This window comes from Amycolatopsis sp. NPDC051102 (genome assembly GCF_040682815.1).
Taxonomy (GTDB): Bacteria; Actinomycetota; Actinomycetes; order Mycobacteriales; family Pseudonocardiaceae; genus Amycolatopsis.
On record NZ_JBFBBT010000031.1, the window covers coordinates 1 to 89,768 of the forward strand.

The following is an 89,768-nucleotide window of genomic DNA, read 5'->3' on the forward strand; positions in this document are numbered from 1 at the left end:
GCGTCGTCCGCGTCGTCGGCCTCGTCCGCGTCCGGCTCGTCGGCCTCGTCGGCGTCGTCCGCGTCGTCGGCCTCGTCCGCGTCCGGCTCGTCGGCGGCCTCCTGGTCGGCGAGCCGCTGCCGCGTCTTGCTCAACTGCTCGGACTCCCACGCGGTGGGCGTGTAGTTGTCGAGCCGGTACAGCAGATCGAAGTACTCGATATCCACGCGGTTCCACGTGCCGGACCAGTTCCGGGCGTGAAGCTCGTACGATGCGAGCATTCGTGCCCACGCTCCGCGCAGGTCGAGTTTGGGATCTTCGTTGGCTTCCATCTGCTCGCGGAACTGGTCTCCGAGGGTGGGTTCCAGGTTCCCTTCGAACCAGAGTTTTTGCGCGACTCGCCCGGCGTCTCCGCCTCCGGCGGTTTGCGCGATTCCGTTGTGGTAGCTGCGCGCGAACATCCACAGGATGTCCTTCTGGGCCGGGGTCTTGCCCACGATTTTGAGTAGCGATTCCATGCGGTTCTTGCGGGCCTCGGTCTTGTTGGCCTCTTCGGCCTTTCGGGCCAGCTCGTACTCCGAGGGCTCCGCCTTGGTCTTCGGCGCGGCCGCCGGGCTGGCGCTCTTGGCCTGCGGCGTGGTCGGCTCCGGCTTCTTCTTCTCGGCCGTGGTGTAGTAGACCAGCTCACCGGTGGTGGTGTCGACCTCGGCGGCCAGCGTTCCGGCCTTGCGGGCCTTCGTGATTCCGGCGGCATCGGTGAGGCGGCGTTCTGCGGCTTCGAAGCCGAATTCCTTGCCCGGCTTGATCAGCTTGATTTTCTGCTTTTCGGCGGTGGTCACCGATTCGATGACTTGGGCGACGTACAGGCAGACCCGTTCGGTGTTCCACCCCGTTTCCCTGCCGCGTGCGTTCATGGTTTTGAGAACCTGAATCTGTGCGCGGCGGCGTCCCTCGTCGAGGGTGGCACCCTTCTTGGCGGCCGGACCGGAAGGGTCCGCGAACGGGAATTTCTGGGCGATAACTGCGGCCTCCGCCGTGGGGAGCTTCTTGAGCTTCTTGATTTTCTTGTCTCCCTCCTCCACCTCCTCGTAATACAGGGGGCTTTGTCCGTTGATCGCCTCGATCAGTTCCGGGCACAGGTTCAGCAGTGCGAGGCGTCGCGAAATGGTCGGCTGGGTGTAGCCGGTAAGCAGCTTGGCGAGACTTCGTTGAGAGACACCCGCACGAATGTAATTCTCGAACATGAGAGCTTCTTCAAGTTCGGAAATGTCTTCGTGATTGTGATTGTCCTCCGTCATGCGAACAATGTCCCCATTGTTCTCCATAAGGGAGTCGTCCACTTCGGCCTTGAACGGAGTTTCCGTTGCCTCCGTGGTGGCGCGTCGGCGGTGGCCGCAGATGGCGACGTACTCGATTTTTTCGGAGAACTTGTCGGCGAGCGTCGGACGCGCCTGCAGGAATGCCGCGATCGTGACGACGGTACCGGCGGCGGTGTTTCCGCCGCGCTCGGCCACGGAAGCGCGCAGCTTGGCCCATCGGGGTTCGGACCAGTCCGGCTGAGAGCGAATCACGCTGTTGAACGGGTGCGGCGCGACGGTCGTGGGGTCGAGCAGGCGCGTGACGAGTGCCGACGTGTCGGCCGCCGGGTCGGAGTCCTGGGCCATCGGGGCGGGTTCCTCGGTTCGGCTGGCCGCCTTCTCTTCGGCGGCCGGGTCGGGCTCCGCGAAGGGAATAACAATGGCTTCCTGCAACTGCGATGCGGTCATGATTTTTCGTTTCCTCAATCTGATGGTGCGGAATTCCGGGCGTGGGAATCGGTGTGGTTCGCCACGCCCGGCTCGGTTCCGATGAACCGTGTTCCGCTTACCTCTGAACTTTACCAAATTAGCGAAATTCACCAAATGATTTTATGGGTGATCCACGTCACAAAATCGTGGGTCGTCGCCGGCGTCGGGTGGACGTTTTTTCGGGTGGCGCTAGTCCTGGTCCGGGGTGTCGGCGATCGCGCCATAACGCGCGGCCTGGTCAACGGCGCTGCCCAGCTCCTCGGTGAGCTCCGAGATCCGCCGTTTGAGGTGGTCGGCAGTGCGGGCGGCGGTAGCGCGGTGGCGGGGGGCTTCGTGGCGGGCGCGGGCCTGGTGGAGCTGGTCGAGGTCGTCGCGGGCGTAGAAGTCGGCCAGTAGCGCGCGGACGACGGCGGCGGTGCGGTCGGCGGTCTTCTCGGGTACCTCGTAGCTGCTGCGGCCGCCGTCGTCGCTCCGGCGGGGCCGGACTCGGTACCGGTCGAGCTGGGCGACCCGGTCCGGCGTGATCGCCCCGCAACTGCCGAGCAACTCGATGCCGTTCACCGTGGGCAGGCTCGGGGCCTGCCCGTAGTTGTAGAAGTCGGCCCCGGAGTAGTCGCCGTACCGGACGGTGGCGGACGTGATGGTGTCGTGGTTGGCCGCGTCCTCGCTGTGGACGGTCCACGTGCCGAACAGGCGTCGGCCGGTGACCTTGTAGACGACCGTGCCGCTGTCGGGGCGCGGAATCGCCCACGCGATGGCGGTCCCGTAGTCCCGGAGGTCCAGCCGGACCCGGCGGGTACCGACCGGCTTGTCGGTGATCCAGGCCGCATCGTCGGCGGAGGCGCGTTCGGCGGGGCGCTGGCGCGGGCGTTCCTTCGGCGGGCGGCTGAGGATCGATCCGAGGGCGCGGGCCATGCCGACCACGGCGTCGGCGGCGGGAACGGCGATCACCGGCGGCTCGGCGTCGTCGTTGACCTCGACGGTGTCGACGTCGTCGAACACGACGGTGTAGCCGAACCGGGCGAGCTGGTCGGCCAGCGAATCGCGTAGCACGGCTTCGGGCTCGTCGACGGCGGACGGCCGGAACCCGGGCATGGTGTCGTCCAGTCCCTCGGTCTGCGCGTAGTCGTAGTAGGTGCGCGTGCGGAACCGGCTCCGGGTCTCCTTGCCCTCGCCGCCGTCGGTGTCGTCGTGGTCCTGGCCGTCGTGGTCGGCGGCGTCGCCGTCGACGGTTTCGGTGCCCTTGGGGATGGTGAGGCGGTACGGGCGTTCGCGCTCGTCCTCCAGCACGCTTCGGCCGCGCTGGCTCCATCCCCGTGCGGTGTCCAGGTCGGTGAGGGTAGTTCCGCGTTCGCGGGCCTGGTTGATCAACATGGCTTGGTTGCGGAGGGAGTACCGCAGGATTCGGGGGCTGCGGATGGTGAGCATCTGGGTAACCAGCCGCTCGAGTTCGGCGGGGTCGGCGAGAACCCGGTGGGCGGCATCGGCGAGTGCGGCGTCGGCCTCGGCGAATGCGGCCCGGTCTTCGGCGGTGTAGTTCTTCCTGTAGGCCATGGTGGGGCCTCCTTCCTCCCCGGGGTGGCCGGAGCCACCCCGGGGACGTGAGAGCTGAGGGGTAGTTACCGCGCGTCGGCGGTCTGGCAGGGTGCGGCGGCGGCCGGGAGACTGCGGACGGCGTTGACGGCTCGGCGGTAGCGCCGCTCGGACTCGGCGAGGCCGTGCGTGACCTTGAGCCACGCGAACGCGGCGAGCGTCGCGCGGGCGATCGCGTAGACGCCGTCATCGGCGTTGCCCTGCGCGAGTCCGAGGTCTTCACGAAGCTGCGTGGTCGCGTGCTCGGCGGTCTGGATGATCAGCATGCCTGTGCTGACGCTGCTTCGGTCGTGGCCGCCGGGGTTGTCCTTCGCGTAGGCGAGTGCAAGATCGGCGTACGCCTCGGCGCGGACGTGGAACACGCGTTGCTGTTCGGCGCTGAGGAAATGGTTTCCCGAACGCGACACTTCGTGTTGGACGCGCACGGCTTCGCGGTCCTTGTGCTGAGTGAGCGTGGTGAAGAAGATCAGCAGTTCCAGGACCTGAGGGGCGGTGCGGAGGCGGTGCCTGCTCATCGGCGGCACCCCTTGCACGTCATCTCGGACGGGTCGGCCGCGAGGTCGACCAGGTCAACCAGGCTCGAACTGTCGATGCCGCATCCGCTGCAACGGACCGTCATGACGCGCGTGGCGTGGATGAGGTAGAGCACGTGGTCGTCCGGGAAGGTCCAGACCTGGTCCAGGTCTTCGACGGCGATCCCGACCACTTCGCGTTCGCGGCTCCATGCCGTGTTGGCGGCGATGTGCGCGCCGTGTCCGCAGGGCCAGACGCTGAACACGTCGCCGGGGTTGACGGCGTTTGCGGCGGTGGGCAAGGGCGTGCGGTGCATACTGGGTTCTCCTTCATTGCGAGGGAATCCCGGCCGGGGCGGTGATCTTTGGTAGGTGAGTCGCCCCGGCCGGGGCGTTTCGTCGGTTAGCGGTAGGTGCGCTGGCTGGTCGCGAGATCGACCACCAGCCCGCAGGGCGGGCATTCGAGGGTGGGCCGCTCGTGCTCGTCGACGCTGTATTCGGCCTGCTCGTGTGAGCAGTCGTAGGGGATGTGGACGTCGTCGGCGTCGGTGTCAGTGCTGCCGGACCTCGGCGATTCCGGCTGCATCACTCGGCCGGTTCGGTCTGGCTGCTCGGCGCGGTGTTGCCGTTGATCAGCCGTACGATCGCGGACGCGAAGTCGGACACCACGTGGTGGCTGGTGTCGCGGGTGAGGTCGGCCTTTCCGAGGTGGAGCGGCGCGTGCGTGGCGGGGTAGCTGATCCGGTAGCCCAGCGAGTGCGGCCGGACGGTGACGCCGGACTGCCGGTGTTCGAGGTAGGCCGCCCCGCTGAACGGGTAGCGCTTGAACGCGAACCCGTCGCCCTGCAACAGGGTTCCGAGTATTTCGGTGTCGGCTTCGATCATCTGGATGGTGTTCGCCGATGCTCCCCCGGCGCGGTTCCCGTCGGCCATTTCTGGCCCCCTTCCTGGGGTTTCCCCCTTCGTTCTTACCTCTCAAGTTTACCAAATTCGCCAAATTAACGAAATCCATCATTCTATGACGTGGGTCACATTGGTGAGCGGGCGTGCTTTGCTTGCCACAGAGGGGGTTTGGTGCTCTCTCCGATCGGCCTGCGGGCGGATCTACCCGGCGAGGGCGCGGGGTGCAACGCGCTTTTCGTTGCGGCCCGTGTCCTTGTCGGGTAGACCTCCTGTGGGTCGAGCGGAGAGAGCACCAAACCCCAGCCACCTCGAAAACGTGACTGCCAAGGGGTTTCCCCCTCTCTCCGGGAGTGCCTGCGGGGGTCCGGGGGCGGCGAAGCCCCCGGGTTTGTCGACGGAACGGGGGCTAATCCGCCGGCTTGCTCAATTTGGTAAATTTGGTAAACTTGACGGGTGCGTACAACAACAACGTGGGTCCACCAAAACTGGGGCGAGTTCAAGGAATTGGTGGAGGTCGACGACGAGATCGTGGTCGTCTGGCGACGCGGCCGCCGGCCGGGCGCCACGGCCGTCGACCCGGACAGCGGACGCAAGCCGGTGGCGGTGGCGATGCCGCCGGACACGTGGGCGGCGATGGCGCCGGCGCAGGGGATGAATCCTCAGCAGCTGGTGGAGCTGCCGTCGTCGGAGTTCCGGAAGCAGCTGTCGGCGGTGTGGCGGGACGCTCAGCGGGGAACCCCGTCAGCGGCGATGTACTGGGGCCGCCCTGTGCTGGTGGTGGCTCCGATTTCCGTGCTTCCCGACGATCACGCGGATCTGCAGCCGGAGGCCGAGCCTGAATGACGTCGTCGCGTGGATCCGATCGAACGTCCGGTGATGCAGGCTGCAACGGCAGTTCGCGCGAGCGGCGGCAGAAGCGCCGGGAGGACCAGGGGGACGTCGGGGCGTCGGAGGCACGGGTGGAGCCGGGTACCTTCCGAGCGTTGGTGCAGCAGCTTGGTGACGACGTCGATCGGTACGGTGATCTGCCGGTGGTGCTGGAGCCGCTGCCGGGAGGCCCGCGCTGGCGGTTCACTCGAGCCGGCCTTGCTGGTGTCGCGGGAGATTGGGACGCCGTCGTGGTCCGGGGCGCCGAGCTGGTCGCGCCGGTCGAGGACGCGGTGAGCGTTGACGCCTGCGTGGAGCAGATGAACCGCGCGCGGGCGGTCGGCGATTTTCGGGTGGCGGCGGAGTGGGCGCGGCGGCTGACGGTTTTGCTGGCGAAAGCCGCGGGTGTGGAATCGGATCGGTCACGGATCGGCGAGTCGCGGGCGAGCTCGGCGCGGGACCTGGATGATCTGACAGCTCGGCGGAAGCTCTTCGAGGGAACGGAGTGACCGTGGCCAGTTATCAGCGGCCGAAGTTCGAGCTCCTGCACGAGGGCGAGTTCGCCCGCCACGTACGCCCGTCCCGCGCGGACGACGAGCTGATCATCGACTTGGTCGCGGCGGTCTTCGCCCCGCGGCCGCCGCTGGCTCCCTGCGACCCGGGGTTGATCCGGCAGCTGGTCGACCGCGCTCCGCAGCCGGGCAACGTCGGTGTCGACGACCGGAACCGGTCGTTGCGGGCAGACGAGGTCGCCGAGATCTGGGGCGCCCCGATGGAGGGGCCGGAGACGCGCGCGCAGTGGCTGGCCCGCGCGGACGAAGTGGCGCGGGCATGGGGTCGGCCGCTGCTCGGTCCGGATGGGTTGCTGGCCGACCTCGCCCGGTCCGAGGACGACGATGCCGTCGACGCGCTGGTGATCCGCCTCGCGACGCTGGCGATCGAGGATCCCCGTGCGGCCGGGGAGCAGCTGACTGACTGGGTCGGGCGTGAACCGTCGCCGGTCGGTGAGGAGCGCCTTCGGCGGCTGGCTCACGTCGCGCCGCGGTTGCTGGCCGATGCGCTGGCCGATGTGGGGGATCTCGAGCGGGTCGATATGAACGGGCCGGGTGCCCACGTCCCGCCGGCGACGGCCGAGCTGGCTGCGATGCGTGCGGTCGCGTGGCACATGGCTGGCGATCGGGCAGCTGCCGACGCGCTGGTGGATGCCTTCGCGGCGCAGCATGGTGGTGTGGCGGGCTGGGGCGAGTTCGGGTTTTCTGCGCTTCGTCTGCTGACGTCGGAGCTGCGGGAGCGACGCGAGGCCCGATGACGCGGCGGCTCGTCGGCCGAGCTGGTCCGTCCACGACTTGATGCCTGGAGGGGATGACCGCGTGGGACTCCGCGAGATGTGCCGGGAACGGGCCGAGTACTACACGCTCTGGGCTGCCGAGTTGACCGATCCGGAGGACACCAGCCCGGAGGCGCAGGAGTGGCGCGAGAAGGCCGCGGCCGTTCTCGTTCGCCGGGCCGAGGCGGCGACCGCCGGCGAGCCAGATCGCTGAGCGTTCGCATGTCCTGAGTCGGCGTTCGTTCCGGTTGGATCCGGCCTGCGCTGTCCGCGGTCGAGGTGATGCAGGCGGGATCACCTCAACCGCGGAGCGCCCGGTCGAAAGTCAGCCGCCGAAGACCGCGGCGAACGCGTCGACGACTTTCTCGAACATCGCGGGGTTGCCGGTGCCGAGGGTCGAGCACGGCGAGCAGGAGCAGGCTGAGCGTCAAGAGCAGGCGCATCGCCGGTGTTTTGCGGATCACAGCCATGATGACCACGAGCGCTATCAGGCCGGCGAGGGTGAGCACGACGATGACCACGAGCAGTTCCACGGACCGGTAGACCTTCCAGGTTCTGACCGGTGGAGCTGAGAGCTGGTGGCCTGCGGTGGATCTTGGAAATGGGCGCAGCCTCGGCTCAACCGGTGCATCAACGGTTGACCGAGGTCCGCGCCTCCGACTGCGGCGGCGAACTCGGGGAGAACGAAACCCCTCGAAGGGGCCGAACGTGCGGGGGTGACTACATCAGGATCGAACCAATACGACTTTTGACGACACGGACGCCATCCGACAAGTACAGACCTGGAGTCGGCATCAGGTCCTCCTCCTTGTGCGTAGGCGTTCGCTGGGTCGACATGTGCATCGCGCTGATGCACGGGTCAGATGGTACCTGCTGCCGACTGAACAAGCGGCATTCGAGCCTCGTCTCCCGTGCAAGCCACGCGGCCATGCCCGTCGGTCACTTTGCGCTGTTGGGCTGTTCGGGTGACGATGGCGGCATGGCAGCCGGAGGTCCCGGGCGGCCGGCACCGGTGGAGCCGATGCTGGCCACGTCGGGCGCGCCGCCGTCCGGGCCGGGCTGGTGGACGGAGTTCAAGTGGGACGGCGTCCGCGCGGTCGCCGCTGTCGTCGGCGGGCAGCTGGAGGTGTTCTCGCGGCGGCAGACCCCCATCACGGCGACGTACCCGGAGCTGAGGGACCTGCCTGAGCTGCTGCATGGCCGCGATGCCGTGCTCGACGGTGAGATCGTGGCGCTCGAGGACGGCCGTCCACGGTTCGGTTCGCTACAGCGCCGGATGCACGTCCAGCGCCCATCCCGGGCGCTGCTGGCCGCGGTGCCGGTGTTCCTGTACGTCTTCGACGTCCTGGCCCTCGACGGCGAATCGACGATCGCGCTGCCGTACTACCGACGCCGGGATCTGCTCGAGGAGTTGAAGCTAGCGGAGGACCACGTGACGGCGCCGCCGGCGTTCCCGCACGTCGACCCCGCGACGATCCTTGAGGTCGCCGCCGAGCACGGCCTGGAGGGCATCGTCGCGAAGCGGGCGGATGCGCCGTACCGGCCCGGCGAGCGGAGCTCGGCGTGGATCAAGGTGCCGCTGCGGCCGACGACCGAGGTCATCATCGGCGGCTGGCTGCCTGGCACCGGCCGCCGGGCCCGGACGTTCGGCGCCTTGCTCGTCGGCGCGCACGATGAGGATGGCCGGTTGGTGTGGCTGGGCAACGTGGGGACCGGCTTCACCGACGACATGCTGCAGTTGCTGCTGTCGCGCTTCGGCGGCCTGGAGCGCACGACCTCGCCGTTCGCCGCCGGGGTTCCGCGGGAGTTTTCGCGGGTGGCTCGCTGGGTGGAGCCGGTCCTGGTGGCCGATGTGCAGTACGCCGAGGTCTCGACCGATGGGCGGCTCCGCAAGCCGGCGTTCAAAGGGCTGCGGGTCGACAAGCCTCCGGAGGGGATCGGTCTTCCGCGGGTGTGAGCGGTGGCGCCGCGCCGTCGCGGTAGCGGGCGCCGCCGCCGGGCGGCGGTGCTGAAACCCGGACCACAATCGGACGGCGGGGTCTGCGGACGTCGGTCGCTGCTGATACCGCGGCCTTGCTGCCTGCGATAGCCTGATCGCCTGGCTGCCGCACGTCGCTGCCTGCTTCCGAGCCGTCGCCCTCCCACGCAGGGCACGACGGCAACGAGGACAAGGGTCGATGCCCGCCCGTCGGGCGGGCTGGGGACTCACGTGCACCTGGAGTACCCATTGGACTGTGGTCGATCGTGGCCGGTCGGATGGCGTGGGTTCCGACCGTGAGAGGCGATCATGACCAACAACGCAGGCAGCAAACGACGTCGGCGCGCCAAGGCCCGCGAGGAAAACGAGCCCTACGTCCGCGCGCAGAGCGGCCGGACGGCTCCCCGGCGCGACGTGGACGACGCGCAGACCGCACTGGCTGAGCTGAACCTCCTTTTGGACGCGGCTGAGCAGGCGTACCGCCAGGACGATGACCCGCACCGCAAGCAGGCCGGATATTCCGCAGCGTCACGGCTGTACGAGCAGCTGGCCGGCCGCACCGATGACCCGACGTGGAAGCACGCGGCCAGGATGGCGGGCCTGATGTTCTCGGTGCTGGGCGCACGAACCAGGTGGGCACACGGGATCCCAACGATCACCCCCCGCGCCGAGCTGGAGTTGCTCGGCCTGGGGGTGTGCGAGAACTGCGGACGTCCGTGGCAAGTGGACGATGCTGCAGAGTCGTGCGAGCAGTGCCCGCGGCTCCGGTTCGGACCCACGCCGCAGTCAGCTGAGGAGGCCGCGCAGCTCGGTTCCGGCGAGCCGGTCGCGTTGAGGGAGCTTCTGGGGCGACGCGACGGCGAGGCGGATCGGTAGGGCTGCGGCTGCCTCGTGGATGGCGACGAGCGGAGTGGTGGCGTCGCAGAACTGCTGGTGATTCAGGCGGCATCGTCGAGGTCGGCCAGCCGGGCGGAGTCGAGTGCTGGCCGCCCCTTTGGACAGCACCCGACTCCGTAGAGGCTGACAAAGTCCTCCAGTTCCACGATAGCGGCGGCGGTTGCTTGTGACACGCGCGGCGTCGGGCGGAAACCCGGACCACAAGCGCTGTGGTAGGCAGCAAGCCACCGGACGCGGGCGAAGGCCCGGGGGAGCGAGGAGTCCTACACCCGCGTGCAGGCCGGCCGAAGGAGCCCGTGGCGGGAGGACAACGCCCAGCGAGCGCATCGGGCTTGGCGCGGGTTGAGCTGACTCGTTGCTCGATGAGGCGGACGCGCCCCCGAGAAGCACCCGGCAGGCGATCCACGCGGTACCAGGGTGTCAGCATCCGACCGACGCCCTGGGGGCCGCTCAGCCCGCAAGTATCCTCACCATGCGCTTGAGGTGCGTACGTGAGTCGCGTATCTCGGACGGCAGAAGTGTCGGTCCGACCCAGTGATTCAGGCGACATTGCCACACCGTGTGTACTGGAGCGCCAAGGCGGATCGGGGGGCGCGACGGATACATAACTGCTGGTAAGGACCAATGTGTTGACCGATGTGTCGTCCAACCAGTGGGTAATGAGTGCGCCAACTGGTGGCCGATCAAGTAGATGTCAGGAGCGCCGCTACGGCGCATAGTGTGCAACACGCTGAGTAGATCACTGCTTAGGTAAGTGACAAGCACGGCTCTGCCGGTAGTAGAGTGCTTCCAGACACGGTCCCGGGAGGCGACAGGTGACAAGGTCCATACCCAACATCTCAACCAGTCGAGCACAGGCACGGGCGCGTCTAGAGGCAGTCAGGCCTTACCTAAAGCGCGTAGTCCTCTTTATCAACGGTAAGGGTGGAGCGGGCAAGACCAGCCTCACCGCCAACTCCAGCGGGACTCTGGCACGGGCTCTATCGACTGCCAACTCGTCACGCAGGGTGTTGGCTATACAGCTTGACCATCAGGGAGACCTTGGCCTGGATGTCAACACTCGTTACGCCGAAGGGCTGGACGATGATGGAGCCAGCATTCGTGCGACCCTCATGGGCAACGGTTCGCTTAAAGTCATCCGCGATGTCCGGCCGAACTTTGATGTCGTACCAAGTGGGTCGATCCTTACCGAAGTTGCCGGGTACCTGAAGTCGCTTGACACCAAAAACCGTCTGGAGGCTCGGCTTCGCTTCGTTGAAGCGGTCGCTTCCCTGGCACACGAGTACGACTGGATATTTATCGACTGCCCCCCGGGTGACCAGGAGCTGCAGATCTTGGGCTTGCTCGTCGCCCGATGGTTCGTCATCCCAGTCGTGTTCGACAAAGCTAGCCTTTATGGGCTTGAAGGGGTCGCGGATGCGCTCGAAGAGGCCGAAGAATTCAACACTGCTGTCCAATGGCTCGGCGTTGTGATGTTCGCCTTCGAACGCAAGGACGTTCGCACCTACGTCGACGCCGCGAGCGGCGAGGTGAAAACCCAGGAGGGAGGGCAGCGCGCACGGATTCGAAAGAAGCTCAAAATGGAACTGGAGCGGCTGGAAGCCGATCCCGGCGTGAAGGTCTTCAAGTCAGTCATTTCCTACAACCGCTCTATTGCGGAAGACTGCCGGGACTACGGGCGGCTTGTGGTGGAAGCGGCGGACGCCGCCAGTCACCCTGACTGGCGTAAAGAGCGCCAGCGTCAGCAGCTTTCGGTTTTCACCAGCGACGCTGCCACCGGACTGGCAGCTGACTATGAGCAATTCACCGCGGAACTTGTGTCCACCATCCGAGCCCGCGAAGCTGACGCGGCCCGAGCGACGGAGAACAGCTGATGGAACAGGACACGCAATCCGTAAGCTCGGTCCCGGCTGCTGACCACACCAGCCCGGTTCCCAGTACCCCACGCACCCCTCCGCCGCGTAGCCGGAAGCTGGGCGGGCGCGATCGGCGCGAGCAGTCGTCCAGCGCGCTCGCAGCATCCCTATTGGAAGAGCCGGGGAGCGAAGCCACGCCGCCTCCGTTCGTTCCGTTCACTCCACCATCCGTGCAACGGGAGGTCGAGGACGAATCTCCCACGCAAGAGGCCGACAGCTCGGGCGTGAACGAGACCAAGGATGCAGAGTCGGAGACCGCGAACAGGAATCCTGCAGACGTCAGTGCCGAGGACCGCAGCGACGTCCCGGCATCGCTCCCCGTTGAAGAGGCCCCGGAGCACGTCACAAAGAAGGCCGATCAGCCGCCCCCCGGACAGCCCAAAAAGGCATCCAAGAAGGGCAAAAAGGCTGAGCCGTCCGAGGACATCTTCATCGATGAACCTACGTATCCGACCTCGGTCTACGTGTTGCCGGAGGCACGTGCGGAAGCGAAGAAGCTGTGCAGCAAAACGGGACAGGTGCACGCCTCGATCGCCATGGACGCGATCGACGAGGCCATCCGCGCAGACCTTCTTGGCCACCTCATCAAGGAACGTCAGACGGTTCCCCGCGAGGCCGATTCGCGATTCCCGAATCGGCGCGCCACCCGCAGGGCCAGGCCCCGCGCCGGCGGCCGGGAAGATCGAACCTCGTTAACCCGCGTCCTGTGGCAGTGCCATTTCACCGCCAGCGAGCTGGGCGTGATCGAGGAACTGATCAAGGAGACCTCTGCGACGTCGTTGTCGGAGCTCCTGGCAGCGGCGACGGAGTGGTACGTGCTGAAGTACTTGAACGCGGACGCAGAGGCACCCGCAGAGCCGGTTGACCTGGACCGGCGCCGGTAGGACTTGCACGCGGCAGGAGCCAGCTGAGGGGGCCGCAAAGGGCCTACTCAGCGCCCCCGCCAGCGGGTCCTATCCGCCGCCAGCCGAACCCGGGACACCCGCGAGCCGGGGGCCGTGCCCAAGCTTGGTGCGATACGGGCTGCATCGTTTGTGGTCCGGGTTTGCTGGTGGCGTGCTGGTCGTTCAGGGGAGAGCGCGCAGGTCGGGTTACTGGCCGTTCGCGGGGAGTGCGGTGCCCCAGGCCTGGGAGATCGGGTCGGCTGTCGTCGACGTGGGGCGGCGCTGGTCGGGGACCTCGGCGGCGGGGATCCACTGGATGATCGTCGGGCGCTTGCCGGTGGCCACGAATTCGCCCAGCGCGGCGTAGACGTACTCCGCCGGGAGTTCCTCGCCTTCGGTGTAGCCGACCGGTTGGCTGGCGAACCAGTATTCGATGACGTCGCCGCGGCGCTGGGTGCCGGCCGGGACGAATTCCTCGTTGGCTCCGTCGGCCCACCACGTGAGCGTGCCCTTGTCGCCGTGGATGCCGACGGTGAGGCACGGGCCATCGTCGATGGCGCGGGCCCACAGCGCCCAGCGCGTTGCGACCGGGGCGTGGGTGTCGCGGTCGTGGTGGGTGCCGGAGCGCAGGAGTTCGAGGTAGTCGGGAACCGCGCGCAGGACGGCGAGGGTCGCTGTGTTGTCGCGGCGGACCTGGTCGAGGTCGAGGGCGAGGGTCACGGCTGGGGCCTTCCGTAGCGCTTCCGGTAGGGACGATTGTCCTGGTAAGTGCCGTAGACGGTCAAACTGCGCTGGCCGGTGCTGGGAAAGATCCGGTCCAGCAGCTTGTCGCAGGTGGCGGCGAAGTCCTGCTGTACCTCGATGCCGCACGGGGTGTAGTTGATCGCCACCTCGACGTCGGTCATGTCGTCGCGGCGGAGCATCAGCTCGGCGATCTTGATTTCGGCGTGGTACTTGAGGTACCGGGCTTGCGCTTCGGTGCAGCCGTTTTCGCGGAGCAGTCTTTCGCTGGCGTCGGTCAGCTGGTCGGCGCCCGAGGTGACGGTCGGGAGCACAGTGCCGCTCCAGCGGGCCACGGCGTGCGTTCGTTCGTTGGCTCCCGGCGTGACGCGCGGCGGGAGCCGGGCAGCGAGGTCGGCGGCTTCCCGCGGGTAGTTGTCGCCGTGGCCGTTCGTGAACGGCGTGTTGGCCGGCGGACGCGGTTGTGGCTGGGCGGCCGACCCCGTCGGCGGCTGGCTGGGCCCGCTCGGCGCGCCCTCGAGGCGGGCGGCGTAGCCGTCGAGACGTGACGCCACCTGCTTCAGGCTGTCGCGCTGTCGCGCGATGCCCTCGGGGCCGTCGAGCGCCTGGCCGTAATGGTTCATCGCTTCGGTCGGCTCCGGGGCACCGGCGCCGACCGTGTGGTTCCTCAGGAGGTCGCGACCCTCCGCGGTGAGCTGCTGTGCCTGCTCCAGCGTGGCTCGCACTTGTCGGACTGCGGTCGCAGCGGCGCGGATAGCCGCGACAACCTCGTCAACGGGCACGCGCGGTCACATTGCGACGGGTGCCAGCCGGGCACCGGTGTCGGCGAGGCGATGCGCGCTGAATCGGCCGCTGTGGCGGACGGGTCGACCGAGGTGCGGTTCACGCGTTCGTGAGGTCGTCGGAGGGTGAGCCCACGTTCCCCGGGTGGGTGCCGTTGATCTGGGCGTCAACGTCTGGATGTTCGGCACTGGGGGAGTTTCCCAGACGACACGTCGTGGGGCGTTGCGGCACGTCGTCCTGGCGGCGTCGAGATCAGGTTGCGCCGGAGATCGGGCTCGCATCGATCGAGGCGCCAGCGATCTTGCTCGGCGCGACGCGGATCGGCGGGATCGGAACCGGCAGGTTCCGATCCCGCCCTGAATAGCTCGTTATACGGTAGCTGCGTGCCGGGTGGCCGAGTAGGTGTTCGCGCCGGTCGCGTGCATCCAGGTCAGCATCGCTTCCAGCTGTTCGGCTCGGTCGTAGACGCCCGGACGGACACGCGATCGTTGCCGTTGGAGGAACATCTCCTCGCCGAGCAGCTTCCGCAGTTCGACTGCGGTCTTGCCCTCGCACTCGCGGCGCAGGGACGGCGAGAACTGCGCGCCGGCATCGGAACGGGTGGTCACGGCGGCACCGGTGAGCGCCCGCCGCATCTGCCACAGCGCCCGGCCGAGCTGGTTGACCCGGCCGCCATCGTCGGCGGGCTTGGCCAGCAGCTCGGTGAGGGTGGCGGCCGCGGCGGCGAACCGCTCGCGGTCTACCCCTGTCAGCCGGCCGCGTTCCAGTCGAGCGGTCACCTCGCCGACGATCTGCTCGGCGACGTCAGGAAGCATCCCCGCGACTTCCTTGAGGCCGTCGAGCGCGGCCGCCAGGTCGGCCGGGGAGTCCCCGCGGCGGTTCATCCAGTCGCTCGCGTAGCGGTGTAGGCCTTCGTGGGCGGCCCAGATCGGGGCGGCCGGGGTGGCGGGGACGACGTCACGTGCCCGGTGGACGTTGCGGCCTTCGGCGTAGGCCGAGAGGGTCCAGGTCGGCACGGCACCGGGCAGGCTGTAGCGCGTCCGGTCCCACGGCGGATCGTCGACGGTCCCGCTGAGGGTGTCGCCGAGTTGCGGCATCTTCCCGCCGGCGGCGGCGCACCAGGTGATGCTGACGTCGTCGAGCGGGCCGGGGTAGAGCTGCTGCCAGGCCGCGCTCGTCGCCGGGTCGCTGTTGAGCCCCCTGTCGATCGGCTCGTCGATCGCGCCGGACGCGTGCGCGGTCCGGTCGGCCCACATCTGCAGGTGCAGCGTCGTGACGATCGAGTCGTCGACGGCGGCCTGCATCGCCGGGAACGGACCGGCCGGGGCGTCGCTGGCGGTCGAGGATGGGATGAGGTTTTGCCCGGTCGCGAGGCTGCGGACGGCGGAGAGGTGCAGCTGAGCGGCGCGCAGGTGCCGGGCCATCATCACCGCCGCCGACGCGTCCATGGTGGCCGGTGGTTCCTCGTCCAGGGCTTCGATGTGGCGCCGCGACGAGCGGGCGTCGGCCCTCCTCGCCGCGGTGTAGGAGCTGGTCGTGCGGCGGTCGCGCGTGCCTCCGGCGAGCTCGCGGGCGGCGCGCTTGGCCGCCTTGTCGGTGGTCATGGTCAACTCCTCGGTTCCGGCCGGGGATGCCCACGCCTTCCCCGGCCTGAACGAGCAGGACCGAAACGGGAAGGTTCAAGTGACGCGTGAGTCCGAGACCCTTGTCCTCGTCATCGCGGGTCAGCGTGGGTGACCGAGCGATTCGGAGTCCGGCAGCGACGCGTGGCGGCCTTGCCGACCAGGATAGCGGTGGTGCCCGGCGTTTTCCGGAAGGCGCGTCGGTGCTCGGCGAAGGAGGACGTGGCGTGCCCGGTTGGTCGCATGGTCGACGAGGAGACGCCCCTTCCGTCCGGGCCCGTAGCGGAGCATCGGCACCGGCGGGCGATGCGGGCTGGATCGGCGGCGTTGTGGTCCGGGTTTCGGCGGGCACCGCCGTCCGGCAGATTTGCGCAGTTCAGAGTGGTTGGCAATCTGATTGCCAACCTGGGAGTCTGGCTGCATGAGCCGGAGTTCTGCGATGCACAAGCTGGCGAGGACGTTGTCGCAGAAAACCGGCGTCGAGGTCACCGCCACCTACGACGACTTCGGCAGCGGGCTCGGCTGGCACCTCGAGTGGATCGACGGCCCTGCTGCGGACACGATGCGGAAGGTTGCGCGGTCCGCCGTTCGCGCGGGCTCTGTGGTGGACGTCGCCGGCCTGCGCTACCGCCGTGACCGGACCGACCTGGCGGTGGTGGCGGCGTTCCTCAGCAAGGTGGTCGCCGAGCCGGTCTTGTTGATCAACCCGCCGTTCGAGGTGTTGCACGCGTACGACCGGACCGACTTCCCAGGTTCGATCCCGCCGGAGGTGTGGGAGCTGGCGCGCTTCGCGATCGTGCACGCCGGCGTCGCGGACTACTCGGCGGATCCGGCGCGAGACGTCATCGACCACGTGATCCGGACAGGCCTCAACGGGCTTCGGCTGGATCTGGCCCTCGACACCCGGCAGCCCGGTGAGCAGTCAAAGCTGCCTGCCCTGGACGTCGCCGGTGTCCTCGAATCGTTGGAGAAGAGGGTCACCCACGCCTTGAGCCTGGCGGTTGACGAGCTCGTGAGCGGCAGTGCGCACCGCGATGATCCGATCGTCCGGCTGCACGGGATCGAGGCGGTCCGGAACGAGCTGACGAAAATGGCCGACCGGCTGCAGCGGACGGCCGCTGTGCCTGCCCTGGTAGACGGCTTCTCGCTGTCGTCGATGAGCAGGACGATCGGGTTGTCACCCCGGGCGCTGGGTATGCGGTTCGGTCCGGAGCTTGGCGGGGTCGTCGCGCCGCTGGCCTGGTTGCGGGATCACGTGACGGAGTGGGCGGCCGCGTGCGCGGCCGCGGCCGCGGCGGTGCGGGCGGGGACCTCGTTCGAGGTGCCGTGCCCACACGAGCTGTGGCTCCTCGATCAGGGCGGCGCGGGGGAGGGGTGGCGTTCGTTGGTCGGCACGCCAGAGGCTGCCCGCCGTCTGCTGGCCGAGACGCGGAAGTCTTCACCGCGCGGTAGCGAGGGCGCGCTCGCGGAGCTTGCTCGGCTTCTTGAGGATCATGATCGGGCCGAACCTCCCGGTCGGCGGGAGGGGCGCGCACGTCAGCCGATCACGAACGCTCCGACCAGGATGGAGTCGGCCGAGTAGCCGGGCCTCGGCTACAGGTCCCGATCCAGCCTGAATCGCTGGCGACCGGCGGGGAGGCGATCGCTGTTCGGGTGCCGCGGGGACGAGGTCGCGGTCACCGGGCGCCGGCGCACGGAGGCTCTGTCGAGCCGGACCGGACCAGTGCGTCGATGACGGCCGAGCCTGTGTTCCAGGTCTGCCGTGCCTGTTTCAGCAGTTCACCGTTGCTGGTCAGGCGGGCGCCGAGAAGCTGTTGCATCTCCGCGATGGCCGCGTCGGAGATCCGCGTGAACTCCTGGTACGCGTTGTCGGCGCGCTGCCGGGCCGCGGTGATCTTCTCGGCGCTGCCGTCCTTGCGTGCCTTGGTCAGCTGACCTTTAGCTGCCGTCCACCGGCGCCGGGCCGCGGCCTGCTGCGCCACCAACTCGTCCTGTCGGACGGTGGCCACGGTACCCTCAGCCGCGTTCACTACGAACGCGGCGTTGAGCTGGCTCCGCTCGGCGGCGTGCGCGGCAACCAGCGCGTCGACCCCCGGGATGCCGGTGGATTCGGTCACCAGGGCGCTCCTTCTGCTCCGCTGTGGCGCGGTGCGGCACCGTCACCCGCTCCAGGATCAGGTGTCAAAGCTAGCTCGTTCCCGCGCACAGCTGCGCTCGAATTCGATATCGTGCAGGAACGTTCCGTGTTCGGCACCGTCGTATCGGCCGGTTGCAGCGTACGCGTCGAGGAGGTCCTGCGCTTCGCGTTCGGTCATGCGGTCCGCGGTGTCGCGGCGGCCGGCTGCCTGCACAGCGGCGTCCGTCGGCCGGTCAGCCGGGTTCGCGTAGTGCATCCCCGTTTCGTGACCGCGGAGGTAGATCCCGTCCGCGTCGTAGTACCGGGTGATGGCGGCGACGTTCTGGTTGACGTCGCGGCAGATTCGGCGGGCCGCTGTGCTGATCGGACCGTCGGCGGTGTGGGATGGCATCTGGTTCCTCCGTGGGCGAGCTGCGGTGCCGGGCGTTGTCGTCCGGACGTCAGCCCCGCGGCCGCGGGGATCACTAGCTGTTCGATTCTATCGTGGTCGCCGCCGGGCCGGGAGACGGTGAGCGACGTGGCGCCCGGCCGAGCGGATGCGGGCTGAATCACGGCGCCGTGGACTGGCGGAGCCTGGCCGCTAATTCGTCACCGTGACAAAACGGGCCTGTGTGATCGGGCGTCGACCCAAGAGCGTCGATGCGGCCCGGTTGTACTGATAACGTCCATTGACGGTACGTCGAAGAGGGGCCTGGAACAGCCGCACCGAGCGGCAGGGGGTTGCGCCGGAATGTCGGTGGCGGGTGGTAGATGTTGCTCACTGATCAGTGAGCGATGCCGCCGGCGTCGCCGGGACCGAGGGCGGTCGGTTCGGATGGTGGAGGCAACGGGCTCGTTGGTGCGCGCCGACGCGGGGTCGACGTGGGATGACCTCGGCGATCAGCTGATCGACGAGACCAAGGAGTGGCTGGAGCGGCTGAGCGCGAAGTCGTGGGCGACCGCCCGCGGCTACGCACGAGACCTCGGGTACCGGGTTCCGGTCGCCCACCCGGAGAAAGGTCCGGCGCGCTCGCCGCTGCTGGGTGGCCTGAACTGGTGGGCGTGGCTTCGGGCTCGCGGCCTGGATCCGTTGGCAGTGACCGAAATCGAGGTGATCCGGTGGCTGGCCGCGCTGAAAGACGCGGGCTACGCCACCGCGACGCGGGCGCGCGCGCTGTGCTCAGTTCGGTCCTGGCACCAGTTCCTTGCGGACAAGGGGCTGATCGAGAAGTCGCCCGCTGCCAGGGTTTCCGCTGGTGCACAAGGCATTCGGCCGCCGGAGGACTCGCCGACGATTTCGCTGACGTCGGCGCAGGCCGTGGCGATGATCGAGGCGGCGGATCAGCTGCAGGGCCCGATGCGGCTGCGTCACGCGGCCACGGTGGCGTTGCTGCTGATCACCGGCGTGCGGATCGGGGAGCTGTGCGGGTTGGCCGTCCAGGATCTCGTCAACCGCCAGGGAAGTCGGAAGCTGCGCGTGCTGGGCAAGGGTGGCAAGTACCGGCCGCTGGGGCTCGCCGACATCGCGTGGGATCGGCTGTCGGCGTACCTCGACAGCCGCCCGGACCTCAAGGTCGTCGTCCGGCGCGGTCAGGCCGGCGGCCGCACGCGGATCCCGCTGTTGATGACCAGGACCGGCAAGCCGATCACGCCGCACGAGGTGTTCCGGCTGCTCCGCCGTGTGGCAGCGCTCGCGGGACTTCCGTCCGAAGTGGTCGAGCGGATGACGCCGCACGTCACCCGGCACACGACGGCCCAGCTGGCGCTGGAGTCCGGAGCCAACATCGAAGAGATCCGGCTGCTGCTCGGTCACGCGTCGATCCGGACGACTCAGCGGTACCTGCACGCCTCGGGGGAGCAGGTACCGCTCGGCGTCGGCGAGGTCCTTGCAGCGCGGCGTGCGGCGGATGCGACCGGCTCGGCCGCTTGATCCGGGCCGCATCATGCTGCCCGGTCGAACAACGGTGGCTGGCCTGGATCATGTGGTGCAGCAACGGGTCCGTCCAGCCATGTTCGCTCGCGCATTCCCAAGTGGACGGTCAGCGGGGCGGCCGTGAGCGCGACGACGTCGGCGGGATGGTCTTGTCCAGTTCGTGCGCGTGCTGCGGCCTGCGCCAGGTCGTCGCGACGGTTCAGCCAGTCGAACCATCGTTTCCTCTCGTCGGGCGCTAGGCGACCGAGAAAAGCCCTGCGCTGCTTGCGTTTCTGCTCTTGGACGTCCTCGGGTAGTGCCTCCCAGCGGGCGCGTTGAGCCCAGAGGCTTCGTGCTGCTTTGGCGGCTGGGTGCTGGCTGGTGGCCCAGCGTTCTCCTGTCTGGCGGTTGGCTTCTTCGAGGGTGCAGCGGAGTTGCCAGCGGGTGCGTTCCCGGACGTGGTGCAGGCGCATACGTTGGGGGTTGGCGTGGCCGTAGGAGCGTGGGGTGGGGGTGTACAACCTAGTGGTCTCGTTTTGCGGAAGTGCCTGTTCAGCGCGGGAACCCAGCACGTAGCGGTGGCAGTCGTCGGCTCCGCCGCCGTACTTCTCGGCAACCGCGATGATGCCGTGTTCGGTGAGGTCGGCTTTGACCTGGATTGTGACCCCTTTGGACACACAGGCCTGTTCGGCAAGGGTGCGTACGTCGATGCTGCCGTCCCGGCTGACCAGGGCGACGGCAAGGGCGTCGATGACGGCACGGATGCTCTTCTGCCGCTGAGGGCGGAAGCTGGCGATGAGGTCGGCCGCTGCGTCGTGCATCGCGGTGCGGGTGCGTTCGAGAACGGCGGCCTGCTCGGCGGGATCCGCTGTGGACGTCTGCGGCGGCTCGTCGGCGCGGTCGGTGAGTCGGCGGACGCGCGGTTGCGTCGGGTCGGCGGCGCGCTCGACGGCGGGAAGCCAGTAGCGATCGCGCCAGGCTTGGCGGCCAAGGGAACGCGCGCGGGCGGTGCTGGCCTCGCGGGCGAGGTCCCACGCGGCATCCTCGTCGAGTCCGCGTTCGGCGGCGACCTCGGTGACGGCCCGGAACCACATGAACCGGCGGAAGTCGGCCTGGCCGCGCTCGACGACCTTGCAGTCGCCGAGGATGGCCCAGGTCTGGGTGAAGTTGAGGCCGCGCCGGATCGCCGCGCAGGTGCGGCCGTATTCGCGTTCGGATGCGGTCTGCTGGCCCGGTTTGCTCGGCCCGGACGTGGGGCGGTGGGCGGGGCGCTTTGGGGTCCTGGCGGGGCCTGTGGACGCCGTTGGGGCGTCGGCGGGCGTTAGGGTGCCTTCGAGTACCGGGGCGGGGTGGCCGTGGCGGTGCGGCGCGGTGAGCAGGCGCAGGGTGCGCGGGACGCGCAGCGTGGCGGCAACGCCGTTGTGCTCGGCGACCTCGGCGACGTAGGAGGCGAAGGCGTCGAGCAGGGCGGCAGGCACGCGGGCGATGACGTGGTGGCCGCCGGGGCGGCCGGAGGCGCGGCGGAGGTAGGGCAGGCCGTAGCCGCTGAGCCAGTCGCGGAGGTTCTCGGAGGCGGCGGTGCCCGCTTCGGCGGGCGCGCCGGTGTCGGCCGGGTCGACGTCGACGACCTCGATGCCGGCTCGGGCGGTGCCGACGATGGAGACGGCGGCGGGGTGCTGCTGCAGCGCGGCGCGCGCGGCGTCGGCGGTGGCGGCCGTGACGACCTTGTTGTTGTCGCGGTCGATGACGATGTAGGGCGCATCGAATAGCGCCTGGTCAAGGGCGTGTAGTTGCTCGGCGGTTGGCGCACTCGCGCCGAGCGGGTCCCGGGTGTGTTGCGACACGCGGGCGTGTTTTTCGTCAGACGGCTGGTCTGATCGAGGGTGTGCGCTACCCTGGGGGCAGCGTTCCACCGCTGGTCCTCCTGTGACGGGTAGTCGGTGGGGCGCGCGGGAGACTGTTTGCTGCCAGGCTTGGGTCTCCCCAGACTTCCGAGGGCCCGCCCGCTACGGCGGGCCCTCGGGCTATCCGGTTCTCGGACGCCCCTTCTACGTATTCAGTTGTGGCACATCCTGTGCCGGTGTTCAGCTCGCTTTCTTCAGGTTCATGAGCGGCAAGGGCTGCTGCTTCGGCGCCTTCCGGCGCTGCGCAACCCAGAGCGCGAAAAGTTCGTTGGCCACGTCCGTCATCGAACGTCCGGCCTCGTTGCAGGAGTCCTGGAACTCCTGCTTCAACTCCGGCGTGACGGGCACGTCGACGTTGGCCGTGCGCCCAAGGCGTGGTCTACCCATGGCGTATTTGTATCGGACGTCGCCGCGTTGTGACGTCTCGACACGCTGACCTCGAGTGAGTTTCTTCCGGAAAAAACTCCGGTCGTGAGCGCGGCTGCCGGACGGCGTGCGCACCTGCTGGGCGTGGACTTTTCCCTGGTCGCTCCAGGTTGCGAGCGCATCAGGCCTGGCATCCACGGCCGTTCCTATGTAGACGGCGGGGTGGGGCACGGCGACCGGCGCAGCTTGATCACCGGCGATGTCGGCGACGCGATCGGTGGCACCGTCATGGAGCGCGAGCCCGGTGATCGCCGCCGTCGGCGCGGCGGCCGCGAACGCCGGAGTGAGTCCGGCGCTGGGGGCGAACGATAAGACTCTCCACAATGCACACTTTCCACCTTTTGTCAAGTGAAACTTGAAGTCGAAAACCCTTTCAGCAGCGGATATTTTCGCCGTCCCTGGGATGGTCACGCTGAACCGTGCGAGCGTGTGAATCGCGCTGGCGATCCAGCCTGAATCAGCTGGGGAAGCCGCGTAGCCGCACAACGAGGTCGCCTTCATGAGGTCTCCGCGGCGGCGTGGTGTTCCCGTGCTGGGTGTAGTTGTCCAGGTGTTGAGGGCGCAAGCCAGGGGGTTCGCCGAAGACGGCGAAGCGCGCGAGCGATCACAGGTCCGCTGACCAGGGCCAACACGACGGTGCCCGCACCCACTGCCCCGGTCCGGACGGCCTCGGCGGGACCGAGGATCGACGTGGCGCACGCGACGAACGCCACGTCGATACCGATTCGCGCGAGCGCGAGCCGCCGTCCGTTGTGGCCGGTTGCCTCCCGGTCTCCGCCCAGGGCCAGCATGAGCCCGTCACGAGGTAGCGGGCCGAGAGCGGCGGCCAGGTAGAGCGCGACGCCGAGGCAGAACAGGCCCCCGCCTGCGGCGAAGATGACCAGCCGCACGACCAGGTTGCCCAGCGACGGCAGGACGGCCAGAACGGCGTCGGCGGTGCCCGCGGGGACCACGAGGCCGACGACGGTGCCGATGCCTGGTCGCACCTTCAGCGGGAGGAACGTGGCGAGCAGGGCCGCCTGGCAGGCCAGGATGCCGAGACCGAGTGTCCATCCGAACGCGTGGGCGACGGCCAGGTGCACCGTGTCCATCGGCACCATGCCCAGCCGGCTGGAGACCAGCAAGGCGATGCCCACGCCCATCGTGAGGGCACCGGCGCCCAGCAGCGCGAGCCGCATCCAGGGCGGCCGTCGGGCCGGGCCCGTCATGATCGGGCCCCGGGCGGATACGTGCGGGCTGAGGCAACCGGGTTCGGGGCATCGGTTCGCTGGCCCGATGCGTTGTGTAGCGCGGGTCGGGCTGCCTCGATTGCCGGGTGCCGGGCGTACGTCGGCGGGTCAGGGAGGAGGTGCATGGCGCTCACCGGGACACGATGTGCACGGTTGGGCCGGTCAGCTGGTCGTCGAGCTGGCCGGCGGCGTAGCGGCGTTGCAGGTCGGCGACGCGCTCCGCGACGAGAGCGTCGAGGTCCGGGCGACGATGGACGTCGACGTTGAAGGCGGGGTCGGTGCGTGCTTCGAGCAGCTCGGCGGGGGTGACGGGATCGAGGTTGAGTCCGAGGTGGACCACACCGGGCCCGACCCACAGGATCGAGCCGGGTGCGTGGAACAGCGGCTCCAGCGCCTCGCCGACGAGTGAAGCGATCATTCCCGAATGCACGTAAACGAGGATCGGCGAAGCCTCGTGGATGTGCGGAGCCGCGTGGTGGGCACCTTCCATCCGCACCAGTCCGCAGGTAAGACCCTTGGGATCGACGACGCCGTCGTGGACCACCGGCGCTAGTTTCTGGTTCTGGGCGCCGAGAGCGAACGGGGGGATGAGCGGATTTTGGATGCGGAGTTCGTCCGACAGGCCGGTCGACATGGCTTCCTCTCGTGGCAGGGAAATAGGGCTGGTGAGGTGCTCTTCGCTGCACCGCAGGCGAGCGTGTGCGGGCGCCGGAGCGAGGTGGCGGTCATGGCGTGATCCGGGCGGGCCGGGGGATCCGGGCGGCGTAGTGCGGGATCGTGTCCGGAGCGCGGTGGGTGATCAGCTGCCGGTGAACGGCCTCTGTGGTGAGCGCGACGGGGCGGCCGGCGCCGCTGATGACGGCGTGGGAGACGAGCGCGGGGACGTCGTGCTCCTGGTGCTCGTCGTCGCCGGGCGGGCGGGTGAGCAGGTAGGCGGCACGGTGGAGCCCGTCGAGGACGTCGTCGACGGGCTGTCCGCCGTCGCGCAGGGCGCGGCGGGCGCCGAGGTCGGCTCCGAGCAGGGCTTCGTGGACGTACTCGGTGACGGTGGCGACGGTGAGGATCGGGCCGGTCATGGCGCCGAGCAGCCGGATTTCGCGTCGGAGCACGATCGTGCCGACCGGGAGGTCGAGCAGTGTCGCCGAGGCCTCGCTGAGCTCGTGCGTTGCGGGCGGTGCGACTTGTTCACCGCGGAGCGGGAATCCCGCCCACCAGCGGACGGCGTCGAGGAAGCGCGGGGCCGTGCGGACCATCCGGGCAAGCCGGTCACGGTCGGCGGCGAACTGCTGCTCGCCGAGCTGGTTGGTGCTGGCGGCAGGCCGCGCGGCGCGGCTCGCGCGTGCCGCGCCGTTTCCGGCTCCGCTCGCAGGTGCGGGGTGGGTCGTCACCAGCGTCGGCCCGGTCATGCCGGGTCCTGGCTGCGGCGGGGTGATCCCGCGTGCATCACCGACGCCGCGTCGGCGGCGCCGGTCGAGTGGGGAGCGGGTGGGTAGGACGTCATTCGGGCAGCCCTCCGAAGAGGTCGGGTTGGGCGGGGTCGGCGGGTGCGGCCTTCGCCGGGTCGGTGCCGGCGGCGCGGGCGCGTTCTCGTGGGTCGGTGGCGCGCCAGCGGGCGATGCGGCCGTAGTCGGCGGAGAGGTCGACGCTGATTCCGGTCCGCCCGTTGAGGGCCGCGGTGAGCGCGGTGGTGGCGGTGCCCCCGAAGGGGTCGAGAACCACTCCGCCGACGGGCGACCAGGCGCGCACGAGGCGGCTGGGCCATTGCGGCGGGAAGACGGCGTAGTGGTCGACGCCGAGCTCCGCGGGCACGGTCAAGGGCTGGGCGGAGATCAGCCACACCGAGCCGGGGATCCGGCCGCGCGGGTGCTGCTTGTGCCAGGCGGCTCGCTGAACGTGCTTGCCGGGCCCGAAGTGCTTGACGCGCCGGGAAAGGGCGCGGTCACCGTCGTAGAGCTCGCGGATTTCGTCGAGGTCGGCGTAGTAGTGAGGCTGCACGGTGAGGTGGACCCAGTCCTCGTGCGAGCGCCGCACGCGGTCGGTCACCGACTCGGGCAGTCCGTTGGGTTTCGCCCAGATGATCACGGCGCGAACGATGAGGCCGAGCTCGTCGACGGCGGCGATGCGGAAGCGCTCAGGCAGCAGCATGAGGCTTTTGTTTGGGATACCGGTCCGGCGGGGGTCAGTCTGGCGCCAGGTTGCTGCGCTGTCGGTGCGGTGCTGCCGGCCGTGGACGCCGGTCTGCGTCTGGCCCTGCGCGCCGGAGTACTTGTCGCCGAGGGCGAGGAAGATCGATCCGGTCGGCTTGAGGACGCGGACCATCTCGCGCGTGCAGTCCAGCAGCGCGGCGAGGAAGTCGCGGGGGCTTGGCTCGTCGCCGAGCTGCCCGGCGTAGTGGCGGCCGCCGTCCTGATACGAGCGCAGGGCGTAGTAGGGCGGGGAGGTGACCACGAGGTCGACGGAGGCGTCCTGCAGCGGGAGCGCGCGGGCGTCGCCGCGCAGGATCACCGGCATCAGCGGGGCGAGCACGGCGTCACCGGGTGCCGGCGTGCTGTCGGGCCGCGGGTGGTGGTCCATGGTGCTCCTGGTCGTGGTCGGTCCGGGTGGCCGGTGGCGGCCGGGCTCCGGGGTGGCCGTGGTGGGCGACATGCGGCCGCGGTTTCGGCGGCCGCGCTCCCGTTGGGGGGTTACGGGGCGGTCGCGCGCGCCATCGGTGTGGAGCCCGGCGGCCGCCGGTGGTGCTGGCCTCCTTCCTCGTTGTCGGCGTGCCCCGTGGTGCGGGGTCGTGGTCGCCGTGGGCGGCCCGGTCGAAGCGGGCGGCGCCGGACGGCGGGCTGGGGGCGCGGGCTGGTGCGGTTCACGTCGGCCGACCACCGCCGGGGCCGCGGGGCGCCGGGCGGGGGCGTCACGTGGCCTCCCAGAGCGTGCGGGGGATGGCTTCGGTGCCGAGGACGACGCGGGGGCGGCTGGGCCGTGTCCACCCGGGCCTGGCTGGGCGCTCGGCGATGACGCGCCAGCCGGAGGCGCGCAGCGATGCGCCGCTCTCGGGGCGCTGGGTGTAGGTGATCAGCCGGCTGTAGCCGAGGGCGAAGGTGGCGCGGGTGACGGCGCCGTAGAGCATCGAGTTCGCGTTGCGGGTGCCGTCGGTGGTCGTGCGGGCGACCTCGAGCGTGGCGCCGTTGTCGAGCATCCGGGAGACTGGCCGGCCGACGATGGCCACGCCGCGCAGGACTCCGTCGTGGTCGGCGACGCCGACGCAGAATTTGCAGCCGGGGGGCCGCTTGTGGGTGCGGTGCCAGGTGTCGACGAACCCGGCGGCGTAGGCGAAGGACACGGGGACGAGGTGCAGCGACGTCACGGGGCCTCCCGGACGGCCGGGGCGTCGACGCCGGTGCGCTGGTCGTCAGCGGGTCGGTGTGATGCAGCGCGGATCAGCCCGGCGGGCCCGCGACGCGGTTGACGGCGCAGCGCGTCGTCGACGCGCTCGCTGCAGGGGCGGCGGCCGCGGCGGGCGTCGTCTTCGGCCTGCCATTGCCGGAAGGTGCGGCCTTCCAGGCGGGTCAGGAACTGCGCGATCTTGTTGGCCGGGATGCCGACCGGAGCTGGTCCGAGGACGGCGAGCAGGTCGGAGTCCTCTTGGGAATTCCAGCCGGCGGCTTCGATGGCCGCGCGGGTAGGGAAGACGTCGGCGACGCGGTCGCGCCGGTCGTCGAGCAGCTGGTCGTCGCGGCCGCCGAAGCTGTAGACGAAGAGGAAGTTCTCGGGCGGCCTTGGCTCAACGAGACGCCGAAACCGGCGGATTTCCTTGGTGTAGCAGTAGAAGTTGGTGCGCGGGCTGGTTCGCATGATGCGTAGCCACGCGAGGGTGTAGGCGTCGGAGAGGAAGTCGCCGGCGTCGTGGATGCGGACCCAGGCGTCGGTGAAGCGCGCGGCGGTGAGTTCGGTGGTCATCGCGTGCTCCCATCCGGGTAGGTCCTCGGTGACGTAGGCGAGGTTGGCGAGGTGGCGGCGGCGGACGTTCGGGAATCGGTAGGTTCCGGCCAGCGCGTAGCAGACGTGCGCGCAGATGCCCGCTGACGGGCAGGTGCGGATGGTGACGCCGTTGAGGCGGGCCGAGAGCGCGGGGAGCGTCCAGGTGTAGACGCCGGCGTCGGCGAGTCGGCGGTTGCCGCGGCTGAGCAGCTTCGCTGGGCGTGGCGTGGGCGGTGGCGCTGGCACGGGAAACCTTTCTGCGGTGGGGTTTCCGGGTGTGGGGCGCCGCCCCGCCCACACTCGGTGCTTCCGGTTCCGGTGTCCGCGATACGGGCTGAATCACCGGTGTCGGAGGCAGTTGATCACCACCAGATGCGGGTGCCGTCCGGCTGGACGATGCAGTTGCGGTTGCCGGGCGTCGCCCAGATGCGGGTGCCGTCCGGCTGCACCCCGCCTTCGCGGGTGTCCGGGCTGACGGCGGCCGTGCCGATCGCGGCGTTCGGCGAGGCGGTGATGCCGTGGGAGTACGAGCCCGGCGTGGCGGCCGCGGCGACGCCGACGGTGCCGAGCGCGGCGGCGCCGGCGAGCCCGCCGATGACGATGGTCCGGGCGATGGTTTTGCTGATCACGGGTTCTCCTTTGAGGTGTGGGGCTCGGCGGCCCGCTCCCGGGGAAGATGGAGCGGCCCGCCGAGCCGTGGGGGTTCCGAGCGACGGGGGTTAGGTCGCTCAGCCGGTCACCGGGTGGTGACCGTCGCGCGGGACGGGCAGCGGCGCCGGCTTGTCCGGCGTCGAGCCCGGCCGGTGCGTGCTGGTCGGCGGCTGCTGGGTGGGCTTGCCGCTGGGCTGGTGGGTGGGCTTGCCGCCGGGCGGCTGCGTGGGCTGGCCGGTCGGGGGCTGCTGGGTGGGCTTGCCGGTCGGCGGCTGGCTGGTCGGCGGCGGGGTGCCGGTGCCGCACTTGACGACAGCGACGGTGATCGTCTCGACGGCCTTCCCGCCCGCGCCGTAGATCCTGACGACGGCCGCGGCGCCGCCGCCGCCCGGAATGACTTCGAGTTTGTCCGTCTTCATCGCGGGAGGGCTGTTGTAGCTGACGACGCCGTTCTTGCACGTCGCCGACGCGCGGCCGATGGACTTGCCTCCGACGGTCAGCGAGCTGACGGTGGCCTCGGCCATGCCCGCGCCAGCCTTGACCGTGATCCCGGAGGCGCTGAACGTGCCGGCCTTTCCCGACGCGGACCCCGACGCGGTCTTGACCGCGCCGCTGCTGGACACCGACGGTGTCGCGCCGACCGGGTCGACGCCGCTGGCCGAGACGCCGTAGGCGGTCGAGGTGGTTGCGGCCGCGTCGGCGGGCGCCCCGGCGGTGAGCACGAGCGCGGTAGCGCTGGCGACGAGGACACCGCCGGCGCCGATACCGGCGAGAACGGTTCTGGTTGAGTTGCGGACCACGTGGTCCCCCCTTGCCTGAAGTGGCCCGGCCGGGCCTGGATGGGTGTTCACCGGATCAGCACCGGGGTCCCGATCGGGACCTGCGTGCTGATCACCTGCAGCGCGTCCGGCGGAATCCGGATGCAGCCGTCTGAGCTGGGGCGGCCGTAGACGTCGGCGGTGGGCCAGGTGTGCAGGCCCACCGTGCCGGGGCCGCCGCCGTAGGTGGAGAAGGTGTCGCTGTGGGCGCCGGTCGGCAGGATGATCGGCGAAAACGTCGGGTGAACGTCCCTGATGGACGCGAGGATGAACGTGCGGGTCGCCGGGGTCGGCGAGCCGGGCTTGCCGACCCCGACCGTCCAGTGCCCGACCGGTTTTCCGTCGCGGTAGAGGTCGAGGGTGAACCGGGCGCGGTCGACCTCGAGCCGGTACGAGCTGTGGGCGGTGCTGAGGGTGTCGTCGAGGTAGAGCCATCCGGCGCGGTCATTCGGCCGGCTCGGCAGCAGGACCTCGGCCCAGCCGGGTTGCTCGGCGACGACGGGCAGCCACGTGTCGCTGACGAGTTCGGTGGGCGGCAGCGCGGCGATCGCCGGGCCGCCGGGGGCGACGTAAACCGGGATTACGGCGGTCGGGTGGACAAGCCGGCCGCCGGGAGCGTCGCGCGGTGCGGGGTCGGGCAGGGCGGCGGACACGGTGCCGAAGGTGTCGGCGCGGGGAAGTTGGTCCAGCTGCTGCGAGGTGACCGGCACGGGCTCGATGACGGCGACGTCGTCGACGTCGACCCCGATACGCGCGAGTGATCCACGCTGGATCACCGCGTCGGATCCGCCGGTGCCGCATCCGGCCCAGGTGAGCGCGCCGAGGACGGCGAGTGCGGCCAGGGTGCCGATGGCCCAGCGGGTGCCCCGCCGTCCGCGCGGTGACTCGGCGGTCGGCCGGCGGTGGCGGCCGCGGGCGGGCGCGGCCGGGCTGGTGACGTCAACGGCGGTGGGCTGGTCCTGGTGCTCAGTGTCGTCGGCCACGGCGCGGCCTCCTTCCTGATGGTCGAGGTGATGGGGTGGGGTGGCTGCCGCCCCCGGGTCGGCAGCCACCCGGGAGTGCTACTGGCCGAGGGCGGAGACGAAGCCGGCGGCGGGAGTGCCGACGCCGGTCACCCGGTCCCAGCCGGTGCTGGACTGCAGCGTCTGGGGCTTGCTGTCGAGGTCGAGCAGGTAGGAGCCGGTCGCCGGGGGGACGGTGACGAACCCGAACCCGGCCATGAACGGCGACCAGATCCCGGCCTTGACCGGCTTCACGTCGGTGATCTGCGCCTTTCCACTCAGCGCGTAGAGAGCGGCGTTGAGGAACCCGAGCCGCTCGCCGCCGTGGGCCTGCTGCGCGTCGGCGACCAGGCCGACCAGGATCGGCGCGGCCAGCGACGTGCCGCCGCTGGAGTAGGCGGCGTAGCCCTGCGACGTAGTGAAGCCGACCGCGAGACCGGTGTAGGAGTCGGCGAGGGCGGAGATGTCCGGGACGGCGCGGTGGCCACCGGCGATCGTGGCCGGGACGACGCCCTGCTGGTAGTCGGGCTGGTCGTAGAGCTTGCTGACGCCGCCACCGGCACCACCGGCGAACCGGCCGTCCGCATCGGACTGCGGGGTCCAGGTGTTGCCGGACTGGGTGTTGCCGCTGTTTTCCCAGCCCGTCTGGAACTTCACGCGGTTGCTGGCATCGAGCGCGACCGAGGTGCCGCCGACGGCGGTCACCCACGGGTGCGAGGCCGGATAGCTGGCTTCGGCGCGCCCGGCGGCGGCCGGGGCGGAGTTGTCACCGCTGTCGCCGGAGGCGAACAGGATGGCCTGGCCCTGGATGGCGGCCTGGACGGCGATGGCGCCCAGCTGGTCTCGCTCGGCCTGCGAGACGCTGCTCTCGCCGGGGTAAAGCCAGGAGTTGTTGATGACGCTGACCTTGTCGTCGGCGACGGCACGGTTGAGGGTGTTGAACAGGTCGAGGCAGCTCTTGCCCGCGTAGTAGGTGATCTTCGCGGCCGGGGCGACTTCGTGGATGGCCTGGACGTCGAGCGCCTGCTCGCTGGCCCAGGAGTCCGGCCCGCACCGGTCCTGATCGGTGAAGGTGCCCGGGAGGACGGTGCTGTACTGGCCGCTGGTCAGCGCCGGGGCGCCGAACTGCCCGGCGGCACGGTTGGTGTCGGCCACGATGGTGGACAGGTTGTATGCGCCGACGATGCCGACGGTCTGTCCGGCGCCGGTGGCCGAACTGGGCAGGCCGTAGATCGCGCGCAGCTGGGGGCTGGTGTAGCCGCAGAGCGCGTTGCTCTGCTGCCCGGCCGCGTACTTCTGCGGGACGTTCGCGTTGTTGGTCTCGGCCCAGAACCGGGCGCAACTGTTCGGGTCGCCGGCCGCCGGGGTGACGCCGGGCCGGGTGCCGTCCGGGCGGGTGGCAGTGGCCTGGGCCGGGGTGATGGTCTTGCTCGAGTCGTCCAGGCCGAGCACGGCGGTGACGGTGCCGCGGATGGCGGCCGGGACGGTGACGGCGGACTCCGGCGCGGCGAGGACGTGCGTGCGGCCGTCGCGGGTGGTGTGCCGGTAGGTCGCCAGGGAGGTGCGGAAGGCGGTCTGCAGCTGGGCGACGCCGCCGTCGGCCTCGACGAAGTGCCGGTTTCCGGCGACGCCGGTCACGCGCAGGCCTTGGCCGCGCAGCCAGGTCGTGACCTGGTCGACGGTTTCCTGGGTCGGGCCGAATCGGGCCAGGAACTCGGCGTTGCCGAGGTGCCGGCCGTATTCCGGCGAGCCGGGGGTAGACACGGCTTTCGCGAGGGCTTCGGCTCCGGCGGGGTCGCGCAGGGCGAGCGCCACCTGGACGTGGCGATGCTGGTCGAGGTCGGCGTGGCCGACGCGGGCGCCGGGCGTGGCCCAGCTGGGTACGGAGCCCGCGACCGCGGCGCGGTCGTCGGGCGCGGAGTGATCCTGCGCGGTCGCGGCCGGTGCGGCCGCGACTCCCACCAGTACCGCGCACCCGGCGATCAGCCCGGCTGCGCGGGAAGGTCGTACTGCCATGAATGGCTCCCGTTTGTTGTCTGTTTCCGACGCACCGAGCCCGCACCGCAGATTGTCGCGATCGGAGATTGCGGATGCTTTCGCATCCGAACGCCGAGAGTCGCTTGGCGCGGATTCCTGGGATTGACTTGCGGGTCCCCCTCGGTGTCGGCCAGCAAGATTGCCGACCTGACCAGCGGCTATGCTCGCCGGACGTCATCACCTTGCATCGATTCGACATGCGATGTCAACCGCTGCCGACATTTAATTTTCGGCGGATTTCTGGACTGTTTTCGCGCAGACTGAAGGCCTCGATCATGGACGCCGGATCGAGGTAAAAGGAGGTGCTATTGCCGCTTTTCGATTACCCGGTGGCGGGTTCGATGCGTTGCGCGACGAGGTTTCGATGCGCACCGCAGACCGAAGCGCCGATTCGGGCGACGTAGCCGGTGATCCGTAGTCGTTCGGAGTTCGGCGCGGTTCCCGCGCGGACAGCTCCGGCGCGGCTTTCCGCAGCCGGTCCGACCAGGGTGAAGACCTGCGAGCCGACGGCTAGCTGCACGCAACCCGGGTGCGGCATCGTCCAGGTGACCCGCCCGTCGATCGTCAGCTCCGGACCGTCGGCGCTCGGCGGCGGCAGCGGAACCGATGATGCAGGCGGTATCGGCGACGGCAGTGGAACCGATGATGCAGGCGGTATCGGCGGCGGGGGAGCGGGGCCAGGCGGAGGCGAGTTCGAGCATCCGGCGAGTACGGCGGCCGCGACGCCGGCGAGCGTGGCCAAGGCACGCCGGTGCCGTCGCACCGTGGGGACGGTGGTGCCGATGGGGCTGTTCATGTTGTTTCCTTGAGGAATGCTCGTCGCTGCACCGTCCAGGAAGGACGGTGCAGCGACGAGGGGTTGAGCACCGCGGTGGTCACGTCACCGCGCGCTCGGGCTTGCAGGCTCCGGGTCGCCCCGGGCGTTGGCCGCTGTGTCATCCGACTTCGGCGTGCGAGTGCGCGCCGCGCGACTGTCGGGCTGCGCGGATGGTGTCGGCGGCCAGGATCAAGGAGTTCGGGCAGCGCATCTTCGGCAGGATCGGCGCGAGGACGCCGGTGACCTGGTCGAGTGTGCTGAAACCGGTGCCGAGCAGCCAGAAGGTATGAGGGCCGTCAGCTCGCCGGACGGCGTAGACCTCGGCGGTGGTGGGCAGGTAGCCCAGCGTCCAGCTGCCTGTCAGGTAGTGAGGAGGTAGTTCGCTGGGATCGTCGTCGGGTTCGCGGCGCCAGTGAGCGCCGAATTCCTCGATGCCGGCCAGCGCGGTGCCGCCCCAGCCGTCGCCCTCCGGGCGGGCGCGGCGGCGGTCGAGCTGCGCGGCGAGGAACTCGTCGAGGATGACCTCGACGTGGGCGGGGGGTTCGGGGTTGCGTTTCCAGCCGGCGGCGGCGTCGCGTAGGAGGCCATCCGCGGCGAGGCTGATGACGAACTCGCGGAGCAGGTCGGTGGTGAGGGTGACGTCGTCGAGTTGCTCGACGACGCGAGTGTGCCCGGCTACGGCATCGGCGCGGGAGAGCGCGGTGCCGGTGCGTGCTCCCGCGCTGCGACCGCTGCGGCTGATCTCGCGGGCGGCGGCAGCGGCGTTGGCACGCAACCGTCGAGCCAATGCGACGAGAGTGCCGTCGAGGCGCAGAAGGTCGGCGCCGACGTCGGCGGTGAGGTCGTCGGGCCCATGGAGCAGGAGGCCTTCGATCGGCTCGGGAACTGGCTCGGTTCTGCGGCCGATCCGGAGAAAGAGCCGATCGTGGCGGTGGAGCCAGGTGTGCGGTGACATGAACGTTCCCCCCAAGGGCCGCTCGCGGTGATACGGGCTGTATCACCGGTTTCGGGCTGACCACCGGCCGGGGTGCTGCCATCTTGGTGTGGCTACCCGGCCGGTGGTCGCTGGGGCCGCAGGGCGGCGCGGCCCGGCTACGCCGTCGACGGCTCCCCCCTGCGGAGTCGGTGACGGCACGCTGTGGACCTTGCGACGACGGTGGTCGTGCCTGGTTCGGCGGGCCGTGAGGCTCGTCGACGCGCAGGAGTCAGTTCGACACTGGCGCGCAAGTTCGCGATGATCCCGGAGAACGCTTCCCCTCGGATGCGGACTCTGGTTACTATTTCCATCGAAGATAGACGAGTTTCGCTACTTGTCAACCAGACTCAGCATTGCGCAGGTCAGGGAGTTGTAAGCCCCGCCACAGGGGGGTCGACCGAGGAGGATGCGGTGACGGGCGGCACAAAGACGTCGGCGGTCGAAGTGAACGGACGGCCGATTCCCACCATGGGTGAGCGCATCCGCCACCTGATCGAGCACGTCCGCAAGCCGGACGGCAAGAAATACACCCAGGGGGACATCGCCGAAGGCGTCACCAAGTTGATCGGCAAGGCGGTGGACCCGGGGTATGTGTCGGCCATGATCCACAACAGGAAGGAGAATCCGACCCGGGCAGTGCTGCAGGGGCTGGCGTCGTTTTTCGCCGTGCCGGCCAGCTACTTCTTCGACGACGAGCAAAGCGTCAAGATCATCCGCGAGATCGACACCGCGGTCGCCCTCCGCGATCCGCGGACTCGGGAGCTCGCTCTGCAACTGCTGCGCAACACCGAGCCCGCCGACACGCATCTGGTCGCCGAGGTCGTCGCCGCGATGAGAGATCGCCCTGCCCTTCGTGCCGCGCTCACGCTGATGGCGTCTCTTGATGAGGCGGATCTGCAGGCCGCCGTGGCGGTGCTCGACGCCGCTTCGCGCTACCGCGGGCGCAGCGAGCCGACCTGATCCCGGCTGCATCACCGCGGCAGGTTGCCACCTGCAACTCGCGACTCGACGGCATCGCTGACCTGCGGTGATTGTCGGTGGCACAGGTTATGGTGGTGATCGGGAGGGCGGGTGTATGCCGCCGCGGTGATGCCGAGGCCGTAGGGACCTGGGGGAGTGCACGAGTGCTGGGCAGTTACGCATCGATGAAGAAGGACGGCGAAGGGCCACCGGGAGGCGGCGCCGAAGCCGAGGGCCGACCGGCGCCGTTGCTGCATGCGGACCTGTCGACTTTCGTCGGCCGCGATGACGAGTTGCGGAAAGCGCGACAGCTGCTGAAATCGACCCGGCTGCTCACGCTGAAGGGCCCCGGGGGGATCGGTAAGACCCGGCTCATGCGCCGGCTCGGCCACGTGATCCAGCAGGAGGGCGTGTACCGCGACGGCGTGGTGCTGGTCGAGTTGACGAACGTGCGCTCGAATGAACTCGAGTCGGCCGTGGCCGAGGCACTGGGCATTCCGGCGAACTCGGCCCGGCACGGAGCGGCCCGGCTCATCGCCCACCTGAGGACCAAACGTCAGCTGCTGATGCTCGACAACTGCGAGCACCTGGTCGATGACGAGGAAGACAGCGCTCTGGCGCAGCTGGTACGTACCCTGCTGGAGGCGGCGGAGGACCTGCAGATCGTCACCACCAGCCAGGCCGCGATCCGGGTGGAGGGCGAGTCGTGGCTGGATGTGCCGCCGCTGTCGGAGGACGAGGCGCTGCAGTTGCTGCGCGAGCGCGCGGCCAACATCAATGTCGTCATCCCGCCCGCCGACGACGAGGACGCGCGCACGGTCCTCAACCGGGTCGATCGGATGCCGCTGGCGATCGAGCTGATCGCCGGCCGGATGGACACCGTCTCGCTGGCCAGCTTGGTCAAGCGCACCAACCTGCTGAGCCTGGGCGGGGGAACCTCAGCCAAGCGTAGCCACCGGAAGCTGGAATGGACGGTCAGCTGGTCCTACGGCCTGCTCGGCGAGGCGGAGCAGCAGATGCTGACGCGGCTTTCCCTGTTGGAGGGCAGCTTCGAGCTCGACGACGCAGCCGCGCTCGGCGCGGACCTGGGGGATCAGGACGTCGTCGCCGACCTGCTGAACGGCTTGCACAAGCGGTCGTTCATGGTCGCGGAGCGCCACCACGAGGGGCCGCGATTCAGGCTGTGGGAGTCGATTCGGGCGTTCGCGTACGAGCAGCTGAGCGACGAGGCAGCCGACGAAATACGTGAGCGGCACGCAGACCATTACGAAGCGCTCGCCGGGCAGGGTGCCCGGAGCTGGTTCGGGCCGGACGAAACCGGCTGGCTCGGCCGCCTGAGCGGCGCGCTGCCGAACCTGCGCGTGGCGCAGGAAACCCGGCTGGCGAACCCTCGTACGGTGCTGCGGGGCATGGACCTGTTCAGCAGCGTCGCGCGGACGCGGTTGTTCTACTTCACCGGCCGGTTGAGCGAGAGCAACCTGATGCTCGAGGCGGCCCGTCGGTGGCACCCCGACGAGCCGAGTCACTCGCTGGTGAGCGCGCTGAGTTTCGCCGCCACCGTGGCGCTGTGCCAGGGTGATCAAGAGCGCGCCGACTCGCTGCTGCTAGCGGCTGAGGCGGCAGCACGGAAGCTCGGCTGCTTCCACGACTTCGGACCGCTGCTCTACGCGCGGGCGACTCGCCTGTGGCTCGTCGAGCGCGACTTGAGCGTGGCCCGGCAGTCGATCCCGCTGTTCGAACAGGCCGAACGCTGGTTCCGCGACAACGACGCTCCAGGCGACGCCTGGATGGCCCGCTTGTTCATGTCGATGGCGGCGGCGATGCTGGGCCTGCGCGACGTCGCCGTACGGGAGAGTGCCCGGCTGCTGGAGGACGCCGAGACCGCCGGCGCCGCCTGGTGCATCTCCTGGGCAAAGTGGACGTGCGCGCTGGTGGAACTGCTGTTCGGCTCGGACCTCGGCCGGGCGGTGCGGCTGGCGCAGGAAGCCTTGGCCGCACAGCGCGCGATGGGCGACAAGTGGGGCCTACTCTGGACAATCTGGTTGATCGCTCTGCTCGCGGCGCGGCTGGGACGGTCGGCCCGCGCGGCGAGGTCGCTGGCCGGCGTGGCGAAATTCCAGCAAGAAGCCGAAGTGATCGTTCCGGCTCTGCTGCCCTTCTGGGAGCTGCAGCGCCAGACGGAGACCATCTTGGGCCGCGAGCTGGAAGACACGCTGCCGACCGAGCGGGAGATCGGGCTCGGCCTCAGCCGCGGCAAAGTCATCGAGCTGGCCGCGGAACCCCTGTCCGCTCCACCGGCGCCGGTGGTCAAGAAGGAGCGACCCGGCAGGTTGACCGAACGCGAGTTCCAGGTGGCCCGGTTGCTCGCGGAGGGGCTGGCGAACAACGAGATTGCCAAGCGGCTGGGGGTGACGCAGCGGACCGCGGAGACGCACGTGCAGCACGTCGCGAACAAGCTGGGCGCACGCGGCGAAGGGCGCCGTGGCCGGGTGGTCAAGATCCGCGAGTGGTTCGAAGAGCACCAGCAGCACTGATCACGACTGGAGGCGATCCCGCCTGCATCACGTCCGTCGGTCAGTGGCCGACGTTGAGCAGTGCCGGCAGTCGCTCCCAGCCGTTCATGATCGGGCTTCGCCGACGGCGGAGTTCGGCTTGGTCGAGCAGCACGGCGCGGGGGAAGGCGCGCGCGAGCGTCTCGATCACGACTTCGGCTTCCATCCGGCCGAGAGTTGCTCCGAGGCATCGGTGCAGTCCGAACCCGAAGCCGAGGTGACGGAGGTCGTGGCGTTCGCGGTGCAGGTCGAGCTGGGCGGCGTGCTTGCCGAACTGGCGTGGGTCTCGGTTGGCGCTGTGCAGGGAAATGAGAACGATCTCGCCGGGGAGCAGGGTGATCCCGCCATAGTCGACGTGCTCGGCGACGACGCGGTGCGTGGCCATCCGGACGGGGCAGTCGTAGCGCAGGACTTCGTCGACGACGTTCGGGATGAGCTCGGGGTGTTCGCGCACCAGCCGCCAGCGGTACCGGCGATCCTGCAGCAGAGCTCGCAGGGTGTTACCGATGAGGTTGGCGGTGGTGTCGTGGCCGGCGTTGAGGAGCAGGAAGAGCGTGCCGAGCAGTTCGTCGTCGGCAAGCTTGTCCGGTTGGTCTTCGCCGACGTGGATCAAGGCAGAGACCAGGTCGTCGCCGGGGTTTCGGCGCTTGTCGTCGATGAGGTCGGTAAAGAACTCGACGAGCTGGTCGGAGGCGTCCGGGGCCGTGGCGGGGTCGTTGAGGTTGATGGCGTCCACGAGGGGGCGCAGCGGCTCGCGCGCGTCGGCAGGTACGCCCAGGAGTTCGCAGATCACGGCGAGCGGCAGGGGGACGGCGACCTGGCTGATCAGGTCGACCTCCTCGTGGACGGGTAGTTTGGCCACCAGGTCAGCGGTCATGTCCCGGAAGACCGGTTCGAGAGCTTTGACCCGCTTTGGGGTGAAGGCGTTCATCAGCAGCTTGCGCAGCCGGGTGTGGCGGGGCGGGTCGCTGAACAGGACGTGCGGGCCGAACATGCCTGAGGGATTTCGGTCGCCGTAGCCCGCTTCCTCAAGTTGGTGCTGGATTGCCGCGATCAGGGCGGCGCTGTCTTTGCTGAGTTTCGGGTCGTCGAGCGCTGCGCGTGCCTCGTCGTAGCGCGTGATCACCCAGACTGGCAGGCCGTCGGGGAGGGTGACGGGAAGGACGGCGGCGCGCTCGCGCTCTCGGTCGCCGACCGTCAGCGGATCGGTCCAGTAGTCGGCGCCGAAGAAGCCGGCGGTTTGGGTCATCTGGTTCTCCTGTGGTGCACGGTCGCCTCGCACGGCGGCGACGGATCTACGCGGCCAGGAGGTCTCTTCACGCAGCGCACCGCGAACTCGTGCCGCGGTGACCCCTGGGCTGCGCGGCTTGTTCCCCCTGCCCCGGCGCGCGGTGATGCCGGGCGCCGAATCCAGCATCGGCGATGGCCGTGCCTCATTTCATCGTCACTACTACGGAAATAGAGGCAGATCGACTACGTAGGATTTTTAAAGGCACTACGTAGGAAAATCCGGAAGCACTACGATGATGATTAAACAGCCGGTCCCGACCTGGGTTTCCAACCTTCGCGATTAATCGCGAAGACACTTTGCATTTCGATCGTCCGACCGGGCGTGACAGGTGTGTGCAAATTGCATATCTCATTGTGCACGAATGGTGCTGACCAGGTCAGCGACACGTATCGACTGCTTCGACACGTAGCGTGCACGTACGTACTGCCGCCGCAGGACTACTCCGCGCTAACCTCCGCAGGATTAGCGAACTACCGGACAAAAAGATGACACCGGATGTGCCGTATCGCGTTGACAGCGGCCGCTTTGCGCCTATTGTTGCTACGTCGAGGCGATCACGCGTTCGACTGCAGGGGCAGGCAAAAAGCAGAACTTTTCACGAAGGTGATGCGGTTTACCGACCTAGGGGTTCCGGTTAATCGCACCACCCGGGGACAGGTCGCTGGAGGACCGCGTCCGGCGCGAGGCAGCCGGTCGGGTGCGGTCGGCCGGACGTCGCCGCAGGGCCAGGATCGGGACGATCAAGGGGTAGATCGATGTCAGTGCATCTCGTCGGCCGTCAAGGTCACACCACGAGATCAAGGGGCGGTTTCCGGCTGACGCCGTTCGGCGGCGTCTCGATCGAGCCTGTGTGTCCTCCGCAGCCGCAGGCCGGCGAGCAGGTGATCAGCCAGGCGGAGTTCGATCAGCTGATGCTGCTGATGCCGGACCTCGACCCGGATGTGGTGAAGAAGATCATGGGCGTGGCGGTCTGCAGCGAGAGCACGAGCTGAGCCGAGGTGCGGCGGGCCGCCCTGCTCCGTGGCCGGGTGATCCAGTGTGGATCACCCGGCCACGGCGCGGGTTCGTCGGAGGCGACGTCGACCCAGATCAGCCGGGTCCCCATTTCCGGTTGTCGTGGCCACGTCGCGGCTGGGGCTGGCCCCCGGCTGGCGTGCCCGTCCACCCGGGGGCAGGAGTGGATGGACACCACCCGGGAGTCATTGCGGGTTGCCGCGTCGGCGCAGCGTCACGCCGGCGGCAATCAGCATGTTGCGGGTCCGGTTGTAGGAATGGCCGTACCGTGTGGCGAGCTGGCGGATCGTGGCTCCGTCGCGGTAGCTCTGGGCCATTCCTGGAGGGCACGGCGGAACCGGCGCCTTCGGCGGCCGCAGCGCCACGCCGCTGGAGACCAGGGCTTCCCTTACGCGTCGGTAGCTGTGGGGGGTCGACTCGATGATCGCCTCGATCGTCTCTCCGGCCTCGTACCGGCGGCACACATCGACCACCTCATCAGGTGTCATGGCGCATCCGTGTCCGGCCCTGCGTGCGGGCCGTGTACCCGCCTGATAGCCGCGACGCGTTCCGGGCCGCCGGTGACGGACATGTTGCTCAAAGCCACCTCGGGAGCGATCTGGACAGGTTCCTCGAGGCTGAGCTCCGGCGCCCGGTGAAGCAGGGCCTGCACGGTTTCGCCGACGAGGGCGGGTTTGACCGTGGCGAGGGGCGAGAGGTCGGCCAGCTGAGCGATGGTGGGTTGGCCGGTGAATCTGCCCAGGGTGCGGCTGACGTCGGCGGTGATCAGCGCGACGGGGTCGGGCACGTGCGTTGCTCCTATCCGGTGGATGGTGGCCGCGGGGTGATGCAGGCGGGATCGGATGTTCGGCAGCTGCTCAGCTCGGTGAACCGGCATGCAGGAGCAGGCTGTGGCTGGGCCGGCTGATGCACTGGCCCGGCGTCAGCGCCGTCGCCCCGCCGGGGTAAGCGGTGATCGTGGGGTGGGCCTCGGGATGGAGCACCCATTCCTGGATGCGGTCCACGAACACCGCGGAGAGCCGGGCGGCGAAGGGGCCGACGCCGGCGGCACCGAGCGTGTACCGGCGGGCGCCGTCGTCGGCGGCGGGGATTTCTTGGCGGGTCAGGTAGGCGATCGTCTCGTTGGCGATGATCGCCGGCGTGGCGTTCGGGAACGCGAGGTGCGGTATCACCGTGGTGGTCTGCGTCGTGGAGAGCCCGAACACCGCGCGTTCGGTGGCGGCGAGGTGCAGCCACAGCCGACCGAGCGGGTCGTCGTGGCGGACGACGACGTCGGACCAGGCGAGGTCGGAGTGGGTGAACCGCTCGGGCTCGCTGAGCTTGTGTCCGGTCATGAACTCGGCCAAGTCGTGATCCCAGGTGAGGACGAGCTGGCCGCGGGGGCCGATCGGGCTGGTGCGGGGGAGGTCGTGGTTTGCGCCCAGCATCCGCGCGAGCCGGCTCGGCTGGCTGTCTCGGGCGCGCAGGACGCCGTCGGTCAGGTGGAAGGCGATGCTGCGTTCGAGTCCGCGGAATCGGAGCGGGACGACCAGCCGGCCGTCGGGGGCGAGCTGGCGCACCCAGGTTTCGGGTAGGTCGTAGGAGCTGGCGGTGACGATGATCCGGTCGAAGGGGCCGTGCCCGGGGGCGCCGGCGTTGCCGTCTCCGGTGATGACCTCGACCTCGCCGTAGCCGTGGGTCTGGAGGGCGGCGCGGGCGCCGATGGTGATGTTGTGCGACCGGTCGATGGTCATGACGCGGTCGGGGCCCGCGATTTCGGCGAGCAGGGCGGCGGTGTAGCCGGTGCCGGTACCGATGTGCAAGACGTTGTCGCCGGCGCGGACGTCGAGCTGGTCGAGCATCGACGCGGCCACGAGGGGGTCGATGCTGCGGCCGGAGTCCGCGCCGGCGACGCTGCCCGGCGCGCGGTAGAGATCGGCCAGCGGCCGGTCTGGCTGAAAGGCCTCGATACGCACGAGCTCCAGTGCCCTCCTCACGTTGGGGTTCGTTGCGTGGCCGGTGGCGACGACCCGGCGAACCATCGCGGCACGCAGGTCGGCGGATTCGTCGAGCTGGTTCATCGAGGCCCCTGGGATTCCGTGGTCCGTGCGGCGCCGGCCGCGGGCGAGGTGTCGGTGTCCGAGCGTGCTGATGGGGGACCGGCGAGGAGCGCTTCGGCGTCGATGAGCATCTGCTCGACGTCGTCGGGGGTCGTGTGCAGACCGGCGGCGATCTCGGCGAGGTCCTGGCCGCCGCGGTGGGCCGTCAAGGCGGCCATCAGCCGTGCGGTGAAGTTGAAGGTGGTCCCGCTGATGACGGCAAGTTCGGTGAGGGCCAGGAAGGCGGCTGCCTTTGTGTCCTCGTCGTCGGCGAGGCCGAACGCGTCGACGTGGCTGGTGAGGAGATCGATGAAGCGCAGCAGCTCCAGCGTCTGCTGTCGGTGCGGTGGCCAGCTTCCTCGCTCCGCCCGGCTGAGCGAGGCCGCCTGCAACGTGTCGACGGGGATGTCGATCGGCTTGATTTCGCGGAGCTTGAGGCAGAAGCGGAGGATCGCGGTGCTGGCTTTGGTCAGTCCGAGCCCGAACTGCTTCGAGTCGAGCGGCACCCCGGTTTTGAGCAGGCCGATGGTGATGTCCATGAGGTACTCCGTGAGGCTCGTCGAGAGCGCCAGGAGGTTGACCGCCGCCAGGTCGGGACCGGTGAAGCGGGCGACCTGCGGGGAGACGTCGCCGGGAGTGTCGGGGTCGGTCATCGGTGGCCGTCGCGGTCGCGCGGAGACGGTGATGCAGGCTGGATCCGTGGCGCTGAGGGGGGTGTGGTGTCGGGAGTCCGAGTGGATCGACGAGGTGGTTCGGCTCGGTCGCGCGTGCCGGGATCCTCGCGGTGCGTCGGCTGCGCGGCCGCGGGAACTGCGCGGCTACCGCCGTGGCCCCGGAAGTTGGTGCCGGCGTGGGCGAGCCCGGTGTGCATGGTTGCGTAGCCGACGCCAACCTCGCGGGCGAGCGCGCGGATCGAGGTGCTGCCGGCTTCGTAGGTCTTGCGGTGGACGCGGTAGTTGCGTCCACCGCGGACACCGACCTGCCTGTCATCCAGGATCTTCTCGATCGCGGCGACGGTGAGGCCGAAGCGCTCGGCGACTTGGTGCTCGTTGTCGCCGCCGGTGTAGGCCTCGACGATCTGGGTGTCGCGCTGTTCGTGCTGGGCTCGGGTCTGGGTCACCGCGGGCTCCTCGAGGTGGGCGTGTCTTCCGGGGCTGGCGTGCCGCGTTCGCGGGCCGTGCGGGTGAGGTGGCAGCCGGTGGTCGCGCTCACGGTGGCGTTGACGTCCGCGCCGACCTGGACGGAGCCGCCGGTGTTGTCGACGAGGGTGAGCAGGTAGTTGCCGGGGACGTCGGATCCGACCGGGCCGACGCCGAACCCGAAGCGGTAGCCGACCTCGACGATCTTGCCGCGGACAGAGGGCCAGTCGTGCCAGTCCAGGTGAGACGCGGGGGTGTACCAGGCCGGCAGGGTGGCCTTGGTCGCGTCGTAGACGTCGGTGGCGGGGAACTCGCTGCAGCCGCTGCTGTGGATCGGCATGGAGGTTGTTCTGCGCTGCCATGGTCCCCAGTGCTGCATGGTGGTGAGGACGTCCCGGACGTCGGCGAGGAGCCGCTCGTCGGTGGCCACGACGGCGTCGATGTCGGGGCGGGTCTGCAGGATGGCGTACTCCCGGGCCCGGGGGCTGGGCCCGGGAGCCGGGCTGGAGACGACGGGGGCGACCGGTGCGGCGGACAGCACCAGCGTGGTGGCGGCGGCCGGCGCCGCCACTGCGACGGCGGCGAGGCCGAGTGGGCGCCAGCGAAGTGAAGCAGGTCGGGACATGAGCGATTTCTCTCGGCAGCAGGGGTTTCAAGTGCGAGTGATGCAGGCGGGATCGGTTGTGGACGGACGGCCTCACAGCCGGCGGCGTAGGTCGCGGGCGGCGTGCAAGTCGCGCACGGCCCCGCGACCTGCCAGTTCGAGCTGATCGATGAGGTTGTCGGTGAGGCTTCGGGCGCGCGCCGAGTCGCCGCGGGCGTACGTCGCGCGGGCCGCTGCGAGGTCGTGTCCGGCTCGGTAGCGGATCGCCACGCTCTCCTTGATGAGCGGGTGGGCGCGGCTCAGCTCGTGTATCGCTTCGGCGGCACGGCCGCCCGTGGTGAGCGCCTCGGCCAGGTAGGTGACGGCCCGGACGCGCGCCAGCGGAGTACGAGGCATCGCGGCGGTCGCATCGCGCAGGCAGGTGATGGCCTTGCCGATCTGCCCGTTGGCGAGGCGGGTCTGCCCGACTCGGCGTAGCAGGGCGGCTTTGCCGTAGTCGTCGACCAGGCGCCGGTGGTAGCTGAGCGCGGTGGTGAAGTCGAGCAGGGCGTGATCGGTGTCGCCGGCGGCGAGGTGAACGCGACCGCGGATCGACACCACGGCCTCGCGGATCCGCCGGTCGGTGTGCTCGTCGAGGCGGCCGACGGCGTCGTCGACCGCTGCGCGGGCGTCGGCGTGGTGGGCGAGGTCGGCGAGGACTGCGGCCTCGCGCGCCTGGAACACGGGGGTGAGCGCGGGATCCGAGCGTTCGGCGGCGGCGCGGCCGGCCTGCTGGGCGTGCAGGAGGTCGTGATGGTGGTAGGTCGGGCGGCCGAGGTGCCAGATCGCCTCGGCCAGCCCGATGACGACGTCGTCGTGTTTCCAGCTGGTCAAGGTCGTGACGACGTTGCGGAGCACGTCGTGTTCCCAGGCGAACCAGCCGAGCGGATCCCAGCCGCCCGCGCAGCGCGCGACGGCGGCGTATGTGACGCGCGGGCCGAACCGGTGAACGTCGAACGCGAGCGGCACGGCGACCTCGGCGGTCGCGGCGTACCAGTGCAACAGGCGGATCTGCTGCTGGGTGCGGATCGAGGGTGGTGTGCGACCGCGCAGGTGTGCGGCGTGTCGGCTGACGCCCTCGGCGAGGGTGTAGCGGCGATCGCGCTCGACGGGAGCATGACGGCCTTCGGGACGTCGCAGGACCTGGCCGCCGGCGCGCAGCTGTTCGAGCGCGGCGATGACGACGGGCTCGGGCAGTTCGAGCGCGGCCGCGAGCGGGGCGGCGGTCGTGTCGGGTCCCGGGTGGTCGACCAGCACCTCGAACACGCGCTGGACGGTGGCAGCCGGGTAACCGTGTTGGTCGCTCATCGGAGCCGCCCTTCACCCGAGTCCGCGACGCCGTCCGGCGAGGCGGGGACCGACGTGGGCAGGTCCAGGCTCCGCAACCTGTCGGTGATGTCCTCGACGGTCAGCCCGCATTGCCGCGCCGCTGCTACCACCGCCTCCGGGGGCAGCAACATGACGGAATTGCGGTGGTTGACGCTGGTCGGCGCCTGGCTGCGAGCCCAGCCGCACAACGGCTGCAGCAGGGGATCGTCGGTGTTGGCCAGCTGGTGCAGATCGATCAGCACGTGCCCGGACTTCTCTGTGTACAAGCGCCGCTCGACGCGCTGCAGCAGGTCGGCGACGGAGGTGTTCATCGCATTGCACACATGGATGAGGCGGACCACGCCGATCTCGCGTCTTCCCTGTTCCCAGCTCGCGATGGTCTTCTCGGTCCCGAAGTGAAATCCGTGCTCGCGCAGACGTCGGCACAGCTGCGTCCGGGTGGTCAGGCCGGCGCGGATGCGGGCCAGACGTAGTTCGGCGCCGAACGCCTTCTGAAGGCGCGCTTCCTCGTCGCTCCGGTCACGCGCGCTCATCAAGCACCAGACCGCGTGCCGATGGGCGACGGCAGTTCGAGCATGGCGTCTCGAGCCGTCACCGAGCCTTCACCGATCGGGCGCCGTCGGGCCGCAGCGCCGTAGAGCAGGACGGTCATGGGCTTCTTCCTATGCACAAACGGTTTCGAGGTGCTGATGCGAATCGACGGTCACGAGATCGGCGGGTTCGGTCGCCGGCGAGCGAGGCGCGAGGACCAGCAGGAGGTCGTTGTCGGCGCGCGTCTTGGCGACGAGGAGCTCGTGGCCGTGGGGAACGGCGTGGTCGATCAGCCACGCGAGGGCGGCTTGACCGGCCGCGGCGAGGCGGGCCAGGACCGCGTCGGATTGGCCGGAGGGCTTCACCGCGGCCTCGACCAGTTCGGGGTCGTCGGCCAGGGCCGGGCTGTGTCCGTGCCGGTGGGCGAGGCACACGAGCTCGCCGGCGAGCTGGTGCGCGTTGCTCACGCGGGCGAACACGCCCGGTTCGCGTTGTAGCATCGCGACGGCGACCACGAATCGTCTCCTTCGTCCTGGTGGTCGGCGGCCCGGCTTCCCGCTTGCGTCGGGGAGCCGGGCCGCCTGCCCGGGGGCTGCACCAGCGGAACCGCTTCTTGATTCCGCTGGGCGCCTGCGCCGGACCGGCCGGGAGACTCGCTCTCTCCCGGCGGACCTGGTGATGCAGGCGGTATCGCCCGGTCCCGGTCGCTACCTGCGGACGGGACCGGTGTCTTTCAGCGGGGTGCTCACCCGGCCAACGCGTAGGCGGTCTGCGCGTCGGGTGCGGGCTGGCCGTACTGGGCGGCCGAGCTGCTGATGGCATCCGGTGCGGCGGTCTCGACGCGGGTGTCCGGCGCGAGGGTGTGCATCGTCTTCACGATCCAGCCGAGGTAGGGCCAGATCTCGGTGTAGACGTTGACGGTTCCGCAGCGTTCCTCCGGACCGCGCGACGCCGTCGCCACCAGGACCCAGACCCGTCCGAGTCGCTGGACGCCTCCGCCGCTGGAATCACCGGCGCAGGTGCCGCCGCCGTCGGGCGCGATGCCGAGGCACACCTCGGCGGTGCCGATGCCGGCGCCCGCGCACTGCTGCTTGCTTGTGACGCGGACGTCGGTCTGCTTCAGCAGCGGACCGAGCGGGAGACGGCCGTTCGGGCCTATCCAGCTCGCGGGGTCGGGGTTGGTCATGCCCCACCCGAGTTCGCGCACGGGCAGCCACGGCAGGACCGGAGCGACGAGTGCTCCCTGGACGTGGATGGGGTGGGCCAGTTCGGCGACCATGACGTCCCAGATGTAGCCCTGGCTGTCGGGTTCGCCCCAGTTCCAGTCCTTCGGGGGGATGAAGCGCTTGATCCCGACGGACTGTCCCTCGAACCGGTTCACGTTGCCGTAGACGAAGCGGTAGCTGGCCGGGTCGACGGGGGTCGACTTGAGACCGTCGCCGGCGCGGCTGGCAGGGTCGGCGGGCGCGTCGGCCAGCCCCGCGTTCTCGGCCCATGCGCGGAACTTGGCGGCGTTGACCTTGCCTTGACGGGACATGGCCTGCACCTGCTCCTGGGGCGGCGGGACCGTGCCGCAGTGGGAGTTGAGGACGATGAACTTGGTGTCGCCGTGGCCGTCGTTGCCGAAGGCGTGCGCGGAGCAGAAGCCCCAGTCCTTGTACCCGTTGTGGTCGAACTGCAGGGACCCGATTCCGGCGTAGGTCTGCGGCGCGTAGGTGCCGCCGACGATCGCCGAGGCGGGTGCGGCCGCACCGGCGACGAGCCCGGCCATCATCAACGCCGCGGTGATCAGGCGCACGGCTGTTCTTCGGAGTTGCAAGTGGCATTCTCCTTGGGGTGTAGGGGTTTCTGCCGCAGCGGTCGCTGTGGCAGGTCGCGGGATGCCCAGCCCGGGCAGACGGGGGGATCCTGTGGGCTGGGCATCCCGCGCGGCCCCGGCGTGCCGCGGTCCGGGGCCGCTTCCCGCCGCGGCCGGCGGCGGGAAGGAGGGGGTCAGTCGCCGGGGATGGCGGCGACGACGCCTGCGACGAGCTGCTCGGGCAGCGAACTGGGCTTCAGGGGTGGTCCGGCCCACCACTGGCGGGCGGGCACCACGCTGGGCGGTGTACCGGCGCTGGGCGCAAGGATCGTGGCGCCCGACACCATCGCTTCGATTTCGTCGCGGGTGGCGAGGCTGCCGGCCCCGAGTGGGCCGCCTACCAGCGTGTTCTGGATCTCGACGGCGACGGCCGTGAGTTCGGGCTCTTCGGGGTCGAGCAGGTGGGTGAGCACGAAGAACGATCCGTGGGGGAGGTGGTTGAGGTGCTGGCGGGTGACGGCGGCGATGTCGGCGCGGGAGAAGGGGTGGTAGGGCAGGACGCCGCCGAGCACGAGGCAGATCGGCTCTCGATCGTCGACCGGCGTGTGCCCCTGATCCAGCTGTGTGAGCTCGTCCCACGTCGTGTCGGGATCGAGGGGGTCGGCCTTGACGACGTGCACGCGGCGGCCGCCGCGCATGTCGTCGAAGGTCCTGAACGTGGCCAAGGGGACCGGCTCGTAGTCGACGTACCAGACGCCGGCGTCGCTGTTGACCTCCCGGATGACGTCGTGGATCTGGTCTCGCCCCTCTGGTGCCGGCCCGGCGACGGCGATCACCCACTGCTCGATGGGGAACTGCGTGCCGATCCAGCGGACGGCGCGGTGCAGGAACTCGACCTCGGACCGGAAGAGGTCGGCGATCTCGGGCACCCGTTCACGCAGCTTGTGGCACACCATCCGGTCGACGCCGTAGTTGTGGCCGCCGCCGAGGAAGGCGTTGTAGATCCGGGCGATCGTCGGGCGGGTGAAGTCGATGCCGACCGGTGTGCGGCTGGTGTTCGCGGCGGGGTCGGCCGGTTGTGCCGCGTTCACGAGGCCATCTTGATCGACGCGGCGGATGGCCCCTGATAGGTGCAGGGTGTGGTGGCGGGGTGGTTGCCGGGGCAGCCACCGCGGCAGGCGGGTAGGGCCTGCAGCCGGGCGAGGATCCGGGCCAGGTCGGGCTTTACGCGGTGGGTCGTCTCGCCGTTCTCGTCGCCGTCGACGGGAACGAGGAGAGTTTCGACGCCGTCCGGACCGGCCGCGATCACCTTGAGGTGAGTGACGGTGCGTTCGGTGGAGTCGCTGTCGTGGTGGGTGGTTTCCGGCGCGGTGGCGTCTGCGGTGCCCGGACTGCGCTGATCGGAGTTCTGGTGGCTGGTGGGTTTCACGAGAGGCCTCAGTGGACGGTGGTGTTGATGTAGAGGTGGGTGAGGTAGATCGCTGCTGCGAAGCCGAGGGTGATGATCGCGGCGCAGCCGACGCTCAGGCCGATGAGCTTGAGGAGGTAGCTGCTGGTGCTCGGTGTGGTCGCCGCGGAGGTCGCGTGTCGGCCGATGGTCATCTCGGGGTTCCTTGGGTCACGTGCGGGTTCAGGCGGCGCGGTGGCTTTGGGCCGGGGTGATGCAGGCGGGATCGGCCGGGTGAACGGCCTTGACGGGCGCCCGCAGCCTTGGCGGCAGGTGACCGAGCGGGACGCTGCCGGGCAGTAGCCGGGGGGCGACGAGGATGGCGGCCGCCGGACGGTTCACGAGGGGAGAGGGCTCGGGCGGCCATCGGACTTCGCTGGCGACCGGTTCGAGCTGCAGCACGCCCATGCGGTTGTCCTCGACGACTGCGGGGTCTGGAGGTGTCCAGCAGTCCGTGCAGTGCTCGCGCAGGTCCGTGGCAAGGTCGGCGACGACCGGGCGGCAAGCGGCGCCGCAGCGGGCGAAGACGACGTAGGTGTTGAGCAGGCCGAGCGCTGCTGCGTTCGGGCCGGCGAGGTGCATCGGGGTGGCGCCGTAGGGGACACAGTGCAGCAGCTCGCTACGGAAGAGGCCGCCGACGTAGATCTTGCCGGTGGGACGCACTTCGGGCGGGCGCCAGCCGTAGGCGGGGGTCATGGCTGGACCTGCGTGCGCGAGCGTTTGGTCGTTGTGGTCCGGGTTTCCCGGGGATTTGGGGTCACCGACGCCAGACGGCGGCACGCTGACGACCTGGAACCCGGCAGCCGCAGGCGCGGGAGCCGCACAACCCACGGCCGCCGGGAGATCGGGGGCACCGTACTTGGCGGACAGACCGACGTTGGCGAGCCACGATGAGTTACTCGGCATGGTCGTCGTCCGGGTCGATTCGGTCGGCATCGATCATGAGCTCTCGCCCGACGTCGTGCAGGAGCATCCCCAGCTCACGCTCCTTCGACGCGAGCTGGTCAACAGGTAGCCGCGAGTGCGTGATGCCGATGATTAGACGATGCAGGTCAGCGGCGAGTCGACGAGCTCGCTCGATCGCTGCAGCGGTTCGATAGTCCACGATGCCCGGCCTTTCTCGCGTCATCGCGTCTGCAGGAGCGTCACGACGCAGACTTGCGACGACGGAGAGCCCGAGCTTGCGCCCAGTTGGTGCACAAGAGGAGAGATGGTGCACGCGCGCACCACTGCAAATTGCGGGGCGGGGCGCATCTACCAGCGAATTAGCTGATAGCGTCACGTTCGGTGCGACCATACGAGTCACCTTCTGGTGCTTAGTTAAGAAGTGGTGCGCACCACTGTGCACCACATGCACCACCCGTGCAATACAACGAACGGGTGCTACCGTGCGGCCATGGGCCTACGGCTAGGTTTGGTGCATGGCGCGCACCAACTCTGAAGGCGCTGCAGCGGCAACTGGGCGGCAGCGCACGCTTACCGGTCTCCTGCGGGCGGTCTATGAGGACAAGAAGCCGCGGCCTTCGCAACGACAGCTCGGAGAACAACTCGGCGTCGCCCACACCACCGTCGGCCGATGGCTGGACGGCTCGGTCACCCCGGATGCAGAACGCGTGTCCGGCTTTCTCGCTTGTCTTGGTGTCGTCGGCGAGATGCGAGAGAAGATCATGCGCCTCGCCCGCGGCGAGGGAAGCGCCGAAGTCTGGGTGACGCCAGGCCCGCCGGGCGTCGCCGACCAACTGACCGCAGCCGTCGAACTGGAAAGCCAGGCGACGAGCATGGTCGAATGGTCGCCACTGTTCGTGCCGGGCATGCTGCAGGTTCCCGAGTACGCTCGCGCGATCATCGGTAAGAACCCGAAGACCCCGCGAGCCGAGGTCGAGCAACTGGTCACGCTCCGACTCGGCCGCCAGCACGCGATCGCCCGCGAAGATCCGCTACCTCTGGTCGCGATTCTCGGTGTACCAGCGATCCGAGGCGCAATCGGCGGCGACAGGACCATGCTTTCCCAGCTCAAGCACCTAGTGACGGTCTCGCGCCGTAAGGCGATCACACTCCGGCTCGCGGAGGTCGACGGGGACTGGCACGGCGGTTTGCTGGGCTCGTTCATCGTGTACGACTTCACTCGGCCGATGCCGTCCATCGTTTCGCTCGAGCATCACCGCACGGCGTCCTTCGTCGATGGCGCTGCTGATGTCGACGACTACAAACAGCTCGCATCCGAGCTGCTTGCGTTGGCGTACGACGCAGACGAGAGCCGAAGCCTGATCCAGGCGGAGATTGAGAAACGGGAGAACGCATCGTGAATGACCGCTGCGACACTGGCTGGTTCACCTCGTCCTACAGCGGTGAGCAGGGCCAATGCGTCGAGGTGCGGATCGACCGGGACGTGCGCGTACGCGACACGCAAAATCGCCTCGGCGGCGAGCTGAACGCGCAACCGGCGACGTGGAGAGCCCTCCTCGATCAGCTCCGCAGGTAGTCCAGCCGATCGGACCACGCCGAGGGCTCGGGAGCCGGCGCTCTTGGGCCCTCGCTGACGTCTCGGCCCCGCCTGACCTCCAGTCGCGGTGATGCAGCGGGTATCACTCGGCCTTCGTGAAGTCGAGGTGGTGCCGGATGTGCGCCTTGTCTTCGACCGCCTGATCACTCATGCCGCAAGCGTAGAAGGCGAAGACGTCGAAGGCTTCGGCGAGCAGCAAGCTCGCCGAAGCCTTCGTTGATGGGCACCGCGCGACCGGTGCGTCATCGGGGTCCTGTGCTCCGGACTGGTCATCTGCTTGCCCAGGACCGGGGGCGTCCAGCGTGCCGGACGACTCCCACGAACTCACTGTAGGGCCGCATCGGAAAGACGGCCATGGGGTGGAGGGGCTTGGACTCCCTGAGGCCCCGTGTACGCGGTTTTTCAGCGTCCAAACACTGTCTGACCAGCAAAGATATTGTGCGACTCTCCGAGTTAACTCGGAGAGTCGCGTCCAAAGTAAGGGGAGTTTGGACACGTCGTTGGTCAGCGTGGACGGTGCGGTGGGCGCAGATCTCGGCCCGAACACGTGTTTCTCGCGCAGGTCGTTGGTAGGTGGTGCCACACTTTCGGTGTCCCCCGGCGCGGTGCCGTCGGGTGGAGCACCTGGACCCCGCGGGCCGCGAACCTGCCCAGGTGTGAGACCCCAAGTCTCCGGACTGGTCGTCTCGCTGCGGCCCGGTGGCACCGGCCGGGCCGCCCTGTCCTGCCCAGGAGGAACACCGTGTCGAAGAAGAAGGTGCCGCCGTGCGCGCTCGTCGCCGGCGAAGCACCCGACTCGCCCGGGTCGAGCGCGATCATCTTGATTGCGATGATTTTTGGGTTCGAGGCCTACCTGCTCTCCACCGGTGCCGATGTCGTCACCACAGTCGTGCTCGTCACGGCCGGGGTGACCGTCGCCAGCTTGACCACCGTCAAGCCGACCAGCGTCGCCGCGTCGCTCAAGTCGCTCGCCGACCTGGTGCGCATGCTGTCCGGGACGGTCACGCCGTGAGTCCCGCCGTCGTGAGCGGTTCTGCAGGTCCTATCAACGGTGCTGTGCTCCGGACCGAGCGTTGGCGTCCGGTTAGGCCCAACCCCACCAGGGAGATCATCGACGAGCGCAACGACTTCAGGTTGGTTACCGGCGCCGCTGGGACCGGCAAGTCACGATCTCTCCTGTTGAGTGAGGCGGGCCTAAGCGCCTTGTTGCCGAACCGACTGCTGAAGTACACCTCGTCGGAGAGGGTGGTGCTCGAAGTCGACGAGCTCAACGTCGAGACGGTGGCCGACTTCCGGGCGCTGCTGAAGCTGGTGCTGGACCGTGCCGGGCTGACCTGCGGGCAGATTGCGATGAAGACCTCGATCAATCGCTCGTCGCTCTACAACTTGGTCGACGTCCGCAGGAGCGGGCTGCCCACCAAGCCTGGTCAGGTCCTGAGTTTCCTGTATGCGGCCGGCCTGCAGTTGCAGCAGGTTGCCACGATCATGCGGTCGTGGGAGCTGCTCAACGCCGCCAGGCCGAAGCCGACCGGCAAGCCGGCCGGGGCGACGACTGCGCCGACGCCGGCCTCGACGCCGATCACCCGGCTCAGTCCGCGAGAGATCGTTCGCGAGGCGACGGCGCTGCGTGGGCCACGGATCCGGGACGTCGCGGTCGGTGACATCGGCCGCGAGCTCATGCGGATGCGGACGTTGCTGCCCACCCTGTCCGTTGTCGCGGTGCTTGTCGGCTGGCACCACCTGGCGCTGTACCTGCTCGGTAGCCACGCGGACGTCGGGGTCTGGACGATGCTGCACATGTCGGCGAACTGGTTCTTGCTGACGATGGTCGGCTTGATCCTCTCGCCGCAGGTACTTCGCTGGCGGCTCCGCCGGACGGTGTGCTCGCGCCCGACGGCCGAGGGGAAGATCGGCCTCGTACGCCTGCTGGCTCGGCGGCAGTAGCCGGCTCCATGGGCGCCCTCCTCGATTAGCTTTGCAGGTAGTCCAGCCGATCGGACCACGCCGAGGGCTCGGGAGCCGGCGCTCTTGGGCCCTCGCTGGCGTCTCGGCCCCCACCCGACCTCCAGTCGCGGTGATGCAGCGGGTATCGCTCAGGAGCTGAGGTTCACGTCTTAGCGAGGTCTTTGGGCAGGCCGAACCCGCCGGCGCGGACGCCCTTGACGAACGCGTCCCACTCGCCCGGCGTGAAGACGAGGATCACGCCGTCCGGCTTCGCCGACTGCCGCATCGCGGTGTAGGTGACGCCGTCGGTGTGCTCGATGAACGCGTACGGGGGGGGGACTTGGCGCCGGGCCGACGCGGCGCATGCCGCTGCACGGAAGACGTTGCTCTGGGCTGGCCTGCTACACGACTCGCGGTGATGCACGCTGTCGTCGTACCGACGGGGCCGCGGAACCGGAATCGCTCGCTTGGCCGCCTCGATGTGCCGGCGCGGCCGCGCACCAAGGGTGCGCGCATCTTCCGGAGTCGGGTTCGAGCGTAGAACCGTCCGAACCCGGCCACGGAAGTTGGTCGAGAGGTCCGTGGCACCGGCTCTCTCGGGAGACTTAGACCCTCGCCTGGACGATTGGACGGAGGTTCTGAGCCTGACACCAACGTAGTCGATTCGGCGGTCCCCCGATGTTGCGGGAAGAGCTAAGTAGCGAAAAACGACCGGCCTAGCTGGAGTTCTACCCGATGTGCCCGGTTCGTCGATCAGCCGATGGCTGAAAAACGCCGGTTCCCGCGGTCCGGGGTGACTCCCCCTCCCTACCAGCGTTTTTCGGAAAAAACTACCCTGCGTTGATGTTGATCACTGATTGCGATTTGATCGTCGTCAACTGGTCGGATGACGATCACGTTCCCGGGTGGCACCCCGGGGGCAAGGCTCGTTGGTCGTCATCTGATCTTCCCTCGCCTGGACGGCGCCGAAGGACGGAGAGATGGATGAGTACACCGAGTGAGAGACCTGATGCCCCATCGCCGAGGCCCGGCCGGCCGAAGTCCGGACTTCCCTCCGATGCGCCGCCCGAGGTGCTTTGCCTCAAGCAGTACCTGCGCGACATGGCCGGGGATACGAAGCTGGAGACGATCGCGGCTCGGAGCGGGTTCTCGGTCAGCACGGTGTGTGCCGTGATCGGCGGATCGACGCTGCCGCCGCTTCAGCAGGTGCTCAGCGTCGCTGGTGGGATCGGCGGGTCGCAGCGGCACGCTCACGGACTGTGGTACGCCGCAGCGCTGCAGGCATTCCGGGCGAGCCAGCCGAAGAACCCGGGCCCGCTTGCCGCGTTCGGCATCGAGCTGCGCCGGGCGATGCTCAAGGAGGACCTCGGTCCCGCCGACGTCCGGCGTCGCATGGTGGAGGCCGCAGCCAGGTTCGACGTGCGGTCGATGTCGGTCGGCACGCTGCGGAGGCTGTTGTCGGGCGCGGGTGCTATGCCGAAGATCGTCCAGATGGACTTGCTGCTCGAGGTTCTGCCGCTGCAGCCGGACGAGCTGCAGCGGCTCAAGGCCCGGCATCGAGTGCTCTCCGAGGCGCTGGAGATCGCCAGGGAACTGGGGGACGAGCTGGACGGGGCTGCCTGATGGCCGGCGGCCACGTGGTGGGGTTGATCGAGAAGATCATCACCAGCACGCCGAACTGTGTCCGCGTCGTCGTGTCGATCGCGCTGCTCGTCGGCGTCGCCGTCGCCGCGCTGTGGTGGCTGAACGCTGAGGTGCGGATCGGGTCGTTCGATCTCACCCGCCGCGACGAAACCAGCGCCAAGGTTGTTCAGCAGTGCAAGCCGAACAACAACTCTCCGGACGAGCTGAGGGCTTGTGGCGGTTGATGGGGCACAGGCGGAAGCCGTCGACCAGGCCGACTCCGGTCCGGTCGACGGCTTCACCATGCTGCCTAACCCGCGGTCGGACGGCGGCCTGGTCAAGGAGCGACTTGACCCGGTCGTGGCGGCGGCCCGTGACGGCGACCCGGATGCGGTCCAGGCGCTGCTGCGGCTGATCAAGCCGATGGTGGTGCGCTACTGTCGGGCCCGGATCGGGGGCCGTGACCTGTCCTACCTCTCGGCCGACGACGTCGCGCAGGAGGTGTGCCTGGCGGTGCTGAAGGTGCTGCCGAACTACCAGGACCGCGGCGGCTCCTTCATCTACCTGGTGCGCGCGATCGCGGCGAACAAGGTCGCGGACGCGTTCCGCGCGGTGGCGCGCGACCGGTCGAAGCCGGTGCAGGAGCTGCCGGACCGGCCCTTGGAGGGAAGCAACCCGGAGACCCACATGCTCGACCTGGACCTTGGCGCCCGCTTGGGCGGGTTGCTGGCGTTGCTGCCGCCGCTGCACCGAGAGATCCTGTCGCTGCGGATCGTCTCCGGCCTCTCGGCGCAAGAAACCGCCGAGGCACTGGGCATATCCGTGAGCCACGTCCGCATCACGCAGTTTCGCGCGCTGGCCAAGTTGCGCGGCTTGGTCCCGGACGGAGGACTTTGAACCCGTGCGGGCGCCGCGGCAGTGATCCGTTCTCCAACCGTCTACAGTCGAACGCCCCGCAGTCGACGGTCACCGCTTGAGGTCGAGCCGCCGCACGCACAGGGCGGCCCGGGTGAGAGGCTGCCACGCGAGGATTTCGCCGGCGACCTGGCGCTGGTTGGTCGTGCCGCCGACGCGGACGCCGATGTACCCGGCGCCCTGGTACTCGGGCTCCTCGTCGGCGACGGCCAAGTTCGTGGGGGCCTCGACCGCGACGATGAGCTGGCCGCCGAGGATGCTTACCGATTCAGGGCAGGCGAGATGTCCGGCACGCCTCGACGGGTGATGCAGGCGTTATCACCCCGTGTGGCGAGCCGGTGACCGCGCGGGCGGCTGCGAGGCGAGCGGGACCGGCGCTGCGGGGTGAGGCATTCTCCGCCTGGCGTCGGTGCATATCAGCAGGCTTCTATTTGGCATCCGCGGCCGCTTTCTTTAGTCGTCGCCCCAGATTTACGGCGCAGTCTTCATACCAAAATCGGGAGTACGTCAGTTACAGTTAAAGGGGCCCGCGCGGCGATCTTCAGTGACGGCCGCGCGGGGGAGTGCACCCTGGTCAGAGCCCTGATGCGGAGACGGGCGCAACTTGAGCGGATTGACGACAAAAACTTGACAAAACCACGTCAGCTAGACGTCAAGTTGTAGGTGACTTAAGGCTGCGCTGTCAGAATTCCTGCTAGCCCGGCTACGGCCGGGCTCCCCGAGAGACTTCCTGTCCAGGGAGCACTCGCGGAAGAGGGGTCGCCGTTGCACCGGCGGCCCCTCCTTAGCGTGTCCCCATAACTACGGAGAGTAGTTTATCCGCCTTCTTATGGCCTTCTCGTGACCAGTGAGCAACAATCGAGTTCTCCGCGCCCCGAGGTGCAACTCATAACGCGGAGGCTGAGCTTCACCGCGCTCCCTGGACAGCTTAGGAAGGCTCGCCATGTTTCCGTTCCGACGCCGCAACCCTCCGTGCAGTACTCCCGAACTGGACTCGGAGTTTCCTGTAAGGCGAGCCCGGGAAAAGATCGTTCTGGTGATCGTCATACAGGCCTTTACTGGCTTCTTGATCACCCGCGGCTACGCTGTGGAGGCCGCTCTGGCTGCCAGCGGTGCCACGGTGGCATTGGCTCACGAGAGCGCGCGGTTGACTGGCCGTATTCGGCTTGCCGGCGGGATTGCCTGACATCGGGAGCCGTGCACGGGGAGTGTGGCCTGGTCATCGCCTGTTACCGTTGCAGGTCCAGGCCTCATTTCGTGCACGGCCCCGAGTGCTCCGAGGTTCGTGATGGCTCAAGAGGTTGCCGAAGCAAAGATCAACGCTCTCTCAACGGAGCTGAAGCTGCTTCGCAAAGGCTTGGGCGTCCAAGCGAAGAACCTGCCAGGAGCCGTTGGCGAGACGTTGCGTGAGGTGTGCGGTGTCGCTGCAGACGACCCACCCGGAACGGTCCGCGGGAAAGTCGTCACGACGCTTCTGGCTCTGATCGAGAAGCTGCCCAGGCCACAGCAGGAAGCAGCACGGATCGTCCTCGGCTTCGGCATCGGCGCAAACGAGCGCTACACCGCGCGCCTCGCACTGCTGGGCACCGGAGCCGACCGCAACATCCGCACGATGCAACGCCGCGCCGACGACATCGTCTACCTGATCGCCGAGGTCGCGTACGGGACGCCAACGACGTTCAACCCAACGCTGTCGAGCAACGACGGCCCGTGGCACACCTCGGCGCTGGCGGTCCGGCTGACCCTCACCGATGTCGCCGCCGATATCTTCGAAACCCGGCGCATCGTCAGCCACGTCTCCGGACTCGCGGAGATCGAGCACAGCATTTCCCTCGCCCGACCGGCCAACGCGGCCGCGGCGTCGGAACTCTCCGGGCTCGGCATCGACGTCGTCGCCGGCGGCGAGGTGCATTCCGTGCGGATGGTGTCCTCGACCCGGGTGGCGTTCCGCCTGCGGCCGCCGCACCCGCTGGACGCGGGCGACCAGCACGAATTCTTCTTCCGCATCCGGCTGGACGAGCTGCCGGCGCCGTTCTACTGCTGCACGCCGGAATTTCCCTGCGAGAGCTTCGACCTCAACGTCCGGTTCGACCGCAACGATCCACCGCAGCGGATCTGGCGCATCGACGGTGACCTCTCCAAGGACGCGGCCGATCCGGTGCCGGCGCGCAAACCCCTCTTCCTCGACAACGCGGGCGAGGTACGCACCGGATTTCGTCGCCTCCAGCCTGCGCGGTCCTATGGTGTGGGGTGGCAGTCTGGCTCCGAAGTTGGAGTAAACGCAGGTCAAGTCCACACTCACTAGGCTCACGAGCTAGCAGCGGCAGCGCGGACGGGTACGACAAAAACACGACAGAAACGCGCCACCGCAGCACGCGGCCGCTGCAGCCACGCCGATCGACCGCAGTCGACGGTCACCACTTGAGGTCGAGCCGCCGCACGCACAGCTCGGCCCGGGTGAGGGGCTGCCACGCGAGGATTTCGCCGGCGACCTGGCGCTGGTTGGTCGTGCCGCCGACGCGGACGCCGATGTACCCGGCGCCCTGGTACTCGGGCTCGTCGTCGGCGACGGCCAAGTTCGTGGGGGCCTCGACCGCGACGATGAGCTGGCCGCCGAGGATGCTCGCCGATTCCGGGCAGGCGAGATGTCCGGCGGCCTTGGCGTCGTCGTGGTTGAGCGCGTCGACGAACGTCGCGATGAGGTTCTTCGCGGCGGCCAGCTGTTCGGGGCTGCCCATGTGGATGGTGGTCTTCGCCGCGACGCTGCTCGTTGGGGCGGCGGGACGCGCGCTCGTGCTGCCTGGCGCGGCGACGGCCGGGGCGGGGTCGTCGTGGTGCAGGAAGAAGCCGGGGACGGCGAATCCGGTGATGGCGAGGATGGCGGCGAGCAGGCCGGTGACGGCGATGGCGACCCGTCGGCCGACCGGTTTCGGCGGAGGCGGGACCGGGGCTGCGCCGGGGTAGGCGAGCGGCCGGTACGGCTGCTGGTCGGGCCAGGCGGGCGGATAGTTCGACTGGGTCATCGCATGGGCTCCCATCAGTCAAAAGCTGACTTTGGTTGACAAAAGACGGACTTAGCTTACTCTCGTGGTAGCGAGTGCAACCAGACTCAGCATTCGCGTTTCCGCAGTGGGCGTGACCTGGGGGAAGGCCGCTCACGCGGCCGACACCGGGGGAGTCCGCCGTGCGCTTTGTGCTGCCTGTTTTCTGCCTGCCCGCCGCGGTGATCGTGGCCGGATGTGCCGTCACCGCGCCCTCGCCCGCGCCGTCGTCAACCGCGCCGATCCCGCCTGCATCACCGGTACCGAGCGTGGGCACGAGCGTCCCGCCGGCCAGTCCCTCTGAGCATCCGGCGGTCTCCGCCGCGCGGGAGTGGGCGACCCGGTGGTGCGCCTGGTCCTGGAACGACCCGTTCGGCGCCCGCGAAGCGCGGGCCCGGGAGCTGATGACCTCCGAAGCCGGCCGGGCCCTGGTGCCCACGGCGGCCGACACGTGGCAGCGCGACGTCGTCGGCGCCCACGAGTCCGCGACCTGCTCGACGTTCTCGGTGTGGCTGACCGACGGCCCCCGCGGCGACGATCACGTCTATGTCGCGATCACCGCCAAAAGGGTCGTGATCAGCGATGACGGGCTGGTGTCGAGCCCGTTCCGCGATGACCGGCGCATGAGCCTGGTCGGTGGCCGGTGGCTGGTCGACGCCGCCGTGGCGGGCGGGTGAGCGATGGGACGCGTCCTTACCGCGATCGCCGCCGCTGTGACGCTCGTCGTCGCGGCCGCAGCGCTGATCACCGTCGTGTTCACCAGCTCCGCGGTCGGCTCAAGCTGCGACGGCGGCCGGGCGGTCAAGCACCTGCCCGGCTCCGTGCTCACCGACGAGCAGTTGGGGATCGTGCAGGTGATCCTCGGCGTGGTCGAGCAGCGGCAGCTGCCGGAGCGGGCCTCGATCATCGCCGTCGAGACGGCGCTGGTCGAGTCCGAGTTGAGGAATCTCGATCACGGCGACCGGGATTCGCTCGGGGTGTTCCAGCAGCGCCCGGGCCAGGGCTGGGGCACACCCGATCAGGTCATGGATCCGGTTTACGCGACCGGGAAGTTCCTCGACGCGCTCGTTGCGGTGGACGGCTGGGAGTCGATGCCGCCCGGCGCGGCCGCGCAGGCAGTGCAGCGCTCGGGTTTCCCCGACCGCTACGCGTTGCGCGAGCCGGAAGCCACGCAGATCGTCGCCGGCGTGCGGGGGCAGGTCGGCGACCTGCCGGATCCGTGCATCCCGCCGCACGACGTCGACGCGCCGGCCGCGGTGCAGCGGGCGCTGGCGCAGCTGGGGATGCCGTACTGCTGGGGCGGCGGCACCACCGACGGCCCGACCCGGGGCGACGGGTCCTCCCCGGCGCCGTGCGGGCCGAACTCCCCGGGGTTCGACTGCTCCGGGCTGATGCTCTACGCGTTCGCGCCGAGCGTGACGCTGCCGCGGACCAGCCGCGCCCAGTACAACGCCCCGGGCGGCACGCACGTGCCGCTGACCGACGTCGTGCCCGGCGACATGCTGTTCTGGGCCAACGACACCCGCGACCCAGGCTCGATCCATCACGTCGCACTGGTCGTGACGCCGGGGCAGCTGGTGGAGGCGCCCGAAGACGGCAAGACCGTGCGGCAGCGGGCCTACCGGCTCGACAGCCCCGGGCTCATGCCCTCGGCCGTGCGGATGAGCCGATGACCGCGCTGCGCTCGAGCGCGCCGATCCCGCCTGCATCACCGGCGGTGATGCAGGCGGGATCGGCGGATCCGCGGCGCCTGGTCGTGGTCGGCGCCTCCGGCAACGTCGGCACCAGCGCGGTCGCGTGGATGCTCGACGCGGTCGACGCGGGCAGCTGGCGCACCGACGTCCTCGGGCCGCTGCCTGTGCCGGACGTCCTGGTCGCCGGCGTGCCGCTGCAGGCCATGACCCGCGCCAAGAACGCGCTCCTTCTGCTGTCGCGGCTCGGCGTCCGGCCGGTGCTGGTGGTCGTCAACGACGGCCACGGGCGCCCGCCCGCCGACTCCAGTGCCCTGCTGATTCTCCTGCGGCCGCTGGCCCGGGAGGTCGCGCAGATTCCGTACGTCCCGGCCTGGCGGGCGTGCACCAGCCCCGGGGGACTGACCCCGCCGACCGGCCCGGCCTTGCAGGCGGTGAACCGGCTTCGCGCCGTGTTCGGCCTCGCGCCGGTGCCTTCACCGAAGAGGACACGCCGATGAGGCTGACCCAGTTCAACGACCCGCTCTCACCTGGTCCGACCCCGCCACCGTCGTTCACGGTGCCGGATCCGCCCCCGAAGGCCCCGCCGGGCCTGGATTGGTTCGGCGACTTCGTGGTCGCCGCCATGAAGTACTTCGGGATCATCTCGGTGGTCGTCGGCTTCGCGATCTGCGCGATCATGATGGCCCTCGGCCGCCGCAACCGCTCCGACTGGGCCGCGCAAGGCATGCTCGGCATCCCGTACGTCATCGGCGCCATCCTGATCCTCGTGGGTACCGGCGGGATCGTCGGCGGCCTGCTCACTGCGGCGCGGTGACCGCGATGCCGTGGAACGACAAGGCCCCGCGCCGCCGCTGGCCGCTGGTGCTCGGCGCCGCCGTGGTGCTGCTGGCCGGGCTGCTGATCGCTTCGCTCGTCTACGTCGGCAAGCACGACGCCGCGCCGTCCTCGAGTACGGCGGTATCGGACGCACCGGCGGTGCCGGACCGGCTGGACTGGGGCTCGATTAGCTGGATCGAACTCAACGGCACGCAGGTGCCCCGCTCGGCCGAGTACGGCCCACGCGAGAACTCCGGGCCGCTGGCGTCGGGGTTCACCCACGACCCGCAGGGCGCGGTGCTGGCTGCGGTGAACATCGCGGCCCGCAGCAGCGGCCTGGCCGGCGGCGAGGAGATGTGGCGGCCGACCATCGCCCGCCAGACCACCGGCGACGTCATGCAGTACCTGGCGGCCACCGAGGAGACCTTCCGCGAAGCCCTCGGGCGCGGCGGTGCGCCGGTGCCGGTGGTGATCGGGTTCCGGCTCGCCGGGGCGAACACCGCCGACGACGTCGCCTTCGACATCGTCGCTCGCCTGACCAACCGCAGCGACCCGCGGCTGAAGGCGCTGCTGGTCGGCACGCTGCACGTCCGCTGGGCCGCGGGGGACTGGCGGCTCGTCGTGCCCACCGGCGCAGGCAGGCAGGTCAAGGCGATCCCACCCGGATTCGCCGCCATGCCCGGCCAGCGCTTGACACTGGCCGGCTGACGGGGCAGGGGCGATCCGATGTGTCCTATCTGGGCCAACGTCCTTTCCCAAGGCGCGTGCCAGGTCGTCGAGTGGACCGGCGACCTGGTCGCCGACGGCGCGAAGAGCGTCGCGGGCTCGGCGCTGCAGGGCGCGGCGGACTCGGCGGGCCAGTCGGCCGGTCAGCTGATCACGCTCTCACTGGGCTGGTGGACATTTCAGTCCACAGTGGATTTCGGGTCGCCGGCGATCCGGCTGATCCAGCAGTACACGATGCCGCTGTCGGTGATCATGCTGATGGCAGGCGTGATCCTGGCGGCGGCGAAGACGGCGCTCACTCGCCGCGGTGAGCCGTTGACCAACCTCGCGACGAACGTCTTGACCTTCCTGGTGCTGGCCACCGCGGGGGTCGGACTGCTCGCCGCGCTGCAAACCGGGGGCGACGCGTTCAGCGCGTGGATCATCTCGGAGGCGGGCGCCGACTTCGGCGAGCGGTTCGCCCAGGCGGCCATGTCTTCCTACACCGGCGCGTTCGGCGTCATTTTGGTGAGCTTGCTGTGCATTCTGATCGCGTTCGTGCAGTGGATTTTGATGCTTTTCCGGGCGGCCGCGCTGGTTCTGCTCGCTGGGGCGTTGCCGTTCGCGGCCGCCGCGTCGACGGTGCAGGGCCGCACGGACTCGACGAAGCGGGTCGTGACCTGGTCGGTGGCGATCCTGGTCTACAAGCCCACCGGCGCGCTGATCTACGCGGCCGGTTTCACCACGCTGGCCGAGGGCGGCTCCCTGCTGGTGATGCTGCAGGGCGTGGTGATCCTGCTGATGGCGATCATCGCGCTGCCCTCCCTCGTGCGGTTGTTCTCCTGGATGTCCGCGCCGATGCCGTCCGGAGGTAGCGGCGGCATCGCGGCGGTCGCGGGGATCGCCGGACTGGCGATGGCTCGTCGCCGCGGCGGCGGCGGAGGAGGCGGAGGCGGTGGTGACGTCGAGCCGGAGCCCGACGGCGGCGAGCCAGACCCAGGGGAAACTGCCGCCTCGACGGGGCAGGAAGCCGTGGACCACGTACGGAGCATGGACACCGGCGGGCCGGGTACCGGCGGTGGCGATACCCCGATGGACACGCTGTCGTCCGAGAACGCGGGCGGGGCCACCGACGCGCCGTCCGGCACGGACTCCGGCCCGGCCGAGAGCGGGAACGCGTCGACCGAATCGCTTCCGCTACCCGGCGGCGGTGAGAGCGGGGAGGCTGCGGCGACCACGGCGGCCACCGGTGGCGCGGCGGCGGGGGCGGACACGCCGACCTCCAGCGGCGGGTCGATCCCCGGTGAGCTCGACGGCGGGTCGGCCGTGCACGACGTCGTCGACGACGGGACAGCCGCGGCGACCACGCCGGAAGAGCCGTCCGATTCGGACGGATCGTCATGACGGCCACGACGATGAGCGATCCCGCCTGCATCACCGGCGGTGCGACATGGTGAGGACCTACGGGGCCTGGCGACGCCGGCGCGGGTTCGAGGTGATGGGGCTGCCCGCCGGTCACCTGGCCTGGCTGCTGAGCGCGGTGTGCCTGCCTATGGTGATCGCGCTGTTCGACAGTGGCGCGGGGCTCTGGGCCGCCATCCCCGGCGCGCTGGTCGCGATCGCGGTGCTCGTGCGTTCGGACGGAACTCCGTGGGTGGTCCTGCTGGCCCGCCGCTGGATCTGGCACCGCGCCTACCGGCGAGGGATGACCTCGTACCGCTCCGAGCTGGTGACCCGCGTCGCCGGAGCACCGTATCTACCGGGCCCGCTGGCGCCGCTGGAACTGCTCGCGGTCCGGCAGATCACCGGCGCACCAGCAGGCTGGATGTGGGACCGGCGCGGTGGATACCTCACCACCCAGGTCCGTCTCGGCTCGACCGGCACCCTCCTGGCCGAGGAGTCCGCGGCAGAAGGCTGGGTTGCCGCGTTCGGCGCGTGGCAGGCGGCGCTGGGGTACGTCCCCGGCATCCGCTCGGTGGCGATCGTCGTGGACACCGCCCCCTCGTCGATCTCGCGGGTACGCGACTACGTCGCCGAGCACGCGGTCGACGACGCGCCGGATCTCGCGCGCCGGCTGATGGCCGACGTGCTCGCCGACCTGCCCGAGCAGACCGCGGAGATGCACGTCTGGGCCGCCGTCACGCTGGATCCGCGCAAGTTGCCGACCCGGCCGACCACGATGGTGGAGGCGACCGCCGAGGCGTCGGTGGCGCTGACCGGAATCGTCGAGGGGCTCGCCTCCGGCGGGGTCAGCGTGCTCGGCCGCGCCACCCCGGGCTGGACGGCCTCCCGGATGCGTGCCGCGTTCGACCCGGCCGCACGGGGGCAGGTCGACCGCGACCAAACCGGCGAGGCGGCGGTGAGCTGGCAGCAGGCCGGCCCGCAGGCCGCGACCGAGCAGTGGGATCACCTGCAGCACGATTCGGGCTGGTCGGTGACCTACGCGCTGCGCGAGCTGCCCGCCGCCCGGGTCCGCCACGACGTCCTGCGGCGGCTGATGGCGCCCGGGGCGTGGCCGCGCCGGGTCGCGCTGCTCTACCGCCCGTATCCCGCTGAGCTGGCCGCGTCGGTGGTCGACGCCGAGCTGCAAGCGGCCGCGGTCCGCCGGACCGCGGCCCGTAAGGCGAAGCGGGACTTCTCTGTGCGCGAGCAGGTCGACGCCGCGCTGGCGACCGCGACCGCGGTGGAGCAGGCACGCGGTGCTGGGCTGGGGGAGCCGAGCATCCTGGTCACGGTCACGACCTTGGCCGAGGCCGACTTGCCGGCCGCGTGCGCCGACCTCGAAAGCCGGGCCCGCGGTGCCCGCTTGAAGTTGCAGCGGATGTACGGCGCGCAGCTGCTCGGCTTCGCCTCGACACTCGGCGTCGGCGTGGATCCCTACGAACTGGCCGCCCGGACACCGGGACGGTCGAGGTGATCCGGCGACGCCGCGCCGACGCCGCGGCGATCCCGCCTGCATCACCTGCCGGTGCCGGCCCGACCGGCGAGAGCGAGGCGACGCTGCTGACGGCCGAGCAGTTCGACGGCCGTCGACGGGCTGGCGACGGGCTGCCCGCGGAGTGGATCGCCGCGCGCGACAAGCCGATCCCGCCGGCGCTGGGCTGGCGGATGCCGGGGGCGGGCCGCGCGCCCATCGCGCCGAAACTCACGCGCTGGGTCGGCTCGACCGCGCAGGTCAGCGGCCTGTACCCGTTCGTGCTCTCGGCGGGAGCGCCGGACTTCGGCGTCCCGGTCGGAGTTCACCAGATCACCCGCGAGCCGGTCTCGCTCGACGTCGGGGAGTACTTGCGCCGCGGCCTGGTGACCAACGTGGGGGTCTACCTCACCGGCGAGCCCGGCACGGGCAAGAGCACGATCGGGCGGCGGCTGATGTGGGGTCTCAGCCTGTTCGGTGTCGGCGTCATGGTCCCGGCCGACTTGAAGGGCGAGCACCGGCAGCTGGTGGAAGGCCTCGGCGGCACGTGCGTCACCCTGGGCCGCGGGCTGCACCGGATCAACCTGCTCGATCCCGGCCCGCTCGCCGGCGTCTTGGACCAGGCCCCGCTCACCGAGCGGGCCCGGCTGCGGCAGGAGATCCAGGCCCGCGCCCTGGCCCTCACCGAGGGCGCGCTGACGATCAGTTCGGGGCGTCCTCTCGATGACTCCGAGCGGCTCGCTCTTGCGCTGGCCTACGAGCTGTTCGGTCGCCGCCGCCCGTCCGACACACCGACGCTGTCGGATCTCCTGGTGATCTTGCAGGAGGCTCCGGAGGAGATCCGGGCGCCGCTGCACGCGGCGGATGCGGCCGAGTCGCAACGGCTGCTGCGGCCGCTGCTGGTGCGGCTGCAGCTGATCCTTCGGGGCCCGCTGGCCGGGCTTTTCGAAGGCCAGAGCACGTTCACGATCGACCCGCGCACCCCGGCGACCAGCCTGGACCTGTCCCGGCTGGTCGCCGGGGCCGACGACGACGCCGTGGCGATCGCCATGCTGGCCGCGTGGGGCTGGGCCTCCGCGCTCATCGACGCCGGCCAGGTCAGCGGGTTCCGCCGTACGTGGGTTCAGTTCTTCGACGAGTTCTGGCGGGTTTTGAGGGCGGGCTCGGGAATGGTCGAGATCGGTGACCAGGTCGGCCGGATCGGGCGCCAGAAAGGCGTGCAGGCGCTCATGGCCTCGCACGCTTTCGCCGACTTCCAGGCCTTGGCCACCGAGGAGGACCGGGCGAAGGCGGTCGGCATCATCGCGCGGTGCTCGACGGCGATCGTGGCCGCGCAACCGCAGTCGGAGCTCGACGCGCTGTCGTCGATCATGCAGTTCAGCAGAGCGGAAAGCGCCTTGATCCGGTCGTGGGCCGCGCCGCCGACCTGGTCCGGCGAGACCCACCACCCGGGCCGCGGCCGGTACATGCTCAAGCCGCGCGAGCGGATCGGGATTCCGGTCCGGATGCTGCTTGCGGCCTCGGAGCGGCCCTACCACGACACCGACCAGGCGTGGCGATGAGCACGACCGCGCCGCCTCGGGACGAGATGCTGCTCGGCTGGTTGTCGATCGGCGCGATCGCGGCCGCCGAGCTGGGCGCCGCGCTGCTGTGGGTCGCGCAGGGGGCAGTCGCGGTGGCCGCCGGGGACGGCTGGTCTCCACCGGCGTTCCGATGGGGGCTCGGTCCCGTCCTCGACGTCGTGTCCGCGCATCCGGTCACGGCGCGGATTCCGACGCTGATCGTGTTCGGCGTATTGCTGGTGGCGGCCGTGCTGGTGCTGATTCAGGCGGCATCGCGGGCGCGGCGGCTGCTGCGGACCCGGCGCCGGCTGGCGGAAGCGGCGGCGGTGAACCGGCGAGCCGAGATCGAGGGCATGACGGCGCCGGACCGCGCGGCTGAGACCGCGCGTCTTCATCCGACGCTGACTGGGCCGCCCTCGGGTGGCCGCCCGGATGTGCGGGACGTCCTGGGCGTCGCGCTGCCCTCCGGCCCGGAGATCCTTCCGGGATGGGAGGACGTGGAGATCGCCTGGATGGCGCCGCGGTCCGGGAAGACCACGGCTCGGGCGGTGCCGCGGGTACTGGCTGCCCCTGGCGCAGTCGTCGCGACGTCGAACCGACCGGACCTGTACCGCGCCACCGGCGGGTACCGGGCGAGGCTGGGCCGGGTGTGGCGGTTTGATCCGCAGCGGATCACCCGCGCACGGCGGACGTTCTGGTGGAACCCGCTGCGCCTGGTGCACGACGACGAGACCGCACGGCAGCTGGCTGAGCAGTTCGTGCAAGCGGTCCGGCCCAACGGCGGCGAGACGTTCTGGGCCGACAGCGCGGCGGACCTGTTGTCGGCGATGTTCCTGGCCGCGTCGGTGAGCGGTGCGTCGCTGCGCGAGGTGTGGCGCTGGCTCAACGCCTCGACCGACGATCGGCCGGCGCAGTTGCTTGATGATCACGGGTTCGGGCCGGTGGCCGAGAGCATGCGCAACACGGTCTTCCTGCACGCGGAAACCCGGGATTCGGTCTATCAGACGGCGAGGACGGCCGCGAGCTGCCTGCGCAGTACCCAGATCCTGAAGTGGGTGACCCCCCAGCCGGGTCTTCCGGAATTCTCCATGCTCGACTTCGCGCGGTCGACGGACACGGTGTACTTGCTGTCCAAGGACGCGGCCGGCGCGGCCGCGCCGCTGCTCGCCGGGTTCCTGGACCAGCTGTTCGATGCGTGCCAGGACGAGTCCGAGCGACACGGCGGGCGGCTGCCGGTTCCGGTGGCGATGGTCCTGGACGAGGTCGGCAACTGCCCGTGGGACCGGCTCCCGAAGGTCGTTTCGTACTCCGGCGGGCTCGGGGTCTCGATCAGCGCCATCCTGCAGTCCTGGGCCCAGGGGGTGCGGGTGTGGGGCGAGAACGGGATGGAGATGCTGTTCGGAGCCACCACGATCAAGGTCTTCGGCGCCGGGGTCGAGGACGAGCAGCTACTTCGCCGGATCTCCCTGGCGGTCGGCCGGCATGACGTCGTGCAGCGCTCAACCACCTATGGCTCGGGTGGCCGGTCGGACACCACGAGCATGGACCACCGGGAGATCTTGCCGCCGGACGCGGTGCGTGCGCTGGAGAAGGGCACCGCGCTGGTCCTGCTCACCGGTCGTCGGCCGGTGATCGTGCGCTTGGTGCCGTGGTACGCGACGTCCTACCGCGACGTCGTCGAGCAGTCGATCACGGAGGCGCAGCGCGAACTGGCGGAACTGGTCCGCCAAGGCGGGCCGTGATGCAGGCGGGATCGGGCGAGAAGAAGAAGCCGGAACCGCCCGTGTGGGATCCGGCCGAACTGGTTCGGTGGCTGGAGACCACGGTGTTTCCGGTGTACCTGCGGCCGATCGGCCGGCCGGGGATGCACTGGTGCAGTCGGTGGTGGGCCCACGCGGAGGCTTGGGCGCGCTTCACTGCCTGCCATCGGGCGTGGCAGGAACTGGTCGCCGAACCCGGAATCGGGCTGTCGGTCTGGCATCGCGACCACCTCGACCCGATGCTCAAGGAGCTGCTGGGGGAGAACGGACCGTTCGCCGCGTGCACGCCCCGCTCGCACACCGATCCCACGCGGGCCCGGCACGTGCAGCCACCTCCCTATGATGCGGAGGAGATTCCGCAGGAACAGCCGTCGCGCCGCGGTCGCTGACGTCCTGGGGCTCGACGTCCGGGCACCATCCCGTACACGACGTTATACGCCCGCATTCGCGATGGGGATGCAGGCCGGGTCGGCGCTGACGAGTTCCCACGCGACCGCCTGACGATCTTCGCCACCTCGCGGCCCGGGAACCCTCGTGAAATCGCTGAACCGGGTGGGCGTGTCGGAGCGAGTGTCACAGCGCGAACACAGGTCTACTTGTGGAGCCGACCTGTGTGCTGCCTCGCGCTGCAGTCGAGGGAGCACTCCGAGCCCCGGCTTCATCGAGCCTCCGCTCGATGGCGCTTCGGAGAGGAAAGGAAGGCGGTTGATCTTGACTTCACGTCGGGATCGACGGCGTGACAGCTGGAAGTGCCGGATCACCGTCACGATCACGGGTTCTGTGACCGTGACGGCGGCCCGGCTGGTGACCACCTTGGTGCTGGTACTCACAGGCCTCGCGAACCTGTACCCGCGCTAGTCGATCACCTGGTTGTCCGCGCTCGGCGGGGCCTGCTCATTGAGCGGGCTTCGCCGAGCCTTTTGCCCTTTTGACGCGTAAGCGTCAATTACCACTGTAGACGCCTTCATGATCAACCCCGGTAACTTCATCGGCTCGGCGAGGCGCGCCGGTGATGCAGGCGGGATCGCCTTCTGCGGCGAGGTGTAGCAAGAACGTGGTCTCCCGCGACTTTCATGTATGAGGTCGGTGCACCGTGACGTGTTCGCGCTGTTGGAGCAGTGGCGTGACGAGCTGGACGCTGTCGAGCTGACCGTGCCGATCAACCTGCCCGCGCTGCAGGCCCGGCAGCGGTATGAGGCGCTGCGGTTCCCCAGCGTCGCGCAGGCGGTCGAGCAGGTCCGCGCTACCGTGCTGCGGGGGACGGCGTTTCCGCCGGTGGATGAGGTCGTCGCCGTGGTCACCGTCGAGGTTTTGCCTGCCGTGTCACCAGGTCCGCCGTACCCGCCGGCGTGGACCCCCGACGAGCTCTACCCCTACCCGGCCGCTGGCTGAGCAGGCGCACCTGGCCATCGCGGTGTGCCTTGGATCCTGGCGTTCCGGATGGATCCGCACTCCGAGGCCGACGTTGAGCGGGCTGATCAGGCTGGTCCGGCGGCTGAGTCCCGGGCGGTCAGAGCCCGGCGTGGGTCGCCAGCGCCGGAAGGCCCGAGGGTGTCCGGCCCGGCGCGTCGAGCATGGTCGCGATCAGGCCGCGGACCGACGGCCGTTGGAGTTCCTGCGGTGCGCAGGTGAATGCCTTGGTCAGCGCGCTGCTGGCCTGGTCGAGGTTGCCGTGTTCTTTCCACGCTCGGGCGCCGTCGACGTAGGCGCGTGCGCGTCGTTCGGCAGTCGGCAGCCGGGCTGGGTCGACGGCGTCGAAGTAGCGCAGCGCCCGGGAGGAGTCGCCAAGGGCGGTGTGCACGCCAATGCGGTACACCGCAACGGTCGTCTCGCTGAACTGGGCGTTGCCGGTCCCGCCCGCGGTCCCGGGGAGCCGGCGCGCGGCGTGTTCGGCTTCCTCGATGAGCGCGATGGCCTGGGCGGTGTTGCCGTTCTGGGCGGCGGAGTAGCTCGCGGTGCACAGCAACGATCCGTAGGTGGCCAGCACCGGCATCTGCGGGTCGCCGTGGTCGGCACCGAGGTCGAGCGCCGTCTTGGTGAGCATGGTGATCGCGCCGTTCAGCCCGGCTTCCCGGTCGATCCGCTCGGGAGCGCCGAGGGCGTCGCGGCGCATCGAGATCGCCATCGCGCGGGAGCTGGCCGCGATGGTCAGCGGGTCGCCGCTGGCCTCTGCGGCCGTGTGGGACCGGTCGGCGGCGACGCGGGCGACGGTGTCGCGGTGCCGCTTGGTCGCCAACTCGGAGCCGAGCAGGTAGGCGCGGGCCAAGGCGGCGGACATCCGGTCCTGCAGCTGGCCAACGGCGGCGTCGCGGCTGGCGTGGGCGGCGGCGATCAGTCGGGGGAGCGTGCCGGTGAGCTCGCTGTACTCGCAGCGCTCGAAGGCGGCCTGGGCCTGGGCGAGCGCCTGGTGCAACGTCACCAGGGGCACCGGCGCGGCCGGCAGCTGCGACTTGGCCAGCAGCAGCGCTTCCAGCGACTCCTCGCCGGATGCCGCCCGCGCGGTGCCGGGCAGCGCGGCGGCGATCGTGAAGCCGGCCAGCCCCGCGAGCAGTTGTCGTCGCCGCATCGCCTCGTCACCGTCCTGTTCGCCGGGAGTCGTTGCGCCGACAGTAACCGGCCCGGCACTCTCGCGCGTCTCTGCCGCGCCGCTGTCCGCCGGGACCAGACCGAACAGGTGCGGCGGGATCGCGAGAACGTCGGCCAGGGTCCGCAGGTAGTGAACGTCGACCAGCTTGCGCTGCCCGGTTTCCATCCGCGAGAGGGTGCTCACCGACAGGTGACACAGGGTCGCGACCTGCGCCATCGTCAGATGCCGCGCTTCCCGCACGACCCGCACCACCGCACCGAAGCGGCCTTCGGCGGCGGCGCCCACGACCTCAGGTGACGACCAGAACGGGTGCAGAGCGTCCATCGGAACCTCCTCACCGATCGTCCCGCATTCACCACCCTCAGCAACAGCCCGAGGTGGCCTGGTGCCGTTTGACAATTCCGCAAATCCGTTGCCGATCGCGCACATCCCCTGCCGCACGGACGCGGTCCGCGCGTTCCATGAAGTCCCCGCTCCGACCGAGCACCGTCCGTAGGGAGATCGTCGTGACCCACCATCGACACCGCATCCCCGTCGCCCCAAGCCTGGCCACCGCGCTGGCAGAAATCGAACTGGGCATGGACGGCCACACCTGGGCCGCTGCGCACGTCGACGCCGCTCGGACGTGCCTGCGGACGGCGGGCGTCGCTCTGGTGCACAGCCTCGCCGACCGGCTTGCGGCAGACGGCTGGGCGATCGCGGCGCTTCCTGCCGAGCTGCCCGACGAAAGCCTCCGCCGCGCGGCCGCCGGGGTGCTCGCCGGGGTCGGGGCGCCGTTCTTCTCCATCGACGGCGGCCGCGGGCTCTGGCTGGACGGGCTATCCGGGCCCGAGCGGATCCCGACCAGCTTCGGCGGGTTCGCCGCGCAGGTCCTGCATATCGACGCACCGAACGTCACCGCACCGCCGGACTACACCAGCCTGCTGATGCTGCGCCCCGACCCGGCCGGCGGCGGACACTCGGTGCTGGCCGACCTGCGCGCGGCCGCGCTACTGCTCACCGACGCCGATCGCGACGTCCTGAGTCACCCGCTGTTCTTCGAGGGCCGCGCCGAGCAGCTGCACGGTGTCGGCGAGCCGCTGCTGCCGTTCCCCGTCCTCGAGGACGGCCCGCCCGGATGCACCTGGATCCGCTGGGCCGGGAAGCTGCTGACCGACCCGCGCAACGCCACCCACCTCCCGGTGCTCGACCGCTTCGCCGCGCTGCTGCATGGCACCGAGCGTCGGGTCCTGCTGCGCCGCGGGAACCTGCTGGTCGTCGACCAGCGCCGGGCCGCGCACGGCCGCACTGCCCTGGGCCCGCAGGACGGCGTCTCGGCATCGGCCCGGCGGTTGCTGTGCCAGGCCAAGGCCCGCTTCGACACCGACGCCCCGGCGCACCAGGTGATGCGGAGCGCGGCATGACCAGCCTGGACGCGGTCGACGTCGCCGTCGTCGGCACCGGTGTGGTCGGGTTGGCGGCCGCGCACGAACTGCTCGCGCGCGGCTTCACGGTCGCCGTGCTCGGCCCGCGCCCCGGTAGGGCATCCGGGCAGGCCAGCGCGGCGGCCGGCGCGATGCTGTCGCTGTTCTCCGAGGTCGACGCCACCCAGCCCACCGAGCGGGTCGAGCTGGAAGTTGGCCACCGGCTCAAGGCCTTCGCGCGGTACCCGGCGTGGCTGGACCGGCTCTCCGCTGCATCCGGCGGCCCACCGGTTCCGCTGATCGCGGGGACCTGGGTCGTCGCCGACGACGGTGCGCGCGACGACGTCGCCGCCATCGCGCGCGCGGCGCGGGCCGCGTCGCACCCGGCCGAGCTGCACGACGGCGCGGACGTCGACGGCCTGCAGCCGGAACTCGGCCCGGCGGTCGCGTTGTGGCTGCCGACCGAACCCAGCTTGGACGTCGCCCGCCTGCTGGATGTGCTCGGCGTGGCCGTGGCCGGGCACCGCAACGCCCACTGGTGCGAATCGCCGGCGATCGGAGTCACGCCCGTCCCGACTGCGATGCGCCTTGCCTGCGTGGACGGCACGGTCGTGACCTGCGAACGGGCCGTGCTCGCCGCGGGCGCCGGGATCCCGGCGCTGCTGGGCGAGCGCGGCCGCGACCTCGGCGTCCCGCCGGTGCTCGCCGGGCGGGGCGTGAGCATGCTGCTCGGCACCCCGGTCGCCGTTCCTCACACGGTCCGCACCCCGAACGCGGCGTTCGCGTGTGGCACCCACCTCGTGCCCCGTGCCGACGGGACGGTCTACCTCGGCGCGACCAACCGGCTCACCCTCACCCCAAAACTCGACGGCGCGGCGACGCTGGACGAGGTCGCCGTGCTGATCGGCGATTCCGCCTGCATCATCGATCACCGGCTCGCCGGTGCCGAGCTGCTGCGTACGCAGGTCGGGTACCGGCCCTACACCCTCGACCACCTGCCGCTGGTCGGGCCAACCGGCGACCCGCGGATCCTGCTGGCCACCGCGACCTACCGGTGCGGCGTGCTGCTTGCCCCGCTGCTGGCGGACCTCGTCGCCGACGAGATCACCGAACCTGGCTCCCTGGCTGTGCATCCCTACCGCGCCGACCGCCCGATGCCCGCGCCCCAGCTCAACGACCTGCTGACCCCGGCGACGCTGCGCGGGCTCGGCGACCACCTTGCCGGGCCCGGCGCACGTGCCGGAGGGCGGCAGCTCACGGCCCTGCTGGCCGCGGCGCTGCCCGCGCTGCTGGCCGCCCACGGGCCGCTCGGCGACGCGGCGGTCCGGCTGCTGGCCGCCGCTCCGGTCGCCGAGGTGCTGCCGTCCCTGCTCGCCCTCGCCGAACGCCTGGAGGTCCACTCATGCCCGACCACACCGTCGATCCCGCCGCCGCGGTCCTCGGCGCCGCCGCTGCCGTCCGGGGTCGCCGTGCCGGCGACCTGACCCGGGACCACCGGCTCGACGCGCTCGGCTTCGACTCCCTCGACCGGTTCTACCTCGCCGTCGCCTTGGAGCAGACCACTGGGCGGGCTGTGCCGGACCTGGTGCTGGCCAGCGCCGCGACGCTCGGCGACTTCATCGACCACCTGACCACCGCCACGAAAGGAACGCCATGACCGCCACCGGCAACCACCAGCTCGTCGAGCCGAGCGCCCACGTCGCGCCCGGGGCGCGGATCGGCGCCGGAACCCGGGTGTGGCACTACGCGCAGGTCGCCGACGACGTCGAGATCGGCGACGGCTGCACGCTCGGCATGAGCTGCTACGTCGGCTCCGGCTCGCGGATCGGGAACCGCGTCAAGATCGGCAACCACGCCGACGTGTTCGGCGCGCAGATCGAAGACGGCGTCCTGATCAGTCCGCAGGCCGTACTCACCGAAGACCGCACACCCCGGGCGACCCGCCCGGACGGCCAGCGCCAAGGCCCCGCCGACTGGACCCCGACGCCGGTCATCGTGCGCTGCGGCGCGACTATCGGCGTCAACGCGAGCGTCGCAGGCGGAGTCGAGATCGGGCGCTACGCCCTGGTCTGCATCGGCGCCGTGGTCCTGCGCGACGTGCCCGCCCACATGAAAGTTGCGGGCAACCCGGCTCTCGCCGTCGGCTGGGCCTGCCGATGCGCCGAGACCCTCGACGGCGATCTCCGCTGCCCGCGGTGCGCCAGGGCCTACGAAGTGACCGCTGACCAGCTGATCGAGAAACCGCGCAGCGTCTAAAGCGACGCCGGTCACAGGCAAGCCCGGCGGGATGGGTAGCGTCGCCGGGCATGACTCAGGAATGGCTGCCGCCCGCCGAGTACTACGCCACGCTGCCCAAGCAACTTGGCAGCGGCGGCGTCCTCTTCCGCGATGCCCAGGGCCGTGTCCTGCTCGTCGAGCCCAACTACGGCTCCGAGACGTGGGAGATTCCCGGCGGCGGCCTTGAGGAGGGCGAGTCCCCGCGGAGCGCCGCGCGTCGCGAGATCAAGGAAGAACTCGGGTTCGACATGCTGCCCGGCCGGCTGCTGGTCGTGGACTGGGTGCCGCCGCAACCGGACGGCCGCAACGCGTTGGAAAACCACGTGTTCGACGGCGGCGTGCTCGACGAGGACCAGATCGCCTCGCTGCGTTTGGACGACCGCGAGCTGAAGCGCTCAAAATTCGCCACCCGCGACGAGGCCGCGATGATGCTCAGCGATCACCTGGCGCGCCGGGTCGCGGCGTGCCTCGACGTCGTGGACTCTGGTCGGTTCGTGTACCTGGAGAACGGATTCGACCCGATCGCGCTCGAAACGTCGTGACGATACCGCCTGCATCACCGGCTTTCGTTCGGGCCGACCAGGCCGGACCCTCGCGCACCTGGCTCGGCTGAGGTCCAGAAGCGCATCGGCGGGCGGGCTGGCAGATTGTGCGCATGAACAGCGTGCCCGAACCGAGCTTGCTCCAGGACGGCGCCTGGATCGCCACGATACTCAGCGGCTTGTCCATCGTGGCCGGCGTGCTCGTGTGGATCTTCAAGCAGCTCCGCGGATGGCGAGAGCAACGGCGTACCATCCGGCATCGCAACTGGCACGGCTACATCATCACGGGATCGGTGTCGAGCTGGTATGTCCGGGTCGCCGATGATCCCAAGAGCCCGACCGGTCGGATCGTGCTGGACGTGCTCGACGGCCCTGACGGCACGCCGGATGCCAACCGGGCCTACTCGATGCGCCTGCAGATCGCGGCGGACGGCATCATCGCCCGAGCACCAACACCGGGGGAAGACGCCTTCCTCAAGTCCCTGGGCCGCAAACGCGGCGGAGGCAATGACCCGGAGGGGTTCCCGGTGCACTGACCGCCGCGGCCGCCCGCGCGGCGTGCTCGGCGTCGAACCTCGACACCAGCCAACGCATCGCCCGACGTCGGCGCGTCTCGTCGAGCCGGGTCAGCGCCACGTACGCCGTGCGCATCGCGGCGATCTCCGGGTTCTCGGGTGCGTCCATGCCTTCGAGCGTCGCACGGATCTGGCCGGGCGATGTCGCACTTATGTCGCACGCCCGCCGTCCGGCGAGCGGGGTATGGACTGACCCCGTCAGCAAGGGTGCAGCAACACCGCTCGACGGTGATGCAGGCCGCATGACGCCATCTACCGGCCGGTCGGCCTAACCCTTACCTGCTTCTTTTGAGCGAGCACGACCCGGTGGGGGCAGCATGGGCACGCCTACAGTCACCGTGCGTTGCCTGCCTCCACTTGGTTACGTACCGGCAGATCGATGTTGCTGTGCGCAGTGGGTGTTCACCCGATTGCACGTTGCAGCCTGCTACGCCCTCTCAACGGCATGAGCGAAGAGCAACCCTTGAGTGGAGGGAACGGCGGCGACCCGCCCCCGCTTCCGACCGGTGCCGCTCCGCACGATCACGCTGGGTGGCGTCTCGCCTTCCGGCTCGTCGATCTCGGGGCCGGCAGTAACGACAGTGCGAGCTGGAGCCAGTTCGCCAGGATCACCATCTGGATCATCGTCGCGTTGGCGACGATCGGGGTGATCATTTGGGTGGCGGGCCCGTGGGTCGGCCTCGGCGGTGGCGGCGCCTATGGGCTGACCAAGGCGGGTAAGGCGGTGCACCGCAAGGTCACCGGTAAGGGGAAGGAGATCACCTCCGGCCCGCGGGCCTGAAGCCGGCAACACCACCGAGGTGCAGCCGGCCCGGACACGCCCGGCCGATCGCCGGATCCAACCGTGCCCGGTCCGAGACCCTGCCAACGGGCTATTCGATCCGTGGCATCTCGGATTTCAGGATCTTCTTGCGCAGGTGCGCAAGCGCGCGTTGCTGAGCAAGCCGTACTGCCCCCGGAGTCATGTCCAGCGCGGTCGCGGTTTCCTTCGCCGATAGCCCCACGACGATGAGCAAGACCAGAACTTCCCGCTGCTGTACCGGCAGGGTGCCCAGCATCGTCGCAAGTTGAGCAGCGACAGGTTCTGCGTCCTCGGCCGTCGGATTCAGCTCCGGCTGGGGTAGCCGTTGATGCGTGCGGCTGGCCTCGCCGACCTCCACCTTGAGCACGAGATAGACGAACCGCAGAAACGGTTGCCCATCGCGATATCGGTAGGTGGGTAGCTTCGAGACCAGGCCCTCCAATGCTCGCTGAGCCAGCTCGTCGGTGATTTCCAGCGACACACCGAGCACGCTGAGCCGGGCGCGGGTGTAGCGGTAGGCCAACGGGCGGACCAGGGAAATGATCCGCACCAATGCCCCGCGCTGACCCCGGGACAACGCCGTGAACAGCTCGCAGTCGTTGAACCCGTAGTCCTGCCAATCGGGCTCCGGCACGGCCGACTGCACGCGGCGCAGCTTGCACACCGTCTCGACCGTGGTCTTGTGGTGCCACGCGGCCAGGACTTCCGAGTAGGTCTGCAGGCTGGCCTTCTCGGCCAGCTGCGCGAAGTCGGCATCGACGTGTTCCCAGCGGCCGCTGGGCCATTCCGGGCCCGAGTCCGGCAGCGCGCCGGTCGTGGCGGCTACGGCGACCCGTTCGTCGATCTCGCGGCGTGCTTCCCGCGCGGACCGATGCTTGATGGCCCGAAGAACCGCGGCGCTGTCCACGCGCTGACGCACGGCAGCATCGAATTCCTCGCGCTGGCCGGTGAGCCAGGCGTCGAAGGCCTCCTCGTTGCGGTCCATCTCAGGCACCTCCTTCAGTGTGCTGGTTCAGCTGGTCCCACCGCTTTTTGATCTTGGCACGCGCATAGCGCAGAGAGGACCTCGCCGACTCCGGTTCGATCCCCAGTGCGTTCGCGATCTCGGTAGGTTCGAATCCGTCGAAGGTCCACGCCATGATTTCGCGTTGGCGGTCCCCCGGCAGCGACTGCAACAGCTGATCGCGCAGCAATTGGGCGTCGACCGATCCGGTCGAGTCGTCGCCGGTCTCGTGCAGGAGCCATGAGCTCTCGGCCGACCGCCGGCGGTCCTCGGTCTCCCGGATCGACTGGTTCATCGCCTCCCGGGACGCGACCTTGCGTACCCATGCCTTCGGATGTTCGATCACGGCCCACTTCTTGTGCGCCTTGAACATCGTCTCCGCCGCAGATTCCTCGGCTATAGCAAGTGGGTAGCCGAGCCTGATCAGAAACCCCACTAGTCGGGGGTGGTCGTCAGCGAAGAACGCTTCGAAGTCGAGATTCGACATCGCGACGTCCCCCCTCCCGGGGATCTCGTGGGTGGTGGTGGATTCTCATCCGCCTGTACAACCTCATAGAGAGTCGCCGGGGCGCCGAGCGTGCAAAGAAGTTTCAAGATCTTTTGACGGCTCGCTGACCTGCGGGTATCCACACTCGACGAGAAGCGGCCCGCGCACGGCACCTTCCGGGACGTGGCGAGCGAGGACCAGCGTGCCGGACGGCGCGTTAGCAGGGACGTGCCGCCAAGAGCTGAGGGCACGAGCTGTTGGCGGCGATGTAGGCCTCCAACGACGGGTCGAGCAGGCCGGCCAGCGCGAGCACGCGGCTGCACCGGTCTTTCAAGTCCACACTGGTCAGCGGCTCGTGGTGCGCGACCCGGTTGCGCAGTCGGTGCAGCTTGTCCGCGTGGTCGTCAACCACGGGGCGGCTCGTTCCGCTCACGAACGCGTGGTGCAGGAAGGGCACCCACAGCGGTTGGTGCTGGACCGGGGACTGCACTGGTGAGGCGCCATAGGCGCCGGAAAGCAGAAACCGCAGGTGAAGCGGGGTAGCGAGGGATGTGCGCAAGGTAAGGCGTCTCACATACCGAGAAAAATGGCCTGAAGCGTCTCACCTGAAGAGAAAGATGGCGTCGGTTCGTACCCTTATGTAATGGCGCTCACCGCGAGGCGAGTACGCCCAGGAGCCAGCCGGCTTCGAGGGTCGCTTCCCCCCTGGGAGCTCTGCCGAAAGGAGCCCAGATGAGTAAGGGCAGCCGCGGTAACGAGGACGGACCGACCCGCTGGGCCGGTCTCGCCCTCAAGCTGCTGATCGTGCTGGGCAAGATTTTCGAGAACTGGACCCGGCACTAACGCAGCACCGCAGAACGAGTTCGCCCCCTGGTTGCCGCCGGGGGGCGGCTCTGCGTCAAGGCTCGATCATACGCCGTAAACAGGCCAGTCCTCCCAGGATGTGGGCGCTCGGAGGGGTGAGCCCGACGCGGGCTCGATACGGCGCCGCGCCGGGCGAAGATCAGCGGGGCGCATCACCCCCGTCCGCGCTGTCCTCGTCGCCGGCCGTCGGAGGCCGGGGGAGCAGCTGGCGGAGGGAGGCAGCCCAGCGCCTGTCTTCGCGAAGCAGGCCGGGCAGGGCCTTCAGGATCGGAAGGGCGAGCCGTAGAACACGTTCGTTCTCCGCGCCGGTCTTGATCAACCAGCGGAGGAACCACAGCGCTTGGGCCATCGTGGCGAGTCGCACTATGGCGGCGAGGGTGCCCAACCCCAGCGCGGCCGCGACGTAAGCGTTAACCGGATTTCATCGTCTGAACCATTCTGTAGGGGCGTGCGCGATGGTAGCCGAAGGCGAGGACCGGGGCGCCCCAACTTCCGCATTCAGTACATAATCTGCTTTATGGACTAAATGCTCAGCATGGGCGCAACGCCGCCCGACGCCGATGCAGGCGGTATCGATGCTCGAGCACGTCAGCCCTCGGTGGCCTGCCTGGCGGCACTCGTTTCGCCGGAGCGTCAACTCGCTGAGGTTCGCCGCGACGGCAACTCACCGACCACCGCGCGGTAGATCTCCTCGGGCTTGAGGGTGGGGTTGTACAGCTCAGTGCCGACGACGTGGGCCAAGCGCCGACGCCGGAACGCCGGCTTGTCGACCAACTCCACGCTCGTCACGCCGCCGGTCCGGACGGTGTACACCGCCTTGACGACGGTGAGGACCTCGTTGCGCGGGATGCCCTCGGCCTCGGCCGCGTCCATGATTCGCTGCGCGGCCGCGACGACTGGGTCGTCGGCGGATTCGGTGGTGCTCGACATCGTGACGACCTCCCTGGTGCCGTTCCGGCAGTGACCCGTTTGGCCGCACCTGCACGGCTCGATTTGACTGTAGCTGCTGGTCCGCCGCATGATGACGACACCTCTGGAACAAGTGTTCGAGCAGGTTGTGATGGTGTGGCTACCGCCTTCCCCGCGGTGCTCGTGGCGTGTGGGAGTCGTGTGGTGTCCAGGTTCAACGGCGGCGCGGGACGCAGTTGGCGCGAGATCGAGCGCATCGCGTCCGGCCGCCCCCCAGTGCCGGGCGACGGTGGCGACTCCCCGGCCTGGAGCCGCAAGCGCGACGGCTACCGCGCACCAGCGGACGTGCCGGTACGGCGCAGCAGCGACGACGGCGCGGGCGGGCTCCGGCGCCCCTACGCCGAGCTGCACACGCACTCGTACTTCAGCTTCCTCGACGGTGTGTCCTCGCCCGAAGCTCTGGTCGAGGAGGCCGCCCGGCTCGGGCTGGATGCAGTCATGCTGACCGACCACGACGGCATGTACGGCGCCGTCCGCTTCAGCGTCGCCGCGCGCGAGCTCGGGATCCGCGCCGGGTACGGCGCGGAGCTGAGCCTCGGGTTGTCCGCGCCGCAGGCCGGCATCCCGGACCCGGAGGGCACGCACCTGCTGGTCTTGGCGCGCGACATCGAGGGTTACCGGCGGTTGTGCCGGGTGATTTCCCACGCCCAGCTCGCCGGCAAGGAGAAGGGCCGCCCGGTCTACGACGTCGCCGAGGTCGTCGACGAGCTGGCCGGGCACGTGCAGGTGCTGACCGGCTGCCGCAAGGGCGCCGTCCGCCAGGCCCTCATCCAGCGCGGCCCGGCCGCGGCCGCCGCGGAACTTGCGCTGCTGGTCGACCGGTTCGGGCACCGCAACGTCGCGGTGGAGCTGATCGACCACCGTCAGCCGCTCGACAGCACCCACAACGACCACCTGGCCGCCATGGCCCGCGAGTTGACGCTGCCGACGGTGGTCTCGAACAACGTGCACTACGCGAGGCCGGACGACGCGTGGCACGCCGATGCCGTCGCCGCGATCCGCGCGCGCCGGTCGGTCGAGGAGCTGGAGGGCTGGCTGCCTGCGGCCGGGACCGCGTACCTGCGCTCCGGGCAAGAACAGCTGCGCGCGTTCGAGCGCCGCTACCCCGGCGCGGTCGGCCGCGCCGCCGCGCTCGGGGTCGAGTGCTCGTTCGACCTGGCCCTCGTCGCGCCGCAGCTGCCGCCGTTCCCTGTACCGTCCGGCCACGCCGACGAGGCCGCCTACTTGCGTCACCTCGTCATGGAGGGCGCGGCCGCCCGCTACGGGACCCGGGCCGACGCGCCGGAGGCCTACGCCCAGCTTGAGCACGAGCTGAAGGTCATCGCCGAGCTCGACTTCCCCGGCTACTTCCTGGTGGTGTGGGACATCGTCCGCTTCTGCCACTCCCGCGGGATCCTCGCTCAGGGTCGCGGTTCGGCGGCCAACAGCGCGGTCTGCTTCGCGTTGAAGATCTGCAACGCCGACCCGGTCAGGTGGGGCCTGCTCTTCGAGCGGTTCCTGGCGCCGGAACGGGACGGGCCGCCGGACATCGACGTCGACATCGAATCCGACCGCCGGGAGGAGGCGATCCAGTACGTCTACGAACGACACGGCCGGCTGCACGCCGCCCAGGTCGCCAACGTCATCACCTACCGCGCGAAGTACGCGGTCCGGGACGCGGCGAAGGCGCTCGGGCACAGCCCCGGCCAGCAGGACGCCTTCGCCAAGGCCATCGACCGGTGGCACCGCGTCGCCGACGCCGACAAACCGGACGAGCGCGGGCACGGCATCCCCGACGACGTCCGCGAGCTGGCCGCGCGGCTGGAGGACTCCCCGCGCCACCTCGGGGTGCACTCCGGCGGGATGGTCATCGCCCACACCCCGGTCTCGGAGATCGTCCCTGTCGAATGGGCAACCAAGAAGGATCGCACCGTCCTGCAGTGGGACAAGGATGACTGCAGCGAAATCGGCTTGGTCAAGTTTGACCTGCTCGGGCTCGGGATGCTCTCGGCGCTGCGCTACAGCATCGACCTCGTCGCCCAGCACCACGGCCGCGAGGTCGACCTCGGCGAGCTGGACCTGGCCGACAAGGCGGTCTACGACATGCTGTGCGAGGCCGACGCGATCGGGGTGTTCCAGGTCGAGTCCCGCGCCCAGCTCGGCACGCTGCCCCGGCTGCGGCCACGGAAGTTCTACGACCTGGTCGTCCAGGTCGCGCTGATCCGCCCCGGACCGATCCAGGGTGGATCAGTGCACCCCTACATCCGCCGCCGACGCGCTGAGGAGACCTGGAGCCACGCCCACCCGCTGCTGGCCGACAGCTTGGACCGCACGCTCGGCGTGCCCTTGTTCCAAGAGCAGGTCATGCAGATGGCCCGCGACGTCGCCTCGTTCACCGCGGCCGAGGCCGACCAGCTGCGCCGGGCGATGGGCGCGAAGCGCTCGGACGCGAAGATGATGGCGCTGATGGCGCGCTTCTTCGACGGGTGCGCGGCCAACGGCATCGACCGGACGCTCGCCGAGCGGATCTTCGAGCAGATCCACGCCTTTTCCGGGTATGGGTTCCCGGAGGCGCACTCGATGTCCTTCGCACTGCTGGTCTACGCGTCGGCGTGGTTCAAGCGGTACTACCCGGCGGCGTTCTGCGCCGGGCTGCTGCGCGCGCAGCCGATGGGGTTCTACTCCGCGCAGTCGCTGGTCGCCGACGCCCGCCGGCACGGCGTGCTCGTCCGCGAGCCGGACATCAACGCCTCGCTGGTCCACGCCACGCTCGAGTTAGACCCGGCGTCGACGGGCGGGGTGGCGCTGCGGCTCGGGCTGGCCGGGATCCGCCAGGTCGGCACCGACGTCGCCGAGGCAATCGTCGCCGAACGCGACACGAACGGCCCGTACGCCAGCATCGGCGAGCTGACCGAGCGGGTGCAGCTCGGGCAGCCTCTCGCCGAGGCCTTGGCCACCTCCGGCGCATTCACCGCGCTGGGTCCGGATCGCCGGCAGGCGCTCTGGGCGGCCGGGGCGGCGGCCCGCACGCGGGCCGGGCACCTACCCGGCATCGCCACCGGCGTCGACGCGCCCGCGCTGCCGGGCATGACCGCCCTCGAGGTCGCTGCCGCCGACGTGTGGGCCACCGGCATCACTCCGGACCGCCACCCCGTGGAGTTCGTCCGCGAGCACCTCGACGGGCTCGGCGTTGTCCCGGCCGCCCGCGTGCTCGACGTCGCCGACCGCAGCCGGATCAAGGTCGGCGGCGCGGTCACCCACAAGCAACGCCCGGCCACCGCCGGTGGGATCACCTTCCTCAATCTCGAAGACGAGACCGGCATGATCAACGTCATCGTCCACCCCAGCACCTGGACCCGGTTCAAGCAGGTCCTGGCCACGAGCTCGGCGCTGGTGATCCGCGGCCAGGCCCAGGTCACCCAGGGCACCGCCTCGGTGGTCGCCGACCAGATCACGCCGCTGGATCTGCGCGCTCTCGCCGGACGCAGCCGTGATTTCCGCTGATCCGGCCGGTCGTCGTGACGGTGCCGGGGCGGGCGCCGCGCGGGCTGGGCGGTTCCTCGACGTCCCGCTCTGGCCGTGGGCCCGGCCGCTGGACGGCCCGCAGGACCTGCCCCGCCGGTGCCCGGCTGGGCACCGGTTGCAGTCCGGGATGGTGCAGGAAACCCCGAATCAGGACTACGGCGTCCGCGAACTTGTGTGCCGGCATTGCGAGAACCAGCCGGGCCACGGCCGGTGGGCGCTGGTCGACCCGTCAGCCTCCGCGCAGGTCACCGAAGACCGCGTCCAGCCGCGGCGGCTGCAGCTCGTGGCGGTCCCGCCCGACGTCCGGGCCGGTGTCGGGCTGATCCAGTTGCGTTGGGGTGCCACCATCTACGGTCACGTCGAGCTGTCGTTGTGTTCGGTCGACCGATGCGGTCTGCTGCTCGGCCTGCACGTCGAGGTTCGGCACCGCCGCCGCGGCGTTGGCCGCGTCCTGACCCACGCGGCGGCCGCCCGGGGGAGCGGGTTTGCCTGGAGCGCGAACCCGCCTGAGGAGCCGGGCGCTGCCGCGTTTTGGGCGAAGATCGCAACGCCGAGGGCGCCGGCCAGTCCGTGTTCGCATCAGGAAGCGGCGGGGCTGCGCATAGAACCCCGGTGGCCGAGATGGTGGGAGAAGGCGTGATCCAGGCTGAATCGACGGGAAGACATGATCCACGCTGAATCACGTGTTGCTCGCTGTCTTCAGTGCAGCCAGGTCTGCTTCAACCCTCCGCAGACGTTTCGTGATGAGCTCGACGGTGTTCTCCAGCTGAGCAAGTCGCGCGACGTCCACTGAGGACGCGTCGGCGTCGGCGTCGGCGTCGGCGTCGGCGGGAGTGAAAACCCGAGCGGCGACGGCGGAGGCGTCGAGGTCAGGCTCGGGGATGTCGGCGGAGGTCATCGCGTCTTCCTGGGCGTCTGCTCCTGGACGGCCGCCGGGGGAGCAGCGGCTGTGGTCGAACTAGTGCCCTTCGCGGCTGCGTGGCCTTCTGCAGGGGTCACTACGTGCCGGGCGGCTTCCAGGGCTTCGGCACCTTCGGTGTCCGCGATGACGAGAGAGTCACCCGGAGTTGGCTCCGGGGTCTGCTCGGTCGGTGGCTGCTCGGTCGGTGACTGCTCGGCTGCGGGGTCGTTCGTCGCCGCCTGTTCCTGCTCGGCCTGTGTTTTACCCGCCGCCGGTTCCTGCTCGGTCGTCTGCTGCCCGGCGGCTGCGGGGTCGTTCGTTGCCGCCTGTTCCTGCTCGGTCGTCTGCTGCCCGGCCTCGGTGTGGCTGTTGTAGTCGCGCTGAGCCTCGGTCAGGGCATCGAGTTCGCGGCGGTACGCGGCCTCGGCCCGCTTGACGCGCCCCTCGGCCTTCCGGACGTGTGCGCCACCGCGCCGGACTTCCTCGTCCGCTCGCCGGGCGTTGTCGTCGGCCCTCTGGAGCTGCCACTTCGGGGCTTTGTTGTCGAGCGCCTCGGCGAACTCGTCGTGCTTGAGCACGGCCTCCTTCTTCAACCACTCCAGTCGCCGCTCGGCCTCGCGGAGCTCGCCGATCGCCTCGCCAACGTCGAGCTTGGCGCGCTCGGCACGGCCTTCGAGCTGGCCGATGCGGTTGCGGCGTCGCTCTTGCTCTCGGGCGGCCATCTCGGCCTCGCGCTGCCGATTGCGCTCATCTATCTTGGCGTCGCGTACGGCCGCCTCCTGGCGCCGCTCCTGCTTGTCGGCCGCCCGCCGCTCCTCGATCTTCCGATCACGATCGGCCTGGTCCTGGCGGCGTTCAGCCTTATCGGCTTCCCGCCGTTGCTGCAGGACCTGGTCGCGGTCGGCTTGGTCCTGGCGGCGTTCAGCCTTGTCGGCCTGCCGCTCTACCTGGCGTTGCTGGTCGCGTTCTTCCTGCCGCTGCAGCGCTTCCCGTCGTTCCTGCTGACGCTGCAGATCACGCATCTCCTCGAGGTGCTGGCGTTCGATCGCGTCCCGGCGGAGGCCGTAGAGCTGCGCAAGGGTCGTCGTGGCGGTGGCGACCTGGGTGACGTGGCCGCCGGGGATGAGGTCGGGCAGTTCTTCCGTTCTGGTCATGGTGGTGCCCCCTGGTGCGGTTCAGCGGCGGCGGGGGACCTCCGGCGGCGCGGTCGGTGGCCGGGAGATCGTCGCCCTGGCGGCGCTGTGGTCGGCTCCGGCCCTCGCGGGCTGGCGCCTGACCGGCTGCGGTTCAGCCGGTCGGTGGCTGGTGAGCGCTCGGCGGGCTTCCAGGACACGCTCGCGAGCGGTGACGGCGGCGTGCGCGGCTGCGCGCCGGTCGGCGAGTTCGTGCCAGGCCTCCACCTGCACTAGAACCGACGCTACCGCGATCACGACGCGAGCGGCGGTATCGTCGTCGCGCTCGTCGCCGCGGTGCGACCTCAGCAGCGCACCCGTGGCCACCCGGAGATCGCGAGCCATCTCGGTGGCCGGGCCGCGCCCGAGCGCCGGCATGACGGGCATCTCCGCGGCGAGGCGGCTGGCGCGCTCGGCCGCTTCGGCGGCCGCGCGGAGTTCGCCGAGCTCGGTATAGGCCGCGGCAGCGTGGAGGACTTCGCGAACAGCCTTGCCGATGAGCGCGAGTTCGGCGTCGGTCGGATCGTCCGGCCCGGTCGCTGCAGCTCGTTCGAGCGCCGACACCGCGGCCGAGATCGACTCGGGGGAGTGGTCCGCTGGGTTCGCCCATGCGGCGCGCAGTTCGGGCAGGCGCAGCTCCGGAGCGAGCTTGCCGAGGTTGTAGAGGATCGGCTGCCCAGCGCTGTCCGCGCGGACACCGACGCGGTAGTCGACGATCTCGCCCGCCTGGTCGCGCTGCTCGGCGACGGTGATGCCAGCCGCGCGGAGCCGATCGGCGAAGACGTCTTCGCTGCCTGCTTCCAGTGCCACGACGGTGCACCAGTGCCGCAGCTGCGCGGTGTCGGGAAGGGCGTGCGGGTCTCCGCCGGCCTTGTGCTGTTCGACCTTCGCCCGGCTCGCTTCGGCCTGGTGGTAAGGCCTGCGGCTGGTGCCGTCAGCGTGCCCGGTCGGGGTCAGCGTGAAGCGGGCTTCGTACTCGTGCCGCATACTTTCCCAGGCCCGGGTGTAGTTGATGTAGCCGACATCGCTTCCGTCTTCGCGGATGCGCGAGAACGTGATGTGGATGCTGTTGTCGTCGTGTCGGACGGCGATCCAGCGGACGCCGGCCTCGTCGTCCGGGCCTTTCCAGAGTCCGGCCCGGCGCATCGTGGTCTCAGCGATTTCGCTCCATTGCCCATCGGTGAGCACCGGGTCGTCGTGGCTGTTGGCGACGATGAGGTGCCCGGTCCGGCCGGTCTTCGACCGTCCGGCGAGCCGGGCGGGGACGTCAAGCGTGCGCGCTATCGCGCGGATGGACTGGCCGCCGTCGGCGCGCTGCTGAGGCACGTGTAGTTCGGGTAGGCCGTCCCAGCTGGCGATGGTGCGCGGGTTGACGTGCACGGTGCCGCCGCGCTCCGGTCCCTTGCCTGGCCCGTAGAGGTAGGCCAGCAGGCCGGCGGTGTGCGAGCCGCGCGGGGCTTCCTTCACGATCACCGCGCGCTCCCTACTCCGGGTCGACCAGGTCGAGCAGCCGGGCGGTAACCCGGTCGTGTTCGGCGAGCTGGGTCAGCAAGTACTGGCGGGCGGCGTCGTTCGCCGCGGCGGTCGGCGGGTTGCCGGAGTTCGCGCCGGCTGCGAGCTGGTTGAGTGACCCGGCGGCGTTGGCCAGCAGGCGCCGCAACTGCATCTGCTGTTCGACGACTTGGCGGAGCAACGCGACCTGCTCGCCGTTCAAGCCGTGCCCGTCGGCACCCGAGGTGACGCGGTAGCGGCCGGTGGCGACGGCCAATGCGGACTTCGCGATGAATGTGACAAGGGACTGGCCTCGCGCGTCCGCGGCCTCTTGGATCATGACCAGTTCGGACGGGGCCCAGTCGATTGGTCCGGTGCGTTCGGTGCGGCGTTCGCCGTCCAGGCGCTCTCTGCGTCGCGTTGTCGTCATGCCGGACCTCCCCAGGGACGTGGTGTCTATTTTGCCACAACCGCCGCCGCCCATGTCCGGTTTTCCTATGGAAAACCCTATCTTGCTCCTGAGCGGAGCGCTGACGGCGCGAGGGCGCCCCTGCGAGGGCGGTTGGGCGGCGCTCGATGCGCCGGGCAACCGCAGGCCACCCGGGACCGTCGTCAACAAGACGGCGCCCGGCGCACTGCCTTCGCACCGCGCCGGCCGCGTTCGGCCGTGGCAGCCAAGGTGCGCCGCCCTGCGAGGGTGATTGCCTGGCGCTCGATGCGCCGGGCAATCACAGGCACACACCGGAACGGAATTCCGCCGAGTTGACTTGCCGGTGGCGCACTGGTCGCCCCCGTAGCTGACTCTCGGGTCCCGGGCCTGTTGCCGCGGATGCACGTACGGTGGAGCGGCATGGGGACTGACACCACGCTTGACGCAGCCGCTGCGCTGCAAAAGGAGAAGGCGGCTGCGCGGATGCAGCTGATCACGCGGCTTTACAAGGCGACAGAATCCGCGGTGCAGCTCGACGAGCTGCTGACGGACGCGAAGCGGGTGCGGAAGGCCGCGCCACCCGACTTAACCGGGCCGCTGGACGAAGTGGTCGAGGCCGCCACGCGTGCGGCCGCGGCGGCTGGGCAAGCACGAGCGGCCGCCTGGAAAGACGCGACGGCGGGCGGCTGGGCTGCCCGGGAACTTCGTCAGCTCGGCATGTCCCCCGTTCGTCCCCGCCGCGACAACACGGCCGACCGCGGCACGCCTGGATCGTCAGCGTCGGATGGCCAGAGAACGGCGGTGCCGTCCGCGGACTCCGGCCAGCGGTGATTCAGGCGGCATCGCGCGCACCGGCGGCGTGATTCATCGTGGGCAGGTTTGGCTCACGGCCTCTTCGGACGACTGCCGGGGGATGGCGCGGATGAGCCGGGTTCTGGCTCGGCGGCTGCGCGCCTCGCTTCGAGCTGCTGCCGAAGTCCCTCAATGACCTCGTCGCGAGCGCTGAGCGCGCTCCGCAGGTCTGCAAGTTGGACCGCGTGGTCGGCGCGTAGTTGTTCGCGGTCGGCGCGACCGTCTCGCCGGATCTCGGTCACCTCGGTGCGGTGTTGTTCGCGGACGTCGTGGAGTTCGGAGCGGAGGTTCTCGACGGTCGTCCGGTCTTCGGCGGCCGCTCGTTTGACGCTTTCCAGCTCGGTTTCGGCACGAGTCTGGGCGGTGCGCGCTTCCGATGCGTCCTGGTTCGCGGCCCGGACCTGGGCCTCCGCCTCCGCACGAACGCGGGTCATCTCCGCGTCCGCATCCCGCTTCGCGGCGGCCACTGCCTGCGCGGCGTCCGTGCGGACGCTTTCAACGCTGGCCTCGGCCTCTCGGCGAATCCGTTCTACTTCGGCAGCCGATTCGACCCGGATGCGCTCGGCCTCGCTCTTCGCGGCGGTCTCGCTGGCGGCGGCAGCCTCGGCGGCGCGGTTGGCGTTCTCAACCTTGGCTGCAGCGTCCGCACGCGCACTTTCGACTTCGGCGGCTGCGGCCGCCTTCGCGGCTTCGACTTCGGAGGTTGCCGCCGCTTTCGCGGCCTCGATTTCCGCGGCCGCATCGACTTGGATGCGCTCGGCTTCGGCAACGGCATCGGCAGCCGCGGCATCGGCCTCAGCCCGCGCGGTGGCCTCCTGTTCGGCGCGTGCCTCGGCCTGCCGCCGGCGGCGTTGCTCGCCGGTCAGCTCCCGTTGCGCCTCGGCCACCTTCGCGTTGGCGTCCTGGCGGACCTCTTCGACTTCTGCCGACGCGGCCTCGACGTCACCGGCTGTCGCGGCATCGGCGACCAGATCCCGCAGGTAGTCCATAAACTCCTGCATCCGCCGCGGAAGATCCGACAGCTTCATGTCGACTCCGATGTGAGCCCGCGTCTGCGGCGCGGTGGAGTCGTGCGGATCGACGGTGTCGAGTGCAGCCTGCTCCCGGCCGGTGGCCGTTGTGCCGACGAGGACTCCCGCCTTCTGCCGCCGGTTGCGTTCCTTCCACGCGTTGCCCTTGGAGTGAAGCGGGCCCGAGCCGTCTTTCGCGTAGCAGTACTTCGTGGGGCGTCCGGTGTCCGGGTCCGGCGCGGTCGGGCGGCTGCACTCGCTCGGGTAGTCCCCGCCGGGGTACTGGCAGGTACTCGAAGCGTCTTCGCCGCGCTCTCCATCGCTCATGCGGAGAGACGATACGCCTTAAGTATCTTATGTGTCCAGTCAACGGTGTCTTTAGTTCCGTATCCGCTACTAAACTAAAGACACGTTAGTCACTTAACCGCCTGATTCAGATCTCCCTCCGGCCGATACGAGCTGCATCACGACGTGCTCCTCGACGAGTGGGTCGCGGGGTCGTGTGACCTTCCGATCGGAACGGTGGAGATGGGGGGGCCTTGACCCGGTGGCGGGCGGCCGGCCGCGGGGTGAGGCGAGCTCCGCTCGACATTCCCCGGGGCCGCGGAACCACGACGGGGTGGTGACGCGCCCCGGCGGCGGCCGCAGGCCGGCGCTCGATGCGCCGGGCTGCGGACATCCGCTCACGCGCGAAAACCCGGGGGCCGGGTCGTCTCCCGGCCCCCGGGAAGTCGGGGTAATTCGGCTGGCTACTGCTCGTCGGCGTCCGGCTCGTCCGCGTCCGGCTCGTCGGCGTCGTCGGCCTCGTCGGCGTCGGCCTCGTCCGCGTCCGGCTCGTCGGCCTCGTCGGCGTCGTCCGCGTCGTCGGCCTCGTCCGCGTCCGGCTCGTCGGCCTCGTCGGCGTCGTCCGCGTCGTCGGCCTCGTCCGCGTCCGGCTCGTCGGCCTCGTCGGCGTCGTCCGCGTCGTCGGCCTCGTCCGCGTCCGGCTCGTCGGC

At 69.8% G+C, this 89,768-nt stretch carries 97 protein-coding genes and 1 pseudogene; 43 read left to right on the forward strand and 55 right to left on the reverse strand.

The genetic code is table 11. The features are described 5' to 3' along the window. From AB0M93_RS44385 to AB0M93_RS44410, 6 genes are all read right to left on the reverse strand, one after another. A partial coding sequence (locus tag AB0M93_RS44385) for a hypothetical protein (RefSeq protein WP_364286109.1) occupies nucleotides 1–1,745 on the reverse strand: 1,745 nt, incomplete at its 3' end. 210 nt (nucleotides 1,746–1,955) lie between these two features. Beyond that, nucleotides 1,956–3,320 (reverse strand): hypothetical protein, encoded by a 1,365-nt coding sequence (locus AB0M93_RS44390; RefSeq protein WP_364286111.1) that lies wholly within the window; start codon nucleotides 3,318–3,320, stop codon nucleotides 1,956–1,958. Between the two features lie 65 nt (nucleotides 3,321–3,385). Beyond that, nucleotides 3,386–3,874 carry a hypothetical protein gene (locus tag AB0M93_RS44395; RefSeq protein WP_364286113.1) on the reverse strand — a complete coding sequence of 163 codons (489 nt, stop codon included), beginning with the start codon at nucleotides 3,872–3,874 and terminating at the stop codon, nucleotides 3,386–3,388. After that, a complete protein-coding gene (locus tag AB0M93_RS44400; RefSeq protein ID WP_364286115.1) occupies nucleotides 3,871–4,188 on the reverse strand; it encodes a hypothetical protein in 318 nt (105 codons plus the stop codon). Before AB0M93_RS44400 ends, AB0M93_RS44395 begins: the two co-directional genes overlap by 4 nt. Before the next feature lie 86 nt (nucleotides 4,189–4,274). Next, a complete protein-coding gene (locus tag AB0M93_RS44405; protein WP_364286117.1) occupies nucleotides 4,275–4,457 on the reverse strand; it encodes a hypothetical protein in 183 nt (60 codons plus the stop codon). Then, nucleotides 4,457–4,804: a hypothetical protein gene (locus AB0M93_RS44410; protein ID WP_364286119.1), complete on the reverse strand. Its 348-nt coding sequence runs from the start codon at nucleotides 4,802–4,804 to the stop codon at nucleotides 4,457–4,459. Before AB0M93_RS44410 ends, AB0M93_RS44405 begins: the two co-directional genes overlap by 1 nt. A 423-nt stretch (nucleotides 4,805–5,227) precedes the next feature. Between AB0M93_RS44410 and AB0M93_RS44415 the strand changes: the two genes are divergently transcribed. From AB0M93_RS44415 to AB0M93_RS44430, 4 genes are all read left to right on the forward strand, one after another. Then, nucleotides 5,228–5,617 (forward strand): hypothetical protein, encoded by a 390-nt coding sequence (locus tag AB0M93_RS44415; RefSeq protein ID WP_364286121.1) that lies wholly within the window; start codon nucleotides 5,228–5,230, stop codon nucleotides 5,615–5,617. Then, on the forward strand, nucleotides 5,614–6,150 hold the full coding sequence (locus tag AB0M93_RS44420) for a hypothetical protein (RefSeq protein ID WP_364286123.1): 537 nt from the start codon (nucleotides 5,614–5,616) through the stop codon (nucleotides 6,148–6,150). The genes AB0M93_RS44415 and AB0M93_RS44420 overlap by 4 nt, the downstream gene beginning before the upstream one ends. A gap of 2 nt (nucleotides 6,151–6,152) precedes the next feature. Beyond that, a complete protein-coding gene (locus tag AB0M93_RS44425) occupies nucleotides 6,153–6,950 on the forward strand; it encodes a hypothetical protein (RefSeq protein ID WP_364286125.1) in 798 nt (265 codons plus the stop codon). Between the two features lie 61 nt (nucleotides 6,951–7,011). Continuing rightward, on the forward strand, nucleotides 7,012–7,182 hold the full coding sequence (locus AB0M93_RS44430; protein WP_364286127.1) for a hypothetical protein: 171 nt from the start codon (nucleotides 7,012–7,014) through the stop codon (nucleotides 7,180–7,182). An 85-nt stretch (nucleotides 7,183–7,267) separates the two neighbouring features. Here the strand turns inward: AB0M93_RS44430 and AB0M93_RS44435 are convergent, their stop codons facing one another. Continuing rightward, on the reverse strand, nucleotides 7,268–7,501 hold the full coding sequence (locus tag AB0M93_RS44435) for a hypothetical protein (protein ID WP_364286129.1): 234 nt from the start codon (nucleotides 7,499–7,501) through the stop codon (nucleotides 7,268–7,270). A 302-nt stretch (nucleotides 7,502–7,803) separates the two neighbouring features. Here AB0M93_RS44435 and ligD point away from each other — a divergent pair, with 302 nt between their 5' ends. The 4 genes from ligD (at nucleotide 7,804) to AB0M93_RS44455 (ending at nucleotide 12,643) form a co-directional block, all read left to right on the forward strand. Then, entirely contained in the window at nucleotides 7,804–8,925 is a 1,122-nt protein-coding gene (gene ligD, locus AB0M93_RS44440) for a non-homologous end-joining DNA ligase (RefSeq protein ID WP_364286131.1), read from the forward strand. 330 nt (nucleotides 8,926–9,255) lie between these two features. Beyond that, nucleotides 9,256–9,822, forward strand: a complete 567-nt coding sequence (locus tag AB0M93_RS44445; protein WP_364286133.1) for a hypothetical protein — start codon at nucleotides 9,256–9,258, stop codon at nucleotides 9,820–9,822. Between the two features lie 836 nt (nucleotides 9,823–10,658). Then, nucleotides 10,659–11,717, forward strand: a complete 1,059-nt coding sequence (locus tag AB0M93_RS44450) for a ParA family protein (RefSeq protein ID WP_364286135.1) — start codon at nucleotides 10,659–10,661, stop codon at nucleotides 11,715–11,717. Beyond that, nucleotides 11,717–12,643 carry a hypothetical protein gene (locus AB0M93_RS44455; RefSeq protein WP_364286137.1) on the forward strand — a complete coding sequence of 309 codons (927 nt, stop codon included), beginning with the start codon at nucleotides 11,717–11,719 and terminating at the stop codon, nucleotides 12,641–12,643. The genes AB0M93_RS44450 and AB0M93_RS44455 overlap by 1 nt, the downstream gene beginning before the upstream one ends. Before the next feature lie 207 nt (nucleotides 12,644–12,850). Here AB0M93_RS44455 and AB0M93_RS44460 read toward each other — a convergent pair whose 3' ends face one another. From AB0M93_RS44460 to AB0M93_RS44470, 3 genes are all read right to left on the reverse strand, one after another. Beyond that, the gene (locus AB0M93_RS44460; RefSeq protein ID WP_364286139.1) at nucleotides 12,851–13,363 is read right to left on the reverse strand and encodes an Imm1 family immunity protein; all 513 of its coding nucleotides are present in this window, start codon (nucleotides 13,361–13,363) and stop codon (nucleotides 12,851–12,853) included. Beyond that, entirely contained in the window at nucleotides 13,360–14,166 is an 807-nt protein-coding gene (locus AB0M93_RS44465; RefSeq protein WP_364286141.1) for a DddA-like double-stranded DNA deaminase toxin, read from the reverse strand. The genes AB0M93_RS44460 and AB0M93_RS44465 overlap by 4 nt, the downstream gene beginning before the upstream one ends. 369 nt (nucleotides 14,167–14,535) lie before the next feature. Continuing rightward, on the reverse strand, nucleotides 14,536–15,771 hold the full coding sequence (locus tag AB0M93_RS44470) for a hypothetical protein (protein ID WP_364286143.1): 1,236 nt from the start codon (nucleotides 15,769–15,771) through the stop codon (nucleotides 14,536–14,538). A 457-nt stretch (nucleotides 15,772–16,228) separates the two neighbouring features. Between AB0M93_RS44470 and AB0M93_RS44475 the strand changes: the two genes are divergently transcribed. After that, nucleotides 16,229–17,371, forward strand: a complete 1,143-nt coding sequence (locus AB0M93_RS44475) for a hypothetical protein (protein WP_364286145.1) — start codon at nucleotides 16,229–16,231, stop codon at nucleotides 17,369–17,371. A gap of 94 nt (nucleotides 17,372–17,465) precedes the next feature. Here AB0M93_RS44475 and AB0M93_RS44480 read toward each other — a convergent pair whose 3' ends face one another. Together AB0M93_RS44480 and AB0M93_RS44485 are read right to left on the reverse strand one after the other, a co-directional pair. Beyond that, complete coding sequence (locus AB0M93_RS44480) at nucleotides 17,466–17,906, reverse strand: hypothetical protein (protein ID WP_364286147.1); 441 nt, start codon at nucleotides 17,904–17,906, stop codon at nucleotides 17,466–17,468. Between the two features lie 57 nt (nucleotides 17,907–17,963). Then, on the reverse strand, nucleotides 17,964–18,317 hold the full coding sequence (locus tag AB0M93_RS44485) for a hypothetical protein (RefSeq protein WP_364286149.1): 354 nt from the start codon (nucleotides 18,315–18,317) through the stop codon (nucleotides 17,964–17,966). 423 nt (nucleotides 18,318–18,740) lie between these two features. On the opposite strand from AB0M93_RS44485, the gene AB0M93_RS44490 reads away from it, so the two are divergent. Continuing rightward, a complete protein-coding gene (locus tag AB0M93_RS44490; RefSeq protein ID WP_364286151.1) occupies nucleotides 18,741–19,835 on the forward strand; it encodes a tyrosine-type recombinase/integrase in 1,095 nt (364 codons plus the stop codon). Between the two features lie 11 nt (nucleotides 19,836–19,846). Here AB0M93_RS44490 and AB0M93_RS44495 read toward each other — a convergent pair whose 3' ends face one another. From AB0M93_RS44495 to AB0M93_RS44555, 13 genes are all read right to left on the reverse strand, one after another. Beyond that, nucleotides 19,847–21,661 (reverse strand): hypothetical protein, encoded by a 1,815-nt coding sequence (locus AB0M93_RS44495; RefSeq protein ID WP_364286153.1) that lies wholly within the window; start codon nucleotides 21,659–21,661, stop codon nucleotides 19,847–19,849. 240 nt (nucleotides 21,662–21,901) lie between these two features. Next, nucleotides 21,902–22,648 (reverse strand): hypothetical protein, encoded by a 747-nt coding sequence (locus tag AB0M93_RS44500; protein ID WP_364286155.1) that lies wholly within the window; start codon nucleotides 22,646–22,648, stop codon nucleotides 21,902–21,904. After that, on the reverse strand, nucleotides 22,645–23,355 hold the full coding sequence (locus AB0M93_RS44505) for a hypothetical protein (RefSeq protein ID WP_364286157.1): 711 nt from the start codon (nucleotides 23,353–23,355) through the stop codon (nucleotides 22,645–22,647). The genes AB0M93_RS44500 and AB0M93_RS44505 overlap by 4 nt, the downstream gene beginning before the upstream one ends. A gap of 151 nt (nucleotides 23,356–23,506) precedes the next feature. Continuing rightward, nucleotides 23,507–24,010, reverse strand: coding sequence for a hypothetical protein (locus tag AB0M93_RS44510; protein ID WP_364286159.1), 504 nt, complete (start codon nucleotides 24,008–24,010; stop codon nucleotides 23,507–23,509). A gap of 91 nt (nucleotides 24,011–24,101) precedes the next feature. Next, on the reverse strand, nucleotides 24,102–24,782 hold the full coding sequence (locus AB0M93_RS44515) for a hypothetical protein (RefSeq protein ID WP_364286161.1): 681 nt from the start codon (nucleotides 24,780–24,782) through the stop codon (nucleotides 24,102–24,104). 91 nt (nucleotides 24,783–24,873) lie between these two features. Next, complete coding sequence (locus tag AB0M93_RS44520; protein ID WP_364286163.1) at nucleotides 24,874–25,950, reverse strand: site-specific DNA-methyltransferase; 1,077 nt, start codon at nucleotides 25,948–25,950, stop codon at nucleotides 24,874–24,876. A gap of 328 nt (nucleotides 25,951–26,278) precedes the next feature. After that, on the reverse strand, nucleotides 26,279–26,731 hold the full coding sequence (locus tag AB0M93_RS44525) for an XF1762 family protein (RefSeq protein ID WP_364286165.1): 453 nt from the start codon (nucleotides 26,729–26,731) through the stop codon (nucleotides 26,279–26,281). After that, entirely contained in the window at nucleotides 26,728–27,591 is an 864-nt protein-coding gene (locus AB0M93_RS44530) for a hypothetical protein (protein ID WP_364286166.1), read from the reverse strand. The genes AB0M93_RS44525 and AB0M93_RS44530 overlap by 4 nt, the downstream gene beginning before the upstream one ends. Nucleotides 27,592–27,707: 116 nt before the next feature. After that, nucleotides 27,708–27,974 carry a hypothetical protein gene (locus tag AB0M93_RS44535; RefSeq protein ID WP_364286167.1) on the reverse strand — a complete coding sequence of 89 codons (267 nt, stop codon included), beginning with the start codon at nucleotides 27,972–27,974 and terminating at the stop codon, nucleotides 27,708–27,710. Between the two features lie 99 nt (nucleotides 27,975–28,073). Then, nucleotides 28,074–28,796: a hypothetical protein gene (locus AB0M93_RS44540; protein ID WP_364286169.1), complete on the reverse strand. Its 723-nt coding sequence runs from the start codon at nucleotides 28,794–28,796 to the stop codon at nucleotides 28,074–28,076. A 47-nt stretch (nucleotides 28,797–28,843) separates the two neighbouring features. Next, entirely contained in the window at nucleotides 28,844–29,797 is a 954-nt protein-coding gene (locus tag AB0M93_RS44545) for a L,D-transpeptidase (RefSeq protein WP_364286171.1), read from the reverse strand. A 78-nt stretch (nucleotides 29,798–29,875) separates the two neighbouring features. Continuing rightward, nucleotides 29,876–31,831 carry a S53 family serine peptidase gene (locus AB0M93_RS44550; RefSeq protein WP_364286173.1) on the reverse strand — a complete coding sequence of 652 codons (1,956 nt, stop codon included), beginning with the start codon at nucleotides 31,829–31,831 and terminating at the stop codon, nucleotides 29,876–29,878. A gap of 956 nt (nucleotides 31,832–32,787) precedes the next feature. Continuing rightward, nucleotides 32,788–33,624, reverse strand: coding sequence for a hypothetical protein (locus AB0M93_RS44555; protein ID WP_364286175.1), 837 nt, complete (start codon nucleotides 33,622–33,624; stop codon nucleotides 32,788–32,790). A gap of 432 nt (nucleotides 33,625–34,056) precedes the next feature. Between AB0M93_RS44555 and AB0M93_RS44560 the strand changes: the two genes are divergently transcribed. Both AB0M93_RS44560 and AB0M93_RS44565 read left to right on the forward strand, forming a co-directional pair. Then, nucleotides 34,057–34,605 (forward strand): hypothetical protein, encoded by a 549-nt coding sequence (locus tag AB0M93_RS44560; RefSeq protein WP_364286177.1) that lies wholly within the window; start codon nucleotides 34,057–34,059, stop codon nucleotides 34,603–34,605. A 164-nt stretch (nucleotides 34,606–34,769) separates the two neighbouring features. Then, nucleotides 34,770–37,139 carry a LuxR C-terminal-related transcriptional regulator gene (locus AB0M93_RS44565; protein WP_364286179.1) on the forward strand — a complete coding sequence of 790 codons (2,370 nt, stop codon included), beginning with the start codon at nucleotides 34,770–34,772 and terminating at the stop codon, nucleotides 37,137–37,139. A 40-nt stretch (nucleotides 37,140–37,179) separates the two neighbouring features. Here the strand turns inward: AB0M93_RS44565 and AB0M93_RS44570 are convergent, their stop codons facing one another. Then, on the reverse strand, nucleotides 37,180–38,406 hold the full coding sequence (locus tag AB0M93_RS44570; protein WP_364286181.1) for a cytochrome P450: 1,227 nt from the start codon (nucleotides 38,404–38,406) through the stop codon (nucleotides 37,180–37,182). 797 nt (nucleotides 38,407–39,203) lie between these two features. On the opposite strand from AB0M93_RS44570, the gene AB0M93_RS44575 reads away from it, so the two are divergent. Continuing rightward, on the forward strand, nucleotides 39,204–39,440 hold the full coding sequence (locus AB0M93_RS44575) for a hypothetical protein (RefSeq protein ID WP_364286183.1): 237 nt from the start codon (nucleotides 39,204–39,206) through the stop codon (nucleotides 39,438–39,440). Between the two features lie 207 nt (nucleotides 39,441–39,647). Here the strand turns inward: AB0M93_RS44575 and AB0M93_RS44580 are convergent, their stop codons facing one another. From AB0M93_RS44580 to AB0M93_RS44650, 15 genes are all read right to left on the reverse strand, one after another. Further along, nucleotides 39,648–39,950: a helix-turn-helix domain-containing protein gene (locus tag AB0M93_RS44580; protein WP_364286185.1), complete on the reverse strand. Its 303-nt coding sequence runs from the start codon at nucleotides 39,948–39,950 to the stop codon at nucleotides 39,648–39,650. Continuing rightward, nucleotides 39,947–40,249 carry a hypothetical protein gene (locus AB0M93_RS44585; RefSeq protein ID WP_364286187.1) on the reverse strand — a complete coding sequence of 101 codons (303 nt, stop codon included), beginning with the start codon at nucleotides 40,247–40,249 and terminating at the stop codon, nucleotides 39,947–39,949. Before AB0M93_RS44585 ends, AB0M93_RS44580 begins: the two co-directional genes overlap by 4 nt. 70 nt (nucleotides 40,250–40,319) lie before the next feature. Further along, a complete protein-coding gene (locus tag AB0M93_RS44590; protein WP_364286189.1) occupies nucleotides 40,320–41,522 on the reverse strand; it encodes a methyltransferase domain-containing protein in 1,203 nt (400 codons plus the stop codon). Further along, nucleotides 41,519–42,193: a hypothetical protein gene (locus AB0M93_RS44595; protein WP_364286191.1), complete on the reverse strand. Its 675-nt coding sequence runs from the start codon at nucleotides 42,191–42,193 to the stop codon at nucleotides 41,519–41,521. Before AB0M93_RS44595 ends, AB0M93_RS44590 begins: the two co-directional genes overlap by 4 nt. Then, complete coding sequence (locus AB0M93_RS44600; protein ID WP_364286193.1) at nucleotides 42,190–42,660, reverse strand: helix-turn-helix domain-containing protein; 471 nt, start codon at nucleotides 42,658–42,660, stop codon at nucleotides 42,190–42,192. The genes AB0M93_RS44595 and AB0M93_RS44600 overlap by 4 nt, the downstream gene beginning before the upstream one ends. Beyond that, the gene (locus tag AB0M93_RS44605) at nucleotides 42,657–43,304 is read right to left on the reverse strand and encodes an LppA family lipoprotein (RefSeq protein WP_364286195.1); all 648 of its coding nucleotides are present in this window, start codon (nucleotides 43,302–43,304) and stop codon (nucleotides 42,657–42,659) included. The genes AB0M93_RS44600 and AB0M93_RS44605 overlap by 4 nt, the downstream gene beginning before the upstream one ends. Before the next feature lie 72 nt (nucleotides 43,305–43,376). Further along, nucleotides 43,377–44,630, reverse strand: a complete 1,254-nt coding sequence (locus AB0M93_RS44610) for a hypothetical protein (protein WP_364286197.1) — start codon at nucleotides 44,628–44,630, stop codon at nucleotides 43,377–43,379. Further along, a complete protein-coding gene (locus tag AB0M93_RS44615; RefSeq protein WP_364286199.1) occupies nucleotides 44,627–45,184 on the reverse strand; it encodes a helix-turn-helix transcriptional regulator in 558 nt (185 codons plus the stop codon). The genes AB0M93_RS44610 and AB0M93_RS44615 overlap by 4 nt, the downstream gene beginning before the upstream one ends. A 129-nt stretch (nucleotides 45,185–45,313) precedes the next feature. Continuing rightward, complete coding sequence (locus AB0M93_RS44620; RefSeq protein ID WP_364286201.1) at nucleotides 45,314–45,697, reverse strand: hypothetical protein; 384 nt, start codon at nucleotides 45,695–45,697, stop codon at nucleotides 45,314–45,316. A 230-nt stretch (nucleotides 45,698–45,927) separates the two neighbouring features. Next, nucleotides 45,928–46,980, reverse strand: coding sequence for a hypothetical protein (locus AB0M93_RS44625; RefSeq protein ID WP_364286203.1), 1,053 nt, complete (start codon nucleotides 46,978–46,980; stop codon nucleotides 45,928–45,930). Between the two features lie 194 nt (nucleotides 46,981–47,174). Continuing rightward, on the reverse strand, nucleotides 47,175–48,071 hold the full coding sequence (locus tag AB0M93_RS44630; protein ID WP_364286205.1) for an SAM-dependent methyltransferase: 897 nt from the start codon (nucleotides 48,069–48,071) through the stop codon (nucleotides 47,175–47,177). Continuing rightward, nucleotides 48,068–48,409, reverse strand: coding sequence for a hypothetical protein (locus tag AB0M93_RS44635; RefSeq protein ID WP_364286207.1), 342 nt, complete (start codon nucleotides 48,407–48,409; stop codon nucleotides 48,068–48,070). The genes AB0M93_RS44630 and AB0M93_RS44635 overlap by 4 nt, the downstream gene beginning before the upstream one ends. A gap of 8 nt (nucleotides 48,410–48,417) precedes the next feature. Then, nucleotides 48,418–48,582: a hypothetical protein gene (locus AB0M93_RS44640; protein ID WP_364286209.1), complete on the reverse strand. Its 165-nt coding sequence runs from the start codon at nucleotides 48,580–48,582 to the stop codon at nucleotides 48,418–48,420. Between the two features lie 28 nt (nucleotides 48,583–48,610). Continuing rightward, nucleotides 48,611–49,123 (reverse strand): hypothetical protein, encoded by a 513-nt coding sequence (locus AB0M93_RS44645; RefSeq protein ID WP_364286211.1) that lies wholly within the window; start codon nucleotides 49,121–49,123, stop codon nucleotides 48,611–48,613. 199 nt (nucleotides 49,124–49,322) lie between these two features. Further along, on the reverse strand, nucleotides 49,323–49,724 hold the full coding sequence (locus tag AB0M93_RS44650; RefSeq protein WP_364286213.1) for a hypothetical protein: 402 nt from the start codon (nucleotides 49,722–49,724) through the stop codon (nucleotides 49,323–49,325). 124 nt (nucleotides 49,725–49,848) lie between these two features. Here AB0M93_RS44650 and AB0M93_RS44655 point away from each other — a divergent pair, with 124 nt between their 5' ends. The 4 genes from AB0M93_RS44655 (at nucleotide 49,849) to AB0M93_RS44670 (ending at nucleotide 52,874) form a co-directional block, all read left to right on the forward strand. After that, nucleotides 49,849–50,733 (forward strand): helix-turn-helix transcriptional regulator, encoded by an 885-nt coding sequence (locus AB0M93_RS44655; RefSeq protein ID WP_364286215.1) that lies wholly within the window; start codon nucleotides 49,849–49,851, stop codon nucleotides 50,731–50,733. Next, complete coding sequence (locus tag AB0M93_RS44660; RefSeq protein ID WP_364286217.1) at nucleotides 50,730–50,909, forward strand: DUF397 domain-containing protein; 180 nt, start codon at nucleotides 50,730–50,732, stop codon at nucleotides 50,907–50,909. Before AB0M93_RS44655 ends, AB0M93_RS44660 begins: the two co-directional genes overlap by 4 nt. 763 nt (nucleotides 50,910–51,672) lie before the next feature. Continuing rightward, on the forward strand, nucleotides 51,673–51,942 hold the full coding sequence (locus AB0M93_RS44665; protein WP_364286219.1) for a hypothetical protein: 270 nt from the start codon (nucleotides 51,673–51,675) through the stop codon (nucleotides 51,940–51,942). Between the two features lie 44 nt (nucleotides 51,943–51,986). Further along, entirely contained in the window at nucleotides 51,987–52,874 is an 888-nt protein-coding gene (locus AB0M93_RS44670; RefSeq protein ID WP_364286220.1) for a hypothetical protein, read from the forward strand. A 163-nt stretch (nucleotides 52,875–53,037) separates the two neighbouring features. Here the strand turns inward: AB0M93_RS44670 and AB0M93_RS44675 are convergent. Next, nucleotides 53,038–53,202 (reverse strand): annotated as a pseudogene (locus AB0M93_RS44675) (DUF397 domain-containing protein); the annotation flags it as partial. Between the two features lie 773 nt (nucleotides 53,203–53,975). Between AB0M93_RS44675 and AB0M93_RS44680 the strand changes: the two are divergent. Genes AB0M93_RS44680 through shbA form a run of 3 tightly spaced genes read left to right on the forward strand, consistent with a single transcriptional unit; the run spans nucleotide 53,976 to nucleotide 55,394 of the window. Beyond that, complete coding sequence (locus AB0M93_RS44680) at nucleotides 53,976–54,497, forward strand: hypothetical protein (protein WP_364286222.1); 522 nt, start codon at nucleotides 53,976–53,978, stop codon at nucleotides 54,495–54,497. Then, nucleotides 54,497–54,742: a hypothetical protein gene (locus tag AB0M93_RS44685; protein ID WP_364286224.1), complete on the forward strand. Its 246-nt coding sequence runs from the start codon at nucleotides 54,497–54,499 to the stop codon at nucleotides 54,740–54,742. The genes AB0M93_RS44680 and AB0M93_RS44685 overlap by 1 nt, the downstream gene beginning before the upstream one ends. Nucleotides 54,743–54,800: 58 nt before the next feature. Continuing rightward, the gene (shbA, locus tag AB0M93_RS44690; protein WP_364286297.1) at nucleotides 54,801–55,394 is read left to right on the forward strand and encodes an RNA polymerase sigma factor ShbA; all 594 of its coding nucleotides are present in this window, start codon (nucleotides 54,801–54,803) and stop codon (nucleotides 55,392–55,394) included. Between the two features lie 69 nt (nucleotides 55,395–55,463). On the opposite strand, the gene AB0M93_RS44695 is transcribed toward shbA, so the two are convergent. Beyond that, a complete protein-coding gene (locus AB0M93_RS44695) occupies nucleotides 55,464–55,625 on the reverse strand; it encodes a hypothetical protein (protein ID WP_364286226.1) in 162 nt (53 codons plus the stop codon). 823 nt (nucleotides 55,626–56,448) lie between these two features. Between AB0M93_RS44695 and AB0M93_RS44700 the strand changes: the two genes are divergently transcribed. Both AB0M93_RS44700 and AB0M93_RS44705 read left to right on the forward strand, forming a co-directional pair. Further along, the gene (locus AB0M93_RS44700) at nucleotides 56,449–56,598 is read left to right on the forward strand and encodes a hypothetical protein (protein ID WP_364286228.1); all 150 of its coding nucleotides are present in this window, start codon (nucleotides 56,449–56,451) and stop codon (nucleotides 56,596–56,598) included. A 102-nt stretch (nucleotides 56,599–56,700) separates the two neighbouring features. Continuing rightward, on the forward strand, nucleotides 56,701–57,717 hold the full coding sequence (locus tag AB0M93_RS44705; RefSeq protein WP_364286230.1) for a hypothetical protein: 1,017 nt from the start codon (nucleotides 56,701–56,703) through the stop codon (nucleotides 57,715–57,717). Nucleotides 57,718–57,826: 109 nt separating this feature from the next. On the opposite strand, the gene AB0M93_RS44710 is transcribed toward AB0M93_RS44705, so the two are convergent. Continuing rightward, nucleotides 57,827–58,435 carry a hypothetical protein gene (locus tag AB0M93_RS44710; protein WP_364286232.1) on the reverse strand — a complete coding sequence of 203 codons (609 nt, stop codon included), beginning with the start codon at nucleotides 58,433–58,435 and terminating at the stop codon, nucleotides 57,827–57,829. 287 nt (nucleotides 58,436–58,722) lie between these two features. Here AB0M93_RS44710 and AB0M93_RS44715 point away from each other — a divergent pair, with 287 nt between their 5' ends. The 11 genes from AB0M93_RS44715 to AB0M93_RS44765 all read left to right on the forward strand — a co-directional run bounded on the left by AB0M93_RS44715 (nucleotide 58,723) and on the right by AB0M93_RS44765 (nucleotide 69,296). Continuing rightward, on the forward strand, nucleotides 58,723–59,130 hold the full coding sequence (locus tag AB0M93_RS44715; protein ID WP_364286234.1) for a hypothetical protein: 408 nt from the start codon (nucleotides 58,723–58,725) through the stop codon (nucleotides 59,128–59,130). A gap of 3 nt (nucleotides 59,131–59,133) precedes the next feature. After that, on the forward strand, nucleotides 59,134–60,126 hold the full coding sequence (locus AB0M93_RS44720) for an NlpC/P60 family protein (RefSeq protein WP_364286236.1): 993 nt from the start codon (nucleotides 59,134–59,136) through the stop codon (nucleotides 60,124–60,126). Further along, complete coding sequence (locus AB0M93_RS44725; RefSeq protein ID WP_364286238.1) at nucleotides 60,123–60,644, forward strand: hypothetical protein; 522 nt, start codon at nucleotides 60,123–60,125, stop codon at nucleotides 60,642–60,644. Before AB0M93_RS44720 ends, AB0M93_RS44725 begins: the two co-directional genes overlap by 4 nt. After that, on the forward strand, nucleotides 60,641–60,961 hold the full coding sequence (locus AB0M93_RS44730) for a hypothetical protein (RefSeq protein WP_364286240.1): 321 nt from the start codon (nucleotides 60,641–60,643) through the stop codon (nucleotides 60,959–60,961). Before AB0M93_RS44725 ends, AB0M93_RS44730 begins: the two co-directional genes overlap by 4 nt. A gap of 5 nt (nucleotides 60,962–60,966) precedes the next feature. Continuing rightward, a complete protein-coding gene (locus tag AB0M93_RS44735; RefSeq protein WP_364286242.1) occupies nucleotides 60,967–61,671 on the forward strand; it encodes a hypothetical protein in 705 nt (234 codons plus the stop codon). Nucleotides 61,672–61,689: 18 nt separating this feature from the next. After that, nucleotides 61,690–63,072, forward strand: coding sequence for a hypothetical protein (locus tag AB0M93_RS44740; protein WP_364286244.1), 1,383 nt, complete (start codon nucleotides 61,690–61,692; stop codon nucleotides 63,070–63,072). A 46-nt stretch (nucleotides 63,073–63,118) separates the two neighbouring features. After that, nucleotides 63,119–64,585, forward strand: coding sequence for an SCO6880 family protein (locus tag AB0M93_RS44745; RefSeq protein WP_364286246.1), 1,467 nt, complete (start codon nucleotides 63,119–63,121; stop codon nucleotides 64,583–64,585). Next, nucleotides 64,582–66,144, forward strand: a complete 1,563-nt coding sequence (locus tag AB0M93_RS44750) for a hypothetical protein (protein WP_364286248.1) — start codon at nucleotides 64,582–64,584, stop codon at nucleotides 66,142–66,144. The genes AB0M93_RS44745 and AB0M93_RS44750 overlap by 4 nt, the downstream gene beginning before the upstream one ends. Then, complete coding sequence (locus AB0M93_RS44755; RefSeq protein WP_364286250.1) at nucleotides 66,141–67,886, forward strand: type IV secretory system conjugative DNA transfer family protein; 1,746 nt, start codon at nucleotides 66,141–66,143, stop codon at nucleotides 67,884–67,886. The genes AB0M93_RS44750 and AB0M93_RS44755 overlap by 4 nt, the downstream gene beginning before the upstream one ends. After that, nucleotides 67,886–68,293, forward strand: coding sequence for a DUF4913 domain-containing protein (locus tag AB0M93_RS44760; RefSeq protein ID WP_364286252.1), 408 nt, complete (start codon nucleotides 67,886–67,888; stop codon nucleotides 68,291–68,293). The genes AB0M93_RS44755 and AB0M93_RS44760 overlap by 1 nt, the downstream gene beginning before the upstream one ends. Before the next feature lie 688 nt (nucleotides 68,294–68,981). Next, nucleotides 68,982–69,296 carry a hypothetical protein gene (locus AB0M93_RS44765; protein WP_364286254.1) on the forward strand — a complete coding sequence of 105 codons (315 nt, stop codon included), beginning with the start codon at nucleotides 68,982–68,984 and terminating at the stop codon, nucleotides 69,294–69,296. 118 nt (nucleotides 69,297–69,414) lie between these two features. On the opposite strand, the gene AB0M93_RS44770 is transcribed toward AB0M93_RS44765, so the two are convergent. After that, the gene (locus AB0M93_RS44770; protein ID WP_364286256.1) at nucleotides 69,415–70,815 is read right to left on the reverse strand and encodes a helix-turn-helix transcriptional regulator; all 1,401 of its coding nucleotides are present in this window, start codon (nucleotides 70,813–70,815) and stop codon (nucleotides 69,415–69,417) included. A gap of 182 nt (nucleotides 70,816–70,997) precedes the next feature. Here AB0M93_RS44770 and AB0M93_RS44775 point away from each other — a divergent pair, with 182 nt between their 5' ends. From AB0M93_RS44775 to AB0M93_RS44805, 7 genes are all read left to right on the forward strand, one after another. Beyond that, the gene (locus AB0M93_RS44775; RefSeq protein WP_364286258.1) at nucleotides 70,998–71,894 is read left to right on the forward strand and encodes a TauD/TfdA family dioxygenase; all 897 of its coding nucleotides are present in this window, start codon (nucleotides 70,998–71,000) and stop codon (nucleotides 71,892–71,894) included. Continuing rightward, complete coding sequence (locus AB0M93_RS44780) at nucleotides 71,891–73,378, forward strand: FAD-dependent oxidoreductase (RefSeq protein WP_364286260.1); 1,488 nt, start codon at nucleotides 71,891–71,893, stop codon at nucleotides 73,376–73,378. The genes AB0M93_RS44775 and AB0M93_RS44780 overlap by 4 nt, the downstream gene beginning before the upstream one ends. After that, nucleotides 73,297–73,551, forward strand: coding sequence for an acyl carrier protein (locus tag AB0M93_RS44785; RefSeq protein ID WP_364286262.1), 255 nt, complete (start codon nucleotides 73,297–73,299; stop codon nucleotides 73,549–73,551). The genes AB0M93_RS44780 and AB0M93_RS44785 overlap by 82 nt, the downstream gene beginning before the upstream one ends. Next, on the forward strand, nucleotides 73,548–74,150 hold the full coding sequence (locus tag AB0M93_RS44790; protein ID WP_364286264.1) for an acyltransferase: 603 nt from the start codon (nucleotides 73,548–73,550) through the stop codon (nucleotides 74,148–74,150). The genes AB0M93_RS44785 and AB0M93_RS44790 overlap by 4 nt, the downstream gene beginning before the upstream one ends. 50 nt (nucleotides 74,151–74,200) lie before the next feature. Then, nucleotides 74,201–74,713, forward strand: a complete 513-nt coding sequence (locus AB0M93_RS44795) for an NUDIX hydrolase (RefSeq protein WP_364286266.1) — start codon at nucleotides 74,201–74,203, stop codon at nucleotides 74,711–74,713. A 113-nt stretch (nucleotides 74,714–74,826) separates the two neighbouring features. Then, nucleotides 74,827–75,249, forward strand: a complete 423-nt coding sequence (locus AB0M93_RS44800; RefSeq protein WP_364286268.1) for a hypothetical protein — start codon at nucleotides 74,827–74,829, stop codon at nucleotides 75,247–75,249. A gap of 484 nt (nucleotides 75,250–75,733) precedes the next feature. Continuing rightward, nucleotides 75,734–76,069: a hypothetical protein gene (locus AB0M93_RS44805; protein WP_364286270.1), complete on the forward strand. Its 336-nt coding sequence runs from the start codon at nucleotides 75,734–75,736 to the stop codon at nucleotides 76,067–76,069. A gap of 91 nt (nucleotides 76,070–76,160) precedes the next feature. Here the strand turns inward: AB0M93_RS44805 and AB0M93_RS44810 are convergent, their stop codons facing one another. The 4 genes from AB0M93_RS44810 to AB0M93_RS44825 form a co-directional block, all read right to left on the reverse strand. Then, entirely contained in the window at nucleotides 76,161–77,075 is a 915-nt protein-coding gene (locus AB0M93_RS44810; protein WP_364286272.1) for a sigma-70 family RNA polymerase sigma factor, read from the reverse strand. Nucleotide 77,076: 1 nt separating this feature from the next. Then, the gene (locus AB0M93_RS44815) at nucleotides 77,077–77,580 is read right to left on the reverse strand and encodes an RNA polymerase sigma factor (RefSeq protein ID WP_364286274.1); all 504 of its coding nucleotides are present in this window, start codon (nucleotides 77,578–77,580) and stop codon (nucleotides 77,077–77,079) included. Nucleotides 77,581–77,797: 217 nt separating this feature from the next. Then, the gene (locus AB0M93_RS44820; protein ID WP_364286276.1) at nucleotides 77,798–77,992 is read right to left on the reverse strand and encodes a hypothetical protein; all 195 of its coding nucleotides are present in this window, start codon (nucleotides 77,990–77,992) and stop codon (nucleotides 77,798–77,800) included. A 1,085-nt stretch (nucleotides 77,993–79,077) separates the two neighbouring features. Next, nucleotides 79,078–79,374 (reverse strand): hypothetical protein, encoded by a 297-nt coding sequence (locus tag AB0M93_RS44825; protein ID WP_364286278.1) that lies wholly within the window; start codon nucleotides 79,372–79,374, stop codon nucleotides 79,078–79,080. Nucleotides 79,375–79,557: 183 nt separating this feature from the next. On the opposite strand from AB0M93_RS44825, the gene AB0M93_RS44830 reads away from it, so the two are divergent. Both AB0M93_RS44830 and AB0M93_RS44835 read left to right on the forward strand, forming a co-directional pair. Continuing rightward, the gene (locus tag AB0M93_RS44830) at nucleotides 79,558–82,896 is read left to right on the forward strand and encodes an error-prone DNA polymerase (protein WP_364286280.1); all 3,339 of its coding nucleotides are present in this window, start codon (nucleotides 79,558–79,560) and stop codon (nucleotides 82,894–82,896) included. 148 nt (nucleotides 82,897–83,044) lie between these two features. Continuing rightward, nucleotides 83,045–83,557 (forward strand): hypothetical protein, encoded by a 513-nt coding sequence (locus AB0M93_RS44835; protein ID WP_364286282.1) that lies wholly within the window; start codon nucleotides 83,045–83,047, stop codon nucleotides 83,555–83,557. A 39-nt stretch (nucleotides 83,558–83,596) separates the two neighbouring features. Here AB0M93_RS44835 and AB0M93_RS44840 read toward each other — a convergent pair whose 3' ends face one another. Genes AB0M93_RS44840 through AB0M93_RS44855 form a run of 4 tightly spaced genes read right to left on the reverse strand, consistent with a single transcriptional unit; the run spans nucleotide 83,597 to nucleotide 86,911 of the window. Beyond that, a complete protein-coding gene (locus tag AB0M93_RS44840) occupies nucleotides 83,597–83,815 on the reverse strand; it encodes a hypothetical protein (RefSeq protein WP_364286284.1) in 219 nt (72 codons plus the stop codon). Continuing rightward, the gene (locus tag AB0M93_RS44845) at nucleotides 83,812–84,972 is read right to left on the reverse strand and encodes a hypothetical protein (RefSeq protein WP_364286286.1); all 1,161 of its coding nucleotides are present in this window, start codon (nucleotides 84,970–84,972) and stop codon (nucleotides 83,812–83,814) included. The genes AB0M93_RS44840 and AB0M93_RS44845 overlap by 4 nt, the downstream gene beginning before the upstream one ends. Nucleotides 84,973–84,993: 21 nt before the next feature. Then, nucleotides 84,994–86,463 (reverse strand): hypothetical protein, encoded by a 1,470-nt coding sequence (locus AB0M93_RS44850; RefSeq protein ID WP_364286287.1) that lies wholly within the window; start codon nucleotides 86,461–86,463, stop codon nucleotides 84,994–84,996. Nucleotides 86,464–86,473: 10 nt separating this feature from the next. Next, entirely contained in the window at nucleotides 86,474–86,911 is a 438-nt protein-coding gene (locus AB0M93_RS44855) for a hypothetical protein (RefSeq protein ID WP_364286289.1), read from the reverse strand. Nucleotides 86,912–87,331: 420 nt separating this feature from the next. Here AB0M93_RS44855 and AB0M93_RS44860 point away from each other — a divergent pair, with 420 nt between their 5' ends. Continuing rightward, nucleotides 87,332–87,742: a hypothetical protein gene (locus AB0M93_RS44860; RefSeq protein WP_364286291.1), complete on the forward strand. Its 411-nt coding sequence runs from the start codon at nucleotides 87,332–87,334 to the stop codon at nucleotides 87,740–87,742. Nucleotides 87,743–87,795: 53 nt separating this feature from the next. On the opposite strand, the gene AB0M93_RS44865 is transcribed toward AB0M93_RS44860, so the two are convergent. Further along, entirely contained in the window at nucleotides 87,796–89,100 is a 1,305-nt protein-coding gene (locus AB0M93_RS44865; protein ID WP_364286293.1) for a hypothetical protein, read from the reverse strand. Nucleotides 89,101–89,522: 422 nt separating this feature from the next. Beyond that, the coding region (locus AB0M93_RS44870) for a hypothetical protein (protein ID WP_364286295.1) at nucleotides 89,523–89,768 on the reverse strand (246 nt) is incomplete at its 5' end.

Coding starts and splice junctions, on each gene's coding strand:
- AB0M93_RS44390 (WP_364286111.1), bottom strand. CDS start 3,320: ATGGCCTACAGGAAGAACTACACCGCCGAAGACCGGGCCGCATTCGCC.
- AB0M93_RS44395 (WP_364286113.1), bottom strand. CDS start 3,874: ATGAGCAGGCACCGCCTCCGCACCGCCCCTCAGGTCCTGGAACTGCTG.
- AB0M93_RS44400 (WP_364286115.1), bottom strand. CDS start 4,188: ATGCACCGCACGCCCTTGCCCACCGCCGCAAACGCCGTCAACCCCGGC.
- AB0M93_RS44405 (WP_364286117.1), bottom strand. CDS start 4,457: ATGCAGCCGGAATCGCCGAGGTCCGGCAGCACTGACACCGACGCCGAC.
- AB0M93_RS44410 (WP_364286119.1), bottom strand. CDS start 4,804: ATGGCCGACGGGAACCGCGCCGGGGGAGCATCGGCGAACACCATCCAG.
- AB0M93_RS44420 (WP_364286123.1), top strand. CDS start 5,614: ATGACGTCGTCGCGTGGATCCGATCGAACGTCCGGTGATGCAGGCTGC.
- ligD (WP_364286131.1), top strand. CDS start 7,804: ATGTGCATCGCGCTGATGCACGGGTCAGATGGTACCTGCTGCCGACTG.
- AB0M93_RS44445 (WP_364286133.1), top strand. CDS start 9,256: ATGACCAACAACGCAGGCAGCAAACGACGTCGGCGCGCCAAGGCCCGC.
- AB0M93_RS44455 (WP_364286137.1), top strand. CDS start 11,717: ATGGAACAGGACACGCAATCCGTAAGCTCGGTCCCGGCTGCTGACCAC.
- AB0M93_RS44470 (WP_364286143.1), bottom strand. CDS start 15,771: ATGACCACCGACAAGGCGGCCAAGCGCGCCGCCCGCGAGCTCGCCGGA.
- AB0M93_RS44475 (WP_364286145.1), top strand. CDS start 16,229: ATGCACAAGCTGGCGAGGACGTTGTCGCAGAAAACCGGCGTCGAGGTC.
- AB0M93_RS44485 (WP_364286149.1), bottom strand. CDS start 18,317: ATGCCATCCCACACCGCCGACGGTCCGATCAGCACAGCGGCCCGCCGA.
- AB0M93_RS44490 (WP_364286151.1), top strand. CDS start 18,741: ATGGTGGAGGCAACGGGCTCGTTGGTGCGCGCCGACGCGGGGTCGACG.
- AB0M93_RS44500 (WP_364286155.1), bottom strand. CDS start 22,648: ATGAAGGCGACCTCGTTGTGCGGCTACGCGGCTTCCCCAGCTGATTCA.
- AB0M93_RS44505 (WP_364286157.1), bottom strand. CDS start 23,355: ATGACGGGCCCGGCCCGACGGCCGCCCTGGATGCGGCTCGCGCTGCTG.
- AB0M93_RS44510 (WP_364286159.1), bottom strand. CDS start 24,010: ATGTCGACCGGCCTGTCGGACGAACTCCGCATCCAAAATCCGCTCATC.
- AB0M93_RS44515 (WP_364286161.1), bottom strand. CDS start 24,782: ATGACCGGGCCGACGCTGGTGACGACCCACCCCGCACCTGCGAGCGGA.
- AB0M93_RS44520 (WP_364286163.1), bottom strand. CDS start 25,950: ATGGACCACCACCCGCGGCCCGACAGCACGCCGGCACCCGGTGACGCC.
- AB0M93_RS44550 (WP_364286173.1), bottom strand. CDS start 31,831: ATGGCAGTACGACCTTCCCGCGCAGCCGGGCTGATCGCCGGGTGCGCG.
- AB0M93_RS44555 (WP_364286175.1), bottom strand. CDS start 33,624: ATGTCACCGCACACCTGGCTCCACCGCCACGATCGGCTCTTTCTCCGG.
- AB0M93_RS44570 (WP_364286181.1), bottom strand. CDS start 38,406: ATGACCCAAACCGCCGGCTTCTTCGGCGCCGACTACTGGACCGATCCG.
- AB0M93_RS44575 (WP_364286183.1), top strand. CDS start 39,204: ATGTCAGTGCATCTCGTCGGCCGTCAAGGTCACACCACGAGATCAAGG.
- AB0M93_RS44580 (WP_364286185.1), bottom strand. CDS start 39,950: ATGACACCTGATGAGGTGGTCGATGTGTGCCGCCGGTACGAGGCCGGA.
- AB0M93_RS44590 (WP_364286189.1), bottom strand. CDS start 41,522: ATGAACCAGCTCGACGAATCCGCCGACCTGCGTGCCGCGATGGTTCGC.
- AB0M93_RS44595 (WP_364286191.1), bottom strand. CDS start 42,193: ATGACCGACCCCGACACTCCCGGCGACGTCTCCCCGCAGGTCGCCCGC.
- AB0M93_RS44605 (WP_364286195.1), bottom strand. CDS start 43,304: ATGTCCCGACCTGCTTCACTTCGCTGGCGCCCACTCGGCCTCGCCGCC.
- AB0M93_RS44610 (WP_364286197.1), bottom strand. CDS start 44,630: ATGAGCGACCAACACGGTTACCCGGCTGCCACCGTCCAGCGCGTGTTC.
- AB0M93_RS44615 (WP_364286199.1), bottom strand. CDS start 45,184: ATGAGCGCGCGTGACCGGAGCGACGAGGAAGCGCGCCTTCAGAAGGCG.
- AB0M93_RS44640 (WP_364286209.1), bottom strand. CDS start 48,582: ATGACCATCGGCCGACACGCGACCTCCGCGGCGACCACACCGAGCACC.
- AB0M93_RS44645 (WP_364286211.1), bottom strand. CDS start 49,123: ATGACCCCCGCCTACGGCTGGCGCCCGCCCGAAGTGCGTCCCACCGGC.
- AB0M93_RS44650 (WP_364286213.1), bottom strand. CDS start 49,724: ATGGTCGCACCGAACGTGACGCTATCAGCTAATTCGCTGGTAGATGCG.
- AB0M93_RS44655 (WP_364286215.1), top strand. CDS start 49,849: ATGGCGCGCACCAACTCTGAAGGCGCTGCAGCGGCAACTGGGCGGCAG.
- AB0M93_RS44680 (WP_364286222.1), top strand. CDS start 53,976: ATGGCCGGGGATACGAAGCTGGAGACGATCGCGGCTCGGAGCGGGTTC.
- AB0M93_RS44685 (WP_364286224.1), top strand. CDS start 54,497: ATGGCCGGCGGCCACGTGGTGGGGTTGATCGAGAAGATCATCACCAGC.
- shbA (WP_364286297.1), top strand. CDS start 54,801: ATGCTGCCTAACCCGCGGTCGGACGGCGGCCTGGTCAAGGAGCGACTT.
- AB0M93_RS44705 (WP_364286230.1), top strand. CDS start 56,701: ATGGCTCAAGAGGTTGCCGAAGCAAAGATCAACGCTCTCTCAACGGAG.
- AB0M93_RS44710 (WP_364286232.1), bottom strand. CDS start 58,435: ATGACCCAGTCGAACTATCCGCCCGCCTGGCCCGACCAGCAGCCGTAC.
- AB0M93_RS44720 (WP_364286236.1), top strand. CDS start 59,134: ATGGGACGCGTCCTTACCGCGATCGCCGCCGCTGTGACGCTCGTCGTC.
- AB0M93_RS44725 (WP_364286238.1), top strand. CDS start 60,123: ATGACCGCGCTGCGCTCGAGCGCGCCGATCCCGCCTGCATCACCGGCG.
- AB0M93_RS44730 (WP_364286240.1), top strand. CDS start 60,641: ATGAGGCTGACCCAGTTCAACGACCCGCTCTCACCTGGTCCGACCCCG.
- AB0M93_RS44735 (WP_364286242.1), top strand. CDS start 60,967: ATGCCGTGGAACGACAAGGCCCCGCGCCGCCGCTGGCCGCTGGTGCTC.
- AB0M93_RS44740 (WP_364286244.1), top strand. CDS start 61,690: ATGTGTCCTATCTGGGCCAACGTCCTTTCCCAAGGCGCGTGCCAGGTC.
- AB0M93_RS44745 (WP_364286246.1), top strand. CDS start 63,119: ATGGTGAGGACCTACGGGGCCTGGCGACGCCGGCGCGGGTTCGAGGTG.
- AB0M93_RS44755 (WP_364286250.1), top strand. CDS start 66,141: ATGAGCACGACCGCGCCGCCTCGGGACGAGATGCTGCTCGGCTGGTTG.
- AB0M93_RS44760 (WP_364286252.1), top strand. CDS start 67,886: ATGCAGGCGGGATCGGGCGAGAAGAAGAAGCCGGAACCGCCCGTGTGG.
- AB0M93_RS44765 (WP_364286254.1), top strand. CDS start 68,982: ATGAGGTCGGTGCACCGTGACGTGTTCGCGCTGTTGGAGCAGTGGCGT.
- AB0M93_RS44770 (WP_364286256.1), bottom strand. CDS start 70,815: ATGGACGCTCTGCACCCGTTCTGGTCGTCACCTGAGGTCGTGGGCGCC.
- AB0M93_RS44780 (WP_364286260.1), top strand. CDS start 71,891: ATGACCAGCCTGGACGCGGTCGACGTCGCCGTCGTCGGCACCGGTGTG.
- AB0M93_RS44785 (WP_364286262.1), top strand. CDS start 73,297: ATGCCCGACCACACCGTCGATCCCGCCGCCGCGGTCCTCGGCGCCGCC.
- AB0M93_RS44790 (WP_364286264.1), top strand. CDS start 73,548: ATGACCGCCACCGGCAACCACCAGCTCGTCGAGCCGAGCGCCCACGTC.
- AB0M93_RS44795 (WP_364286266.1), top strand. CDS start 74,201: ATGACTCAGGAATGGCTGCCGCCCGCCGAGTACTACGCCACGCTGCCC.
- AB0M93_RS44800 (WP_364286268.1), top strand. CDS start 74,827: ATGAACAGCGTGCCCGAACCGAGCTTGCTCCAGGACGGCGCCTGGATC.
- AB0M93_RS44805 (WP_364286270.1), top strand. CDS start 75,734: ATGAGCGAAGAGCAACCCTTGAGTGGAGGGAACGGCGGCGACCCGCCC.
- AB0M93_RS44810 (WP_364286272.1), bottom strand. CDS start 77,075: ATGGACCGCAACGAGGAGGCCTTCGACGCCTGGCTCACCGGCCAGCGC.
- AB0M93_RS44815 (WP_364286274.1), bottom strand. CDS start 77,580: ATGTCGAATCTCGACTTCGAAGCGTTCTTCGCTGACGACCACCCCCGA.
- AB0M93_RS44825 (WP_364286278.1), bottom strand. CDS start 79,374: ATGTCGAGCACCACCGAATCCGCCGACGACCCAGTCGTCGCGGCCGCG.
- AB0M93_RS44835 (WP_364286282.1), top strand. CDS start 83,045: ATGGTGCAGGAAACCCCGAATCAGGACTACGGCGTCCGCGAACTTGTG.
- AB0M93_RS44840 (WP_364286284.1), bottom strand. CDS start 83,815: ATGACCTCCGCCGACATCCCCGAGCCTGACCTCGACGCCTCCGCCGTC.
- AB0M93_RS44845 (WP_364286286.1), bottom strand. CDS start 84,972: ATGACCAGAACGGAAGAACTGCCCGACCTCATCCCCGGCGGCCACGTC.
- AB0M93_RS44855 (WP_364286289.1), bottom strand. CDS start 86,911: ATGACGACAACGCGACGCAGAGAGCGCCTGGACGGCGAACGCCGCACC.
- AB0M93_RS44860 (WP_364286291.1), top strand. CDS start 87,332: ATGGGGACTGACACCACGCTTGACGCAGCCGCTGCGCTGCAAAAGGAG.
- AB0M93_RS44865 (WP_364286293.1), bottom strand. CDS start 89,100: ATGAGCGATGGAGAGCGCGGCGAAGACGCTTCGAGTACCTGCCAGTAC.